Source organism: Fischerella major NIES-592, from assembly GCF_001904645.1.
GTDB lineage: Bacteria > Cyanobacteriota > Cyanobacteriia > Cyanobacteriales > Nostocaceae > Fischerella > Fischerella thermalis.
The window spans coordinates 1-115343 of the sequence record NZ_MRCA01000001.1; the positions used below are offsets into that span (position 1 = coordinate 1).

The 115343-nt window shown below is 40.8% G+C and carries 77 protein-coding genes and 3 pseudogenes (1 of these 80 running past the window's edge); 42 read left to right on the top strand and 38 right to left on the bottom strand.

The window, feature by feature from the left end; all coding sequences use genetic code 11:
* Positions 1 to 309: 309 nt before the first annotated feature.
* Positions 310 to 855: an NADPH-dependent FMN reductase gene (locus tag NIES592_RS00005; protein WP_062249699.1), complete on the top strand. Its 546-nt coding sequence runs from the start codon at positions 310 to 312 to the stop codon at positions 853 to 855.
* A gap of 202 nt (positions 856 to 1057) precedes the next feature.
* Here the strand turns inward: NIES592_RS00005 and dacB are convergent, their stop codons facing one another.
* Positions 1058 to 2512: a D-alanyl-D-alanine carboxypeptidase/D-alanyl-D-alanine endopeptidase gene (gene dacB / locus NIES592_RS00010; protein ID WP_073554567.1), complete on the bottom strand. Its 1455-nt coding sequence runs from the start codon at positions 2510 to 2512 to the stop codon at positions 1058 to 1060.
* A 294-nt stretch (positions 2513 to 2806) separates the two neighbouring features.
* On the opposite strand from dacB, the gene NIES592_RS00015 reads away from it, so the two are divergent.
* Both NIES592_RS00015 and NIES592_RS00020 read left to right on the top strand, forming a co-directional pair.
* Positions 2807 to 3538 (top strand): 16S rRNA (uracil(1498)-N(3))-methyltransferase, encoded by a 732-nt coding sequence (locus tag NIES592_RS00015; protein WP_073554568.1) that lies wholly within the window; start codon positions 2807 to 2809, stop codon positions 3536 to 3538.
* Between the two features lie 3 nt (positions 3539 to 3541).
* Positions 3542 to 4648, top strand: coding sequence for a tetratricopeptide repeat protein (locus NIES592_RS00020; protein ID WP_084552141.1), 1107 nt, complete (start codon positions 3542 to 3544; stop codon positions 4646 to 4648).
* A gap of 216 nt (positions 4649 to 4864) precedes the next feature.
* Here NIES592_RS00020 and NIES592_RS00025 read toward each other — a convergent pair whose 3' ends face one another.
* Positions 4865 to 5461 carry a hypothetical protein gene (locus tag NIES592_RS00025; RefSeq protein ID WP_073554569.1) on the bottom strand — a complete coding sequence of 199 codons (597 nt, stop codon included), beginning with the start codon at positions 5459 to 5461 and terminating at the stop codon, positions 4865 to 4867.
* 550 nt (positions 5462 to 6011) lie between these two features.
* Between NIES592_RS00025 and NIES592_RS00030 the strand changes: the two genes are divergently transcribed.
* Both NIES592_RS00030 and NIES592_RS00035 read left to right on the top strand, forming a co-directional pair.
* Complete coding sequence (locus NIES592_RS00030) at positions 6012 to 6683, top strand: esterase/lipase family protein (protein WP_073554570.1); 672 nt, start codon at positions 6012 to 6014, stop codon at positions 6681 to 6683.
* A 569-nt stretch (positions 6684 to 7252) separates the two neighbouring features.
* Positions 7253 to 9457: a glycoside hydrolase family 65 protein gene (locus tag NIES592_RS00035; protein ID WP_073554571.1), complete on the top strand. Its 2205-nt coding sequence runs from the start codon at positions 7253 to 7255 to the stop codon at positions 9455 to 9457.
* Positions 9458 to 9614: 157 nt separating this feature from the next.
* Here the strand turns inward: NIES592_RS00035 and NIES592_RS00040 are convergent, their stop codons facing one another.
* The 5 genes from NIES592_RS00040 to NIES592_RS00060 form a co-directional block, all read right to left on the bottom strand.
* Positions 9615 to 10232, bottom strand: coding sequence for a Uma2 family endonuclease (locus tag NIES592_RS00040; protein WP_073554572.1), 618 nt, complete (start codon positions 10230 to 10232; stop codon positions 9615 to 9617).
* Between the two features lie 97 nt (positions 10233 to 10329).
* On the bottom strand, positions 10330 to 13011 hold the full coding sequence (locus tag NIES592_RS00045; protein ID WP_062249686.1) for a CHAT domain-containing protein: 2682 nt from the start codon (positions 13009 to 13011) through the stop codon (positions 10330 to 10332).
* Positions 13012 to 13307: 296 nt separating this feature from the next.
* Positions 13308 to 15035: a sensor histidine kinase gene (locus tag NIES592_RS00050; protein ID WP_062249684.1), complete on the bottom strand. Its 1728-nt coding sequence runs from the start codon at positions 15033 to 15035 to the stop codon at positions 13308 to 13310.
* Between the two features lie 292 nt (positions 15036 to 15327).
* A complete protein-coding gene (gene metK, locus NIES592_RS00055) occupies positions 15328 to 16590 on the bottom strand; it encodes a methionine adenosyltransferase (protein WP_062249682.1) in 1263 nt (420 codons plus the stop codon).
* Positions 16591 to 16970: 380 nt separating this feature from the next.
* Positions 16971 to 17975, bottom strand: coding sequence for a phosphoribulokinase (locus NIES592_RS00060; RefSeq protein WP_073554573.1), 1005 nt, complete (start codon positions 17973 to 17975; stop codon positions 16971 to 16973).
* Between the two features lie 1545 nt (positions 17976 to 19520).
* On the opposite strand from NIES592_RS00060, the gene petH reads away from it, so the two are divergent.
* The 3 genes from petH (at position 19521) to NIES592_RS00075 (ending at position 23379) form a co-directional block, all read left to right on the top strand.
* Positions 19521 to 20804: a ferredoxin--NADP reductase gene (gene petH / locus NIES592_RS00065; RefSeq protein ID WP_062249680.1), complete on the top strand. Its 1284-nt coding sequence runs from the start codon at positions 19521 to 19523 to the stop codon at positions 20802 to 20804.
* 126 nt (positions 20805 to 20930) lie between these two features.
* Positions 20931 to 22265, top strand: coding sequence for a homoserine dehydrogenase (locus NIES592_RS00070; RefSeq protein ID WP_178379444.1), 1335 nt, complete (start codon positions 20931 to 20933; stop codon positions 22263 to 22265).
* Positions 22266 to 22386: 121 nt separating this feature from the next.
* A complete protein-coding gene (locus NIES592_RS00075) occupies positions 22387 to 23379 on the top strand; it encodes an S-layer homology domain-containing protein (protein ID WP_073554574.1) in 993 nt (330 codons plus the stop codon).
* 125 nt (positions 23380 to 23504) lie between these two features.
* Here NIES592_RS00075 and NIES592_RS00080 read toward each other — a convergent pair whose 3' ends face one another.
* The gene (locus tag NIES592_RS00080; RefSeq protein ID WP_062249676.1) at positions 23505 to 23945 is read right to left on the bottom strand and encodes a CAAD domain-containing protein; all 441 of its coding nucleotides are present in this window, start codon (positions 23943 to 23945) and stop codon (positions 23505 to 23507) included.
* A 452-nt stretch (positions 23946 to 24397) separates the two neighbouring features.
* On the opposite strand from NIES592_RS00080, the gene NIES592_RS00085 reads away from it, so the two are divergent.
* Positions 24398 to 25225, top strand: a complete 828-nt coding sequence (locus tag NIES592_RS00085; protein WP_073554575.1) for an SGNH/GDSL hydrolase family protein — start codon at positions 24398 to 24400, stop codon at positions 25223 to 25225.
* A gap of 123 nt (positions 25226 to 25348) precedes the next feature.
* On the top strand, positions 25349 to 26557 hold the full coding sequence (locus NIES592_RS00090) for a 4-hydroxy-3-methylbut-2-enyl diphosphate reductase (protein ID WP_062250827.1): 1209 nt from the start codon (positions 25349 to 25351) through the stop codon (positions 26555 to 26557).
* Between the two features lie 112 nt (positions 26558 to 26669).
* On the opposite strand, the gene NIES592_RS00095 is transcribed toward NIES592_RS00090, so the two are convergent.
* The 3 genes from NIES592_RS00095 to purE form a co-directional block, all read right to left on the bottom strand.
* Positions 26670 to 26894 (bottom strand): hypothetical protein, encoded by a 225-nt coding sequence (locus tag NIES592_RS00095; RefSeq protein WP_231936261.1) that lies wholly within the window; start codon positions 26892 to 26894, stop codon positions 26670 to 26672.
* A 131-nt stretch (positions 26895 to 27025) separates the two neighbouring features.
* Positions 27026 to 28630 carry an ammonium transporter gene (locus tag NIES592_RS00100; protein ID WP_073554576.1) on the bottom strand — a complete coding sequence of 535 codons (1605 nt, stop codon included), beginning with the start codon at positions 28628 to 28630 and terminating at the stop codon, positions 27026 to 27028.
* A 1030-nt stretch (positions 28631 to 29660) separates the two neighbouring features.
* Positions 29661 to 30179, bottom strand: a complete 519-nt coding sequence (gene purE, locus NIES592_RS00105; protein ID WP_062249670.1) for a 5-(carboxyamino)imidazole ribonucleotide mutase — start codon at positions 30177 to 30179, stop codon at positions 29661 to 29663.
* Between the two features lie 186 nt (positions 30180 to 30365).
* Here purE and nagA point away from each other — a divergent pair, with 186 nt between their 5' ends.
* From nagA to NIES592_RS00180, 15 genes are all read left to right on the top strand, one after another.
* Positions 30366 to 31550: an N-acetylglucosamine-6-phosphate deacetylase gene (gene nagA / locus NIES592_RS00110; protein WP_073554577.1), complete on the top strand. Its 1185-nt coding sequence runs from the start codon at positions 30366 to 30368 to the stop codon at positions 31548 to 31550.
* A gap of 89 nt (positions 31551 to 31639) precedes the next feature.
* Entirely contained in the window at positions 31640 to 32326 is a 687-nt protein-coding gene (bchM, locus tag NIES592_RS00115) for a magnesium protoporphyrin IX methyltransferase (RefSeq protein ID WP_062249666.1), read from the top strand.
* Between the two features lie 38 nt (positions 32327 to 32364).
* Positions 32365 to 32784 carry a hypothetical protein gene (locus tag NIES592_RS00120; protein ID WP_062249664.1) on the top strand — a complete coding sequence of 140 codons (420 nt, stop codon included), beginning with the start codon at positions 32365 to 32367 and terminating at the stop codon, positions 32782 to 32784.
* A 75-nt stretch (positions 32785 to 32859) separates the two neighbouring features.
* A complete protein-coding gene (locus NIES592_RS00125) occupies positions 32860 to 33345 on the top strand; it encodes a hypothetical protein (protein ID WP_073554578.1) in 486 nt (161 codons plus the stop codon).
* A gap of 20 nt (positions 33346 to 33365) precedes the next feature.
* Positions 33366 to 33746, top strand: a complete 381-nt coding sequence (locus NIES592_RS00130) for a DUF423 domain-containing protein (RefSeq protein WP_062249661.1) — start codon at positions 33366 to 33368, stop codon at positions 33744 to 33746.
* Positions 33747 to 33938: 192 nt separating this feature from the next.
* On the top strand, positions 33939 to 36488 hold the full coding sequence (ptsP, locus tag NIES592_RS00135; protein ID WP_073554950.1) for a phosphoenolpyruvate--protein phosphotransferase: 2550 nt from the start codon (positions 33939 to 33941) through the stop codon (positions 36486 to 36488).
* 306 nt (positions 36489 to 36794) lie between these two features.
* Complete coding sequence (locus tag NIES592_RS00140; RefSeq protein ID WP_073554579.1) at positions 36795 to 42833, top strand: HAMP domain-containing protein; 6039 nt, start codon at positions 36795 to 36797, stop codon at positions 42831 to 42833.
* Positions 42834 to 43102: 269 nt separating this feature from the next.
* Positions 43103 to 43927 carry a CheR family methyltransferase gene (locus tag NIES592_RS00145; RefSeq protein ID WP_073554580.1) on the top strand — a complete coding sequence of 275 codons (825 nt, stop codon included), beginning with the start codon at positions 43103 to 43105 and terminating at the stop codon, positions 43925 to 43927.
* Positions 43928 to 43991: 64 nt separating this feature from the next.
* Positions 43992 to 44573: a chemotaxis protein CheB gene (locus NIES592_RS00150; RefSeq protein WP_073554581.1), complete on the top strand. Its 582-nt coding sequence runs from the start codon at positions 43992 to 43994 to the stop codon at positions 44571 to 44573.
* Between the two features lie 192 nt (positions 44574 to 44765).
* Positions 44766 to 47147, top strand: coding sequence for a response regulator (locus tag NIES592_RS00155; protein WP_073554582.1), 2382 nt, complete (start codon positions 44766 to 44768; stop codon positions 47145 to 47147).
* A gap of 191 nt (positions 47148 to 47338) precedes the next feature.
* Positions 47339 to 47668 (top strand): hypothetical protein, encoded by a 330-nt coding sequence (locus NIES592_RS00160; protein WP_062249651.1) that lies wholly within the window; start codon positions 47339 to 47341, stop codon positions 47666 to 47668.
* 354 nt (positions 47669 to 48022) lie between these two features.
* Positions 48023 to 49717, top strand: coding sequence for an ABC-F family ATP-binding cassette domain-containing protein (locus tag NIES592_RS00165; RefSeq protein ID WP_073554583.1), 1695 nt, complete (start codon positions 48023 to 48025; stop codon positions 49715 to 49717).
* 205 nt (positions 49718 to 49922) lie between these two features.
* Entirely contained in the window at positions 49923 to 51521 is a 1599-nt protein-coding gene (gene gpmI / locus NIES592_RS00170) for a 2,3-bisphosphoglycerate-independent phosphoglycerate mutase (RefSeq protein WP_073554584.1), read from the top strand.
* Positions 51522 to 51609: 88 nt separating this feature from the next.
* Positions 51610 to 51843, top strand: a complete 234-nt coding sequence (secG, locus tag NIES592_RS00175) for a preprotein translocase subunit SecG (RefSeq protein ID WP_009460354.1) — start codon at positions 51610 to 51612, stop codon at positions 51841 to 51843.
* A 71-nt stretch (positions 51844 to 51914) separates the two neighbouring features.
* Positions 51915 to 52772: a peptidase gene (locus NIES592_RS00180; protein ID WP_073554585.1), complete on the top strand. Its 858-nt coding sequence runs from the start codon at positions 51915 to 51917 to the stop codon at positions 52770 to 52772.
* A gap of 203 nt (positions 52773 to 52975) precedes the next feature.
* On the opposite strand, the gene NIES592_RS00185 is transcribed toward NIES592_RS00180, so the two are convergent.
* The 3 genes from NIES592_RS00185 to NIES592_RS00195 all read right to left on the bottom strand — a co-directional run bounded on the left by NIES592_RS00185 (position 52976) and on the right by NIES592_RS00195 (position 55406).
* Entirely contained in the window at positions 52976 to 53626 is a 651-nt protein-coding gene (locus NIES592_RS00185; protein WP_073554586.1) for a DUF2834 domain-containing protein, read from the bottom strand.
* Complete coding sequence (hrcA, locus tag NIES592_RS00190; RefSeq protein ID WP_062249642.1) at positions 53623 to 54714, bottom strand: heat-inducible transcriptional repressor HrcA; 1092 nt, start codon at positions 54712 to 54714, stop codon at positions 53623 to 53625. The genes NIES592_RS00185 and hrcA overlap by 4 nt, the downstream gene beginning before the upstream one ends.
* Before the next feature lie 344 nt (positions 54715 to 55058).
* A complete protein-coding gene (locus NIES592_RS00195; RefSeq protein WP_073554587.1) occupies positions 55059 to 55406 on the bottom strand; it encodes a rhodanese-like domain-containing protein in 348 nt (115 codons plus the stop codon).
* A 183-nt stretch (positions 55407 to 55589) separates the two neighbouring features.
* On the opposite strand from NIES592_RS00195, the gene NIES592_RS00200 reads away from it, so the two are divergent.
* Entirely contained in the window at positions 55590 to 57263 is a 1674-nt protein-coding gene (locus tag NIES592_RS00200) for a DUF3352 domain-containing protein (protein ID WP_073554588.1), read from the top strand.
* Positions 57264 to 57574: 311 nt separating this feature from the next.
* Here the strand turns inward: NIES592_RS00200 and NIES592_RS00205 are convergent, their stop codons facing one another.
* The gene (locus NIES592_RS00205; RefSeq protein ID WP_073554589.1) at positions 57575 to 60343 is read right to left on the bottom strand and encodes a DUF3536 domain-containing protein; all 2769 of its coding nucleotides are present in this window, start codon (positions 60341 to 60343) and stop codon (positions 57575 to 57577) included.
* An 838-nt stretch (positions 60344 to 61181) separates the two neighbouring features.
* Between NIES592_RS00205 and cax the strand changes: the two genes are divergently transcribed.
* Both cax and NIES592_RS00220 read left to right on the top strand, forming a co-directional pair.
* Positions 61182 to 62273 (top strand): calcium/proton exchanger, encoded by a 1092-nt coding sequence (gene cax / locus NIES592_RS00210; protein WP_062249631.1) that lies wholly within the window; start codon positions 61182 to 61184, stop codon positions 62271 to 62273.
* A 516-nt stretch (positions 62274 to 62789) separates the two neighbouring features.
* On the top strand, positions 62790 to 63548 hold the full coding sequence (locus NIES592_RS00220) for a peptidoglycan-binding domain-containing protein (protein WP_073554590.1): 759 nt from the start codon (positions 62790 to 62792) through the stop codon (positions 63546 to 63548).
* Positions 63549 to 63616: 68 nt separating this feature from the next.
* On the opposite strand, the gene NIES592_RS00225 is transcribed toward NIES592_RS00220, so the two are convergent.
* A complete protein-coding gene (locus NIES592_RS00225; protein ID WP_073554591.1) occupies positions 63617 to 66037 on the bottom strand; it encodes a sucrose synthase in 2421 nt (806 codons plus the stop codon).
* 1446 nt (positions 66038 to 67483) lie between these two features.
* Complete coding sequence (purH, locus tag NIES592_RS00230) at positions 67484 to 69022, bottom strand: bifunctional phosphoribosylaminoimidazolecarboxamide formyltransferase/IMP cyclohydrolase (RefSeq protein ID WP_073554592.1); 1539 nt, start codon at positions 69020 to 69022, stop codon at positions 67484 to 67486.
* Positions 69023 to 69287: 265 nt separating this feature from the next.
* Between purH and NIES592_RS00235 the strand changes: the two genes are divergently transcribed.
* From NIES592_RS00235 to NIES592_RS00250, 4 genes are all read left to right on the top strand, one after another.
* A complete protein-coding gene (locus tag NIES592_RS00235) occupies positions 69288 to 69947 on the top strand; it encodes an alpha/beta hydrolase (protein WP_073554593.1) in 660 nt (219 codons plus the stop codon).
* 176 nt (positions 69948 to 70123) lie between these two features.
* Positions 70124 to 70336: a protein IsiD gene (gene isiD / locus NIES592_RS00240; protein ID WP_009455186.1), complete on the top strand. Its 213-nt coding sequence runs from the start codon at positions 70124 to 70126 to the stop codon at positions 70334 to 70336.
* 111 nt (positions 70337 to 70447) lie between these two features.
* A complete protein-coding gene (gene coaBC / locus NIES592_RS00245) occupies positions 70448 to 71701 on the top strand; it encodes a bifunctional phosphopantothenoylcysteine decarboxylase/phosphopantothenate--cysteine ligase CoaBC (RefSeq protein WP_073554951.1) in 1254 nt (417 codons plus the stop codon).
* A 172-nt stretch (positions 71702 to 71873) separates the two neighbouring features.
* Complete coding sequence (locus NIES592_RS00250; RefSeq protein WP_062249618.1) at positions 71874 to 73067, top strand: response regulator; 1194 nt, start codon at positions 71874 to 71876, stop codon at positions 73065 to 73067.
* Positions 73068 to 73197: 130 nt separating this feature from the next.
* Here the strand turns inward: NIES592_RS00250 and NIES592_RS00255 are convergent, their stop codons facing one another.
* The 6 genes from NIES592_RS00255 to NIES592_RS00280 form a co-directional block, all read right to left on the bottom strand.
* Complete coding sequence (locus tag NIES592_RS00255; RefSeq protein WP_073554594.1) at positions 73198 to 74298, bottom strand: chemotaxis protein CheW; 1101 nt, start codon at positions 74296 to 74298, stop codon at positions 73198 to 73200.
* A gap of 7 nt (positions 74299 to 74305) precedes the next feature.
* Positions 74306 to 75154: a CheR family methyltransferase gene (locus NIES592_RS00260; RefSeq protein ID WP_073554595.1), complete on the bottom strand. Its 849-nt coding sequence runs from the start codon at positions 75152 to 75154 to the stop codon at positions 74306 to 74308.
* Positions 75155 to 75175: 21 nt separating this feature from the next.
* Positions 75176 to 76243 (bottom strand): chemotaxis-specific protein-glutamate methyltransferase CheB, encoded by a 1068-nt coding sequence (gene cheB / locus NIES592_RS00265; protein ID WP_073554596.1) that lies wholly within the window; start codon positions 76241 to 76243, stop codon positions 75176 to 75178.
* Positions 76244 to 76336: 93 nt separating this feature from the next.
* Positions 76337 to 79093 carry a hybrid sensor histidine kinase/response regulator gene (locus NIES592_RS00270; RefSeq protein WP_073554597.1) on the bottom strand — a complete coding sequence of 919 codons (2757 nt, stop codon included), beginning with the start codon at positions 79091 to 79093 and terminating at the stop codon, positions 76337 to 76339.
* Between the two features lie 108 nt (positions 79094 to 79201).
* A complete protein-coding gene (locus NIES592_RS00275; protein ID WP_073554598.1) occupies positions 79202 to 81112 on the bottom strand; it encodes a methyl-accepting chemotaxis protein in 1911 nt (636 codons plus the stop codon).
* A 647-nt stretch (positions 81113 to 81759) separates the two neighbouring features.
* The gene (locus tag NIES592_RS00280) at positions 81760 to 83226 is read right to left on the bottom strand and encodes a methyl-accepting chemotaxis protein (RefSeq protein ID WP_062249606.1); all 1467 of its coding nucleotides are present in this window, start codon (positions 83224 to 83226) and stop codon (positions 81760 to 81762) included.
* Between the two features lie 426 nt (positions 83227 to 83652).
* Between NIES592_RS00280 and NIES592_RS00285 the strand changes: the two genes are divergently transcribed.
* Positions 83653 to 84837: a PstS family phosphate ABC transporter substrate-binding protein gene (locus NIES592_RS00285; protein WP_073554599.1), complete on the top strand. Its 1185-nt coding sequence runs from the start codon at positions 83653 to 83655 to the stop codon at positions 84835 to 84837.
* Between the two features lie 145 nt (positions 84838 to 84982).
* Entirely contained in the window at positions 84983 to 86599 is a 1617-nt protein-coding gene (locus tag NIES592_RS00290; RefSeq protein ID WP_073554600.1) for an iron uptake porin, read from the top strand.
* 82 nt (positions 86600 to 86681) lie between these two features.
* Here NIES592_RS00290 and NIES592_RS00295 read toward each other — a convergent pair whose 3' ends face one another.
* On the bottom strand, positions 86682 to 87566 hold the full coding sequence (locus NIES592_RS00295) for a sulfite exporter TauE/SafE family protein (RefSeq protein WP_062249602.1): 885 nt from the start codon (positions 87564 to 87566) through the stop codon (positions 86682 to 86684).
* Between the two features lie 20 nt (positions 87567 to 87586).
* On the bottom strand, positions 87587 to 88480 hold the full coding sequence (locus NIES592_RS00300; protein ID WP_062249601.1) for a TauD/TfdA family dioxygenase: 894 nt from the start codon (positions 88478 to 88480) through the stop codon (positions 87587 to 87589).
* 1144 nt (positions 88481 to 89624) lie between these two features.
* On the opposite strand from NIES592_RS00300, the gene NIES592_RS00305 reads away from it, so the two are divergent.
* On the top strand, positions 89625 to 90470 hold the full coding sequence (locus NIES592_RS00305; protein WP_073554601.1) for a lysophospholipid acyltransferase family protein: 846 nt from the start codon (positions 89625 to 89627) through the stop codon (positions 90468 to 90470).
* A gap of 111 nt (positions 90471 to 90581) precedes the next feature.
* On the opposite strand, the gene NIES592_RS00310 is transcribed toward NIES592_RS00305, so the two are convergent.
* Positions 90582 to 91487 (bottom strand): HEAT repeat domain-containing protein, encoded by a 906-nt coding sequence (locus NIES592_RS00310; RefSeq protein WP_073554602.1) that lies wholly within the window; start codon positions 91485 to 91487, stop codon positions 90582 to 90584.
* Between the two features lie 278 nt (positions 91488 to 91765).
* Between NIES592_RS00310 and NIES592_RS00315 the strand changes: the two genes are divergently transcribed.
* Positions 91766 to 92605, top strand: a complete 840-nt coding sequence (locus NIES592_RS00315) for a tetratricopeptide repeat protein (protein ID WP_073554603.1) — start codon at positions 91766 to 91768, stop codon at positions 92603 to 92605.
* A gap of 205 nt (positions 92606 to 92810) precedes the next feature.
* Here NIES592_RS00315 and NIES592_RS00320 read toward each other — a convergent pair whose 3' ends face one another.
* The 9 genes from NIES592_RS00320 to NIES592_RS00360 all read right to left on the bottom strand — a co-directional run bounded on the left by NIES592_RS00320 (position 92811) and on the right by NIES592_RS00360 (position 103728).
* Complete coding sequence (locus tag NIES592_RS00320; protein WP_073554604.1) at positions 92811 to 94241, bottom strand: hypothetical protein; 1431 nt, start codon at positions 94239 to 94241, stop codon at positions 92811 to 92813.
* Positions 94242 to 94598: 357 nt separating this feature from the next.
* Positions 94599 to 95390: a phosphate ABC transporter ATP-binding protein PstB gene (gene pstB / locus NIES592_RS00325; protein ID WP_073554605.1), complete on the bottom strand. Its 792-nt coding sequence runs from the start codon at positions 95388 to 95390 to the stop codon at positions 94599 to 94601.
* Positions 95384 to 96307 carry a phosphate ABC transporter permease PstA gene (pstA, locus tag NIES592_RS00330; protein ID WP_073554606.1) on the bottom strand — a complete coding sequence of 308 codons (924 nt, stop codon included), beginning with the start codon at positions 96305 to 96307 and terminating at the stop codon, positions 95384 to 95386. Before pstA ends, pstB begins: the two co-directional genes overlap by 7 nt.
* A 1-nt stretch (position 96308) precedes the next feature.
* On the bottom strand, positions 96309 to 97235 hold the full coding sequence (gene pstC / locus NIES592_RS00335) for a phosphate ABC transporter permease subunit PstC (RefSeq protein WP_062249587.1): 927 nt from the start codon (positions 97233 to 97235) through the stop codon (positions 96309 to 96311).
* Positions 97236 to 97326: 91 nt separating this feature from the next.
* Positions 97327 to 98358: a PstS family phosphate ABC transporter substrate-binding protein gene (locus NIES592_RS00340; RefSeq protein ID WP_073554607.1), complete on the bottom strand. Its 1032-nt coding sequence runs from the start codon at positions 98356 to 98358 to the stop codon at positions 97327 to 97329.
* Positions 98327 to 98581, bottom strand: a complete 255-nt coding sequence (locus NIES592_RS00345; protein WP_062249579.1) for a hypothetical protein — start codon at positions 98579 to 98581, stop codon at positions 98327 to 98329. Before NIES592_RS00345 ends, NIES592_RS00340 begins: the two co-directional genes overlap by 32 nt.
* A gap of 494 nt (positions 98582 to 99075) precedes the next feature.
* Entirely contained in the window at positions 99076 to 101175 is a 2100-nt protein-coding gene (locus NIES592_RS00350; protein ID WP_073554608.1) for a CHAT domain-containing protein, read from the bottom strand.
* A 456-nt stretch (positions 101176 to 101631) separates the two neighbouring features.
* Positions 101632 to 102711, bottom strand: coding sequence for a peptidoglycan-binding domain-containing protein (locus tag NIES592_RS00355; protein WP_073554609.1), 1080 nt, complete (start codon positions 102709 to 102711; stop codon positions 101632 to 101634).
* Positions 102712 to 102786: 75 nt separating this feature from the next.
* Positions 102787 to 103728 carry an N-acetylmuramoyl-L-alanine amidase gene (locus NIES592_RS00360; protein ID WP_073554610.1) on the bottom strand — a complete coding sequence of 314 codons (942 nt, stop codon included), beginning with the start codon at positions 103726 to 103728 and terminating at the stop codon, positions 102787 to 102789.
* A 496-nt stretch (positions 103729 to 104224) separates the two neighbouring features.
* Between NIES592_RS00360 and NIES592_RS00365 the strand changes: the two genes are divergently transcribed.
* Positions 104225 to 105841, top strand: a complete 1617-nt coding sequence (locus tag NIES592_RS00365) for a hypothetical protein (protein ID WP_073554611.1) — start codon at positions 104225 to 104227, stop codon at positions 105839 to 105841.
* A 383-nt stretch (positions 105842 to 106224) separates the two neighbouring features.
* On the opposite strand, the gene dnaK is transcribed toward NIES592_RS00365, so the two are convergent.
* Together dnaK and NIES592_RS00375 are read right to left on the bottom strand one after the other, a co-directional pair.
* The gene (gene dnaK, locus NIES592_RS00370; RefSeq protein ID WP_062249568.1) at positions 106225 to 108099 is read right to left on the bottom strand and encodes a molecular chaperone DnaK; all 1875 of its coding nucleotides are present in this window, start codon (positions 108097 to 108099) and stop codon (positions 106225 to 106227) included.
* A gap of 373 nt (positions 108100 to 108472) precedes the next feature.
* Positions 108473 to 108910 carry an Hsp20/alpha crystallin family protein gene (locus tag NIES592_RS00375; RefSeq protein WP_009455221.1) on the bottom strand — a complete coding sequence of 146 codons (438 nt, stop codon included), beginning with the start codon at positions 108908 to 108910 and terminating at the stop codon, positions 108473 to 108475.
* Between the two features lie 718 nt (positions 108911 to 109628).
* On the opposite strand from NIES592_RS00375, the gene NIES592_RS00380 reads away from it, so the two are divergent.
* From NIES592_RS00380 to NIES592_RS00395, 4 genes and pseudogenes are all read left to right on the top strand, one after another.
* Positions 109629 to 110153 (top strand): Hsp20/alpha crystallin family protein, encoded by a 525-nt coding sequence (locus NIES592_RS00380; protein WP_073554612.1) that lies wholly within the window; start codon positions 109629 to 109631, stop codon positions 110151 to 110153.
* A gap of 247 nt (positions 110154 to 110400) precedes the next feature.
* On the top strand, positions 110401 to 110523 hold the full coding sequence (locus NIES592_RS25625; protein ID WP_256678034.1) for a hypothetical protein: 123 nt from the start codon (positions 110401 to 110403) through the stop codon (positions 110521 to 110523).
* 96 nt (positions 110524 to 110619) lie between these two features.
* Positions 110620 to 111026 (top strand): annotated as a pseudogene (locus NIES592_RS00390) (zinc-dependent metalloprotease); the annotation flags it as partial.
* A gap of 19 nt (positions 111027 to 111045) precedes the next feature.
* Positions 111046 to 111246, top strand: a pseudogene (locus NIES592_RS00395) (transposase); the annotation flags it as partial.
* A gap of 97 nt (positions 111247 to 111343) precedes the next feature.
* Here NIES592_RS00395 and uvrA read toward each other — a convergent pair.
* Positions 111344 to 114235 carry an excinuclease ABC subunit UvrA gene (gene uvrA / locus NIES592_RS00400; protein WP_062249562.1) on the bottom strand — a complete coding sequence of 964 codons (2892 nt, stop codon included), beginning with the start codon at positions 114233 to 114235 and terminating at the stop codon, positions 111344 to 111346.
* Between the two features lie 420 nt (positions 114236 to 114655).
* Here uvrA and NIES592_RS00405 point away from each other — a divergent pair.
* Positions 114656 to 115343 (top strand): annotated as a pseudogene (locus tag NIES592_RS00405) (tetratricopeptide repeat-containing S1 family peptidase); its annotated part runs 650 nt beyond the window's last position; the annotation flags it as partial.

A 115343-nucleotide genomic window follows, 5' to 3' on the forward strand; every position in this document is an offset into this window, starting at 1 on the left:
TGTTGAGTATTTCCCATGATCTATTAGCGCCTTTGTTAATTCACATTAGACGTAATTATTAATTCTTTAATCATAAAAATCTTGCTTGAACCGGAATTTGACAAGCCAAGTTATATTATAGTTAAGATATATTCATAATCGTAATGATTCCGTTTTTCAAAATATATCTTCAGGTAGTTTAGCTAACCTCAGAAGGGGTGTAAGAGCGTGAGGGTGTGAGGAGTGTGGGGAGTAGTGAACAACTAATTCTGGTGTATGCAGTTCATGATTATTGCTTATTGAAGTTAATTCGTCGCTGGATGATTAATTATGGTAAAAATAGTTGGCATTGGTGGCAGTTTAAGGGCAGACTCCTACAGTCAAATCGCCTTACGTTTAGCAGCCCAACGGGTAGAAGCTTTAGATGCAGAAGTGGAAATACTGGATTTACGGGAAATGCAGTTGCCGTTTTGTAACGGGGAACAGGAGTATCCAGATTATCCAGATGTGCAAAAGTTGCAACATGCTGTGAGTCGTGCTGATGGGCTAATTTTGGCGACACCGGAATATCACGGTAGTATCAGTGGTGTTTTAAAAAATGCTTTAGATTTGATGAGTTTTGAGCAGTTGTCTGGTAAAGTCACAGGATTAATTAGTGTGTTGGGGGGACAACCTAATAGCAACGCCTTGAATGATTTGAGAATCATTATGCGCTGGGTACACGGTTGGGTGATTCCCGAACAAATTGCTATTGGACAAGCGTGGAAAGCTTTTAGTCCTGAAGGTAAATTATTGGATGAAAAGCTTGCCCAAAGATTTGATCAGTTTGCTCAGAGTTTGGTGGATAATACCCGCAAGCTACGAGAAGTCTCTTAGTAAGAATCCACTTAGGTTGGGTTGAGAAACCCAACCTAACGGACTTGATATTAGTTATTGCTCTTGTTTGTGTCTTTGTGTCTTTGTGGTGAATAAAATTAATTTTTGAAACACTAAGACACTAAGACACCAAGAAAATTTTATTTGGGAGGCTATACCTTTTTTCAAGTTAGAGGACTAAAGTCCTCACTAAGAAGGTTTCTCATTGACAACGTTGCAATTGTGCTAATGACACAACTATTTCATCTATTGCTTTACGTACAATGCTGGCGGGTTGATCGGTTTGATTGACGATAATACTAAAAACCAAAGGCCCGTACTTTGGTGGATTTATGTAGCCGGAAAGGGAAATCGCACCAGTTAAAGTTCCTGTTTTTGCCTGGACAATTTTTGCTGCTGGTGTATTCTGAAAGCGGTTTTTTAAAGTGCCATTCACACCTGCGACAGGTAGGGAAGCGCGAAAAATAGATGCTTGCGGTGAATTGGCCATTGCTTGCAAGGTTTGTACTAATGCTTCTGGACTAATTAAGTTTTTGCGAGACAAGCCAGAACCATCTACTAGTGCATAACCAGTAGAATTGACTCCCATCTGAGTTAAAGTTGTTTTCAAAACTTCCAACGCTGTATCTGCTGTAGCTTGATTGGGAAGTGGTTTTTTTTTGATGGCTAATGCTCTTAATATTGCTTCAGCATAAAGATTATTACTATTCTGGTTTATTTCTATTAACAATTGAGATAAAGGTGGGGAAAGTACTGCTGCTACTTCCTGTTGATTATTTGCATAAATTCCTATTGATGTCCGTTCTAAGGTGATGTTTTCGGCTGCTAAAGCACTACGAAAGCGTCGCAAAAAGTAATAGTTGGGGTCAACTACTGGTAAAGTGACTAGATAAGGTTGAGAATTTGCGGCGAGTTGTCCTTGAATTCGCAACACATTTCCTGATAGTTCGCGGGTGACTTTGATGGAGTTTGGTTGATTTTGTGCAACTGTCACGGATTGATTAATTACCCGCCACTGTTTGGCTTCGTTAGCATCCGTCCAGGAGATGAGTGCAGGTTTGCCTAAGGTTTGTGGTAACAGGTTGAAGCTAAAAGTGTTTTGATTGAGAATTACACTGCCAACTGGTGCGCCATAATCTGAGTATATGTCTTCCCATTGCCAGCTGGAAGGAACAAGATCGCCCCGAATGTAGCGATCGTCTACTACTAGCTGCTGAATTTGGGTAATACTTTTTTGTTTTAATTGTTTTGCTAGTATTCTTAATTGGGTGTCAGTCAGACTAGGATCTCCTCTACCCACAATATATAAGAAATTATTGCTACCTCTATATATGGATGTGCGAAAGCGATAATTTTCACCCAGTTGTTGCAATGCTGCTGCGGTGGTCAGGAGTTTGGTGTTGGAAGCAGGGGTAAAATATTTGTGGGCATCTTGACTGTAGAGTGTTTGGTTGGAGCCAAGATTTTGAACCAAAATTCCCCAGCGTGCTCGACTAAAGAGGGGACGATTAGTGACAGCATCGATAGTGGTTTTTAGCTGGGTTGGGCAAATTGGTGCTGTTGGTGTGGGTGTTTGTGCTTTTGCTAGTTGCTGGTTGATACCGATGTGGATACTAAAAAATAATAGTAGAAAGATACAAGAGGATTTTTGAGGCATTATTCTGAATTTGTGCAATTGTGATTTCTCAAAAAACTATAGCGGTTTGCAGTTGGGTGTGGGATAAAAACGAACACAGATGAATATAGATAAAGCTTTTCTTGTGTTAGTCAAGAGTCTTTGTTAAGAAAAAGTTTAGGATTTATGCAAAAAACTCTCACTCTTATTTCTCTGTGGTTCGTTTTTCCGGTAAGTATTAAATAAAACAATAGAGAGACACCTTTTACTTTTACCCCTTAACCGAGGCATATTAGGAGAAGTGCTATATCTGTTGATGCAAAAGTCTGTTTAGCAATGCCACAACTACAACGAATCACGATCGCATTTTCTCAATTCCACGATGAACACATTACTCTGACTGCTGAACAACAGCATTATCTTTGTCGGGTGTTGCGTCTTCAGTCGGGCGATCGCTTTATCGCTATGGACGGGATGGGTAGATGGTGGTTGGCACAGCTAGCAGGTACGGAAGCACAAGTTTTACAATCACTTACCGTAGAAACCGAGTTACCTATAGCTGTAACCCTAATTGTGGCTTTGCCAAAAGGAAGCGGATTTGATGAAGTTGTCCGGTATTGTACTGAATTGGGTGTAACTTGTTTTGCTCCGGTGGTAAGCGATCGCAGTTTGCTCAATCCCAGTCCCCAAAAATTAGAACGCTGGCGGCGGATAGCTAAGGAAGCAGCGGAACAATCAGAACGGACTACAGTACCGACGATTCTCGAGCCAATATCTTTTAGTAGTAGTTTGTCGTTAGTAGCTAATAAGAAATATATTTGCGAGGCGCGCGGTGATTATCCCCATTTGCTCAGTTGCTTGCAAAAGAAAGAAGATGGGGAGAGTAATCTTAATGACGAGAAAACAATTGTAATTGCCACTGGCCCGGAAGGAGGATGGACGGAAACAGAAATTGAAGATGCAATTCACGCTGGATTCCGTCCTGTTTCTTTAGGAAGGCGGATTCTCAGGGCTGTGACAGCGCCAATTGTAGCTTTATCTTTGGTTGCGGCTGCTCATGAGATATAAAGGATGTATAAATTAGAAGTTGAAAATTTATACATGATTGAGCAAGTTGCTGTTGCTTTTCAGGAAAAAGACTATAAAAAAGCCGCAAAGTTACTTAAACAATTATCAAAAAAATCACCAAAAGATCCTTGGGTGCAATTTTATATCGGACGTTTGTATGAAGTATCTGGAAAACTGCAAGAAGCTGAAAAAGTTTATCGACGACTGCTGCAAGATATAACAACTAATACTAAGATTGTCACCCAAGCCAGACAAGGATTGCAACGACTGTCGGAAATTGAGCAGGAAGAAAGAATCCGCGCGATCGCTCAAGCAACGGTTCATCCTGATGATGCTGAACCAGGTGTATTGATTTTAGAACCCGTCAGTAATGAACTGAAAACCCAAGCAGCACCAAAATTTGCTCAGATAATGCAACTAGACTCCTACAGCGCCCGCTTACTCCTGCCTAGTCGTGGCTGGCGTTTATATCGTAGTGGTGCAATCGGAGAACTTAAATTCTATGGTGAACAGTTAAAGAATGCAGGTATTCCTTGTTTTTGGGCAAAATTAACTGACATCGCCAAAATTCAAGTTTTTCATGTCGAGTATTTTACGGAATCAACGCCTACAGCTACTGTTATTTGTCGCAATCAAGCTCATCAACTTGGTTCTCTCAGCTTTGACTGGCAAGAAGTCAAAGGACGGGTACAGGGAATCTTACCAATTTTTGAAGAAGTTGTAGATGTTAATGCCCGCCGCCAATTAGAACGGAAAACTCAAACCCAAGATTATTTTCAATTTTACGATTTACATTTACCAAAAAGACGTTGTATATTGCGACTTTATGATCATGGTTACAAATTTCAGCAAGGAATAAAAATTACTTCCCAATCCAGCCAAAATACTATTAGAATCAATTGGAATAATTTAGTTGGCTTTCTCGATCAAAAATTATTTCAAATTAAAATTTGGTCAGACTTCACACCATTTGCAGAAACAGCACTAGATCAAACAGAATTGCTGAATCATGTTCAATCTCACATCCATCTATTTCGCCAAGAAAAAACTAATTGGGACTCAGCTTTTCAGTTATATAGTGGATTAGCTTTTCTTTGTGCAGAAGCATAAACATCAAAAAATAGTAGGTGAAAAACACCTACTATTCTTAAAATCTAATTCTGCTTTTATTCATTAGGTAAGTGGAAACAAGCTTAATGCGAGTTACGAGAAGTAAATCAACCTGTAAGGGCAAAGCATTTGTATGTGTATCTTGACATCAAAACTGAATTGACTAGTACAAATGCTTTGCCCCTAGCCAATGACAAATAACAAATGACGACCTACTTATTTTGATTTACTAGCAGGAGTTTTCACCTGACGCGCCATCTCTAGGAAAGAATTCATATTTGCTCCGGGACGACGACGACCATTTGTACTAGTAGGCATCAAGTACTTGGGTGCGAAGGTTGTTTCTGTTGGCTGCGCCTTAGCTGCAACTGCGGGTGCTTTGTCTTCTTTGACCTCTACTGTCACACCTTCAGCTGTCTGTACTAACTCAACCTGAGTGGGATCAGGCTTAGCTTCTGCTTTAGCTTTTTTCGCTGATTTAATTGAGGTTTGACGAGAAGGTTTCTTAACATCTTTTGCTCCGTTAGATGTTTCTGGAGCAACTGCAACTGGTGCTGGTGATTCTTTCGCGCCATTAGTTTCAGCAACGGCTTTATCAGCTTCACTCTCAGTTAGCTCAGTGACTTTATCGGCTGCACTCTTTGCAACAGCAGCAACTTTTTCAGCAGCAGCTTTAGCCGCTGCAACTGGTGGTGTAGTTTCAGCTTCTTCTTTCAGTTCCAGATAATAACCATTGCCTTTTTTCTTGCCAGGGAGAAGCCCAGTGATGAATTTCATAATTCCAGTAATTAAATTTTTGATAAAACCGAACATGACAATTTCTCCTGTCTTTTATACCTGAAATTTGAGTACTTTCATTAAAAATTAGAGAAAATTATTACATTTCTTAGAGTTATTGCTAGGTTGACCTCAAACTTTTGCAATCAATAATTTTTTTAGGCTCTTCGTTATGCGTAAAAGCCAATTCCAGCACCGTTTATCATTTGTTTTTACAAATGCCCAAAATAAGTAACGACGATCTGGAAAATGCTATAAGCTTTTTATCTCAAGGGTTTGAAAGTGTTGATACTTAAAATCAATTATTAAATTTTTCGGGATATGAGAGCAACATTCTGAAAGCCAGTTTAACAAAATTTAACATTTACTCTCATTATACGTAACATCAGGGAACAGGCAGGAGGCAGAAGCCAGAGGGCAAATCGCCTAAACCCTTATGACTTCTACCCAGTAATGAAACTGATAATGATCACTTTTAAATTCTACTTGGTCTTAAACCAGTAGGAAGAGTGTCATAGCTAGCATGAGGATAGTGGTAATGCTCAGTTAGATTTTTTCTAGATTCTATATAATCCTGATTTTCGAGATGGATAAATTAACTTACAGACGTAATCCCGTTGTATTGGTGCATGGCATTTTTGACACAGGTCGAGTTTTTGACAAAATGATTCCTTACTTGACACAAAGGGGTTGGAGTGTATATGACCTGGATTTGGTTCCTAATACTGGTCATGGCAGTTTAGATGTTTTAGCACAACAAGTTGCTGGCTTTGTTGATACTACCTTTGCACCACAACAACCAATAGATTTAGTTGGCTTCAGTATGGGTGGGATTGTCAGCCGTTATTATGTCCAACGACTAGGAGGGATAAATAAAGTACAGAGGTTTGTTACCATTTCTTCACCCCATAACGGTACTTGGGTTGCCTATTGTAATCCAGGTCTTGGCTGTTTGCAGATGCGTCCTGACAGTGCTTTTTTACGAGATTTGAATCAGGACATTAACATGCTTTCACAGATCAATTTTACCTCTATTTGGACGCCCTATGATTTGATGATTCTCCCAGCAAATAGTTCACAAGTACCTGTGGGTCGAGAGGTGATTGTCCCAGTCATGACTCATGCATGGATGCTGACTGATGTGCGAAGTTTATCAGCAGTGACAGAAGGTTTAACACAACCAGTTCCGGCGATCGCTACACAGCAATTTCCATCAAGTTGGTTACATACCCAGATCGCTAGCAAATCGGGAAAATAAAAAAACTTTACTTATAGTGAGTCAATATTTTAATTGTTTAAGTCTAAACTTATAGATAAATCTTGCTATCTCTCAAAGAGATATAAATAGCTAAACAAAGTTTTTGCCTAATTTGAGTCCAAAAAAGTATTTACAGAACTTGATTAATAAATATATATATCCTTGTACTTGTTTGCTAAATGTATCAATTAGTATTTTTTTTATATTTTTAGATTTTTTTATTGAAAAAATAAGAAGATCTCTCTATGGGGAGATGAAAACGGGAACGCCATTTTTCAGTTGGACGTCTTTTTTATCTGTTTAGATTTTAGAATAGTCTAGACTTTGGGGAAAAGTGAAGAACTGACTAGACAGTGCAAATTTTGGATTGAGGTGAATTTAAAGTCCGTCTTGAAACGCTTTGAGCCTCGCCATCGCGATACGCCAACGCCGGAAGCCCTAGCACCCTAGCGGGAAGCCACTCCGTGTCTACAAACTTTTCGCAAAATCCAAAATAGTTTAACCCCTAATTATTGTCACCATTCTATTTTCTCATCAACGGAAAACTCTAAATATAGGCTTTATTTGTCATGCTAGACTTGACCATCGAAAATTCCCAACTAAATCAGCGACTAGTTGAATCTGGCGATTGGAATATTGTTGAGACGGAGTTTGACTCCACTCAACTACATCATCAAGAAACAGTCTTCACACTTAGTAACGGCTATTTAGGAACCCGGGGTACCTTTGAAGAAGGATATCCCCAGGATTGTCCAGCAACCTTGATTCATGGGGTGTATGATGACGTAGCGATCGCCACAACAGAGTTGGTAAACTGCCCCAATTGGCTACCCTTAACCATCAAAGTAGCTGGAGAAAGATTCCGCATGGACTGTGGTGAAATTCTCAGCTACGAACGTCGTCTTGATTTACGTTTGGGTATAGTGAGTCGGGATGTGCGATGGCGCAGTCCGGCTGGGCATACCCTAGAATTTCATTTTGAAAGGTTTGCAAGTCTAGCAAATCAACATTTTTTAGCAACCAGATGTCAGATTACATCGGTAGACTTCGAGGGTGAAGTTGAGGTAGAAGTTGGATTTCACCCCGAACCCCATACCCAAGGAGTCAAACATTGGCAAACTTTGAAACAAGGCGGTTTAGATAATACTATCTGGTTGCACAGTAAAACTCTCCATTCTGCTATTGAACTAGGGATGGCAGCTAAACTGGTGGTAGAAGCTGAAGAAACTACAACCGTGCATGTACATCAGCTTGAACAGCATAGTCCTACACTTATAACAAAATTAGCAGTTATACCAGACAAAACCATCACCCTCGAAAAAATTGTCACCGTCTACACCTCACGGGAAATATCAACTCCAGCGGAAGCTGCTATCATTCGCTTAGTTACTGCACCCAGCTATTCAACTCTGCTAGCAGCCCATATAGCCGCTTGGGATCAAGTTTGGCAAGAAAGTGATATTGTCATTGAAGGCGATCGCTTGGCTCAATTGAGTGTCCGTTACAATCTCTTTCAGATACTAGCTGTAGCACCACGTCATGATGACAGAGTGAGTATTCCTCCCAAAACCCTTTCCGGCTTTGCTTATAGCGGACATATATTTTGGGATACAGAAATCTTTATCCTCCCCTTACTGATTCATACTCAACCAGCATTGGCACGGAACTTACTCAACTACCGCTACCATACCTTACCTGGGGCGCGACGCAAAGCCCAGGAAATGGGATACAGGGGAGCTTTTTATGCTTGGGAAAGTGCCAGCACAGGGGATGAAGTCACCCCTCGCTGGGTTCCAACTCCCAATGGTGAACAAGTCCGGATTTGGTGCGGTGATATTGAAGTCCATATCAATACCGATGTTGCTTACGGTGCTTGGCAATACTGGCAAACGACAGGTGATGATCAATGGATGCGCGACTATGGCGCAGAGATGATTTTAGATACAGCGGTTTTCTGGGAAAGCCGAGTAGAGTGGAATCAAAAACGTCACAGTTATGATATTCGTGATGTGATAGGTCCAGATGAAAATCACGATCGCATTGATAACAATGCCTTCACTAACTTATTTATACAGTGGCACTTGCAAACTGCCCTGACATTATGGGATTGGCTAGTGAAGTCCTATCCCGACACAGCAGCACAACTAGCAGAAAAACTTGACTTGCAGCCAGAACAAAGACAACTGTGGGCGAAGATAGCCAAGCACATCTACATTAACCAGGATTTAGAAACTGGTTTGATTGAACAATTTGAAGGCTTCTATAACTTAGAGTATGTCAACCTGGCTGACTACGAACCCCGTACCAAATCCATGCAAGGATTATTGGGAGTAGAAGCCACTAGCCAAAAGCAAATTCTCAAGCAGCCAGATGTATTAATGTTAATGTACCTACTGCGCGATCGCTTTGATCGACAAACTTTACAAACCAACTGGGACTACTACAATCCCCGCACCGATCATACCTATGGTTCTTCTCTCGGCCCGGCGATTCATGCAATCTTGGCTTGCGACCTCAACCAAAGTGCAGAAGCTTACACTCACTTTATACGAGCAGCGATGGTAGACTTAGCAGACGTGCGGCGTAACGCCCATGAAGGTATTCACGCAGCTAGTGCAGGCGGAGTATGGCAAGCAGTCATCTTTGGGTTTGGTGGCGTGCGGATGACTCAATTTGGCCCCATTGCTTGTCCGAATCTCCCGGCTAACTGGACACGCTTGCAGTTCAAGTTGAAGTGGCGTAACCAAACTTATGAGTTTGATCTGATGAAATAAATTAGAACCCTTGCATGAATTGTCAAAACTCCCCTCAATTCTCCAGTGAACGAGGGGAATTTTTTTGCACCCATAATTGTTTATCCCTCAACACTGGCAATTTTACCTGTTTTAGGAAACGAAACAGCCTGCTCTTCATGGGGTGAAGAAATCTTGTTCAGATTCCTAATCCAGCTTGAAAAATTTGCTCCGCAGTTAAATTTAACTCAGGAAAGATTGGGGATTGAATGCGATCGCCATTCCTAAACTGGCTAATTTGATATTCATCATCTACTAAAGAATAAATCGAGATCGTTGCTTGTTTGGGATTACCAATAAACCGCTTACCACCTAAAGCCAGATAATCAACTATCCAGTACTCAGGGATACCAATTTCCTCATAAGCACTAGCTTTGATAAAGTAATCATCTCGCCAATTTGTACTTACTACTTCAATCACCAATGGAATTGATGCACTTTGAATCACAGTTGATTCGTTTTTCCATAGTGGTTCATCTATCAAATTAGCGCTATTTAATATCAATACATCTGGCGAATAAGCTGATTCAGCAACAGGTGATTTTACTAATGCTTGCTTAGGGATAAAGTAGGGGAGATTGAGGCGGTCAAATTCTATAGTTAGTTTCCTTGCTAAGAAGCCAGTGATCTCCTCATGATCTCCTAATGGTTGTGCCATTTCAACAATTACCCCATTACGTAGCTCATAACGCCCCCCATCAGGTTTCCACTCTACAAATTCTTGAAAAGTTACTATTTTGGGTATGGCTTGAGTCATGCAACACCACCTTTGTGTGAAATATTATCACCAAGCGCGATCGCACTTCATTTTGGTAGTCAGGGCTTTAGTTCCGAATCTTGATCTTAACTAAGCTTTATTGCCAATTTCCCACCAAAACGTAAGAAGCCCAAAAATAAGGATGAGGTGGTAAAGACTTCAATTGCTTGAATAAAGGCTGACTGCGAATAGACTCAAGTTGTGATAATTGAGCTGTTCTCAAAGCACTTAATTTCTGCACTTCTGGTTTTTTCAACTCTTGATAAAATTCACCCATGAGTTGAGCGGTGGAAGCATCACTCACAGGCCAGAGAGTAGCAAGAGTACTGCGTGCGCCCGAACGCACAGCTGTTCCTGCTAAACCTAACATAGCTCTTTCATCACCAGTGGCAGTTTCACAAGCACTTAACACCAGTAATTCTAAATTGTTCTCTTGTTCTTTTAATAAAGTACTCAACTCGTTAATGCTGATACTTTTACCATCTCCGGTAATAATAAAATTTCTTTCAGGATTAGAACTAAATAACCCGTGAGTTGCAAGGTGAACAACAGGAAAATTAGATTTGAGTTCATTTTGAATTGTTGTTGCGGTAAATTCTTGATTAAGAAGTTTTTGAGAAGCTGGAAAAGCTTGTTTGATTTCATCTAATTCTTTTGGCACATTTACCAGCGCCGGAAAAATTTCTTCTTGGATTTGGATTTGCTTGCTAACTCCAGCAGCTAAGACTTTGAGATTTTGTCGCTTGAGTAATTTGGTGTCAATCAGTTGCAAACTGGGAACCAGAGCAATCCCATATTTTTCAATTAAATATTGTTGATTGCTATAGAGGGCTGCCATTGGCACTCTTTGCAATCTTCCGTTCATTACAAAGACTAAATTTTTAATTTGATTCGCATTTAACTGTGTCTCAATCGGTTGAATTAACCAGTTATAAAGCTGTCCTAATATGGGTAAAATTGCTTGGATATTTTCTTTTAATTCTTCGGGATCTGGGTTAGCAGTGGCTAGAATGTTGCGAGCAGAGTTACTGATTGTGACATTATCTAAGTAGTCATAAAGTTGATCCAGGGTGTTATTAATTTGTTCTTCACTGATAGGAATGGTAGCTTGCTGTAAAGTTTTTCCTGGTAAAGAAAGAATAATTTCTAAGCGATCTTTAAAAATTATCGGATAGATAACGGCTGCTTGAGAGTCGATATCATCGATCTGAACTGCCACATCTGTTTCCTGAGAACAGGGGTCTTGAAAGAAGTTATCAAGTTCTGCTAATTGCCAAGACTCTATCACCCGGCGGGCAAATTCTAAGCGATTTTTTGGCTGGTTTTGCTCATATTTTGCTTGGTTAATATTTGGATTTGCAACTACTAGAGAATTAAGTTCACGTTCACTCAGTTTTGATTTTAGTAATAAATCTGCTAGTTCCAAATAAACAGGTTTAACCTCTTGGAGAAAATTAAACTGCACATCTCGATTGTTGGCATTTAAATCGCTACGCAGGGATTGGAGAGTATTATAAGCTGCGGTGTAAGCTGCGATCGCTCCTTTGTTTTCTCCCTTTTCTCGCAATAACCTGCCTAGTTGAGATTGCCAAAGGTACGTAATTTCGCGAGTATCACCTATAGAATTTTGTGATTGAGATAACAGCAAAGCTTGCTGAGTCAGTGCGATCGCCTCACTTAAGTTTTTTTGTTGGTCATAAAATTTCCCCAGATAGCCTAAGACATAAGTTTCTGCACGCTGGTCTTTTAAAGTACGTGCTTGTTGCAGTGCTGTATCCAAAACAGGTTTAGCTTTGTTTGCTTGTTCATTTTTGAGCAGAATATCAGCAAAGTGAATCTGAGCGTAAATGGTTGCACGGGATGGAGGAAGATTAACTAAGGAAGATTCAATTTGACTTTGCAAAGTTTGCACATCCCGACTCAGCTTTAGTTCCAAGCCAGACAAAAAATCTTTGGCGCGTGCGATTAATTTAGATTCACCAAATCTTGACCAAGAAGCAATACGCCGATTGGTTTGTTCTCGCCACCAACTTTGATTTTCCAGTAAAAGCTTGTAGTGATTGAGTAGGGCTTGAATTTTAACGATTGGCGGCGCTGATGTTGCGGCTGCTTGTTTATAGTATTGGAAAGCTTGCCGTAATGGTGCTAAAGCAGCGTCTTGAGACTTTTGATCAATAATTGCTGTGATCTGTTCATAATCCCAGCGATCGCGGATTTGATTACCTAAAGTCCGTTCGGTGTTACCCAAACTTAACAACACAGCACCGGACTGGGGTGATTTCTCCAGTGCTATCAAACTCAATTGCAAAACTTTTTGGGATGCTTCCAGTAACCCTTGTTTACGGAGAACTTCACCAAGACTACGTAAAGCAGTAGCTTGGGTAAGTGAAAGGGAATTTCGTTGTTGGGAAATAGTTGTGAGGAATTTGTCTATTTGGGCTGGGTGACATGTGGGGTTATTAACAGCAAATACTTGGAGTAGAGTTTTACAAGCTTTGGGATATAATCCTAATTCTTGCAAAGCTTGGGATTGATTGATTAAGCTCTTGGTCATCCCCTCTTGATCGCCTGCTTGTTGGTAAGCTTTAGCAGCTGCTTGCCAAAGCTGGATTGCTTGATCAAAGTTACCCGCGTTGTAACTTTGTTGTCCTTGCTGTGCAAGTTGTAGCGCTTGGTTTGATTGGGAATTCGACCAAGCTGGCAGGCTTAAGCTGGAAAGTAGTCCAAATAGGGCTGAAATTAGTAAGGTTATGAAACGACGGTGTTTACTGGTAATCATAAGTTGTTAAATTTTAATCGGGTTATAAAAATCGAACACCGATGCACACAGATGCACACAGATGGATTATCCGTATGTATTAATTTCACTGTTCATAATTCATGATTCATTCGTGAGTCGAACACCGATAAACGCTGATGCACACCGATGGGTTATCGACATTAATGACTTGCGTGCTTACTGCAACTAAAACAGTACAGTAGCAACAATTGGTAATGGCTCTGAGGTCAGGGTTAGACTAGCCTGTAGGCTAGTATTGCTCTACTGAAGGACTACCTCCGGAACGATTCCCTTGGCTATCCTTGAGCCACAAGTGGTAAGCGTACCGTAAAAACAGACCCTACTCCCTGTTCGCTCTTGACAAAAATTTCACCACCCATCATTAAACAAAAGTGACGGCTAATTGCCAACCCAAGTCCGGTACCGCCATACTTTTTGGTTGTTGAGGCGTCTCCTTGTGTAAAGGGTTGGAATAACTGCTGTTGTTGCTGTAAAGACATGCCAATTCCTGTATCCATCACAGTGAAAATGATAATTTCACTGGGTTCTTCCTGTGGTGAGTAAACTTTTTCTCTCTTGACGTTTAATATCACTTTACCGTTGGTAGTAAACTTAGCGGCATTACTCAGCAAGTTGTAAAGCACCTGCCTGAGCTTAGTCTGATCGGTGTGCATGATGCCTAATTCTTGTTCATAATCTACCTCTAAGACATTGCCATTTTTTTCTACTAGCGGTTTTACCGTCAGCACAACACTATTAATTAATGTCATCAGGTCAAATGTCTCTGGGTAAAAAGTCATTTTTCCTGCTTCGATTTTCGATAAGTCGAGGATGTCGTTGATCAGTAACAAAAGGTGTCTACCAGCAGAATTTATCGATTCCAAATCATTGATGAACTCTTCTCCTAAGTTGGTATCAGCAACGTCATCTTGGAGCAGTTGACTCAAACCAATAATGGCATTCAATGGTGTACGTAATTCGTGACTAATATTTGCTAAAAATTGACTTTTGGCTTTGTTGGCTCCTTCTGCTAATTCTTTGGCGTGTTCGAGTTCTTTGGTATGCTTTGATACTTGTTCTATAAGACGATTCAGTGATTTTGCTAATAAGCCGATTTCATCTTCAGTGGTGATAGGTGCGCGTAAGTCAAAATTCGATTTCCGTGCCACTTGTTCGGCAACTTGAGTGACGGTGATGACTGGTTCAGCGATCGCTCGAGAAGTACGCCAAGCCACAACAGCAGCAACTCCTACCGACAAGAGCATACTAGCCATGACTATTAATCTTTCAATTCCTTTAGACTGGCTAACATCATTTTTCATTCTCTCCTCTACTTGCCCAGCACTTTGCAGGAGATCATTCAAATATTTATATAGTTGATCCAGGCGTGAGGCTGTGTCACTACGCAAAACAGCTAGTAATTGCTTCTGGATTATGGATGCTTGCTGTGGTGATATTTGCTGGTTATTATTAATTGGTTCTAAGATAGACTCAATGTCCTGAACGTAGGAGTCTAAAGTAGTCGCATAATTTTGTAATAAAGTCTGTAAAGAAGCTTCACTGGTTGCTAAGTTCTTGGGTTTGCTTTCCAGAAAAGCCATGATTTGATTTTCTATTTTTTTGGTTTTTTCGATATTTTCCAGAAAGTTATTTCTTCTGTAAGCTAGCTTTTCTGGATCTTCGACGACAGCAGGCAAACTCGTACTTTGGATTTGTGCATCTGCGATCGCATCTTTGTAATTAACCAGCATTTGTGTCTGGTAATGGGCGTGATCTAATTCCCTGATTTGTTGTCCTCGATAAAAGTTGGCGACAAACAACCCAGCAAGTGAACCAAAAAAACCAATGCCAATTGCCAGAAAGTAACCATAACCTATTTTTTGATGGATGCGCCAAGAACTAGCCTTGAGTTTCCCTCGCGAGGGAAATTCGATAGTGGGCAGTTCGTCGGTTGAGGGGTCGTTGGCTGACACTTTCGTTGTTTCTGAACTGTTGTCAAAAGCGGTTGGTTTGTGAGTTTGCATCCCTCAAATCTTCTTATCCTCCCGCCAAAGTTATCACATCAATCATAGGCATAAAATCACTGAACCAGTGATTCTCACCTAATCTTATCTTCCTTTATAGTAAGAACAAATATTCGCTCACTATTATAGTTAGGATTAATCCCATGTAGGGATTGGGAATAAGGAATAGGTGATCGGGAAAATGCAAGCGAAAAATTCTTCCTTATCTCCCCTCCCCGATCCTTTTTGATTGAAATTCAGAGTTAGGAGCTATAATTTATACTTTTGACTCCTAACTCTGGGCTGAAACGAATTAAGCGATCGCAGCAGTTGATGCTTGTTTGTTGAGTGCTTGTTTCAACAAATCCGCCTTATCAGTCCGTTCCCAAGGCAGGTCTAAATCTGTCCGACCGAAGTGACCGTAAGCCGCGACGTCCTGATAAAAACGTCCGCCTCGTTCGCTTGGCAGATTACGTAAGTTAAAGGTATGGATAATTCCAGCTGGGCGCAGTTCAAAGTGATCTGTGATTAACTGGAGCAAGGTTTGATCATCAACTTTGCCTGTACCAAAGGTATCCACCATAATGCTCACTGGTCGCGCTACACCAATAGCATAGCTAAGCTGGACTTCACATTTTTCTGCCAAACCTGCGGCAACAATATTTTTTGCAGCATAGCGACAAGCATAGGCGGCGCTACGGTCTACCTTTGTGGGGTCTTTACCAGAAAAAGCGCCACCACCATGTCGGGAGTAGCCACCGTAGGTATCGACAATGATTTTACGTCCAGTGAGACCGGAGTCTCCTTGCGGACCACCGATCACAAATTTACCAGTGGGATTGACTAAAAAGCGAGTATTTTCATCTGGCTTAACTTCCAAGTCGCCAAATACAGGTTCCACCACTGCTGACCAGAGGTCTTTTTTGATTTTGGCTTGCACTTCTGCCTCATCAGTGATATCACCAATGGTAGGTGTATGCTGTGTGGAAATCAGGATGGTATCAATGCCTACAGGACGTCCATCTTCGTAAGCAACAGTCACTTGAGTTTTGCCATCAGGGCGCAGGTAGGCTAATTGACCTGTCTTGCGGACTGCTGCTAGTCGACGGGCAATACGGTGAGCCAGGCTGATGGGTAAGGGCATCAGTTCTGGTGTTTCGTTACAAGCGAAACCGAACATTATACCTTGGTCGCCAGCACCAACTTTATCAAATTGTTCCTCGCTATCCTGGCGTGCTTCATGGGCAGTGTTTACACCCTGGGCAATATCGGGCGATTGCTCATCTAAAGCTACCAGCACAGAACAACTGTTAGAGCAGAAGCCATTGACTGCATCGGTATAGCCAATTTCCGCTATTTTTTTGCGGGCTACATTGACATAATTGACACTTGCTTTACTCGTTATTTCCCCGGTAATCAATACCAAGCCAGTATTAACAACAACTTCAGCAGCAACACGACTAGCTGGGTCTTGTGTGAGCAATGTATCTAGAATTGCATCTGAAATCTGATCGCAGATTTTATCTGGATGACCTTCGGTTACTGACTCGGAGGTAAATAGATAGCGTTTAGACAAATTAAATTCCTCCTAAACAATGGGAGTTAACTGACCAAATGTTGCCATTTAATCTAGCTACTTTAATCTGCAATCATAACAATATTTTTACATTCAGCAGATAAAGGAATTGGTAATTTCATAAAATCCACTCTTTACTGCTGTATTCTTTAAAATAAATATACTGATGAGGAAAAGGTAATACTTATATAATGTTCGCTGAAACACTTATACTGTCGCGCAGGCTGGTAATAGCTAATTGCTAATGGGAAAAACCAATGACCAACAGCGAAGCATAATATCGTAAGCAATTAGCCGAACTTGATATTAGTTCTTATGCCCAATATAAAAAAAAGGGACACTATAGTGTCCCTTAGATATTAGACACAAACACTGTTGCCTTAAACTTGAACCGCCATTTTGGCTTCCTTTGCTGTCAAACGCTCGTAAGTAGCGCGCATTTTTAATCCTGTTAGCACTTGGAATAAACCTGTACCATTGTTGGAACCAGGATACTCCCTGTGCTGGAGTAATAAATGAGTCATCTCACCTTGATACTTGGTGGATGTTTTGCTGAGGTGAGTTTCGATGTAGATAACTTCTTCCAGGTTATCGAATTGACCATCCACCTCAAGGACAGAGACGTAGCGACCATAGTATACATCTGAACCATAGTACAGTTGCATACCGGGATAGGAACAAGTCAGCTTGCGTCCACAAGGAGTCCAGTGGATTGTGGAACCTTCATCGAACAAATAAACTGGTTCAAAGCCTTCTTTACCCTCGCGTTGTAGCATCCGTACCCGCAGAACTTTACGCTCTTTGTCCTCTTTGATGAGGTTGGTAGGTAATACCTGAAGAACTACATCAGCAAATTCTCTTTGTGGTTCAATGTACTTCTGAAAATCAGGTTTACGAGAATTGATTTGAGCCAAAACATCTTCGTAGCGGTGACCGCGTTCAGCCATATCTCGCTGAATCTTCCAAGCAATTTTGACTTCATCACTGATATCAAAATAGACGCTGAAGTCAATTAGCGCTCGCACACGTTCATCATATAAAGGATGTAGCCCCTCAATCACTACAATATGATTTGGTTCTACCAGTTCGGGTGGATCGATAGTGCCAGTTTCGTGGTTATAAATTGGCTTCATGATTGATTGACCCTCTTTGAGCGCTTTGATTTGCTCGTACATCAGGTCAAAATTGTTGGCTCTGGGGTCAAGTGCGGTTATACCTGTTTCTTTACGCTGCTTACGATCCAGACAATGATAGTCATCCAAACAGATGACTGTCATCAACTCCTCACCAAATAAATCCGTCAGACGACGCAAAAACGTAGATTTACCACACCCAGAGTCTCCGGCTACTCCGATCAATACCACACGTTCTGGTTTATTACTCATAAATCTCCTCTAAATGCTAAAGATGAGTCAATCAATAATTTTTCACACCTACAGACATGAAGCCAGGAGCTTACCCCTTTGGTTTATCCTGCGTTCTTGCTACTCAGCAGCACAAATAGACATATAACGGGTAAGCTAAACAGTCATAATTGTTACCCGTTTTTGTTGCCTAAGTTGTTGCTGGTAAGTATTTAATCCTAGTGATATATTGGATTCTAACAGAAGGGGTTATTCTATACAAGGCTTGCTATCAGCAAGAAAATGCGTTTTTGGAATCATAGTTGTGAATGTTTAGAATCACAAAAATCCCCTCAAAACCAACTGTGCAGCTATTGAAGTTCAGTCACAAGCCCAAAAATCTGGGTTTTGAATTTTTTGTTTTCCATAGCCGCAAAGCGGTTGCCCTTAAAATTAGTGATACTTGTGGTTCGTCACCCTAATTTTGAATAGTTTGTAGCAGCACTTTAGCGCTGATTTGAACGCTGTAGCCGCTACCGTTAGGGCAGCACCCACTACAAACATCACAAAACCAATGGACAAACCATTAGATTGTTGGTCTTAAATGATTAGGTGTTTGAGATTACAAATACCCAATCAGCAAAAACTGTCAACAATCATCATTTTTAAGTCTCACAACTCTTCCAGAAGTATTATGGTAATTGAGGGTGACAGCTTATGACTCTATTAATTCAAGTCTATAGGGTATAATTTGATTTTTAAAGTAATTTTTAAACTTTTCTGAATTTTTATTAGGCAAGAAGCAAAAATTGGTAAGATTAAAAACCATTCTGTGCTATCTATCCTCAGGAAGAAGTAATAAAACACAATAGTAAGGCAATTAACACTACATTGATTAGATAAGTACAAAAGAGCGAGCAAGCAGCTTGGTCATGTATTTGTAGAGGTTGACAGATGTTTCACATCAAGCAAAACTTAATTTATAATCTGTATCGGAATACTTTACATATTCTATGATTGTACTTGTTGTGTTATTTAGCATAACAAAGTTATTTTTGTGGATATGAAATATTCCGAAACCTCTAAGCAGTGAAGCTTTGCAGTCAGGCAACAATCAAAATTATGCACAACCATTAAGCTGGAAAGCCTACGACATAGGTATGACAGCTTTCTGTTAAACTACTAACTGCATAGCAGCCTTCATATGATTTAGAGGCTTCACACACAAGTAAAACAAATGGAAGCATATCTTCCCGAAACTGGTATTTGGAGTCAAACACCTAAAGCAGGTGTACTTTGGGTTACAGAGAGCTATCTATGTTGTAGCGATGCCATATCACGAAAAAAAAATTAAATTGACTCATTATTAACATTCTCCAAAGGACTTATCCTCTACCTTAGAAGGTGAACAGGTGTGACTTTTGCCATGCTTTAGTGTCTTTGGTGAGTGTACGTAAAAAGGCATTGGCTAATGCCGCTTTTCCAAGTATCAGTTTTTTGCCACCAAAAATTTGGTAAAAAGAGCTGAATATGTGGTGAAAGGGTTTTTTGAGAAAAGGTTAAGTAAATATCGGAGTGGTAGAACGAATGTACTATAGAGGTGCTGTTGAAGGAGCTGCCAACACAAAATCAGGTAGCCGTGTTTTTGTTTACGAAGTGGTTGGTCTGCGTCAGAGTGAAGAAACTGATCAGACGAACTATCAAATTCGTAACAGTGGCAGTGTGTTCATCAAAGTGCCTTACAGCCGCATGAATCAGGAAATGCGACGTATTACTCGCCTGGGCGGCAGAATTGTTAGCATACAACCAGTCAGTGTTTTACAGCAAACTAATGGTAAAGCCACATCTGCTAAATCTGCTCACGAAGAAAATGGTAATGCCACACCTGTAAATGCTGAACCACCAGTCCAGCAACAGCCCCAGAAGAATGAGACTAAAGGCAAGACCATGACTCAAGCGAAAGCTAAAAAAGATGCCCACGCTGACGTTCCTGTCAACATTTACCGCCCTAATGCTCCTTACATTGGTAAATGTATTTCCAATGAACCATTAGTAGGGGAAAACGGTATCGGTATTGTTCAGCATCTCAAGTTCGACATCTCTGGCGGAAATTTGCGTTACGTAGAAGGTCAAAGTATCGGTATTATTCCGCCAGGATTGGACAAGAATGGCAAACCAGAAAAATTGAGACTGTACTCTATCGCTTCGACTCGTCACGGCGATGATGTAGATGACAAGACTGTGTCACTTTGCGTCCGTCAGTTAGAGTACAAGCATCCAGAAACCGGCGAAACAGTCTACGGTGTCTGCTCGACTTACCTGTGTAACCTCAAGCCTGGAGATGAAGTCAAAATCACAGGCCCAGTGGGTAAGGAAATGTTACTACCCCCAGACGAAGATGCCAACGTGATCATGATGGCAACAGGAACAGGTATTGCCCCCATGCGTGCCTATCTGTGGCGGATGTTCAAGGATGCCGAAAGAGCTGTTAACCCAGAATACCAGTTCAAAGGTTTCTCATGGCTGATATTTGGTGTTCCCACAACTCCAAATATTCTCTACAAAGAAGAATTGGAAGAAATCCAAGGGAAGTATCCTGATAACTTCCGCTTGACTTATGCCATTAGCCGTGAGCAGAAAAACCCCCAAGGCGGCAGAATGTACATTCAAGACCGCGTTGCTGAACATGCAGATGAACTGTGGAGTTTGATTAAGAACGAGAAAACCCACACCTACATTTGCGGTTTGCGTGGTATGGAAGATGGCATTGATGCAGCACTTTCAGCAGCAGCAGCGAAAGAGGGCGTTAATTGGAGCGACTACCAGAAAGAAATCAAGAAAGCTGGGCGCTGGCACGTTGAAACATATTAATTTGGTTGATAGTTGGTAGTTGGTTGGAACAAACAACAAACAATAAACAACAATCAACATAAAGATCTAGTAGGGTGGGCATTGCCCACCCTACAATTGTTGTTGGTGAAATTTGGTATAAGATTCGTGGGCGTAAAGCTGGGAATACTGGGATTAGGTACAGTAGGCACGGGTACAGTGCAACTTTTACAAGATAATGCAGGGCGTCACCCATTGTTGCGAGATGTACAAATATATCGGGTGGGGGTGCGATCGCTTGACAAACCCCGGATGGTAGAATTGCCGGGTGCAGTCTTAACAACAGATTTAGCAGCAATAGTCAACGACCCGCAGGTAGATATAGTAGTCGAGGTTATTGGTGGACTTGAACCCGCGCGATCGCTAATTCTCAAAGCCATTGAAAATGGCAAACATGTCGTCACAGCTAATAAAGCCGTAATTTCCCGTTTTGGGGATGAAATCTTTACTGCTGCCAATAAAGCTGGTGTTTATGTCATGTTAGAAGCTGCTGTTGGTGGTGGGATCCCGGTGATTCAACCGCTCAAGCAATCTTTAAGTGTCAACCGCATTCACACCGTCACAGGTATTGTTAACGGTACAACTAACTATATCTTGACGCGGATGCAAGCTGAAGGCATTAGCTTCGATGATGTCTTAGCCGACGCCCAAAAGTTAGGTTATGCAGAAGCCGATCCGACAGCTGATGTCGATGGTTTGGACGCTGCAGACAAAATAGCTATTCTGGCCTCATTAGCCTTTGGTGGACGCATTAAACTACAAGATGTCTATTGTGAGGGTATTCGGCAAGTCAGTAAAACAGACATTGCCTATGCCGATAAATTGGGGTTTGTGATTAAACTACTAGCAATAGCTAAAACAGTTAATCTTCCCCCCATCAGCCCTACTCTACGGGAAGCCACGTATGCGTCTACACCCGATCATCCAATTTCCGTCAGAGTTCACCCTACCCTAGTTCCAAAAGCACACCCCTTAGCCAGCATCAACGGTGTTTATAATGCCATTCTTGTGGAAGGAGAACCGATTGGACAGGTAATGTTTTTTGGTCCAGGTGCTGGTGCTGGTGCAACTGCTAGTGCTGTATCGTCTGACATCTTAAATTTGGTAGCAGCACTACAAGCCAGTACAGCTACACCCAACCCCTTATTATCTTGTAGGCATCAAGACTACTGCCAAATTACGCCACTAGAAGAACTTGTTACCAGATTCTATACCCGTTTTCTGACTAAAGACCAACCAGGGGTAATTGGTAAATTGGGAACCTGCTTTGGTAAATACAGTGTAAGCTTAGAGTCAGTTGTACAAACAGGCTTTCAGGGAGAATTAGCAGAGATTGTTGTTGTTACCCACGATGTCCGAGAAGGAGATTTCCGCCAAGCTTTGGCAGAAATTCGTACCTTAGAAGCGATAGACAGCATTCCTAGCTTGTTACGAGTGTTATGAGAAACTTTGTTAGTGGTTAGTGGTTAGTAGTTAGTAGGGAATAGGTAATAGAAAAAACACCAACCAACAACCACTAATCAACAACCAACAACCAACAATCAACAATGTAGGATAATCACCGATGACAAACACGCCTCCCGATCCTAGGTCATCTCAAACAAATGCCCTCGACTTTGATGAATTTATTGGCATTCTTGTTGCTTTTGTCACTATCGGGGCTATTTTGTTTTGGTCATTTTCCCGTAAGGAGTCTGGCTGGAATTTCAACAGCTCGTTGTTACCTTCCCCTACTCCGACTACTTCCCCCACACCTTTAGCGATACCAACTCCTCCAGATGTGGGAACTCGTCAAACACCGTCTGCACCTCTCCAAGAGAATTTAAGTAGAGTCACACCATCTCCCACTCTCAACCCGAATAATTTGCCGCAAGAACAAGCACCTGTTCCACCCTTAACTAGCAACAGAACCCTACCACTAGTTATTCCTGAGCAAAAATCAACTATTCCCCCACCAATTGCATTTACTGATGTACCGAGTGACTTTTGGGCGCGTCGTTTTATTGATGTGCTTTCCTCTCGGAATATAATTAAGGGCTATGAAGATTACACCTTTAGACCAAATCAGCCTGTCACCCGCGCTGAATTTGCTGCCATTGTGGAACAAGCGTTTGGCAAAGAACTTAGTAAGACCAAGAATACAATCTCTTTTAAGGATGTGCCACCTGCGTTTTGGGCAAACTCAGCCATCGACCAAGCCGTCAGTACAGGGTTCTTGAAAGGCTACCCTAACAAAGTTTTTAGACCACAGCAAAAGATTCCGCGAGTCCAGGTATTAGTTGCCCTGACTAGTGGAATGAATTTAAATGTTCCTGCTTCTCAAACTCGAATTATAAGCTTTTACAGGGATGCTAAAGAAATTCCTAATTACGCTAATGACAAAATAGCAGCTGCCACAGCTAATAGTCTTGTGGTTAACTATCCTAATCCCAAAGTGCTCAATCCCAATAAAGAAGCTACCCGTGCTGAGGTAGCGGCTATGGTTTATCAAGCTTTGGTGCGAACGGGAAGGTTAGACGCAATTCAATCTGAATATATTGTCAAAGTGCCTAATTAAATGCTCAAGCACAAGTGGTCAAGAGTTGCGAAGAATCTACTTGACCACTCAGGAGGAGGCGAGATCCAGCAGTAATTCATAGCGTACCAGCGTTGCGATCGCTCTGGGTACTGAATTACTCAGATTTAGACATCTTTACCGATCACTTGTGATTTGAGAGTTGCAATTTCATTGGTTAACTCTTGCCTGGTAGAGGCTTTGAGTAAATAACGGTAAACAAACCATGCAGAGTAACCAATACCAATTAATTCAAAAGTCGGTGCCACTAAAGGAATATCATTTAAAGCATCTAGGATCGCCAAGACAACTTTAACAGCGACAATGGCTCCCACAATTAAACCAATCGTAACCAGGGGCTGTCTATACTTGTTAAAAAAGCTTCCCAGGTATTCAGGTAGTGTCGCTAAAAAGCTAGAAGCGACCTCTCCATACTTCAACCATTGGTCTTGAGTTTGCACAGTGGGTTGGATTTTTGTAATGGTTCCTGTTTGGTTGTTCATATCTGGCACTATTGCCTCTGGAGACTTTGTTTCTACTACTTCCGGTTCTTGCATTTCCGCTCCCATGATTGTGACAGTTGAGTTACTTTGATCGGGACAATTACAACCAAAAGGCTGTTGAGTCGGCGATGCACTAACACATCACTTTACACATACAGAGATGTGCCTTGAACCAAAGTTCAAGTCTTGGTCTTGCCTGTTTCGCCCATCTGGTGGACTGACATCAGACAGGTAAGCTGTTTATGATCGTACTCATTGGAGTACAAATCATGCACCAATAAGTTCATCCCTTATTTATACAAGCCTAAATGCCGATTTTACCTGATATTTAGGCAATCTTAAGCTGTTATTCTCAATGCTGAGAGTAGAATTGATATTAATACTTAATAAAAATTTTTATGTATTCATCTAGTCTAGACTTTTAAAGTTATTTGTGGTAGCAAGAGGCTAATAGTGAAATTTTGTGGACACCAGCATTATAAAATCTGGTACTAAAGATTTGGTATATCCCTACAATCGTGTCCACTTCTGCAAAAACTTCTCCTACCTGGGCAATTCTATCGCTGATTACCAACGGTATACTCTTGCTAGCTGTCATCCTGCTAATCTGGCGACAGCAGGGGGTGACTGCTTTTTTCGCGGATATATTGCCAAACCACGCCAATGCGGATGCTTCATCGCAACCTACACCGGAGTTGGGTAATCGTCATAAACTCAATTATCAACAGTGGGTAGATATCCTCAAACAAGAAGCGACAGTCGCTGCTGAAAAACGTCCAGATCATCTCAATATAATTGCTGGAGATTCCCTTAGTTTATGGTTTCCTCCTGAGCTATTACCTGAAGGTAGGAACTGGTTAAACCAAGGTATCTCTGGAGAAAATAGCACTGGGTTATTAAAAAGATTAAAACTATTTGACCGCACGCAACCAGAAACAATTTTTGTGATGATTGGTATTAATGATCTAATCCAAGGCAAGGAGGATGAGATAATTTTACAAAACCATCGGCGAATCGTACGCTACCTGCGTCAGGTGCATCCCCACACACAAATAGTTATTCAGTCAATTTTGCCACACGGAGGAAAACAAGCAAATTGGGAAGGGCGAGAAAAATTATTAGCTATTTCCAATAGCCGCATTCAAAAGCTGAATCAGCAACTGCAAACTATAGCTAAAACAGAAGGCGTTAAATATCTAAACTTACATCCCCTATTTGTCAACAAGCAGGGTCATCTCCGTCCCGAATTAAGCACCGATGGCTTACATCTCAATTCTCAAGGTTATTTAGTATGGAGTTCTGCTTTGCAATTATATAGCCAGATGGAATTAGAGGGTGGGCGCTAGGAGAGTATGAGGGGTGTGGGGGATAATAAAATCTTTTCATCTACTGATACTTCTCACACTTCCCCACCACAACAGTGCCTCAGCAAGAGAAAATGTGAAAGAGTGATTTTTCTTGAAAAAACAATGGATACTAAAGCTTTTAAACGTTCACTTCAACATTCTGAAAATTATCATCGTAAAGGGTTTGGTCATCAAGAAGAAGTCGCCACCCAATTACAGTCAGAATATCAAAGTCAGCTAATTCAGCAAATACGGAATAATAATTACACCCTTACCCGGGGAGACGTCACAATTCGACTAGCCGAAGCTTTTGGTTTTTGTTGGGGTGTAGAACGTGCTGTAGCGATGGCTTATGAAACTCGTAAGCACTTCCCCACAGAACGTATTTGGATTACTAATGAAATTATTCACAATCCTTCTGTTAACCAACGGATGCGGGAAATGAATGTAGAATTCATCCCAGTCACAGCAGGGAAAAAAGACTTTGCGATTGTGGAGACTGGTGATGTCGTGATATTACCTGCTTTTGGTGCCAGCGTTCAAGAAATGCAGATACTTAATGACAAAGGCTGCAAAATTGTTGATACCACCTGTCCTTGGGTATCAAAGGTTTGGAATACAGTTGAGAAGCATAAAAAGCGTGAGTATACCTCAATTATTCATGGTAAATATAAGCATGAAGAAACAATCGCTACTAGTTCTTTTGCAGGAAAATATCTCATTGTTTTGAATTTAAAAGAGGCAGAATACGTAGCTAATTACATTTTGCATGGTGGAAATCGAGAAGAATTTCTTGCTAAATTCAGTAAAGCTTGCTCAGCAGGATTTGACCCCGATAAAGATTTAGAAATGATTGGCATTGCCAACCAAACTACAATGCTCAAAAGTGAAACTGAGCAAATTGGCAAACTGTTTGAACATACTATGATGCAAAAGTATGGGCCAGCCAATTTAAATGACCATTTCCAAAGCTTTAATACTATCTGTGATGCTACTCAAGAACGGCAAGATGCCATGTTGGAATTGGTAGAAAAACAGTTAGATTTAATGATTGTAATTGGTGGGTTTAATTCATCAAACACTACCCAATTACAACAAATAGCTTTTGAGCGTGGAATTTCTTCTTACCATATTGATAGTGTTGATAGAATTCTATCTGAAAATCGCATTGAACATCGATTATTAAATGGTAATTTGGAAATTACAAACAACTGGTTGCCTGATGGAGAAATTGTTATCGGTGTGACTTCTGGTGCTTCTACACCTGATAAGGTAGTAGAAGATGTAATTGAAAAGATATTTGAATTAAAATCAATAGTGGCGATCGCCTGATTTGATTTTCGAGACATAGAGCTGTGATTTATTAATAAATATTAAGTAAGTCACAGCTATTGTTTTTGATGTGAGCATTTAGGACTGCTATGGATGTTGATAACGACTCTGGTTATAATCTCCAGTCGGTGTCTGTCATCTCTGGGAGCTGTTGATTACGCCGCCACCAATGGGCAATTTTACCCAGCTTAGTTTGAGGATTTCTCAGATAAAGAAAACAGCGATCGCATTGCAAAACTTCCCCAAGTACCGGAAGTAAAGGAGCAAAGACAGAATTTGGATCGCTATGTGTGTCTGGAACGCTTTTGATAGCTTTTGGCAAAATTAAATCAGTCATAGAAAAACAAATTATTTTTCTGCATATTTTGTCAATAACTATGGCAGTTAGTTAATAAAAAACCAACCCCTTTTTCAAAAGCAAAGCTACTAGGAGTTGGTATTAATTAGCAAAAACTCAATAATTGACAATTACAAGCTTGTAGGTAAATCTCCAGACTGCGAGATTCCTCTAGGGCTGCTAGGCTCAGTGAATCTACCTGCATCGGCTTCTTTGAGGAACCCACTGTAGGCTTCCATACCGTGTTCGCCGATATCCAAACCTTCTATCTCTTCTTCACGAGATACTCTGATTCCCAAAGTAGCCTTGAGTACCAAGAAGAATATGGTGCTGAGGAGAACAGTCATACCACCCACAGACAGAACACCAATTAACTGAGTAAAGAATTGTCCTAGGCCGCCACCTGCAAATAAACCTCTAGCTGGGCCAAGACCTTCTGTGTACCAAGGAAAGTCTGCTACACCAGGACCGACAGCAAACAGACCAACTGCTAGAGTCCCCCAAATACCGCAGACTAAGTGTACTGAGATTGCTCCCACGGGGTCATCTATTTTGATTTTGTCAAAGAAGGTGACTGCGAAAACAACTATGACTCCGGCAATTAAACCAATGATGAAAGAACTGCCAATAGTGATGTAAGCACAAGGTGCAGTGACCGCCACCAAGCCAGCCAAAATACCATTAATGACCATTGACAAGTCTGGCTTACCCAAATATAGCCAAGCTGTGACTGTAGCAGCGATACCACCAACAGCACCTGCCATGTTAGTAGTCAGGGCGATGTGGGTGATGGCATTGGCATCAGCAGCCATTACGGAACCAGGGTTAAATCCAAACCAGCCCAACCACAAAATTAAACAGCCTAAGGTGGCTATGCTCATGTTGTGACCGGGAATGGCAACAGTCTGCCCATCCTGATATTTACCAAGGCGCGGTCCAAGTAATGCGGCTCCCATCAAAGCTGCCCAACCACCTACGGAGTGAACTACCGTGGAACCAGCAAAATCAAAGAAACCAGCTTTGTAAAGCCAGCCACCGCCCCAAATCCAGTGTCCGGTTATGGCGTAGGAAATACCAACTAGTAAGAGGCTAAAAATCAGGAAGTCAACGAACTTAATGCGTTCAGCAACAGCGCCGGATACAATCGTTGCTGCTGTTCCGGCAAATACTAGCTGGAATAAGAATTTGGCAGCTAGGGGAACGCCAGTCCAGTTGAGAGCGCTAAAAACTCCTTTATAAGCGTCTCCAGTTGCAGGACTGTTATCAGGCCCTTGCAAGAAAAATCCACTTAAGCCAATAAAATCATTGCCATTGCCAAACATTAAGCCAAAACCGATCGCCCAAAAAGCAACGGTAGCCAAAGCAAATACAATGAGATTTTTTGCAAGAACATTAACAGCGTTTTTCTGACGACACAAGCCGGTTTCTAACATACAAAAACCAGCGTTCATGAAAAACACTAAAAAAGCAGCGATCGCAACCCACAAAGTGTCAAGTGCAACCTTTAAGTCAGCTGTGGTTGGACCAGCAGGAGCAGGAGTTTGAGCAACAGCTACATAACCCCAACTCAGCACAATTAGACAAGCTATGGGAATACAGGCTTGCCAGCTCGGAGACAAGCGCTGAATAACCCAAAAAATTTGATTGACAATTGAGTTTGATTGTGTTTTGTAGGCATTCCAGTTTTTAGACTGTCGCCTATGTTTTGCTTTCGATTTTTTTTTGTTCTTTAACATCATGCTCTAAACCGTCCTTAACTGAGAAAATACGTTAAGCAGAAAGAGCGCTCTCCCAAAGCTAAGCAAGTGGTTATTGATATTATCTATTACACAAGTTTGCTATAAAAACTCGTTGATTCTCAATTTTTAGCAAGGTGTTTTTTGTAAATTAGAGAATCCAATAACCTCATTTGCATTCAAGAAGTAAGCATTAACTTTGGTGATACTACATACATTCTTAAAAAATTATTATTATGTAGTTTCATCAACAGTCAAGTACCCTTCACTGACTCTTTAATTTTTTACTTTCAAAGAAAATAATTTTGCCTATATGAGCATAATTTTGGCAAAAATTCCACAAAAAATACGGTAGCAAGTAAAAAAGTTTTTTTGGAATTAACTCAAACTACCGTAAAAATTAGCTAACCCGAATTTAAACTTTTTTACCCAATAAGGTAAATTGAACAAAAAGGCAATAGGGCAATGATGAAATTTGTCAAAGTTATATCAACGATTGCACATAGGTTTTTAGGAAAAGGCACTATGACCTTTATCTAAGTTTACAATTTTCACTTTCATTGAAGAAAAATTTGGTAATACCAGCGGATGTGGTGTTTTTGCAATTAACAGACACCACAGACAAATGTGTTCACAGGTTTCATGAGACTGAAGATTATGAAGTGTCTTTGTAAATATACAAACAATTAATTTTGTTAGATTGTATATTTTTAAACTTATACTTCTAGATTTCTGTAACTTTAAATACATTTTGTCTTTACTTTTCCCACAAAGCTATATCTCAATTCCAGCCTCAAGCTTGCATTCTTTGGCTGTATCACTCTTGGCTAAAGCTAGACGATAAAGTTGAAAAAATATTAAAAATATTTAATTTTTTGATCATATTCAATACTGCTTTTTATACAGACTCATGTTGTTGACAATTTTTTTGAAACCAAATAAAAATGTATTCATTTATACGAATCATGCATGAATTAGATTTTGATTTAGTATTTTAATGTATTAATTAATACTAAATCATGATAAGATATTACATTTGTTTCAAATACTCTTCATAGCCTATTTGGTCTAATTTAGCTTGCTTTCCCATTACCGATTCACATAAATTTTGGCGGTAATTTTGTACTTTCTTCAGTAATTCTATTTCGTGTGTGGCAATAATTTGTACAGCTAATAGCCCAGCATTTGTTGCATTGCCGATCGCTACTGTGGCAACTGGAATGCCCGCAGGCATTTGTACAATAGAATACAAGGAATCAACTCCTTGCAAATGACGGCTAGGTACAGGAACACCAATCACAGGTAGGGGAGTTACAGATGCAACCATGCCAGGGAGATGAGCAGCACCACCTGCACCAGCAATAATTACTTTAATACCCCGTTCGTGGGCAGACTTGGCATATTCCATCATTCGTTCTGGGGTACGATGAGCGCTGACGATCGCAACTTCAACAGCAACACCAAAATCTTTACAAACAGCGATCGCACCTTGCATGGTGGGTAAATCGGAATCGCTGCCCATAATAATACCGATAAGAGGTTGAGTCATAGGATAGGGGATATAAGGTAGAGAGCAGAAGGCAAGAGAGTTTTAGCCTCCTTCATATTACTTATTTTGATTTTTTCTTCTTTTACCTTTAGTCTCTGGTTACTAAGGCAAGAGATTATCATCTCATTTATCTACGTAATTTGTAATTCGCCCTAAAATCTAACTCAGAAATAATGGCAAATTCCAATGCTCGCTTCCTTTCCCATAGACATTATTAACGCACGAGTACCTGGTTATGAAGATTTGCAAATGCTCCTTGTGAATCACCAAGGTATGATTGAACAAATCTTGCCGACTTATACAGTCTTTAAAAGAGTTCCACCGCCAGATTTACAAATTTTAGATGTCAGAGGTGATTGGATTTCGCTGGGTGGTGTTGATTTGCAGATTAACGGTGCATTGGGGTTAGCATTCCCAGACTTGCAAGCTGAAAATGCTCATATGATGCCAAAAATTTGCCAATTTTTGTGGAATGCAGGGGTAGACGCTTTTTTACCAACTTTGGTGACAACTGGGGTAGAAAATATTCAGCGATCGCTTGCTGTGATTGCTAAGTTTATGGCAAGTGGCGAGAATTCACATCTGTGGCGATCACGAATTCTGGGAGTTCATCTTGAGGGGCCATTTTTAAATTTTCACAAACGTGGTGCTCACCCCGCTGAGTACTTATTGCCTTTAACAATAGATGAAGTTAAGCGGGTGTTAGGGGATTATGCTGATATTGTCAAAGTTGTTACTCTTGCCCCTGAGTTAGATGCAACAGGTGAAGTCATTCCTTACTTGCGTTCTTTGGGTATCACTGTCAGTTTAGGACATTCGCAAGCGACAGCAGCACAAGCACAACAAGCATTTGAGATGGGTGCGAGGATGGTAACTCATGCTTTTAATGCAATGCCATTACTACACCATCGTGAACCAGGATTATTAGGGGCAGCAATTACTCATCCGGGAGTGATGTGTGGTTTTATTGCTGATGGGCAACATGTTTCACCAACAATGATAGATATATTACTACGTGCTAGTCATTATCAGAAAGGACTTTTTCTAGTTAGCGATGCTTTGTCACCTTTGGGGCTACCCGATGGTATTTATCCTTGGGATAATCGACAAATAGAAGTTAAAGATGGTACAGCACGATTACCGGATGGTACTTTATCAGGGACGACTTTACCTTTGTTGGTGGGAGTGCAAAATTTGGTGCAGTGGGGAATATGTGATGTAGAGGTGGCGATCGCACTTGCTACAGATGCACCTAGAAAAGCAGTGAATTTACCAACAAATATCCTCGCTACCTCTGCTACCCAATTATTGCGTTGGCAATTTGATGAAGCAACTAAAAAACTGACTTGGAAAAGATTATTTAGCAATTAGTGCTTGAAAATTAGTCAACTGATAACTGATAACTGATAACTGATAGATGATACTTTTAAGCATTGGATACTCTTCGATAATTGAATTTCATGAACGCAGCCGACGATAAAACAATTGTTAAAGAATATTTCAATTCCACCGGTTTTGACCGTTGGAGACGTATATATGGCGATGGCGAAGTCAACAAAGTCCAGCTAGATATTCGCAATGGGCATCAACAAACTGTAGATAAAGTACTAGGCTGGTTAAAAGCTGATGACAATCTAGCAGATCTGTCTATCTGCGATGCTGGGTGCGGTGTGGGTAGTCTCAGCATTCCCTTAGCAGAAGCAGGCGCAAAAGTCTACGCCAGCGACATTTCTGAAAAAATGGTAGAAGAAGGAAAACAAAGAGCTTCTCTAACCCTAAAAAATCCAGAAAATCTGACTTTTGCTGTTCAAGATTTGGAAACTCTCAGTGGTAGCTACCATACGGTGATTTGTTTGGATGTTCTCATCCACTATCCCCAAGAAAAAGCGGATGCGATGATTTCTCATCTTTGTTCTTTAGCACAGTCGCGAATAATTCTCAGTTTTGCTCCTAAAACCTGTGCTTTGACAATTCTCAAGAAAATTGGGAGTTTCTTTCCAGGGCCAAGTAAAGCGACTCGTGCATATTTACACCGAGAGGCTGATGTAGTGAAGATCCTTGAGAAAAACGGTTTTGTTGTGCAACGCCAGTCAATGACACGCACTCGTTTTTATTTCTCCCGCTTACTGGAAGCTAACCGGAAGTAAGGCTAAGATCGCGACAAGATATTACATCTTGTCGTGTTATGAAATTTATTAAAAAAGTATCTGCTGGTGTACTGTTGTCATTTGGGTTTATCTTTTTGATGATCAGCGCTGTTGAGATACTGACATACAACCAAAAGCCGACTCCGCAAGAACAGCAAAAAGCCGCAGATAGCATGATTGGCGGTTTAGTTTTTGGCTTACCAGCCATAGCATATGGAGGATGGCTAGTGTGGAGTATGCGTAAACAACACCAAAAGCTATTAAGCGATCGCCTGCAATCTACCTTTTATCGTCTGGTCGAAGAAAATAGCGGTACAATTTCCCTATTGTCTTTTGCCAAGCAAGCAGAAATTAGTGGCGAGGAAGCAAGACAGTATCTAGATGCGAAGGCAAAAGAATTTAATGCCACATTTGATATTAATCCTCAAGGAGGCGTTTATTACCACTTTCATGTTTAATTTGTTGGTTGTTGTTTGGAAAGATCAACAACTAACCACTAACAACTAACCACTAACCACTAACCACTAACAACTATGAAGACTGGTGAAAAATTGGCTGCGGGCTGGCTGCTAACTCTAGGGTTTATGTTTTTGACTTTATCAGTCTCAGCAGCAATTGAAAAACACAAGATGGTTCAATACATTTCTCCAGGAATAGGCGCAGAAGCGCCAGATTTTCGTTCAACAGAAGCGTATAGCGCCCTTGATCTTACCACCAAGCAAGGTCTTATATTTGGTATCCCGACCCTTGCTTTGGGAGGATGGCTAGCAATAGGTTTATATTGTCAAAGTCGACAAGATAAAAAAGCACTTGAACAGCAGATTAACGAACATCTGCAATCCACTTTTTACCGGATGATTCAAGAAAATAATGGACACGTAACTCTTTTAGGTTTTGCGATGCAATCTCATCTGCCAGCACCAGTCGCTAGGCAATATCTTGATGAACAAGCCAAAGTATTTAATGCTAATTATAAGATCAGTGAAGAGGGGGGAATTTCCTATCATTTTGACCTTTAAAGAATTGATTGGGAAACTCTATGACGCAAATATTTTTGAGCTTAGCAGCAATTTTCGGTGGTTTATCTGTTGCTGCGGGGGCTTTTGCTTCCCATGCTCTCCGGGAAAGATTAAGTGAGCGATCGCTCTTAATTTTTGAAACAGGCGCGCGCTATCAAATGTATCATGCTTTGGCATTGTTAGCTGTAGCAATATTATTACTTCGCATCGAGCCTCCCCCACCTAGTTTAGTAGCAAGTGGGTGGTTGTTTATTATTGGAATTGCAATTTTCTCCGGCAGCTTATATGCTCTGAGCTTAACTGGTGTTAAGTATTTAGGAGCAATTACACCGCTAGGGGGAGCAGCTTTTATCGCTGGTTGGTGTGCTTTAGCTTTTGCTGCTTGGAATTTGAAGTACTAGGAAATGGTGAAATATGTACATTTTCATGTACATATTTCCTTTTGGGAATGACGCACGCGCTATTTGTGGAAGAGATCTAATAACAAAGGACACCCAATAGATTACGGTTTGCTGAAAATTTACCCAAAATTGTGAGATACCCTCCATAATGGGGTGAAAGAAAGCAATCCGCAATTAATAAACGGTGTTCCCGTGATTGGAATTGTTATTGTTTCTCACAGCAGACGGCTAGCAGAAGGTGTGCGAGAACTTGCATTACAGATGGTTAAAGACCATGTTCCCATCGCCGTCGCAGCAGGAATTGATGATCCAGCAAATCCTTTAGGTACGGATGCGATGCAAGTTTATGAGGCGATCGCATCTGTATACAGTGATGATGGTGTGTTGGTGCTGATGGATCTCGGTAGCGCCTTGATGAGCGCAGAAATGGCCCTAGAGTTTCTCCCCAGCGAACAACAACAGCACATACATCTGTGTGCAGCACCTCTAGTTGAAGGTGCGATCGCCGCAGTAGTTGCAGCCGCATCTAGCAGTGACATTCAACGGGTAATTACGGAAGCCCAGGGAGCATTAGTAGCAAAAGCAACTCAGTTAGGTTTAGATGAGAGTCATTTGTCATTAGTCATTAGTGAAGAACCAATGATTAATGACAAGGGACAGACAAGCCAAATCAGTTTGACTGTCAGTAACAGGTTTGGATTGCACGCCCGCCCCGCAGCTCAATTTGTCAGCTGTGCCGCCCGATTTCAATCACAAATTCAAGTCAGAAATATTACTAAAGGTAGCGAGTTTGTCCGCGCTGACAGCATCAACCAAGTGGCAATGTTAGGAGTACGTCAAGGAGACGAAATTGTCATTAGTGCCACTGGTTCGGATGCAGAAGAAGCACTAGCCGCATTACAAACACTAATCACCACCAACTTCGGCGAAGACAACACTCCTCCCCACCTTCCCATTACCCCATCCCCCCACCTCCCCATCGCCCCATCCCCTCACCTCCCCACCTCCCTCCAAGGCATCCCTGCTTCCCCAGGAATTGCGATCGCACCTTGTTTTCGCTATCGCAAAACACCCATCACTTGGGAGCAAACTACTTCTAGAGAACAACCACCGCATTATCACGTAGAAGATACTAGAAAAGAGTGGCAACGTTTACAAACAGCATTGCATACTGCTCAACAAGAAATTCAAACTTTGCTGTCTCACTCCTCGATTCAAATTGGTGATGCGGAAGCTGCTATTTTTGATGCCCATTTGTTATTTTTAGCAGATCCAACTTTGCTGGAGGCGGCACAACAGCGCATCTTTACCCAGCACCTCAATGCTGAAGCTGTTTGGCAAGGAGTAATTAATGAGGTAGCAAGCAATTATCGCCGTCTTGATGATCCCTATTTACAAGAACGAATTGCCGATGTTGTTGATGTGGGACAGCGAGTATTGCGTGTATTATCGGGTACTCCGATGACGATTGTGGATGTACCCCAACCTGCGATTTTAGTTGCAGCTGATCTGACTCCCTCAGATACAGCTAGCTTAGATCCAACAAGGATTTTGGGCATTTGTATCACGGCTGGTAGTGCCACATCGCACACAGCCATTCTTGCTCGTTCTTTGGGTATTCCGGCTATTGTTGGTTTACCACCAGAAATATTACAGCTTGCCGATGGCACACAGCTAGCTATTGATGGGGAGACGGGTAGAGTTTGGGTGGAACCAGAACCAGAAACTCTGGTAGTACTTCGGACACAGCGAGATGCACAACAGGTAAATCGGCAACAAACAAGAACTATTGCTCATCAGCCTGGGATGACTCGCGATCGCCACCAAATCAATGTATTCGCAAATGTCAGTGGCATCAATGATACACAACAAGCTGTGAATTTTGGTGCGGAAGGTGTGGGACTACTCCGTACAGAATTTCTTTATCTCAATTGTACTACGGCTCCCACTGAAGAACAGCAACTAGAAGTTTACCAGGCGATCGCGCAAATTTTGGATCACCGTCCTTTAATTATTCGTACTCTCGATGTCGGTGGAGATAAATCCATTGCTTATTTGGGTGTGGGTTTAGAATCCAATCCTTTTTTGGGTTGGCGCGGGATTCGTTTTTGTTTAGATCGTCCGCATGTTTTGAAAACCCAATTAAGGGCTATTTTACGGGCTAGCTTTCGCCATCAAATCAAAATCATGTTTCCTATGATTACAACTGTTGCCGAAATCCAAGCAGCAAAGGCAATATTGGCTGAGGTGCAAGGGGAACTACGTCAGGCTGGTGTCCCTTTTGATGAGGCAATGCAAATAGGGATTATGGTAGAAGTACCATCAGCAGTCACCATTGCCGATCAGTTAGCAAGGGAAGTAGACTTTTTCAGTATTGGTACTAATGATCTCAGTCAATACGTGATGGCAGCAGATCGTACTAATCCCAAGGTGGCAAAATTAGCAGATGCCTTGCATCCAGCAGTATTACGCATGATACACCAAACCGTCGAGGCTGGACATGCTGCTGGTATCTGGGTGGGGTTGTGTGGTGAAATCGCAGCAGATCCCTTAGCAGCACCAATTTTATTAGGCTTGGGACTAGATGAAGTGAGTCTTAGTCCCCCAGCTATTCCTGCATTTAAAGGTGCGATCGCTCAATTGACAATGCCACAAGCACAGGCGATCGTCACAACAGCATTGCAGCAAGATTCTGCGGCTAAAGTCAGAGAAATTGTGAATGATGACTTACATTTAATTTAATCTCAATATGGCCACGCTCCTTCGCCACCTGTGCCTGGTCAATCCAAATATCGATTGATTAATGACCAATTTGAAACTTCATAAAAATTAATCATACCACAGATAGATTTATATCTATTACTTGATCGCTGTTTTCAGAAATTTCGTTATAGTCTATACATCGAAACCTGCATAGCCAGCTAACTGAAAGCCAAGTTCCTCTGACGTAACGAATTAGTTGGTATACCTTTTTATGAGCAGAGTGTAATTTAAACTAGTAGCACGCTATAGCAGCAAGAGTGTATAACTTATTTCCAAGCTATCAGTATGCCCACTGAACAGTTAACCAAAGAAAGCGACAATTTAGATTTACGACAACTGCTCAGAACGCTGTCAGCAGTCAAAAAAGGCGACTTTTCGGCACGAATGCCTATCGATCAAACTGGTATGGCAGGAAAAATCGCTGATACACTCAACGATATTATTGAACAAAATGAACGGCTAACAGCAGAACTACAACGGATTGGTAACGTTGTTGGTAAAGAGGGCAAAATTAGCGAACGCGCTTCTTTGGGCAATGTGCGGGGCGGATGGTCTGCCTGTGTGGATTCTGTGAATACATTAATTACCGACTTAGTTCAGCCTACAGCTGAAACAGCGCGGGTGATCAGAGCAGTGGCAAATGGCGATCTTTCCCAAACTATTGCTCCAGAGATGGACGGTAGACCCCTCAAGGGAGAATTTCTCCAAACTGCCCAAATGGTCAACACAATGGTGGGACAGTTGAATGGGTTTGCCAGTGAAGTGACACGGGTTGCAAGGGAAGTCGGAACCGAAGGGAAACTCGGCGTACAAGCACAAGTTCCAGGAGTGGCAGGCACTTGGAAGGATTTAACTGATAGCGTCAACTTAATGGCAGGAAATTTAACTGCCCAAGTCCGTAATATTGCAGAAGTCACAACAGCAGTAGCCAATGGTGATCTTTCCAAGAAAATTACGGTTGATGTCAAAGGTGAAATATTAGAGTTGAAAAACACCGTCAACATCATGGTGGATCAACTCAACTCCTTTGCATCTGAGGTGACACGGGTTGCTAGAGAAGTAGGTGCAGAAGGTAAACTCGGTGGACAAGCGCAAGTGCCGGGTGTGGCAGGGACCTGGCGAGACTTGACTGATAGCGTCAATATGATGGCAGGAAACTTAACTGCTCAAGTCCGTAATATTGCAGAAGTCACAACAGCAGTAGCCAATGGTGATCTTTCCAAGAAAATTACGGTTGATGTTAAAGGCGAAATTTTAGAACTGAAGAACACCATCAATATCATGGTGGATCAGCTTGGTTCCTTCGCATCTGAGGTGACGCGGGTTGCTAGGGAAGTGGGTTCGGAAGGAAAACTCGGTGTCCAAGCAGATGTCAGAGGTGTGGCGGGTACGTGGAAGGATTTAACAGATAGCGTTAACTTCATGGCGGGTTCGTTAACAGCACAGGTGCGCAACATTGCCGAAGTGACGACAGCTGTGGCAAATGGTGATCTTTCCAAGAAAATAACCGTCGATGTCAAAGGCGAAATTCTGGAGTTGAAAAACACCATCAATACGATGGTGGATCAACTCAATTCCTTTGCTGGTGAAGTGACGCGGGTTGCTAGAGAAGTAGGTGCTGAGGGTAAGCTGGGCGTACAAGCGGAAGTCAAAGGTGTTGCAGGTACGTGGAAAGATTTAACAGATAGCGTTAACTTCATGGCGGGTTCGTTAACAGCGCAGGTGCGGAACATCGCCGAAGTGACAACAGCTGTGGCAAACGGTGATCTTTCCAAGAAAATCACTGTCGATGTCAAAGGCGAAATTCTGGAGTTGAAAAACACCATCAATACGATGGTGGATCAACTGAGTTCCTTTGCATCAGAAGTGACGCGGGTGGCGAGAGAAGTAGGAACCGAAGGGAAACTCGGTGTACAGGCAGAAGTTAAAGGTGTTGCCGGCACTTGGAAAGACCTCACCGGGGCAGTGAATATGATGGCAGGTAATCTCACTGACCAGGTGCGGAATATTGCAGAGGTAGCCACAGCGATCGCTAACGGTGATCTTTCCAAGAAAATTACTGTGCAGGTGAAAGGGGAAATTTTCGAGTTGAAGAACACCATCAATATTATGGTGGATCAACTCAATTCTTTTGCATCGGAAGTAACGCGGGTTGCTAGGGAAGTAGGTTCAGAAGGAAAACTCGGCGTCCAAGCAGACGTCAAAGGTGTGGCGGGTACGTGGAAAGATTTAACAGATAGCGTCAACTTCATGGCGGGTTCCTTGACAGCACAGGTACGTAACATTGCCGCAGTCACAACAGCTGTGGCAAACGGTGATCTTTCCAAGAAAATAACCGTCGATGTCAAAGGCGAAATTTTAGAATTGAAGGACACCATCAATACAATGGTGGATCAACTTAATTCCTTTGCATCAGAAGTCACACGAGTAGCGCGGGAGGTAGGAACCGAAGGCAAACTCGGCGTCCAAGCAGAAGTGCGGGGTGTGGCGGGTACTTGGAAAGATTTAACAGATAGTGTTAACTCAATGGCGGGTTCCTTGACTTCCCAGGTGCGAAATATTGCCGAAGTGACAACGGCGGTAGCTAATGGTGATTTGTCCAAGAAAATTACTGTCGATGTTAAAGGTGAAATTCTGGAGTTAAAGAACACCATCAATACAATGGTGGATCAACTTAATTCCTTTGCATCGGAAGTCACACGGGTTGCGCGGGAGGTAGGAACAGAAGGTAAACTCGGTGTGCAAGCCTATGTTAGAGGTGTTGCTGGCACTTGGAAAGATTTGACCGATAACGTTAACTTAATGGCAGGCAACCTGACAGCACAGGTGCGGAACATTGCCGAGGTGACAAAGGCGGTGGCAAATGGCGATCTTTCTAAGAAAATCACCGTTGACGTCAGGGGTGAAATTTTAGACTTGAAAAACACTATCAATACAATGGTGGATCAGTTGAGTTCCTTTGCATCAGAAGTAACGCGCGTTGCGAGGGAGGTAGGAACCGAAGGCAAACTCGGCGGTCAAGCCCAGGTGCAAGGCGTAGCAGGCACTTGGAAAGATTTAACTGACAATGTGAACTCGATGGCGAGTAACTTGACGGCACAGGTGCGAGGCATTGCCAAAGTGGTCACGGCGGTTGCCAACGGTGACTTGAAGCGGAAATTAATGCTAGATGCCAAAGGTGAAATTGAAGCTTTGGCAGAAACAATTAATGAGATGATTGATACCCTAGCGATCTTTGCCAACCAAGTGACGACCGTAGCACGGGAAGTGGGTATTGAAGGTAAATTAGGCGGACAAGCGAAAGTCCCCGGGGCGGCTGGTACGTGGAAAGATTTGACCGACAACGTGAATGAACTGGCTGCTACACTGACTACCCAGTTACGGGCGATCGCAGAAGTTGCAACTGCGGTGACTAAGGGTGACTTAACCCGGTCAATTGCTGTGGAAGCATTAGGTGAGGTTGCTATCCTTAAAGACAACATCAACCAGATGATCGCCAACCTGCGGGAGACAACGCAGAAAAACACCGAACAAGACTGGCTGAAGACCAACCTCGCCAAGTTTACCCGGATGCTGCAAGGACAACGCGACCTGGAAACAGTATCAAAACTGATTCTCCGAGAGTTAGCACCTCTAGTTGGGGCAGCCCACGGCGTCTTCTACATCATGGAAAATACTGACAATAGTCAGTATTTGAAACTACTAAGTAGCTACGCCTACCGCGAACGCAAACATCTAGCTAACCGCTTCCACTTGGGTGAAGGTTTAGTCGGACAGTGTGCTTTAGAAAAAGAACGGATTCTGCTAACAGAAGTACCGCACGACTATATCAAAATTAGTTCTGGTTTAGGTGAAGCAACCCCAGTTAATGTTGTGGTGCTACCTGTACTATTTGAGGGACAAGTCACGGCGGTAATTGAACTTGCTTCCTTCCGGCGCTTTAGCGAAATTCATTTAACCTTTTTCGACCAACTCACAGAAAGTATTGCGATCGTCTTGAACACCATCGCTGCGAGTATGCGTACGGAAGAGTTACTCAAACAGTCCCAGTCTTTAGCTGAGGAATTGCAAAGTCAGCAAAACGAACTACGAGAAACCAACAAACGCCTCGAACAACAAGCCCAAACCCTGAAAGCATCAGAAGATTTACTCAAGAAACAACAAGAAGAGTTACAAAAAACTAACGCCGAACTCGAAGAGAAAGCAGAACTTTTAGCTGTACAAAACAAAGAAGTAGAACGCAAAAATCACGAAATCGAACAAGCCAGACTTTCATTAGAAGAAAAAGCTGAACAACTAGCCCTATCTTCCAAATATAAATCTGAGTTTCTCGCCAATATGTCCCACGAATTGCGGACACCACTCAACAGCTTGTTGATTTTGGCTAAGCTGCTAGCAGACAATACTGAAGGCAACCTCAGCGACAAGCAAATCGAGTACAGCCGCACAATTTACTCCGCCGGCAATGATTTGTTGTCACTAATCAACGACATTCTCGACTTAGCCAAAATTGAATCGGGAACTATGTCTATTGATATGGATCAGATGCGATTATCTGATCTGCGCGAACAGGTGGAACGCACATTTAGGCAAGTAGCAGTCGACAAAAGACTAAATTTCACGATTGAATTAGACTCAGAACTACCACCGACAATCTATACTGATGCCAAGCGACTGCAACAAATCCTCAAAAACCTACTGGCAAATGCCTTTAAATTCACAGAAAGAGGCGAAGTTAGCTTGCAGATATTTGTAGCCAAGCAGGGATGGAGTTCTGACCAAGAAAAATTGAATCGTGCTGATAGAGTGATCGGTTTTGCAGTTAGGGATACAGGTATTGGTATCGCCCCCGAAAAACAAAAAATCATTTTTGAGGCTTTCCAACAAGCAGATGGTACTACCAGTCGTAAATTTGGTGGTACAGGATTAGGTTTGTCCATCAGCCGAGAAATTACCCGTTTATTTGGTGGAGAAATTAAACTAGTCAGCAGCCCGGGAGAAGGTAGCACGTTTACACTGTATTTACCCCAACCGCTTTCTGGTGCTGGAGAGATGGGGAGAAAAACTTCTCCCCACCACCCCACCACCCCACCACCCCATCACACTCCCATCACTCCAGTCATCGACGATAGAAACAACATTCAACCGGGCGATCGCACTTTATTAATTGTGGAAGATGATACTAAGTTTGCCCGGATTCTCTTGGACATGGTACGGCAAAATGAATTTAAGGGCATTGTTGCCCATAGTGGCAACACAGGTTTAGCATTAGCCCAACAATATCAGCCTTCTGCCATTATCCTGGATATTCGTTTGCCAGGGATGGATGGTTGGGCGGTGCTAGATCGTCTCAAACATGACGCCAACACCCGCCATATTCCTGTACATGTGATGACAGTAGAGGAAGGGAAACAACGCAGTTTACAACAAGGTGCGATCGCTTATTTGCAAAAACCCATCAGCAGCGAGACACTACACCAAGCCATCACTAAAATTAAAGGTTTTGTAGAACGACGTGTCAAAAATTTACTAGTTGTAGAAGATGATGAAAATCAACGTCAAAGTATTGTAGATTTAATTGGTAATACCGATGTCGCCACTACTGCTGTCAGTACTGCTAGTGAAGCATTGCAAGCCATAGGAAATGGTCAATTTGATTGCGTAGTCCTCGATTTAGGACTACCAGATATGAATGGTTTTGAATTGATTGAACAAATCAAGCAATCTCCCAATGGCGAAGCCTTACCAATCATTGTCTACACCGCCAGAGAATTGACGAGGGCGGAAGATGTGCAATTGCAGCGCATCGCAGAGACAATCATTGTCAAAGACGTGCGATCGCCTGAACGTCTTTTAGATGAAACTGCTTTATTCTTGCATCGTGTCCAAGCCGATTTACCTGCACCCAAACGTCAAATTCTAGAACAATTACAAAACTCTGACTTCCAACTGGCTGGGAAAAAAGTTTTGATCATCGATGATGATGTTCGCAATATTTTTGCCCTAACTAGTATGCTGGAACGTTATCAAATGCAGATTTTCTATGCAGAAAACGGTAGTGATGGTATAGAAGTTTTGCAAAATAATCCCGACATTAATGTTGTACTGATGGATGTGATGATGCCAGAAATGGATGGCTACGAAACCACTCGCTGCATCCGCGCTAACCCTGATTTTAAATCTCTGCCGATTATTGCCTTGACTGCCAAAGCTATGCAAGGCGATCGCGAAAAGTGTATTGAGGCTGGTGCATCTGACTATATTACCAAGCCTGTTGACACAGAACAATTACTGTCACTATTGCGTGTTTGGTTGTACCGATAGTATTCGTTCCTCAGATAGAGGTATGAGTGATTATTTTTAACTTTGTGGGTAGATGCAGGATTGAATTCTTTCACATTATAAATAAGATGATCAGACGATTTTGGATTTTAGATTTTGAATTTTGGATTGAATCCACAGATAAATCCACTTTCTTCTACCATCAAGGAATAATTGGTCAATTGTCAATGGCAAATCAACAACCAACAACTAACCACTAACCACCAACCACCAACACAATATATTTATTTCATCTGAATTAATTAAAAAACATGGAGAGAGAAGAACTTGAAGATGTAGAAATTCAATTGTTATTAGAAGGTATATATCGTTATTATGGATTTGATTTTAGAAACTATGCTTTAGCTTCCCTCAAGCGCCGGATTTGGAACACTGTTAAAACTGAAGGTTTAACCACTATTTCTGGGCTGCAAGAGAAAGTCCTTCATGAACCAGAGTACCTAGAGAGATTATTATTAAATTTATCGATTAATGTCACAGCAATGTTCCGAGATCCAAGCTTTTTTTTGACCTTCAGGAAAAAAGTAATCCCCATCTTAAGAACTTATCCTTTTATCCGTATTTGGCACGCTGGCTGTTCTACTGGTGAAGAAGTATATTCGATGGCAATTTTACTCAAAGAAGAAGGACTTTATCACCGCTCACGTTTATATGCCACTGACATTAATGAAATAGTTTTGCGTAAAGCTAAATCAGGAATTTTTCCATTAGTCATGATGCAAGAATATACTCATAACTATATACAAGCAGGTGGCAAGAAAGCTTTCTCTGAATATTATACAGCAGCCTATGGAAATGCTATTTTTTCCTCAGAACTTAAAGAAAATATAATTTTTTCCTTACATAATTTAGCCACGGATAATTCTTTTAATGAATTTCATGTAATTTTTTGCCGTAATGTCTTAATATATTTCAATAAAAATCTGCAACATCGAGTTCATAAACTTTTTTACGAAAGCTTAATTAGATTTGGAATATTAGGATTAGGACGTCAAGAATCGATCAGATTTACGCCCCATGAGCAAGATTATGAACAATTAGTTAGTAGTGAAAAAATTTATCGGAGAGTAAGTTAATTTTTGTTGTTTGTTGATTGTTGCTTGGAGAATCAACTACCAACCACTAACACATCGAAATATTATGAAATACCAAATTATTGTAATTGGTACATCCTTAGGCGGGTTAGAAGCATTGCAAGTCATATTATTGGGCTTGCCAAAAACTTTCCCTGTACCAATAGCTGTTGTCCAACACCGTCACAAAGATTGTGATGATACACTAAGAGTCTTATTACAAAGTTACACTAACTCAGTAGTCAAGGAGGCAGAAGACAAAGAAGAAATATTACCTGGGTGGGTATATTTAGCTCCAGCAGATTATCACTTATTGATAGAAAGTAAAGATAAAACAGTGTCTCAACCTTATTTTTCTTTGTCTATCGATGCTCCCGTCACCTACGCACGTCCATCAATTGATGTGCTATTTGAAACTGCGGCTGATGCTTGTAATCAAAAAGTTATTGGTGTACTGTTGACAGGAGCAAATCAAGATGGTGTTCAAGGACTGGCAAAAATCAAAGCACGTGGGGGAATGACTATAGTTGAAGAACCTGAGAGTGCCTTTTGTTCAATTATGCCCGCAGCTGCGATCGCATTCGGAGTAGCAGATCAAGTTTTACCCTTAGTAGATATTGCTTCTTTCTTAGTAAAAATTTGTAATTGATGATGCCGCTTTTAGAGAAGCTATAAATAGTGTACTTAAGCATATAAAATTCCTTGTTACCACCCCCAAGACCTATTTTCAAGCCAGCTAAAGTTATAACTTAAGATAGTGTGAATTCAGCTAGCTTTAGCGTCACAGTCAATAGGAAGACGTAAAAACGGCTTCTTCTATTTATAAAAGTGTATATTTGAAATGTTATTTGAGCCTAAAGTTAATGTTCTGTTGGTAGATGACCATCCAGAGAATTTGCTAGCCCTAGAGGCAATTTTAGACAGCCTTGGTCAAAACTTGGTGAGGGCTACATCAGGCGCAGAAGCTTTGCGAAATCTACTAAATCAGGATTTTGCCGTGATTTTGCTGGATGTGCAAATGCCAGATATGGACGGGTTCGAGACAGCAGCCCTGATTCGACAACGAGAGCGATCGCGGCATACACCAATAATTTTTATAACGGCATTCAACACCAGTGACAACATGGTCTTTAGAGGATATTCTCTAGGTGCCGTAGACTACCTCTTTAAGCCCATAGAACCGGAAATATTGAAATCCAAAGTAGCAGCATTTATTGATTTGTTCAAAAAAAGTGCCGAAGTGAAGCGACAAGCCGCACAGCTAGCAGCAATGAATGCTGAACTCAAAAAACGCGAAGAGATGTTTCGTTCTTTGAGTGCTTGTTCACCCGTAGGCATTTTTTTAACTGATACTCATGGTAAATGCACTTATGCTAACCCACGCTACCATGCTATTTTTGGTTTGACGCCAGAGCAAAGTTTAGACGAAGGCTGGATCGCAACAATTCATCATGAAGAACAACAATCAGTGATTGCAAATTGGTATACTGCTGCTGCTGAAGGTAGGGGATACAAAGGAGAATTTCGCATCATCACTCCAGCAGGAATTGAGCGCTGGGTTTATATGTCATCATCACCAATGCTTTCCGAAGAAGGTAATGTGATTGGTTTTACAGGTACATCAGAAGACATCACAGAACGCAAAAAAGCAGAAGAAGAACATATTAAGCTCATTCGCGAACAAACATCACGCCAAGAAGCAGAAACAGCAAATCGCCTCAAAGATGAATTTTTAGCCACCCTCTCCCATGAACTCCGCACACCCTTAACATCTATTCTAGGTTGGGCAAGACTGCTGCGCCAGCGAAAATTGAATGAAGAAGCAATCACTCGTGCTATAGAAACAATTGAACGCAATGCAGGTTTGCAAGCTCAGCTTATAGAAGATATCTTAGATGTCTCGCGCATTATGCGAGGCAAGCTGACTCTTAACATTTGTCCAGTTAACTTAGTTAACTTAACTGCAACAGTTGTCAATAGCATACGTCTAGAAGCAGAAGCAAAAAAAATTCAACTTGAATATGTAGTTGAACTCAACGAAACAGAGAACACGGCGACGCGACAACGCGATAACACAGAAAATAAAGAGGACGTAGGGATGCGGAGACACGGGGACACGACGAATACAGATGAAATACTCTCCTTGTCCCCGCCTCTTACAGTCACCGCGTCTTCCGTAATCGTCTCTGGTGATCCTAATCGCCTACAACAAGTTCTATGGAACTTGCTTAACAATGCCATTAAATTTACCCCTTCTGACGGTAGGGTAGAAGTACGCCTAGAAGTCTTAGAGGAAAATGGATCATTGGAAATGGTGCAAGGGAGACAAGGGGGACAAGGAAGACAAGGAAGACAAGGGGGACAAGGAAAATATCACACTCCTCATACTTCTCCCACTCCTCATACTCCCCCCACTTCCCCCTCCCCTGCTTATGCCCAAATTACCATCACTGACACAGGTGTTGGCATTAGTTCAGAATTTCTCCCCTACGTTTTTGATCGTTTCCGTCAAGCAGATGGAAGTATAACTAGAAACCACGGCGGTTTAGGATTAGGATTAGCGATCGTACGTTATTTAGTGGAAATGCACGGTGGTAGCGTTCATGCAGATAGCCCAGGAGTCGGACAGGGAGCAACATTTAGTGTAAAGTTGCCATTGTTGGCAACACAGCAAGCACCCCAAGATCAAGAATCAAAAAACCAAGAATGTGCTGTTGCTACCAAAACAGAGGTAAATTTCCCGAAAACACCTGTTCTCGAAAGATGGAAATTAAAACAAACAGAACAGATAACAAAAACAGCCTTCCCCAGTTCTGTTATGGAATCATCCTTGAGTGGTTTGCAGGTGTTAGTCGTGGATGACGATACTGATACACGAGAATATCTAACCACCCTCCTACAAGAATCAGGAGCAGAGGTAACAGCAGTTGATTCAGTGCAATCGGCACTTTTAATAATTGCAAAATCCTTACCGGATGTTTTGATTAGTGACATCAGTATGCCTGAAGAAGATGGATACACATTAATACGTAAAATACGAAATTCACAGCCAGGGCAAGGAAGAGATTTACCTGCGATCGCATTAACAGCTTATGCTAGACCACAAGATTGTCAACAAGCCCTTGATGCAGGTTTTCAGATGTATGTTTCCAAGCCAGTTGAACCAAATCAATTAATTCACTCCGTAGCAAAATTAATGCAGAGATTAGGTACGGGAAGCTAAGAGTGGAAGATGGGGAGTGTGAGGAGTAAAAAACAAAAATCAACCACTAACTAATAATTACTAACAACCAAAAACCAACAAATTATGTAAATTTTTCATAATATTAAATACAGTACTGCTCATATTTATATTTCGTTATTTAATTGCCTGATTAGTTGTTCTATACTAAATAGACGTTACCTGAAAAATTAATGCTTGATTTCAACAGCCTAGTGGAGTTTTCCCGCACCAACTGCGTTAGCATTTGTGCATTTCTCGTACCAGCAAACTTACTTGCAACGCTGTTGACGATGGTTTTAGCTGTACTCCGTCGCCCTTCATATCAAGTTTGGCAATCAGCAATAGTAGCCTGTACATTTGCTGTTGTGATGATACTGCACGTTTACACTTGGTTTATGATCGGCGTAGTCATGATTCCCACTTATGTTTTGTTATGGCTAGCTATTACCTGTTTGCTTTGTAATGTAGGGTCAATTTTATTTCACAGACGCAACACCAACGCCCCAATTTTTGGAAGATAATCCCCAACACACTTAACAATTGTTAAAAAGCCCGCCTGTACGGGCTTTTAATATTATGTAGATAGCAGTGCCATCACAACCAAGCGGGTGTAAGAGTATGGTGTACCCCTTTCAAAGTGTTTCTTGGTGGCTTAGCGTCTTGGTGGTGAAAAATCATTTTATTAACCACCAAGACACTAAGACACGAAGATGAAAAATTAGAATTAATACAGCAACTATCAGTGTATCCTTCACTAAAATCTTTTTCTTTGTCTTCAAGGAATTATTCACATCGAATTTGTAGTTAAATTTTGTTAAGATTGGACTCGATGTGAGTTAACCTTCCCTGCTTGTTGCCTACCTTGGAGACACTCAATGCTGCGACTAGAACATATTAGTAAAATTTATCCGACTGGCGAAGTTCTCAAGGATATCAATTGGGAAGTGAAAGTGGGCGATCGCGTTGGTTTAGTTGGGGTTAACGGTGCTGGTAAATCTACCCAACTCAAAATCATCACTGGCAAAATAGAGCCAACCTCTGGCGAAGTTATTCGTCCTGCCAGTTTACACATATCCTATCTCAATCAAGAATTTGATGTAGACCCCTGCCGCACTATCAAAGAAGAATTGTGGACAGTTTTCAAGGAGGCAAACAAAGTACAGTTATCTTTGCTGGAAGTGCAACATCAGATGGAAACCGCTCCTCCAGAAGAACTGGATAAACTAATTAATAAGTTGGATAAGCTACAACGGCAATTTGAAGCCCTAGATGGTTATGGCTTAGAAGCACGTATTGGCAAGATATTACCCGAAATCGGTTTTGAACCAGAAGACGGCGATCGCCTCGTTAGTGCCTTCAGTGGTGGTTGGCAAATGCGGATCAGTTTGGCTAAAATTCTCTTGCAAGAACCTGATTTATTGCTGCTAGACGAGCCAACAAACCACTTAGATTTAGAAACAATCGAGTGGCTGGAAAATTACCTAAAAGGTTTGAATACACCAATGGTAATAGTTTCCCACGACCGAGAATTTTTAGATCGTCTCTGCACTCAAATTGTCGAAACAGAACGAGGTGTTTCTACTACTTATCTTGGTAATTATTCAGCATATTTACAACAAAAAGCTGAAAAACAAACAGCACAACTGAGTGCCTACGAACGCCAGCAAAAAGAATTAGAAAAACAACAAGCTTTTGTTGATAAATTCCGTGCTAGCGCCACCCGCAGCACCCAAGCTAAAAGCCGTGAAAAACAACTAGAAAAAATCGAGCGTATTGAAGCCCCGACAGTTGGAGTTAAAACGCTACAATTTCGTTTTCCCCCCCCACCCCGCAGTGGTAGAGAAGTCGTGGAAATTAAAAATTTAACTCATATCTACGATGAAAAAATTCTATTTTTAGGAGCAAATCTCCTGATTGAGAGAGGCGATCGCATCGCCTTTGTTGCTCCCAATGGTGCTGGGAAATCAACATTACTGCGCCTAATTATGGGTATAGAACAACCCACAGAAGGAGTTGTCAAATTAGGTCAACATAATGTGATCCCTGGATATTTTGAACAAAACCAAGCAGAAGCTTTAGACTTAGAAAAAACAGTCATGGAAACTATTCATGACGAAGTACCTGATTGGAAAAACGAAGACGTTCGCACCTTATTAGGACGCTTTTTATTCAGTGGTGATACAGTCTTAAAAAAAGTAGCAGCTTTAAGTGGTGGAGAAAAAGCGCGTTTAGCATTAGCAAAAATGCTGTTGCGTCCAGCAAATTTATTAATATTAGATGAGCCAACAAACCACTTAGACATCCCAGCCAAAGAAATGTTGGAAGAAGCACTACAAGACTACGATGGCACAGCAATTATTGTTTCCCACGACCGCTATTTTATTTCTCAGGTAGCCAATAAGATTGTGGAAATTCGTGATGGTGAATTCCGAGTCTACTTAGGTGACTATCATTACTACCTCGAGAAAATTGCTGAAGAAAAAGAACAAGCGAGATTAGCAGCGATCGCAGCCGAAAAAGCTGCCAAAAAAGCAGCCAAAGCAGCTAAGGCTACTGGGAAGAAGAAGTAGATTTGAGCTGGTTAATAGCAACTTCGTTTTTAATGCTCAAGATTTGGTGCATACCACAAAAATAAGAAAAAATTACTAAAGTTTAAGAAATGTCTAAAAAATAGAGAAACTCTTATAAAAGAAGTTAATAAGCACAAATCTACTTGCGACTGTAGTTAGCAGTGGTATCATTCGGGTATTACAAAAAGTAAAGGGCGATTTTATTATGACCAAAGCACCTGTTGCTCCCGTGGTGCTAGTCATTTTAGACGGATGGGGCTACTGCGAGGAGACAAAAGGAAATGCTATTGCCGCTGCTAAGACTCCGGTAATGGATAGCTTATGGGCAGCATATCCGCATACCCTTATCCGCACATCAGGAAAAGCGGTAGGGTTGCCAGAGGGTCAAATGGGCAACTCTGAAGTTGGTCACTTGAACATTGGTGCTGGCAGGGTTGTACCCCAAGAGTTGGTACGCATTTCTGATGCGGTAGAAGATGGTTCCATCCTCAAAAACTCAGCACTTGTCAGCATTTGTCAGGAAGTCCGAAGTCGCAATGGTAAATTGCACATCATCGGGCTTTGTTCTGAGGGTGGTGTACACTCGCATGTTAGCCATCTGTTTGGACTACTTGACTTAGCCAAAAGTCAGGAAATATCAGACATTTGTATCCATGCAATTACCGATGGTCGCGATACCGCTCCCACAGACGGTGTTAACTCCATCGCATTAATCCAAGACTACATTGACCGGATCGGAGTCGGACGCATAGTAACCCTCAGTGGTCGCTACTATGCAATGGATCGCGATCGCCGTTGGGATCGGATTCAACGTGCCTATGATGTGATGACAAAAGATAGCTCTGGCAATGGGCATTCCGCGGTAGAAGTTCTGCAAGCATCCTACGCAGAGGGTGTGACAGACGAGTTTATAGCCCCAGTCAGAATAGCCCCTGGAGCCATAGAACCAGGAGATGGGGTTATATTTTTCAACTTCCGTCCCGACCGCGCCAGACAACTTACCCAAGCTTTCGTTAATCCAGAATTTAATGGTTTTGAAAGAAAGCTGATCACGCCACTGTCCTTTGCCACCTTTACACAATACGACCCAGAATTACCAGTAAAGGTTGCCTTTGAACCCCAAAATTTGAGTAATATTCTCGGAGAAGTAATTTCTCAGCATCATCTCAAACAGTTTCGTACCGCCGAAACTGAAAAATACGCCCACGTTACCTATTTCTTCAATGGTGGACTAGAAGAACCCTTCCCAGGAGAAGACAGGGAACTAGTTAACAGTCCTATGGTTGCTACCTACGACAAAGCTCCGATGATGTCGGCCAAAGCAGTTACAGATGCGGCAACAGCAGCTATTGAAAAGGGTATTTATTCTTTAGTTGTAATTAACTATGCTAACCCAGACATGGTGGGACACACTGGTCAGATCCCAGCAACAGTAGAAGCCATTGAAGCTGTAGATCAGTGTTTAGGTCGCCTACTGACAAGCATCAGTAAAGCTGGAGGTACAGCAATTATTACTGCTGATCACGGTAACGCTGAACATATGATAGATGAGAATGGCAATCCCTGGACGGCTCACACTACTAACCCAGTCCCTCTGATTATTGTCGAAGGAGAACAGGCGAAAATCCCTGGTCATGGTGGCAATGTTAGCTTGCGTAACGATGGCAAACTAGCTGACATCGCTCCTACCATTTTGCAGATTTTACAGCTGCCTCAACCACCAGAAATGACTGGGCGATCGCTTTTGCAACCAACAGAGTACGATGTGCAACTTTCTCGCACACCCGTGCAAGTGGGGCTGTAAAAAGTTAATAATAGTGAATTATGAATGAGAATTTAATACAATTCATAATTCATAATTCATAATTCATAATTCACAAACATTTTCCACTATGACCGTTTCTAACGTTGTACAAGGTATCTGGGTTTTTTCTGCAATTGCTTTAATAGTCCTAGTGTTGTTGCATAGCCCCAAAGGTGATGGTATCGCAGCCATTGGTGGGCAAGCCCAATTATTTAGCAGCACTAAAAGTGCAGAAAAAACATTAAACCAAGTAACTTGGGCTTTGACAGTCATTTTTCTTAGTTTATCTGTGGTTTTGAGCGCTGGTTGGCTGCCTAAATAGAAGTGTGAGGAATGGGGGAAGTGTGAGAAGTGGTGAAGAAGACAAGGAAGACAAAGGAGACAAACGATTCATTGGTTCCCAACCAACAACCACTAACCACTAACCACCAAACAACTACTAACATCCCAACAAGTTTAATTTGGCAACGTTTACTAGCATTTATAGGATTAGCTATGATCACGGGACTGCTGTTGATCTTAACTAACGTGCAGTCCTTTGCTGATTTTTCATATTCTCCCAGTTTCTCGACAAAATACTACGACATCACAAATCTTCCCCCCATCACCCTAGCCCCCTATCACCCCACCACTCTAGCTTCACCAAAACCCCATCCCCTACCTTCCACACTGATGCGGTGGCAAGATACAACTAATAGTGGTGACTACTTTTCTCAAGTTGCAACAACGCCAGTAGGTTATTTAGTTTGGTCACAGTTTCCAGTTAAGGTTTACATAGAAACACCATCAACAATAGATCCTAAGCAAGCCCAAGCTTGGATTAATAGTGTCTTGCAGGCTGTACAAGAGTGGAGTGCTTATTTACCTTTACAGGTAGTCGAAAAACAGGAAGTAGCTGATATTACTGTTATACGGAAAACCCCACCACTGCAAAAGTTGCCTAATAGCAATATTCCCCGTGCGCGTTCCGCTCAAACCACTTACGAATTTTACAATAATAAAAATATTTTATACCATCGCTTCACTATCCTGCTTAGTCCCAGCCAAACAGGACAATATCTTTTAGCCGCTGCTCGCCACGAACTAGGTCATGCTTTAGGAATATGGGGACATAGCCAGTTACAGAGTGATGCTTTATATTTTTCTCAAGTTCGCAATCCCCTACCAATTTCTGCTAGAGATGTGAACACACTGAAGCGGGTTTATGAACAACCAACTTGTTTGGGGTGGACTTTACAACGAACTATTTAGGCGTTGTATATTCGAGGGATGAAAATCATCAACAGTAGAGACGTTGCAGTGCAACGTCTCTACAAAATCTGCAACGTCTCTACAAAATCTGCAACGTCTCTACAAAAATAGAGTCTATTGCAAAAATATTTGTCTTGGTTAACTGTAAATGTTCTGTGTTTATCTGTGTTCGATACTTCAAATATCAAAAAATATCAAACCACTCACGAATCATCCATCTGTGATTCTGGCAAAGATGGACGTATGCACAGATATAGTAAAGGGCCAAATAACGGAACTAAAGCTATCAGCCAAAATATTCCAGAACTGTTCCAACCACGCCGCGTCATATCATCCCCCAACAAAGCAGGAAATAATACACATAGCAGGCAAAAATCACAACTCATCACATTAATAAAGCGGCTATTTTGCCACTGCTGGACAAAATTACTCCAATCACCTTGTTCAATACCATAGCTAACCAAAATCGCTGTTCCAATGGTCAGGACAACACCCGTCCAACGAGAATCTAAGATTTTGAGCAAAACATTCTTTGCACCAGAAAACTGCGGATTTGTTTCTCTGATAGCCAAATAGGGTAACAAAGCAAACGCCCCTACAGCAAAAGAAGCAGCAGTAAATGGCCACACTGGAATTTTTTGCCCTCGACCATCAACAAACAGGACTACACTGTAAACAATGGGCCAAATACCCATAATATTGAACAGTACAATCACCAAGGGATTAATACCTTGCCATTGACCAGTAGATAGATTTTTAATCAACTCAAAAGTATCGGGTTGATTGGGAGGAGCAAACAAGAAAGCATACGCAATCAATCCTAGCCAAAGCAACCCAAAGGCGATTTTTCTCATGAGGGATTTAGATAACTGAAAGTCTCCGATAAATACTCAGCAGCAGCAGCAACTAGTGCGATCGCTCCTTCGTAATCTAGGCGTGTTGGCCCCAAAACTCCCACGCTTCCTACCTGTGATGAACCACGGCGGTAGGTGGAAGAAATTAGACTACAGTTACGAATTGGTTCAAGAGGATTCTCTGAACCAATCCTCACTGTTACCCGTGGTTTACCCACTTCCTCAGTCTCATTTTCCTCAAATATTAATCTCCACAGTTGTTCTTGTTCTTCCTCCAATAGTTGGATGATAGTTTGCACCTGTTGTAGTTGGGCAAATTCTGGTTGTCGCAAAACTTCTGCCATTCCACGCACCATGATTTGTGTAACGCCTGGTGTCAAACTGCGACGACTAAATTCTGCCAGGGAATTTTTTAAGTACTCAACATAGTGCTGAAATTCCCGATCTAAATCACTCCAATTGAGATTAGCTACCTCTAACAAACTGCGCCCGCGTAATTGGCTATTTAAAAAGTTAGAAACAAGTTGTAATTCTCGATCTATCACTTCTGGATCAAATTGTGTGTTTTTGCCTTTTGGTGGCAAATCTAATAATGCTGAATGTGTTTCATAATTATCCGTAACTACGATCAGCATGACTCGTCCGACTTCAATTTGCACCAATTGCAAATGCCGCACCATAGCACTGACATTTTGTGGTATTGTAATCAAGGTGATGCAGCCGCTTAGGGTCGCTAAAATTTGGGCTGCCCCTTGTAATAAGCTTTCTAGACTACTATCTTCCCAATTCAAGCTATTTTGTAGTGTCGCTTCTACTTGTCTGGCTAGAGTTTCCGAAGGTGTGATCAACTGATCAACATAAATTCGATAGCCAGAGTCAGAAGGTACTCGCCCAGCAGAAGTGTGTGGTTGATAAAGTAGCCCGGCTTTTTCTAACACACCCATAGCGTTACGAATCGTGGCTGAGCTAACACCCAAGTTGTACTCTTCTAGCAGGGCTTTGGAGCCAACAGGCTCTGCTGTGGCGATGTAGTGACGTACTGTTGCCCAAAGAATATGCTGTTGACGATTGGTTAGCTGGACTTGCATAGCTAATGTTTACCAAAGCAAAATTTTAATTAGTTTTTAAAAAACAAAAAATTATTAAGATGAGAAGCAAAAAGCATTAATATTTAGTTAAGCAAAATAGTAAATAATTGAAGTATCTGAAAATACGTTACAACAAATCTATCTTTTATCTCTCACAAAAGTATCTTTAAGAAGACTTTGATATACATGTGAAAACTTGCTCACTGCAAAATCCTTCTGAATCTCAATAATCTTTACTTAGATTTACGCAAATTGGTAGCTCAAAAGTATTGGTAATTACTAAGTGAAAATTATTCACTCTTAAGTTCAGAATAGCAAAAAAAACTTACAATCGTCATTTACGGTTAATACACAGGAATTGAAGGGTCAACTAACATGGAGTAGGCATCAATACCACCAGAAATATTTTTCACATTTGTAAATCCTTGATTAACCAGCCACTGACACATCTGAGCAGAACGAATGCCATGATGACAAAGTACCAAGGTTTCAGCATCAGGATCTAAGCGCGTGTGAATTTCATTTCCCCATTCAGCAAATTCACTTAGAGGCAAGTTAACAAAACCCTCAATGTGAGCGATCGCGACTTCCTGTGGTTCACGCACGTCCACAAGCTGAAGATTAGGCTCACCTTTGGACAAACGTTGGGCGAGTTCTTCTACACTAATTTCGGTAATGGCTTGAGGTGTCATTCCAATTTTAAACTTTAGATTGGAGATTTTTCCTAGATACTATTTATGTTTGCAGAAAATAGTCATCTTGACCAGGAAAAAATACTTACAGGACTTTGAGCAATACTTTCCGTATCAGGCAACGGAGAACTATTAACAGGGAACAGCCATAATTGATAATTAGTAACTGAAAACAGGTAATTTATGAAACAAGCCTTATTCTTTCGTTCTCTAGCAGCTATTGCGATGATGCTGCTATTTATCAGTATTCCTGGTTGTAGTGGCTTATCCGGTACAAATTCTTTTGTGGGAATCAGTGGAACTACACAACAGCCTGGTGCGGCAATTTTTGTATCTCAACAAGCACCAGTAATGATGTCAATGCTGGTAAATCCCGATAAATTACAAGTATTGGAACGTGAGGGAGAACTATCCAAACTAAAAACCAGTTTATTAGCTAGTACAGGTCTAGATTATAAACAAGATATTCAACCTTGGTTGGGTAATGAAATTACCTTAGCTGTCACAACCGAAGACATTGATCGCGATCCTAGTAACGGACAGCAGCCGGGATATTTAATGGCACTAGCAACCAAAAATCCAGAGAAAAGCCGTGAATTTGTGGATTTGTTATTTTCCAAACGGGCGATCGCTGGGGCAAACTTAACCACAGAACAATACGAAGGCATCAAGTTGATTTTTGACTCTCCACAAGTAGATCCAAAATCTAAAATGCAAAATTCTTTGGCTGGCGCTGTTATTGGTGATGATTTTGTGTTGTTTGCCAACGATCCCAAAGTGCTAAGGGAAGCTATTAATAATGTCCAGGGTCCTGATCTTAATATAACTACCTCTAGCCAATATCAGCAAGCTGTCAAACAAATACCCAAAGGTGCATTAGCCGTAGCGTTTCTCAATCTTCCCAATATCGCTCAATGGCAAGGTTTAAAACTGCCAGAACCAGCAACTTATGACAGCGAAATAGTCTCTGTAGTCCTAACCAACAAAGGATTACTAGCAGAAACTAGCTTACTAGCACAAGGCGAGACAGCACCACCTTTAGAGCCGTTATCTCAGCCTGTGGGAGCATTACAATATATCCCTACCTCAGCAGGTTTAGCGATCGCTGGAAAAAGTTTAAGTAGTTTACCTAACAGCAATTTAAATCAAGTTTGGGAACAAATCAAAGTCGCTATATCCGGTTCAGAAAAAAATATAGTTTCTGGCTTAATCAAACCTGTGGTAGATCTGCAAACAGATTCAGATATCAACTTAAAAGAAGATATTTTTAGCTGGGTACAGGGAGAATACGCCATTGGATTATTACCCCGTTCAGGACAAGCAAATCCCGATTTTGTGTTTGTAGTCGAAAAAACTGAAACCACACCAGCAGGAATTTCTCGTTTAGATGAAATCGCATACTCACAGGGATTGTCACTGAATACTTTTGATATAGACAAACAAAAAATCTCAGCTTGGACACAATTAAAAGCTACAAAAGTAGCCGATCCTCAACAGCGAGAAAAATACACAATAGAAGCTAAAGTTTCCGGAGTGCGTATTAGCCAAGGAAATTATGAAATTTTGGCTTCCAACCTTGAAACAATGAATGAAATTATCAATGCTAAGAACAATTCCTTGATTAGCGATCGCCAATTTAAAAATAGTATTGCTGCCATTCCCCAACCAAACCAAGGTTACGTGTATCTAGATTGGGCAAAAAGTCGAGAATTATTAGAAAATCAATTTCCAATTCTCAAACTAGCAGAAATATTGGCAAAACCCATCTTTGAGAACTTACGATCGCTCACCATGAGCAGTTACGGTAGCGACACAAAAATATTCAAAATTGGTGTGTTCTTTCAATTAGGTAAATAGTCAATTGTCATTGGTCACTTGTTATTTGTTAGTGATTAGAAATCAGTGGACAGTTAACAGTAAGTAATATAATTTGATAATTGCCGCTGAATGTGAATCAAATAGGTTGAGCTTGGAAAGTAAGAACATTGATGCCAAAACAGCGACGAAGCAAATAGAAGTAATGTGTGATATCATGTCCGTTTAAAGACTTATCATATCTGTGAAGGCCGGTAATGGGTAATGGGAAAACCAATTACCTGTTACCTACAAGGTCAACCATATCGTAAGTAATTAGCCGGAATTGATATCAGACTTATGGTGAAACGGTATTACCCCATCTGATCTAACCAGTAACCAACATCAACAGCTAGTTTTTGTCCTAACTTTAATAACTGTCGATGCTTAATAACGTCCTCACCATTAGCGATCGCTGTTTGACATTGAGGCAAAATTTTGTTGTACAAACAACTAAAGTATAGTTCTTGAGAACGATCCAAACAGATGCCTAGATTCAGCTGATCGGCAACATCAATTAATCTTTCCAGGCGCTGGATATCTGCATCAAATGTACCATTGGCATCGTGCAACAATTGCCAAAGTAATCGCAAAATCAACTGTTCTAACATCTGCTTGCCTTCGGGAATATTTAACCGACAGCGCAGGTGTTTAGCTTCACTAGCGATCGTTTTTAATTCCAGGATATGATTTATACTTGATTGCGGTTCGCTGATATCTTGCTCTAAGGCGCGTAGTGTGTTCATACACCGATAACTTAAAGCTATTTCTGCGGCTACTTGCAACTCTTGTGGTGCTGGCAATTCATCTCGATGGAATGCCATTATTACACCGTAATTATCTCGATATGTTTGTGTATAAAGTTGGTCTAGTCTACTCAGTGTTTCTTGACTCAACAACCGCATTAACCGATGGCGTTCTTCAGCAAAGAGATTTTCTAAGCTAAATGCTTGATCCCCAAATAACTGCATCATCACTAAGATAGTGTTTGCTGCACTTGCTTTTTGCAGTGATGCCAATAATTTTTCTTTGATTTGACTGTAAGTACGTCTTCCTTCAAATGGTTGAATGCAACAATGGAAATCCCAACCTCCTAAATGCAACACTGCAAAGACTAAATGTTCACTTTCCCAAGTGATTTCCGATATTAGCTTTAAGTGTCCGACTGCTAGTGTCAATGCTCCCAGCCGTTGCAGATGGTAATCTAGCTCATGAACGTTATAACAATAAACGCGTTTTTGATAAGGATGGGAATATTTGACAGTGCAGTTGTTAGGTGATGTTCCATTGCCATTGCCATTGCGGGTTTCGCCTTTATGATTATTAAACAAAGAAGCGATCGCGTGATGGGCTGCAACTTGCTTAAATGTGATTTGTGAAGTTGCCACTAGTTGGCGGTAAACTTCTCCACCATGTTTGAAAATATCAACATTACTGGGAGCAATGGCAAGGCGCTTGAGGAATTCTTTTTCTAGTTGTACACCTGCCACATCTCCCGCTAGTTCTAAAGCACGGGCAGCATAACGTAGAATCTGCGTTCCTTCTGGGCGGGATATTTCTTCAAAAAACCAACCACAACTTGTAAACATCAACAAAGCATGACGCTGCATTTCCAACAAACGTAAAGCGTCTACTTGTTCTGCATTGGTAAGTTTGTGAGTTTGATGGCGCTCAAGGAAGCGGTGAATGTTGTGAGGTGAACGATCGAGAATTACTTCGATATATTCATCTCGTGCTTGCCAAGGATCACAGAAAAACTGTCTGCCGTGTTCTTCATATACCTCTATCAGGCGATCGCGTAACCAATTTAAGGCATTTCGTAACGGGCGACGCCATAGTTGATGCCATTCACCGCCACCACCACAACCGCAATTATCCTGCCATCTATCAACACCGTGGGCGCAACTCCAAGCGGTTACTGGTTTTAACTCCACTTCCCAAGTTGGAGGATTCAAGCTGAGATAATGGGCAAAGTTGGTAACTGTCCAACCCCGATGCGGAAACTCTTTGGTAAAGGCATAGGCTAGAGTCTTCTCTGTTCCTCCCTTATGATGTCCAAAGGTTTCTCCATCTGTCGCTACGGAAATTAACTGGGCGGGACGACGATCTCCACGCACCGCAGAACCAATACGCCCTGCTAAATGACCGGAATTGTAGAGAACATCACTAAAACCCATGTCCCGCGAAATTGGGCCATCGTAGAAAAAGATATCGATGTAGGGAAGGGATTGGTGATCGGGGATTGGTGATTGGGAAGTAGAATTTTCTATCTCCCGATTCCCATCTCTGGGGGATAAAGAAACTGTACTCAGAGGAGAGGATGCTGTGCTGAGTGTGGGTTTGAGATAGCAACGATAGGGACGGGTGGGATCAATTTGACTACCGCCGACTTCGTGCCATTCTGGATGGGGATTTTCCTTAGTGGGTAAAAGGCGACAACGCTGTGCTTGGGAGGGCGCTAGGACAATAAAGCGAATTCCTTCTTTGACTAATGCTTCCAGAGTCGGGTAGTCTACAGCAGTTTCTGCCAGCCACATACCTTCGGGGTCGCGTTTAAAGCGGGATCGGAAATCTGCTTTGCCCCAACGAATCTGCGTATATTTATCGCGCTCGTTGGCCAGAGGCATGATGATATGGTTATATACTTGCGCGATCGCATTGCCATGTCCATGCAAACGTTGACAAGATTTGCGATCGGCTTCCAAAATTCGCTGATAAACTTCTACATCGTGGCGTTCTAGCCAAGACATCAGGGTTGGGCCAATATTAAAACTCAAAAACTCGTAATTATTAACGATCCCCACCAGTTCGCCTCGGTCATTTAGCACCCTAGCAAAGGCATTTGGACGATAGCATTCGTGATGAATTCGTTCATTCCAATCATGAAAAGGTGCTGCACCCGGTTGGCGTTCGATCGCATCCAAATATGGATTTTCCCGTGGTGGTTGGTAAAAATGACCGTGTACAGTCACGTAAACACCCGTAGCCGTCATCAAGGGATTAGGCATGTTGGCGTTTGTAGAATTTTCTTGCGATGTCAAATTTATACCAGTTTGACCTGGCAATTCAGCAGCAGAAGTCATGTAGTATATCCAAAATCAAAAATACTTGCAATTGTGCCGACAAATATATGCGTACCTTTTAGAGCGGCATGTCCAGTAAATATTAGCGTAGCTAGACGGCAACGACGAGATGAATGCAATTAGAGTATAGCTCATAGTATTACAGGTAATCTGCATCATCAAGCAGTCGTTTCCTGAAGTTCAGGAATAGAACAGCCATTGAAAAAGCCTCGTGACAGGTTTCTCCACTGGCATACCAAAAATTTAATTGTCTTTTAATATATTAAACATCATTTTTGGTGTAAAATTTGCACTTTAATAAAAAATTTTGCAACGAAAAGTTATCAATTCTCCGTAAAACTCCACCCTATTTTACAAAATTTGCCATCTGCGAGGAAATAGTGAAATTTAGGAACTACTGAGAGCGATTGAGGGGAGGTGGGGAGTGTGTAGACGCGTAGCGGCTTCCCGTAAGGGTGGAGTGTGGGGAGTGTGAGGAGTGTGGGGAGTGTGGGGAGTGTGGGGAGTGTGAGGAGTGTGTAGACGCGTAGCGGCTTCCCGTAAGGGTGGAGTGTGGGGAGTGTGAGGAGTGTGGGGAGTGTGGGGAGTGTGGGGAGTGTGAGGAGTGTGTAGACGCGTAGCGGCTTCCCGTAAGGGTGGAGTGTGNGGGGAGTGTGGGGAGTGTGGGGAGTGTGGGGAGTGTGGGGAGTGTGGGGAGTGTGAGGAGTGTGAGGAGTAAACAACTAACCACTAACTACTAACTACCAACAATCAACAACCAACCACCAACAAACTCTTGACTATTAACCATTGACAATTGACCATTGACTATTAACCATTGACCATTGACTATTAACTAATGTCAGGTAAAAACATTCTCTTTTTAGTTCTCTTGCTTTTCATTCCGGTTTCTGTGGCAGCCCACTTTTTAGAGTGGGGAGATTTAATTGTTTTCATTACAGCTGGATTAGCAATTTTGCCCCTAGCAGCGAGTATGGGTACAGCCACAGAAGAAATAGCTGTGGTACTAGGCCCGACTCTGGGAGGATTATTAAACGCTACCTTTGGCAACGCCACAGAACTAATTATTGCCATTGTTGCCTTGAAAGCAGGGTTAGTAGATGTAGTCAAAGCCAGTATCACCGGCTCAATTATCGGCAATTTACTATTGGTGATGGGTTTGGCTATGTTGTTGGGTGGACTGCGTCATAAAGAACAGACATTTCAACCGATAGTAGCGCGGATGAACTCAGCTGCTATGAATTTGGCAGTGATTGCTATTTTATTGCCAACAGCAATGAACTTTACCTCGCCAGGAATTAGCGAAAAAACCCTGCAAAATCTTTCCTTAGCAGTGGCTGTTGTATTAATTCTGGTTTATGCATTAACACTGCTATTTTCGATGAAAACTCACTCCTATCTTTACGATGTGGGTGTAGCAGAAACAGAAGCTTTGGAAGTTGCGAATCACAAGCCTAATATATGGTTGTGGAGTGGGGTTTTGCTGGTATGTACTCTATTAGTAGCAATAGAATCAGAACTACTTGTGGATTCTTTAGAAGTAGCTACATCTAAGTTAGGCTTAACAGCGTTATTTACAGGGGTAATACTTGTTCCTATTATTGGCAATGCTGCTGAACATGCTACGGCTGTAACTGTGGCCATGAAGGACAAAATGGATCTTTCCCTTTCCGTAGCGGTGGGATCAAGTATGCAAATTGCTCTGTTTGTAGCTCCCGTGTTAGTAATTGTGGGGAAAATTTTTGGGCAACCTATGGATTTGGATTTTAGTCCCTTTGAATTAGTGGCCGTGGCTGTATCAGTTCTAATTGCAAATACCATTAGTTCTGATGGTAAATCAAATTGGTTAGAAGGCACATTACTTTTAGCAGCTTACATGCTCTTGGGATTTGCTTTTTACTTCTACCCAGTAGTTGATGGTATAAGTTAGTGAGTAATAGGTAATGGGTAATTGGTAAGAGCGCCCATTACCAAACCCGTTCACCATTAACAACAAAGTTGGCGGGTGGTGAGTCCAGTCCTCATCTTGGTTTGTTGCCCTTTCGGAATAAAACTGGTATGGATGCCCGCAGAGTGGCTGATGGCAGAGTACTCAAGCGACTATCCCCATTTCTTTCACCTGGTAGCAGACTACAATTGCCTAAACCTGAGCGCTACATTGACAGTGTTAAATTTAAAAATTAAGCATAGAGACAATAAAGTATACTTAAATTTACGCCTTTTTGCCTTTTTTGTTTACTACAACTTGATAGTTGGCAGATATTAGCTTTATCTGATTTAAAACTCAGATTTTGATTTGCCATCTGTCAAAGGAGGCAATTTTAAGACCGCACCAGTTTTTTTGAAAAAAACAACTATATTTTTTTAGTTGAAAATACGCACTATTCCGGAGCATTAACTATTTAGTATGTGAAAGAAAATATGGGCGTTAGTAAAATGAAATACAATGAGTGATATGGGTCTACTGATAACGGGCGTGTTAACAACAGGACAACCATCTCTGCCCAATTTCCCGGAGAATTTACCGGTTCAGCTAGACAGTGACATAAATCAGTCAGAACAAAGTCAGTTATCTGAGGTTGTTCCTGCAAATCAGATCACACCACCTGAATTTATACCACCGGATGAGCAGGTTGCTGTGGTGTCGTTAGCGATCGCATCAGATACACTAGATGACAATTATCAGATCAAAGGCTTCGCTGATTCTGAGTATTCACCAGTTGTAGCAGAAAATGCTGTTGCAGATAGTGTTAACTACTCAAATGTACAACCAGAGTTCACTCCTATCTCTGAAGCGACAACAAATGACGACACTTTTTTAGTTGCTTTTACTTCCGCTACTCAAGGTCAAGATATAAATAAATATACTGCCGTGCCGCTAAAGTCTGTTCACCACCAGCCACATTATAGGGCGGGGGGACTTCCGCAATTGCCTCGTGTCAGAACTCAACAACCCAGAGACTATAAAAGGGTGGCAAAATTTCCCAGTTCACCTAGTCCAGCTTTGCCAATTCTGGGTTTTGGTCATACAGGTGATACTGTCAGAGTATTACAACGGTTGCTACGATCTAATGGTTATAGAATCCAAGTAGATGGGATTTTTGGAGCTTTAACAGAATCAGCAGTCAAAGCTTTTCAAAATCGCCGGAATTTAGTTTCAGATGGAATAGTAGGTCAAAGAACGTGGCGAGAGTTAACTAAGTAGTCAATTGTCAACTGTCCATAGTCAAGAGTTTTTTATTGATGACCATTGACAATTGACCAATGACCAAATTACCTATATTTATGTTGTTCTAATAATTGTTGCGCCCTGGGCTTGTAGATTAGGTAAAACAAAGCTTCAACATAACGCAATAAATCTTCTCGATTTTGTTTGGAAATAAAGTTCCAGAAACCATAAATCCGTGCTAGCGATAGCAGTTTGTTACTATGAATTTTCCAGGTATAGGTACTGTAAACCCGATTTATGGCTTGTTGAGAAACTTCATACCAGTAGTTGGGATTTTGCTCACATTTACTGACAAAATTCAAGATTTTTGTGGCTGTTTCTTCTAAATGTGTAGGGTTGATGTAAAAGCCGTTGACTTGATCTTGAATAATTTCTAAAGGTCCACCAAACTGAGTTGCAAAAGTAGGTAAGCCAGAAATCATTGCTTCTAATATTGTCAAGCCAAAGGCCTCAAATAAAGCAGGTTGTACAAAAATTCCCTGGTGGTCAGCAATGACGCGGTAAACTTCTCCAGAATCGGTTTTAGATAGACGTACACCTAGCCAGCGAATTTTGCCTTGAAGATTGTACTGCTCTATTATGCGGTAGAGTTTGACAATTTCTTCTCGTTCTTCATTGTCTGTTGATTCTTCTACACGCAACTTACCCGCTACTAAAATTAAGTTGCAGTGGTCCTGTAATTCTTGACTCTGACCAAAACATTCAGCTAAACCTGTGAGATTTTTGATCCGATCCAGACGGGCCATGGAAAACAGAGGGCGTTTGCTTGGATCATCAAGTTTGCCAAATATCTGGGCAGAATCTTCTAGAGTAAAAAGCATCTCTTCTATGCGCCGGCGATCGCTTTCTACTCGGTCTTCACTACGTGTATAGGGGAAGAAGTAATTCTCGTTCACCCCTGGTGGTACAACGTTGAATTTGGGGCTAAATAGTTCAATCCCATTGACCACATGGTACAAATCTGGCATGGTAAAGCACTTGTAAGATTCGTACTGTCCGATACTGTCCGGCGTACCGACGATTTCTTGGTAGGTGCTGCTAATGATAAAGTTGGCTGCATTCATCACCAACAAATCAGCGGTGAATTGTAACGAAAAATGATACTTATCTTCCAAATCTTGCCAGTAAAGGTTACTGAACAAGTATTTAGATTTTTCCAAAGCATGGGCTATGATGCAGTGAGTGACGTCCAAGCGACGTGCCAATAAAAATGCTACTAAATTCCCATCTGAATAGTTACCAACTATAAGATCAGGTCTACCTTGAAATTCTGCCAGTATTTCTTTTTCAGCATCGATCGCATAGGTTTCTAGATAAGGCCACAACTCAAACCGAGAAATCCAATTTTGCGTCATATTAGGATTAAATTCCCGTAAAGGTACACGCAAAATCCAAGCATTTTCTGTTCCGTGAACCTTTTCTAGACGTTGATTACAAAGTGTATCCTCACTATTAGGGATGAGGCGGGTGAGAATAATTACTTTTGGCTGGACATTCAATCCTTCTAAGCCTGCTAATATTATATCTTCTCGCAACTGCGTTTCTAGATTCCTAGCTTGATCGAGTACGTACACGACTTGACCGCCAGTATCAGGACGCCCCAACACTCCCTCTTGTCCAAACCACCCATGGGGAGATACCAAGACGATTCTAAAAATCATCGGGATGCGGGAAATGAAGGCTTCTAGGGTTTGGGGATCAGGAGAATCGATCAATTGATCAAGCATTTCTAGACTCTCCTGTACGCGGGCGGCGGTGTTACCCCAACCCGGTTCAAAACCTATCGTTTGCAATTGGAAGCGAAATTCTTCGTAGGGTTGTTGACTGGGGAGACTGCTGACGAAAGCGATCGCAGCTTTAATTTGTTGAGAAAGTTGCTGTTGAGACTGAATGCGATTATTTATTAGTAGCTGGATGCCGTTATATTGGTGTAGACTCAGGAAAATAAATAAACTTTCCTGCCATTGCTTCGGATCTTGGAATAGCTTACTAGATAAGTAACGGTTTAGTAATTGTACTCCCTTGCCGATATTTTTTGGATCGCGTAGAACTGGGGAGTAGTCGTAAAATGGGCCAAAATCCAATTCCAACAAGTCGCCTTCGTTGGGATGGAAGCGATTTACTAAGCGATCGCGCAGATCCAAAAGTTCCTGTACACTCATCGGTTCCACATTCAAATCATCCGTTAGTCGATAAACCTCTTGAGTGGCAATTTTGGGACGAATAATAAAGCAAAAGCCAGAAATATCTTGAATGATTTCTTGAGTGTAATAGATGAGTTTACCTAAGCTTGATGAAGCGCTAAAATGCTCAGGTTTTTGATAATTTGTGCAATATTCGCTATATACATTCAATATATCATTCCGCAGTAGATATTTTTTGTCTTGATGGCGTAATTCACTCAGAAATGAGCGCAAATCATTTTTTTCTTCACTTTCGAGGACTGCTTGAATTAATTCAGACATACAACTACCAAAAGATATGAAAATTAGGAATTATGAATTGGCGATCAAGAATCGGGAATCGAAAAGAGATTTTCGTGTTTGGTTGTACTAAAACAGCAGTTTGATTAGCCGTCTGGAAATTTAACAATAGAAAAGGGGTTGTGAATTCCGTGATAGTCTTGCACCTGCTTGATCTCTTAATAAGATTTTTGTCATAATTTTGGGCATGTAGGGATGGGTCATAGCATGTCTCTCATATTGTTTAGATGTCAATCGATTTGTTTGCTCCGAGCCGTGTTACCTTATCTTCCGACAGTAAATTCTCTGGCTAGTAGCCTAAATCTGCTGAGAGCGAACTAAAAAAATGCTCTGTGAAACTTATTTTTTGGCGGACGAAAAACTGGTGCAAGTTAAGAGTGTGTCTATATCTGCACCTTCAAGGTGAGAAAATCCTTAATTGATTCTCAAAAATTAAAAATTAATTATTTTTTCAATTTTTATTGTTTAACTTGTATTTTTATGAATATCCTAATTTCCCCGGCTTTGTACTCTAACTAAAGACGTAGTCTTATAAATTTATTCAATTAGATTCAATTATTGACATAACTAAAAACTAAAATTTGTGTCTTTTTTGGAAAATATAAATCTTAAGCACAGCTTATTTACAATTAGTAAACTTTTTCCTACTATTTTTGTCCTCAATTGCTCACATCAAAAATATTAGGTTCTCTCTATGATTGTTGCAACAAAAGTTCATTTATTTGAGATTAAAGTTATCCGCAAATTGAACGTCAGTAAATATAAATCAAGTTTTTTATGATACGACACATCTACCTGGTTTACCTACCTATAATTACAGTATGAGCTTATAAATATTTGGATCGGTGCATATGAGTGAACGAACACACCAAGCAACAGCAGATCATAGTGTAGGCAACATTATGATCATCTCTTTTCTTGCCTTATGCGGATTAACTGTTATATTTTTGTTAGGAATTTTTTAGTTAGGATTCCAGAATTTTGATTTTGTGAAAACCAATCTTCTAACAGCAGCCCAGAAAGGATTAATGTTGGGTTGCTGTTTTGCTTTATCTAGTTATTTTTTGTTAGTTGTTATTTGTCGGTTGAAGCTACTAACAATTTAATATTTAAAAACTTAAAAACCAAAAAGCACCAAGGAGTGTTGCCGTGTTTCCACCCTAGGTGCTTTTTGTTTTACACTTGCTCCTCACACACAACTAAAAGATATCACTACTTTTATACAATGACAAGTACTTTAGAAAAATTTTTTTCTCTTCCATTATTTACCATTTAAAAAGCGCCTGGAGTGTTACCGTGTTACCACTCCAAGCGCTTTTTTATCTAAACTTACTCCTCACACACACAACTAAAGATTAACATTGTGCTTATCTATCTACAAACATAATATGGACACTTTGACAAGTGTACCATCCTACTTTAGATAGATTAATGTAAAAAGTGACGTATGCCGGTGAAAATCATTACTAAACCGAGTTCATTTGCAGCTTGAATCGAATCTTGATCTCGCAAGCTACCACCGGGTTGCACGATCGCCATAATTCCCGCCGCCGCCGCAGTTTTGACAGAATCATCAAAGGGGAAAAATCCATCACTAGCAAGAACTGCACCTTTAGCTTTTTCACCAGCTTGTTCAAGGGCAATTTTTACCGAACCAACGCGGTTCATTTGTCCAGCACCAACGCCTAAAGTAGTGCGATCGCTACTGACAACAATGGCATTAGATTTAACGTGTTTGCAAACTTTCCAAGCAAACAGTAATTCTGCTAATTCTTTGGGTGTGGGTTGACGTTGGGTGACGATTTGCCATTGACTGGTATCGGCAACAATATCATCTGCATCTTGGACAAGGAAACCACCTGCGATCGCTTTGACAGTTTCTTGAGGACCACTGCTTAAATCTGGTAAAGTCAATACCCGCACTTTCGACTTAGCAGCCAGAATTGCTTTTGCATCTTCGTCACATCCTGGTGCGACTACGCATTCTAAAAATGTTTTTGTGAGTTCAGTTGCTGTAGCAGTATCAATTGGACGGTTAAGGGCGACAATACCACCAAAAGCAGACACAGGATCAGCATTAAACGCTTTTTGGTAAGCTGCGGCGATTGTATCTCCTTGAGCCGTACCACAGGGGTTGGTATGTTTGATAATCGTAGCAGTAGGACTATCAGTAAATTCGGCGATAATGCGGCGTGCTGCTTCTAAATCAACTAAGTTATTGTAACTGAGTTCTTTGCCTTGCAGTTTGCTAGCAGCAGCCCAACCTATTGGGTTTACACCAGTTTGATACCAAGCTGCTTTTTGGTGGGGGTTTTCACCGTAGCGCAAAGATTGTAGTTGTTTCCCAGAAACAGTAAATTTTTCTGGTAGAGTTTCTGTTGGTTGTGTTCCTGCTAAATAAGATGCGATCGCTTGATCATAGCTAGAAGTATGCAAAAATCCTTGCAAAGCACACTTTTGGCGAAATTCTAGGGATGGTTCTGTGTGTTGGCGTAATTCCCGCAAATACTCGTCATATTGGGAGGGATCACACAATACCGTCACATCCGCGAAATTTTTTGCTGCTGCCCTCAGCATAGCAGGGCCACCGATGTCAATTTGTTCTATTGCTTCTCTTAATGTGACATCTGGCTTGGCGATGGTTTCCTCAAAAGGATAGAGATTCACCACTACTAAATCTATCGGGCGAATTTGATTATTTGCCAAATCTGTCATATCTTGTGGAATTGATCGCCGTGCGAGAATTCCGCCGTGAATCCGCGGATGTAGAGTTTTGACTCGGCCACCTAATATTTCGGGAGAACCTGTGTAATCTGCTACTTTTTGAACTGGTAATCCTGCATTTTTGAGAGCTTGAGCAGTACCGCCACTACTAATTAACTCAAAATCAAATTCTTCTACTAAGCTACGAGCAAGTTCAATTAATCCAGTTTTATTGGATACACTCAACAGTGCTAGACGCGCCATAATTCCCCAGCTTTATTTGATTGGTATAAGTGAGAGCAGAAGATTATTTTACAAATTGCTGGAAGTTGTGAAGACAAGTTTTTGCACAGACGCCTTTGGCAAAGATTTGAGCATAGTCAGCTTTAGCTGAGTTGAGCTATGAGCTTCAGAATTAATTCTGAGGTGGATTGAGGGGCAAAACATCCACTTGGAATCAATTCCAAGGCTCATAGTCAAAGTCGGCTCAAGCCGACTAGAAGATTTTGATTAATATCGATTAAGAGAGTTGAATAATGGGAGCAAATATCTGTCTTTAGAATTTATTCAGGTTCCCCCAACAACAGGAAAAGTACCTAAAGGTTTAATCGTAGCTTTGCATGGTTGGGGTGCAAATGCTGAGGATTTAGCATCTTTAGCACCATTTTTAAATTTGCCTGATTATCAGTTTCTGTTTCCCAATGCACCTTTTCCTCATCCTTATTCGCCTATGGGAAGAGCATGGTACGATTTGAGCGCAGAGAACATGTATGAGGGATTAGCAGAAAGTCGGCAATTACTCATAGATTGGTTGCTAAGTTTAGAAAGTAGCATTGGTGTACCGCTATCACGGACGGTATTGAGCGGTTTTTCCCAAGGAGGAGCAATGACTTTAGATGTAGGATTAAAGTTGCCCTTTGCAGGTTTGGTTGTTATGAGTGGTTATTTACATCCTGGTGCAGTTCCGGATGCGACTTCAACAACAACTGCTTCACCTCCGGTTTTAATCATGCACGGTAGATATGATCAAGTAGTACCACTACGAGCCGCACTCAAGGCCAAAGAAACTTTAGAGTTGCTAAAAATTGCAGTACAGTACTATGAATTTGACATGGGTCATGAAATACAACTACCAATGCTAGAGTTAATACGTAATTTTGTTGTCAATACTCAAGTAACCACAGAGTAGCTTGTTGCAAGATTAAGTCTCATCCCAGTTACAAAAGTTTTACAAATTCCGGTATAAATCCGGTAAATTTTCACGTAATTGATGTCCTCAAATGAGTAATATATATTGGGTGGCTGCGTCGAGCGCAAACAAACCCAAGCTGGATGCAAATGCTGCTAACGGGAGGGGCGAGCATTATGAAAACTCTAAGCATTTCCAAAAAAGAAATTGCTACCATGACTCCACAAGATGTAGAAAAGTTAGCTACACGCTTGGAGCAGGACAACTATAGCAATGCTTTTGAAGGTTTGGATGATTGGCACATGCTACGTGCGATCGCATTTCAACGCCCAGAGCTAATTGAACCATATATCCACCTTCTGGATTTAGAACCCTACGACGAAGCCTAACTATTTTGGGTTTTAGATTTTAGATTTTGGATTAGTTTCTACGAGATTTATCTGGGGGCTTGTACCATTAAGGAATTATTGGTCAATGATTAATTTTAAGCCATGACCTCAATGCTAAATCCAGAATCTACATTTCCAGACAGCAACCTGGGAACGAGCCAAAATCCAAAATTGAAAAGGGTTCTGATTGGTATAGGCGGCGGTATCGCCGCCTACAAAATTTGTGAAGTTGTTTCCACATTATTTAAAAGTGGTGTGGAGGTGCGAACTATTCTGACTAATTCTGCGCAAAAATTTATCACACCTCTAACTTTTTCCACTCTCTCCCGTTATAGCAGCTTTACAGATGAAAATTTTTGGCAACCAATTTACTCTCGTCCTTTGCATATAGAATTAGGTGAGTGGGCAGAAGTTTTTTTAATAGCACCTTTAACAGCTAATACATTAGCAAAATTAGCTCACGGTATGGCTGACAACTTGCTCACAAATACCGTCTTGGCTTCCACTTGTCCTGTAGTGTTAGCACCAGCTATGAATACCGATATGTGGGAACAGCAGACGGTGCAGCAGAATTGGCAAAATCTCTTGAAAAATAGTCGTTTTCATAGTTTACAACCAGCTTCGGGATTATTAGCGTGCGATCGCGTCGGTGCTGGAAGAATGGCAGAACCGTCAGAAATTATAGCCTACATTCAATCTTTACTACACACCGCAGGTAAACGAGACTTAGCAGGAAAGCAAGTCTTAATCAGTGCTGGGGGAACACGGGAACATTTTGATCCTGTAAGATTTATTGGCAATCCTGCCACAGGAAAAATGGGGTTAGCTTTAGCACAAGCAGCATTGCATCGAGGCGCAAACGTGACCTTAGTACACGGGCCACTGAACAGTGACATACCTCTGGGAATAGAAGCAATTCCTGTAGTGAGCGCTGAACAAATGCACTCTGCTATGATGCGGTATTTACCAAAAGCAGATGTAATAATTATGTCAGCCGCAGTTGCAGATGTGAAACCACAAGATTACAGTCACCAGAAATTACCCAAGCGATCGCTTCCCAAATCTTTAGCCTTAGAACCTATACCGGATATAATTACAGAATTGGCAAGGCGCAAACAATCTCATCAATTGTTAATTGGCTTTGCTGCTCAGACAGGGGATATTATCACTCCCGCTGTTGAAAAATTACGCAGAAAAAACTTAGACGCGATTGTTGCTAATCCAGTAGACAAACCTGATAGTGGTTTTGGTAGCGACAACAATCAAGCCGTATTTTTAGACAAGCAAGGTCATCAGTTAGAAATTCCACCATGTACTAAATTGCAGCTAGCTCATCATCTATTTGATTTTATTGGTAGTCACTAGTCTCTAAGCAGCAGTATCAAAGAATACGACACAAAATTTTCAACTTTATATTTTGATTTACTTCTTGCTCAAGGGCAACCCATAGCGTATCAAAGAATACGACACAAAATTTTCAACTTTATATTAATCAATTTAATCAATAATGATATAAAAGGGTGCAAGCTACGGCATAATGATTGCGAGCAGAGCAGAATTGCCACAAATGATACTAACAAGGCTGACAGAAAAATTAGACAAGCTGAGTAAACATAGTACTAATGGAATACTAATTTTCTACAACCACACAGTCCTTTGGAATCTTCACTTTAACGACGGTAAGTTGATCTACGCCACAGGTGGAATGCATCCTGTCAGACGTTGGAACAGAGCTTTAAAACAGCATTGTCCGAATTGGGACTGGAATTTTGAGTCTCCTGAGTTATCGGAAAATCAACCTTGGGAATGTCAACTCCTTGCTCAAGGAATCAGTCGCAAACAACTAAGTGCAATCCAAGCTAAGTTAGTAATTCGTACTATTGTTCAAGAATGTTTTTTTGAATTAGGTAACTCTAAAGACCTGAAAAATGATTGGAAACCGACTCAAAAAGATATATTCCATTTACCCCAGCTCATAGCCTTGTCTTCCTGGGAAATACTATCAGTGCTTACAAAAGCAACGAACACCCAAAAAAAATGGCAAGCTGCTGGACTAGATCATCTCAGTCCCTGTCTAGCACCAATTTTGTCACCAACAGCAAATCCTCAAGTCATCCCAGATTCAGAAAAGAGGTACTTCAACAGCAACTTCACCCTCTGGGATATGGCGATCGAGCAGGAAAAATCGGTGACAGAGGTAGCTGTTTCCATAATGCCATGGGTGGATAAGGGTGTGCTGGAACTGCAAAAAATTCCAGATTTACCATTACCAACAATCAAACAAGTAGTTACAGTCACTAACTCTCAATCAGAAAATAAACCGATTACATTTGTTCAGGAAGCTGTTCCGAAATCTGTAGAAAAACAACCTTTAATTGCTTGTATTGATGATAGTCCAGTATTGGCTTACACCTTAAGAAAAATATTGATACCCGCCGGCTATCAAATGTTAAGTATTCCGGAGCCGATGCGAGGCTTTTCTCAGCTTATCGAATACAAGCCTGATTTAATTTTGTTAGACTTGCTCTTACCCAATGCTGATGGTTATAGCATCTGTAAATTTCTGCGGGACACTCCCACTTTTAGGAATACACCAATTATTTTTCTGACAGAGCGGAATAACCCTGTAGATCGAGCCCATGCAATGTTGGTTGGTGCGACTGAGTTTTTAGGTAAGCCTCCACAACCAGAAGATTTATTACAAATTGTTCAGAAATATATCCGGCAGTAAGGTTATTTATGCTTGAAGGCTGATATTATCTTTATTTGTCGGTAATCAGTAATTATTTTTTAGACTACTGAATAACTATCTTTAGTTTAGTTTTCTGAATTTGCCGATTGTAACACAAAATCAAGTTAATTCAAATTACCTCATCAACAATTAATCCTCCCTGAAGAAAAATCTTTGGTATATCCAAAATATGCATCGTTTTTTCATTATAAAGGGTAGCCCCTTGACAATACTGCTCATTAATTGTGTTGATAGTCTTCGGTATTACCATTACTTTTTGTAAGTTGAGAGAAAACATGACATCGTAAATTTCTCCAACTATTACACCTGCAACTATACCCTCAACCTCTATAACTATTGCTTTAGAACCAAAGACTATACCTTGCGGTGGTAAATTCAATAATAATCCCCGTAGATCAACAACAGTAAGTATCTCACCTCGGAGATTCATATTACCAATAATATGTGCTGGGCAGCAGGGAATGGGAGTCACTTGATGAATCTCAACAAACTCCCGTACCATTTCTAAATCAATCCCAAAAAGATGATCATTTAAAGTAATTACTGCTAAAGTCTTAAAACTCTGAAAATCCTGATTTTTTGTTGGGAGTCTGAGATGATCTGCTCGTTGTTTTAAAACCTTTCTTGCTTCTAAAGTTGCATTTGGGTAGAATATAGACTTTTGCAATAGTAACGATTCAGAATCATGGGTTTGAGTTTCGTCTACATTGTAATTATCATAATTCTCTTTTTGTAGGTAGTTTGACAAAGACAGAACTTGTTTTATTTCACTATCTTCAAGCCATTGTTTTGGTTCATTCAAGATAAAAATATCATCTGGAAAATTGACAATACCAGCGATAATATTAATATTTGCTTGTTGCTCTACTAGTAATTCTCGTGGATAGTTAAGATCGGTAGAAATTTTCTCAAAAGATAATTCTCTGATTTCGTGGATTTGATTAACAATCATACCCAGTTGAAAATCTTTACATTTTAAAACTACTATACTATCTGTCAAGCGATAATCTGGGGATAAATAGCCCAATTTTAGATTCAAATCTATAACTGGTAATATTTTCCCTCGGAGATTTACAAAACCAATAATTCCATGAGGAACTTCTGATATTGTTGTCAATTCTGGTAAATTGAAAACTTCTTCAACGTAAACGGTGTTAATGCCGTAGAGGTATTTATTTAAACTCAAAGTAAGATACAGATTATTTTTCATTTTTTACTTACTTTTTTATATAGACAAGGGATTCTGGAAATAATTTTGTTTGAAACTTACTGAGTTTTTGTCCACAAAGTTCTGTATGTCCTGTGATTAAATATCCCAATGGTTGCAGAGTATCATAAAATTTGTCTACAATTTTTGCAATTACTGTTGACTCAAAATAAATAAAAACATTGCGGCAAAGGATTAAATCAATATCTCGAAAATCGGAATATGGATGAATAAATAAATCTGTGACTAAATTTGTATATTGGAAATCGACCATGCGCTTAATCTGTTCATCTAGATAATATTTGTTGTTAAACTTAATAAAATATTTTTGTATTGTTTTTATGTCAAGGCTTCTTAATGACCAAGCAGTGTAGATTCCTTGTTTGGCTTTTTTCAAAGCTTCTTTGTTGATATCTAAACCTAAAATCATCAGTTTCCATTCCTCTAAATCGGGAATCAATTCTTTCAAAACAATTGCAAGAGAATAGGGTTCTTCTCCCGTGGAACATCCTGCACTACAAAATCGGATAGTTTTGCTGTGATACTGACGTTGAATTATTTCTGGAATAATATGATTACGTAATAACTTAAATTGTTCTTTGTCTCTAAAAAAGTAACTCTCAGTATTTGTGAGAATGGCAATAAATTTTTGCCATTCTACATAGCTATATATGGTATGAGAAGCTAACACTTTGTAATAAATCTCCGGAGAAAATATTTTCAGAGCTTTCATCCGCAAAAATATTTTTTTTATCAAACTTTCTCGTTCTCGTTCTCTAATTTTTAATCCGGTATGTTTGGTGATTAACCGAATAAAAGCCTCTGTTAGCTCTACACTTAAAATTTCTGCTTCTGACACTTGGACTCCTAATTATTCTCTCTAGAAATCAAGAAAATTATTTTGCAACAAAGATAGCAGCCTTGGTGCGATCGCATGAATTGGTAAAACCTGTTGTGCGGCTCCTAACTCCACTGCTGCTTTGGGCATTCCAAACACAACAGAAGAAGCTTCATCTTGAGCGATCGTGAAACCACCAGCTTGAGCGATCGCCTGCATTCCCTCTGCTCCATCTCTACCCATACCAGTTAACAGGATTCCTACACATGCTTGACCATAAAATTTGGCAATAGATGTAAATGTCACAGTTACCGAAGGGCGATGTCCTGCTACTGGTGGTGAGTCAGAGTAAATAAATCTACCCCTTGCATCCAGTTCTAAGTGCTGTTGTTCTGGTGCAAAATAAATTCTTCCTGGCTTTGGTAGATCTCCTGGTTGAGCAATTTGAATTGGTAATCGACAACCAACAGCTAACCAATCAAGTAATCCCTGCAAAAAACCGACATAAATGTGTTGTATGCAAATCACTGGCAAGGGAAAATCTAGTGGTAATTTAGATAACAACTCTTTCAGGGCTTGGGGTCCACCTGTAGATGCGCCAATAACCACGACTTTGGGTCTAGCGAAAGATTGATCAGAGAAAGCGGCAAGATTTTCTACTGAGAAATATTGTGTTTGTGTAGGTAATTTCCGCTTTTTCCTAAATACTTTGACTCCAGATAAAATTTTAATCTTGTTAATCAACTCATTTTTGAATACTTCATCATCTGCTATCAATCCTAAAGTTGGCTTAGGAAAAATATCCACCGCTCCTGCATCTAAAAGCTGAAAAATATTTCTGGAATCATCTGTTTGTACAGAAACACTAATTACCAAAATTGGTCGCGGATATAGTTCCATCACTTCAGTTGTCAACTCTAAACCATTCATGTGAGGCATATGGAGATCTGTACAAATTACATCTGGTTCAAGTTTAGGAATCAGTTTCAAAGCTTCTAAACCAGTATGAGCTTCTCCTACAACTTCAATGTCCGATGATGATTTCAAAATTCTTTTTAAAAGTACGAGAGCAATTTGTGAATCTTCAACTAACAGAACTCGAATATTCATTTGTTATTTGTTGGTTGTTATTTGTTGGTAGTTGGTTGTTATTGCTTGTTGCTTCCAAACAACAAACAACGAACAACTATCAACACATATTAACTAAATCAATCTTCCTAATATTTCTAAGAGAACATCCTGATTAAAATTACTTTTGATAATATACGCATTCGCCCCAACATCAGCTCCCCTGGCTTTATCTGCATCGGAAGCCAGCGTTGTCACTAAAATTATTGGCAATGTCTGATATTCAGGATGCTGACGTATTTTCTTAGTCAGTGATAATCCATCCAGATTGGGCATTTCCACGTCAGAGATTACCGCATCAAAAGCATGAGTTTGGAGTTTGTTATAGCCATCTAGTCCATCTTCTGCTACTACTACTTCATATCCAGCTTTCTCTAAGAGCCGTTTTTCTTGGGTGCGAACGGGGATAGAATCTTCTACTAAGAGAATGAGCGGCTTGGTTTTGACTGTTTTCCTTGGTTTTGCCGAAACTACAGGTGTAGTTTGTTGCTGTAAAGATTTGAGCAAATCGGAGGCGTTAAGAATCATACAAACTTCTCCAGAACCGAGAATTGTTGCTCCACTAACATTACGTACCCGCTTTAATAACTGACTTTGAGGTTTAATTACAACTTCTTGAGTTTGCATGAGGCGATCGACAAACAATCCAAATACTTCTTCTCCCACCTTGATCAAGATACAAGGTTGTTGAGTCTGGATTTGTGGCTCAATTTTGGCGATTTGGGGATAAGCAGGAGAGTTTGAAAGTTCTAGCAAATCAGCCAGATTTGCAACCGAAACCGACCGACCGTCCAAGTTAATCGTTTTGCAGTCTTCGTTGGTGAAGATTTGATTGGGGGAGATAAATAAAGTCCTTTGTACAAACTCAACTGGTAGAGCATGAACAATACCTTGAACTTCAAATAGCAGTACATTGTTAATCGCCAAGGTTGTACTTAGCTGGATGCGGAAGGTGCATCCTTGAGTTGGGGTTGATTCGATTTCAATATTGCCTTTGAGGCGTTCGATGCTTGTGCGTACTACATCTAAGCCAATTCCTCTACCAGAAATTTCTGTAATAAAAGTTTGGGTTGAGAAGCCAGGAGCCAAAATCAAGGCATGAATTTGGCTGGGAGCCATGGTTTCCAGTTCTTTATAACTGTATAGTCCACGTTTGAAGGCGGTTTGTTTGATTTTCTCAATGTCTAGCCCTCGACCATCATCTGCTACTTCTATGACAATGTTGTTGGCGGTTTGGTAGCCCCTCAAGCAAATAGTGGCGACGGGAGATTTACCAAGTTTTTCTCGCTCACTGGGAGTCTCAATGCCATGATCTATGGCATTACGAACCATGTGCATTAGGGGATCTTTGATTTCTTCCAGGATACGTTTGTCTGTGGTGATTTCTTCTCCTGATATTATTAACTGCACTTGTTTGGATTGTTGTTTGGCTAAATCTCGCACTGTGCGCTTCAGCAAATCAAACACCGTGGATAGAGGTAGCAACCGGAGGGTGCGAATTTTGTCTCTTAATTCTCCAGCAATAAAATCTAATTTAGTACTGTGTTCTTGAATTGAATTTCTTAAAGAGTAGATTCTTTTTTCTAAGCGTTCTGTGTAGGAATCTGTGTTTAGTGATGACGACTCAGTCAGTTTGGCTTGGCTATAGAAAGCTTTCCACTCTTCCCAGAGGGTTGTTATTTCCTCAATAGCAGTGGCGGTATGAGCTATAGCATTTTTGGTGAGAGTTAGTTCCTCTGTCTGTGTAATTAAGGTGTCTAAATGGTGAGTTTGAACGCGAATTGTGTCGATGTGATACGGTTGACTAATTCCTAAGGAGGGAGCGGGTAAATCTGGGATGACTGGCTTGATAGAAATTTGGGTGGGGAGTGGAGAGAGTTCAGGTAGAATTGGTAAGGATTCTGGGGCTGTGGATGGACTCACAACTCCCATCAAATGATTAAGTATTTCGGCGGTGTCCACCCCTGTTGCTTCACCAGTCACGGCTTCGTGTACCAAAAAACCGATCGCATCCAATCCTTGATAAAGGCGATCGCTCAACTCTGGGGTTAAGGTCATTTCTTGGCGTTTAATTCCCAACAGAATTTCTTCAAGTTGATGGGTGAGAGTAACTACGCTGTCTATTCCCAAGCTGCGGGAGTCTCCCTTCAAGCTGTGGGCTTCTCGTAGTAACTGTTGTAAAGTTGCTTCGTCTTCTGGCTGTTGTTGCAGTTGTAGTAAACCTGCTGCTAGTTTTTGTAAGCGTTCTTCGCTGGTGGTTTGATAAATGTCTCGCAGTTCTTTGTCTTCTATCAAGCTGCATCTTGATTGGGGAGCATTGCTTGTGGTGACGTCTTGTAATTCATCAGTGCTGGTGGTAGATCGCTTATTCTTCTCAACTGATGCTTGTGAGACAAGAACTAGTTGTGCTTTTGGAACTATTTCCGGCTCTAGTGGTTCTGACTGTGCAACTGTTGCCATCAATTGTTCGAGTATATCAGCGGTATTCACCCCAGTTGCTTCACCAGTGACAGCTTCGTGTACTAAAAAACCAATTGCATCTAATCCTAGATAAAGGCGATCGCTCAGTTCTGGGGTTAAGATCATATCTTGGCGTTTCAGGCTCAAGAGAATCTTTTCAACCTGATCGCCCAGAGTTACCACATCTTCTACACCAATAATTCTAGAGTCGCCTTTAAGGCTGTGGACTACCCTCACCAACTTTTCTAAAGTAGCTTCCGCTTCATCTTTTGGCTGCTGTTGTAGATGCAGTAAACCATTTGTCAGTTTCTGTAAATTTTCTTCGCTTGATATCTTATACAGATTCCGGAGTTCTTCATCTTCTATAAACATGATCTAGTCATTGGTCAATTATCAATGGTTAGTGGTTGGTAGTTGGTGGTTGGTGGTTAGTGGTTAGCGGTAATTCCTCTACCCCTCATACTCCTCATACTCCCCTAGCTACACCATCCGTTTCAAAGCCAGAGCAACATCACTAAGTTGCTCAGTACCTAACTTGGTTTGATTGATCCCAGCAGCAGTTTCTTGCGCCCCCTTGTTAATAATGTCCATTGCTTGGACGACTTGTTGAATGGCGTCCAATTGTTGCTTGAGATTAAGTGAAATTTGTTGATTGTTCACAACCATATAATTAATGGCATCGGCTACTCCAGCAAAGGCTTGATCTGTTTTTTGGGCATTTTCTAGTCCCGTCTTCACTGTCTTGGTGCCTTCTTCTGTTACCATTACTGTTGAATTAATTGCTTTTTGGATCTTGGAAACCAAGACATTAATTTTTTCAGCAGATTTTTGACTTTGGTCGGATAATCGGCGAATTTCATTAGCAACTACAGCAAAGCCTTTTCCATATTCTCCAGCGCGTACTGCTTCCACTGAGGAATTGAGCGCCAACATATTAGTTTGGTTTGCTAAGTCAGAAACAATCTGGGAAATGCTAGCAATTTGATTGGCTTGCTCACTCAGATGTACGATTTGTGCTGCGATCGCTGATACTTTTTTTTCTAGGATGAACATACCTTCGAGGGTTTCCTTGACTGCTTGGCTACCACCTTCTGCGAGTGTCAAAGCTTGCTGTGCAGCGGTAGTGGCAGCTTTGGCTTGTTGAGTCGATTGTCTACAGGAAGCCTCTAATTCGTCCATTGTAGTTGTAGTTTCATGGACTGAGGCAGCTTGCTGTCCTGCTATGCGTGCTTGTTGATCCAAACCAGAGAAAGTTTGTTGAATAGAGGCGGATATGATATTGACTAATTGCTTAATCAAATTTACAATTTGGCGTGCGCGAATAAATCCCAATGGTAATACCACAGCCAAAGAAAGAATAATAATCAAGAAGGCGACTAGCTTAAATGAGTTAACAGCAGCAAATACACTTTTGTGGGGAACTTTATTCAAAACTACTAAAAATTCTGGCTGATTTGGGCTGGGGTCTACTCTATCGAATGTAAATAAATACTCCCCATTGTCAATAAACCCTTTTTCCTTATTTAAGATTTCTCGAGTCACTTCTGGGGGAAAATCTTGGTCTAATTTATCTTCTTTTTGGAATTCAAATCCCCATTCTTTTTCCGGGAGAGGGTGGGAAATGTAGTAGCCATTTTGATTGACAATAAACTTCTCTTTACCCTCATATGCATTTTTCTCTTCTGCTTGCTTATTAACTTCTTTAAAAGCATCTATAAATTTTTTGGCAAATACATTAGCGATGACAATTCCCCTTTTTTGACCGCTAGAATCAACTATGGGGGTAGCATATCGAATCACTGGTTTAAAAGGAGTTTCTATTTGACCATTTTCCTGTTTTAGATCTACAGGTGAAACATAAATGCTCCCAGGTGTAAGTTTGATTGTTTCGATAAAATATGGTCTATCGCCTTTTTTTTGAAGTTCTGCTGCGGAGATAATTTTAATATTACCTCCATCCGAATCGACTCGTACTATTTCTTTGCCTTTTTCGTCTATGTATCGAAGTTGCATATAATGGGGTTTGCGTTCCATCATGGCAGTAAATAAGATTTGTAACTGCCCAACCCAAGCATTGTAGGATAAATTAGTTTGTCCATCTGTGCCGTTATTTTCTTTGGCTCGAATAATACCTTGAATAGGTGGAGTTTTGCTCAACAATAAAACATCATCACTCACACCATTGAGAAAAGCATTTATTTTATTAGCTTCTTTTGTTGACTCCGCCTCCATTTTTTCTTTGGCAACTTCTGATAGTATATTGGAGGAAGAATAAATACCATACAAGCCGACAATAAAGACAGGAATAATCGTACTAAAAATGAGTAAAATGATAAATTGATCTTGTAGCTTAAACTGACTAGGTAAGATTTTGAAAAGTTTCTTCAACATGGCTGATTAGTGATAATCAATAGGGAGTTTTGGTGGGTACAGATAGATTTGTTAATGGGTAATGTAATTGGTAGTTTGATTTCCTCTTACTCATTACCAGTTGAGAGTGAATTCATAAGTTTTATATCAAGTTATATTAATCACTTAATAATCAAAACCTCACCCCAGCCCCTCTTTGAACTTGCAAAGAGGAGTACCGAAGGCGGGGTAAGGTGGAACGGGAATTATAAGTAATCATGTGAACTTGATATTACATACCGGGTAAATATATTGAACAAATGTCAGCAGTATTCATTTATTGTCCCTTATCTGTATAAATGCGAGCACAAAGTTTTACTAGGTTGCTACGTAAACCAAAAAGCACCCTGGAAAATTTTTAGCCACCTTGATTATTGATGCAAAATTTAGAGGCAAGAGCACGCATTTAAATTTTTCTGTCTTGGACGACACAATCCACAGAGGCAGATGCGGAAGTAACTCTCAATACCTGTGGCAGTTTGGTACATTCCGCAGATTATACCTCAATCTGAACAAAAGTTAGCATTCGTGCAACAGTATTAATTTTATGAGTTACGAAATTTAGAATTGATCAGCCTCTATCAAATCTCGTGGAATGCGATCGCTCATGTACAAACAATATAAAATTACTACACTAGATTCTTCAGTTTTTGAACAGTTTCGTTGAGGTTGATAGTAGCATTTTTGACCAAAGAAATTCCAGTAGCGGTTTCTTTTGCACCCAGATTGATGGCGTTCATCGCTGATACGATCTGTTGTACAGCAATAGCTTGCTGTCTAGCGTTGAGGACAATCTGTTGATTGTTCAGAAATACCTGATTGACAGCATCTGCGATACTTGCGAATGCATTCCCCGTTTCTTGAGCCAGTTTGATCCCTTCACTTGCTTTTTTAGTACCTTCATCAGTCACCATTACCGCAGAGTTAATAGCCACTTGTACTTGATTAACTAAGACACTGATCTGATCAGCTGATTTCCGACTTTGGTCAGCGAGTTTGCGAATCTCATTAGCTACCACTGCAAAGCCTTTACCCTGCTCACCTGCACGCGCTGCTTCGACTTCAGCATTCAAAGCCAACATATTGGTTTGGTTTGCCAATTCTGCTACTAAATCAGAAATTGTAGAGATTTGAGTAGTCTGTTCACTTAAGTGTGTGGTCTGATTAGCGATCGCCATTACCTGATCTCTCAACTGTGAGATACCTGCAATTGCAAGACTAACTATTGTAGTTCCTTCTTCTGCGAGAGTTAATGCTTGCTTTGCTCCACTAGCAGAGGTTTCGGCTTGTTCGGCTGACTGGAGTGCAGAAGTCCCGATCTCATCAACTGTAGTGGTTGTTTGATTCACGGAAGCAGATTGTTGCAAAATGATACGTTCCTGCTCAAACACACTGGTAGCAATATCCCCGGAAGAGGTCGCCACTGCGTAGGCGGCTTCGTTAATTGGCAGCATGATACGGCGGATAACGTAAAATGAGATATAAATTCCAGCCCCAACACTAACAAGCCATCCACCCCAGTTAACTATAGTTGATAATTGCTGAAACTGATTTGATGCTGCTTCTGTTTGCTGTAAAAGCCTCTGTTCTTGTTGTTCCATTTCAGCTAGTGTAGCTCTGATGTCATTCATAATTTGCTCTCCTTTGTTGGAAGCTAGCACAGCAAGAATTTCTTGATCTTTTCCTGCTTTTTTCAGAGCAATAGCTTGTTCTAATTCGGAGAATTTTGTTTGAGCTAATTGTATAATTTGGTCAGTTTTTTCGCTCTGAAAAGACGAGTCATTCATTAGCTTTTTCAAATCCTGACTACGCGCTTGAAAATTGCTTTGTAAAGTTGCAAAGCGTTGCAGATAGTTTTCTTTGCCAGTGAGCAAAAATCCACGCTGTCCTGTCTCAGCATCTACTATATCTTTCTCCAACTGCTTTAGCAGTAGCTTAACTTCATATGTATACTCTTCGATTTTGTGTATTTGTTTTAAATTAGCTTTAGAAATTTCCGAAATTGTCGTTACAATACCTGTCAATATGAGGACAATACCAAAGCCTATGGGTACAATTTGATTAACTTTCAAAGGGCGTTGCACTTGCTTTTGCATGATTTTTCTTCCTTTCAATTTATGCAAATATGTTTTTTTAGAAAATGAACACCCTGGTTAAACTTTTGTATTTTCTATTAACTGTCTTGAAAATAAAAATCTGGGACTAACTTAACAAGGTGTGTATATCTGTGTCCATCTGTGTTCTTTAAAAAAGAATATTGAATAAAAGTTATTGGCAGATGCAAAAACATTTTCTAAGATTTATCAGTTTTAATAATTATCAATAACCAATTTTTTGGGACAATTAACATACTTTCATTGTGGTGATGCGATCGCTGTTTACCTAAATTTCTACAGTTGTGTTGCCAAAAAGCCTATGCTCTGATAAATGTACTTAAGTATCTACCGATAGTTTTTTACAATAATACAGAAATCTCCTGGGTGCAATACCGTTAGTACGAACATCTACCTTGGGAGAAAAAAATGAATAATCACAATCAAGAGGTTATAGTATGCAACCATTGTGGCTATGATACCAATCCTGTTACAGCTACAAACTGTTTAAAATGCGGTCAACCGCTAGACGTTTTTCCAGCAAAAAAAGTTAATAAATCTACCAAACCAGATTCCAAATTTTTGGGAGAATTGCTACTCACACCTTGGGCAATTTGGCTTGGTTTTGGTCTGCTGTTTCTGGTGCTTAGTTGGTTAATCTTCTCGATTTTTGGCAATTTTAGCAGTCTGAATAATCGCAATGATACTAGAGTTGTCAATTCCCGTGGTAGCAATCAGAATATCCCCCCTGGTGTTAAACTTTACGATTCGATCAAAGATGTACCGAATGTACCTTCCGGCACATTTAACTATGGTGGTGGTAATACTTTTGCAGCTTTGACTGCTCAAGGCTTTCACGAAGCTATCACTAGATCTCACCCAAATTTTCGCCTCCGCTTCACTGAACCTAGAGACGGTAAATCTGGTGGCAAAAAGGGTGTGGCTATGGTGCTTGATAGCCAACTGAGCTTTACTCTATACGGAGCATCCCTTGAGGATGAACACTATAGCAAAGCTCTACAAAGAGGCTTTCAGATCAAGCAAGTGCCAGTGGCTTTAGACATGTTTGTCTTCTTTACCCATAAAGATATCTCTATTCCTGGGCTTTCAATTGATCAACTGCAAGACATATACAAAGGTAAAATAACCAACTGGAAAGAAGTAGGAGGGCCGGATTTAGCGATCGCACCTTTCGCAAGAGACCCAAAATCCACTAATTTATTAAACGAGCTTCTCGGAAAAGACGTAGATCAACTCAGTTCTAAGGTACAGTTAGCCCGTGATTACACTGAGATAATTCGTAAGGTTGCTGCAACCCCTGGGGGAATTTCCTTTGGAGGAACTGGACCAATTCTTGGTCAAAAAACAATCCGCCCTCTTGCAATCGCTCAAGCTAATACCAAAGATTATGTGCAACCCTTTATAGATGATAACAAGCAGGTTAATACTACCGCACTGCGCAATGCCTCTTACCCTATGACCCGACGCATGTTTATTGTGTATCGCCTTGATGACACGATCGATCAACTAGCTGGAGAAGCCTACGTCAATATGTTATTAACCAAAGAAGGTCAGCAGATTGTTGAAAAGGCTGGGTTAGTTCCCTTGCGCTGACACACCTTTGGAGTGCTTTGTCAACTATAAATTTGCAAAGACAAACGACTCGCAAACCACCATTTAATAATCATAGTGTGTTGCTTGGCTTCAAAAGAAATTCCCCAGAAATAAACAGATTTAGCTAGATTTAGGTGTAAATTAGGTGATATCTAGAGTTTGGTCAAAATTTTTGCTGTTTAGCCCTGCTGTTGTGGTGGCAAGCTTTGCTGTTTTACCCTCAACAGTTTTAGCTGAAGTATCTACAAATGAACAAGTTCAGCCAGAATTTACGGTCATAGCTGAACTTTCTCCAAATAATCAACCACAACTCAGTTCTGTTTCTCAGTTATCTGATGTACAGCCTACAGATTGGGCGTTCCAAGCGCTACAATCCCTGGTAGAACGATATGGTTGTATTGCTGGCTACCCAAATGGTACGTACCGGGGCAATCGATCCATGACGCGATACGAATTTGCTGCTGGTTTGAATGCTTGTTTAGAGCGAGTGAATGAACTTATTGCTAGCGCTACGAGTGATTTGGTGACAAAAGAGGATTTAGCCACACTGCAAAGACTGCAAGAGGAGTTCTCAGCAGAATTAGCGACACTGCGCGGTCGCGTCGATGCCTTAGAAGCGCGCACAGCGGAACTAGAGTCAAATCAATTTTCTACCACTACAAAACTTAATGGTGAAGCGATATTTGTCGTAGCTGGTGTTTTTGGTGACAATGCAGCCGATCAAGATAACGATTCTGATAACAACCCAGATTTGCAAGATAATATTATCTTCGCAGACCGTATGCGTCTGAACTTTGATACCAGCTTTATGGGTAAAGACCGTCTACGAGTCCGCTTGCAAGCCAGAAATATCACCGAATTTCAGGGTAACGTCACAGGTACTAGAATGACCCGTTTAGGTTTTGATGGCAATGAAGATAACGATGTTGAGTTAGATGACTTGTACTATTACTTTCCCTTAGGGGATAAGGTAAGAGTCGCAATTTCTGCTGCGAATACAGAATTGAATCATCTTGTGGAAACCCTAAGTCCCTTTGAAAGTTCTGGTAATGGTAGTATTTCGCGTTTTGGAAGATTTAACCCTATCTACCGAGCGGCTGGTAGCACTGGGTTAGTGGTCAATTATCAGTTCAGCGATCGCGCCAGTCTCGATTTCGCCTATATGGTTCGCGATCCTGAAGATTCTAGTGGAGAAAACGGACTGTTCAACGGTAACTACGGCGCTGTGGCACAATTCATCTTTGAGCCAATCAATAATTTAAATCTAGGCTTGACTTATGTCCGCTCCTATAATGCAGGAGGTAGTAATAGTGGTGTCAACCTCACAGGTAGTACGGGTAGTACCAATGCAGTCAGACCTTTTGGTAATGTTTCTACCTCAGCAGATTCTTTCGGTCTAGAAACTAGCTGGCGCATTAGTCCTCAATTTACTCTTTCTGGTTGGTTAGCTTATTCATTGGCACGATCAGAAGTCAGCGATGATAGCGCAGATATCCTGAACTACGCTGTAACTTTGGCATTTCCAGACTTAGGAGGAAAAGGTAATTTAGCCGGGATCGTCTTCGGTATGCCACCAAAAGTTATAGAAAGTAGTCTGGTAGAAGATCAAGATACTTCTTTGCACATAGAAGGTTTTTATCGGTTGCAGGTTACAGATAATATTGCCATTACTCCTGGCTTATTCGTGATTACTAATCCAGAACATAATGACAATAACAACACTATATTTGTAGGAACAATTCGGACTACCTTCAAGTTTTAAGTCAGTTTGAGGATTGATCATATCTGTAAATGACTGTAGGTAATAGGTAATAGGAAAAACTAATTATCTATTACCCGAGCAATTAATGCATACTTTCAGCAATCATGAATGCTCCCGTACCACCCAATACCCAAGCAATTAGTTTGCGGAGATTGGAAGATTCAATCTTTTTAAGAGTTTTTGCTCCAATATAACTACCTAATAACGTTGTTGGTACAAGTGACAAAAGAAGTGGCCAATGCACTCCCAAAGTCAGCATACTAGCTGTTCCACCAGTAGCTAGAGTCAGAAAATTAATAGCTAAGTTCGTTCCCACTGCTTCCTTTGGCTCCATACCTAAAACTCTAATCATCGCAGGTAATCTGATACTAGCTAATCCTAAACCTACGATACCCGCTAGCAACCCCAAGCCAACTCCAATTCCTATTTCAATCAAGAAACGTTGGTGAGTTGAAAGTTTATCTTCACCTTGATTAGGTTTTTTAGGATTAGCTATCTGAAAGCTTGAGTAAATAAGTACAATTCCGATAACAACTTTTATCCAATCTGCTTGTATCCGAGCAAAGGCAAGTACACTGATAATTGCACCGATTGCTGAGGGAATACCTATTGCACAGACTACCCGATAATTAACACGACCCTCCTTAATGTGATAATAGGTACCAGCACATGCGCCCATAGCAGCAGTAGCTAGATTTGTACCTGTGGCAATACCTATTCCATTAGCAGTTGATTGTAAGGCATATACAATTAAAGGAAGCCGAATCTGACCTAACATCAAGCCCACAGAAGCACCAAAAAAGCTTAAAACAAAGGAAACAATTCCAAGAATAATGATGATTGAATAATTATTGGCACTAAACATTGATACACCCGATTTATATTGAATATTGTTAATAGGCTTAATGAAGATTAAAATTTGTGCAAATTCATGAATCACAGGTAATAATAGTGCTTGAGTATTCAAGCACTATTACTAATCAATTTTTAATTGCTTTCACTACTTAACGGCTTAGATTTTGGTATAAAACCAAGGTGAAAATAATGAGAATATTCGGAAACTCCGTTAAAGTGTAATCTATTTAGTTTGCGAAATTCATTTTCTGGGAAAGATGTTCTTCCGTGTAGAACACTCGCATTATCAAGTATAATAATTTGATGAGGTTGAAGTTGAAAAATTAATTGATTATTAGTATCGTTGACATAGTTTTTAATCAGATTGTAAGCCCTTTCTACTTGTGGTGGAATCGCAACTGAGATGATTGCATCTGCTCTAAAACACATGAACATTCTGTCTTCGTACTCTGTAAATATTGCTCGTTTACCTGTTTGATCTCCTCTGGTTATAGTCAATGGATAATCGAACAAATTCTGTAATTCTTCAGGATAGTTGTTTCTTAAATATTCATAGACAGTTTCAGCATAAATGATTTGAGATAATCCTCCTGTTTTGGAGGGGACTTCACACTGCATTGCAACAATTTTAGGAGGTTCCATTTCAAAAGACCCATCTGTATGCATGAAATGGGTTATATTACTTGTAGCTACGTAAGTTTTAGCAAGGGAAGAGTCGCGTAAGTTTTCAATTGTACTAATACCATTAGGAGCAGAAAGCTTATGTTTCTTGATCGAGCCAAAATACTTTTGTAAAGCTAACAAATTTTCTTGCAGATTCGGGATTGGTTCACATTCCAAAATGACAAATTTAAACTTATTAAATATTTCAAACAACCTTTGTAAATCTGAATTGGAAATTTCTGCAACTTTGCTAATTTTTATTGTCAACTGATTAAGATCGAGTTTAGTAGCATCAAGAAGTTCTTCGTTGTGTAAATTTACATCAAATTTGTACTGGGCTGCGTTGATATTATTTGTGAGCATTCTTAGATCTCCTTGTTTAGATGCACTTGTTTAGATTTCAGAATGAAATTACTTTCACAACACAAATGGATAAATTTTAGCAGTATGCTTGCAAACTAGAATGCTGGTTAAAAGTAAGGACTTAAGATTGTTGATTCTCTGCATAAATAGTCATTTTGTTGTTGCTTTTATTGCAACTAAAATCCGTAGCAGTGAAAATAAATAAGCGAATTCATAAGCTTGGATTTTGCACCAAATTGATTATCCATCAGGAAATAAATTTTCACCCCTCAAGCGTATAAGTCCTATAATTCAATAAATAAATTTCTTGGTAATATTTGGGCACTCAGTATTAATTTAAAAGTCATTGATTTAGCGATCAAAACCCATAAAAATAATGTGGCTTTATCGCACATATCCTTGCTTAGTACAGTTTTATACTTAAATCGGTGCAAGCTTTAACCTTAAGGTTTACAGGTATATATTTTCTGGGTTAGCCAACTCCCAGGCATAAAAATTCAAGCTTTACTTTTTCGGAATCAATAGCTTTTAATTCTTCTTTTCATGAATTCTTGCTATCCACAACGTAAACTTCTACAGACTTAGGAAGTTATTCTCGAATATGAAAGTCTTGTGGATAATATATGGGAGCAAATGCTAATATGGTTAAACACTATTTAGGTCAGAAATAACCAATAGTTCAGGTAACCAATATTATAGTTGCAAAAAAAGTAGTATGTGCGCACCAAATCTTTTTCTGTTCCAGAACTAGCATTCACTAGTCGTGCAAGCACACTTTTAATAACAGTCGTGGGCATCATCAAATCCTCCCGCTGTTTTGCATCCCCTGAATTAAGTTTAGAAACTTTTCTTCGTTCTACCCACAACCTAGTTCAATAAATTGTGCATTTTCAAAACCTTACACTTTGGCTTGGGCATGAGTGGTAGAAAAGAGTATTATTTTTCTTCCTCTAAAACTATAGACTGATCAAGCAAATAAAGCAATACATTAATCTCTAAAAGAGTTATTTAGATAAATTACATAATACTGACATTTTTAAATATTTATTTTATCTATCACCTGTTGAGTAAAATGAGAATTCACGACCGCCTACACATCACTCTCAAATTTACTACCACCAAAAGGGAGATTAATTGAGGCGAAATGCCAACACACAAGTCAAAACAACTATCTCAACAAACCGAAATCGGCTGGTCTTTAGATCAGCGAGATCCAGAATTTATCAAATTTTTGATGCCTTTTTGGGAGTGGCTGTATAAATACTATTTTCGAGTCCAGACTAGTGGCTGGGAAAATATACCCAGCAACGAAAAAGTTTTATTCGTAGGTTCCCATAATGGCGGACTCGCTGCTCCCGACACTCATATGATGGTCTACGACTGGTTTAAACGCTTCGGTGTGGAAAAACCAATCTACGGTTTGATGCATCCCACGGTTTGGAAAGAGTTCCCCACTGTAGCACAAGCTGCTGCTAAAGTTGGAGCCATCATTGCTCATCCGAAAATGGCGATCGCAGCTTTGCGTTCCGGAGCCAGCGTACTCGTCTATCCTGGTGGCGCAGAAGATCTGTTTCGACCTTATTCTTTGCGTAATCAAATCTACTTTGCTGAACGCCAAGGCTTTATCAAACTAGCACTACGAGAAAAAGTGCCCATAGTACCACTCATTTCTACTGGCGCTCATGAGACACTAATTGTTCTGGCTGAGCGTTACGACTTAGCCCAGCAATTACATCAATGGGGAATCCCTTGGCTATTTGGGATCGACCCAGTTGTCTTTCCCATTTATTTAGGTTTACCCTGGGGATTGTCCTTTGGGCCTTTACCTAATATTCCTTTACCAGTACCCATCCGCACACGAGTTTGTCCACCAATAGTTTTTGAACACTATGGTAGAGAAGCAGCGTGCGATCGCGATTATGTCAACGCTTGCTACGAACTTGTCCGCAGTCAAATGCAGCAAGAGTTGGATAATTTGGTTAAGCAGTAATTAAGTGATAGTAGACTTCTTGAACATTGAAAGCGATCGCCTGTAGTTGTATTCATTGTCGGGCGATCGCAAAATTTATCTTGAGTTTGGCTATCTAGTAATTCGGGGACTTTATCTGGGCTGTTGGACTGGCTGTTGGACGGGTTGCTGAACTGGCTGCTGGACTGGCTGAGAAGTTTGTAAAGGGTTGAATAAAGAGTTAACCACATTCTGGGGTAACTTAATTAATGGGTCAGCTAAAAAACCAAGGCTAGAGCTAAAAGAAGATACTAATTGATTTAATTGCCCAGTAGATAAATTTTTAGCTGCTTGCTGAATACCAATACCGATTTTATCTAAAGCAAAGGCAGCAACTAAGCGCACAGCTTGACTGGGGTCTGTCAAACTAGTGAGTAAAGCAGGAGCTGCACCTTTAGCTTGATCGCCAAGACAGCCGAGAGTTGCACCAGCAAAAAAGCGAACCAGTTCGTCTTTATCTTGCAAACCTCCAATCAGTGCAGGTACAACAGATGTTGGATTGGACACAAAACATCTACCTGCATTTGATTGGACTTTGGGCTGAGCATTCACTTGAGCCTGTGGTTGAACCTGTGGTTGGACGTTTGGTTGACCTAGTTGTTGCACCTGCTGTTGTAGCTGTGGATTTTGACTTTGCAAGGCTTGAAGAATACCGGGAACCGCAGCAGCAGCATCTGAGCGTATTTGTGGATTATTGCCCTGTAACCCTTGAATTAAAATAGGTATTGCAGAACTTGCATCAAAGCCTGCTGGCGCTTGTTTGCCTTGTAACACCTGAATTAACACTGGTACAGCCGCAGCACCAAGATTAGCACTAGGTTGAGAATTACCCTTGAGGGGTACAGTTACTCTAATATCTTGTCCATTCGCCTGCTGCGCCCAGCTAGCACTGGTGATCAATAACGGTGAAGACAAACACAATAAGCCAACTGTTGCTTGGGAAATCATCGCATTCCAACGAACTCGAATCGGGAATTTTGAATGAAGAGATTTAATCATGGGTGTAGGTAAATAGGTTCATTTGCCAGATGAATACATCAGTGATGATCACGATTACGAAAATCACCCAAGATATAACCAAAAATTTTTAGTGCAAGACAACAAACACAGATAAATCATCCGTGTGCATCGGTGTGCATCGGTGTTCGTTCATCTAAAAAAAATAAATTCTTGCGAATCTTCCACTTAACTTTACACAATTTTACAAAATTATTGCGTAAAAAAATCTCCCAGAAGTGTAGCAATATAAAGAAGCAACTATAAATAATGCTATAAAAATGAGACTAAAATTATCAGGTCAAGTATTGACAGGGGTTGTAGGGTTCTGTGGAATTGCTATATTGACTTTGACCACATCTGTAGTACCCGCGAATGCTAAACAGATAACCAGCCCCAGAATAGAACAAGCTGCAACCACTAAAGCAGATGACTTTTACAATCAGGGAGTCAATAAGTATAATCAAGGAGATTTAGAAGGTGCGATCGCAGCTTTTTCCGCAGCCATTGGACTTGATCCTAATGATGCGATCGCTTATGTGAACCGGGGCTATACCCGCTATGATTTAGGAGACAAACAAGGAGCAATAGAGGACTTTACCGCAGCAATTCGCCTCAACCCTCGTGATCCTGTCGCCTATGTCAATCGTGGATATAGCCGTTATGACTTGGGAAACAGCCAAAGCGCCATACAGGACTATAACAGAGCTATTAATCTTGATCCTAGTTATGCTCTTGCCTACTACAACCGAGGTCTTGCCCGCAATGATTTAGGGGACAAAAAAGGAGCTCTAGAAGACTATAGCACAGCAATTCGTCTCAACCCAAATGATGCTCTTGCCTATGTGGGTCGAGGGAATGTCCGTGATGAACAGGGAGATCACAAGGGAGCGATCGAAGACTATAATCAAGCAGTGCGTCTCAATCCCAATGAAGCTTTTGCTTATTACAACCGGGGTGTAACTCGTTATAATCAGGCAGACTACTTTGGGGCAATAGAGGACTTTGAAAAAGCCGCAGACCTATTTTTACGACAAGGAAATACTACACAGTATCAACAAGTTTTAGAACTACTTACTAAAATTGAACAGCAGACAGGTGAAACTTTGGTTTCTATTTGATAGATAAATAACCCAGAGGATCGCAAAGGAAACGCAAACAGACGCAAAGTTTTTTCACCACGAATTTCTGAACTCTATAATTCTCTTATACTAATTCCGGCCAATTGGTCATGATATAAAGCTGGGGTATTGCGTGTAGTAATATCCCAATTACCCATTACCAATTACCGATCCCAAGGAATAATACAAGTGTTCCAGCGGGATATTATTTTTCGATTGCAACACTGTCTTTTTTAGAGTAATACTCCCTTGTTGCGTATACGCTAATGATACTGTCACCAATTATAAAAAATGTACCTTCTTGCTCGTCTTTAGAAAACTGCAAATGCGGATATTTTTGAGTCAGTTCTTCCGCAGTCATAGCCTTGGCATTCATCTCATCTGGCAATACTCCGGTAGAAACGACATACAATACTAGGGGACTAATTTTGTCACGGTAAATTTCTGAGATAAATTCCTCTAATTTGGCCTTGGCAGTAAAGAGGGCTACTATCAGATCATCTTTGTTGATATTTTTGCGATCGCGCTGCTGTTGCCAAATTTTTGCCACGTTTTCAGCACCAACTTTGGACAAAATAGCAGCAAAAATACCATTATTATCTAGTCCTATAAAATCATCAAAAATCGGTTTCATGAACTCATCCACGGGAGTGATTTTTATCCGAGATGATAATTGCTTGTGCCTACAAGCGATATTGTCATGAAAAAACATATCAAAGTTAGGCTTGGAGATAATCTCTCCAGTTGCTGTGTGATAAAGTTCATACATCCTGTCAAGAAACTTGTTAGCAGAATGTAGTTTACCTAGATTGAGAATATCTTTGCAACCAATATCAATTTTGTAGCTAATGCGTGACTCAAGATTCTGTTTAGCTAAAGCTTGTTTAATGTTAGTGTATTCATTAGTTGTGGGAAAGTTGAGGTTTACATTTTTGAAAATATAATGCTTTCTCAACTCTGCCAACTGTTCTGGCAAAAAGACATCCGACTCTTTTTTCAAAATTGCAGAAATAATGCTTGCAAGTACTTTAGCTTCTGCAAGTTGATCAAATAAACCCTCAATACTACTGTAATGTTGATCAATGGGTAAAAGGGGCAGATGATCTAATCTAATGGTATATTCACAGCGAAAATCATAATCTTCGTTTTCTATTACACATTTTTCTCGGAGTAAATCAAAAGTTTTTTTGCTGCTAATCTTAACTTGTAGTGATTTGACATTGACTTTGCCTTCACTCACAATGGTGTAATTATTAAAGCTATTTAAGTCATTTACCAATAAACCCGCAACTTCAAAAATAGGAGTTTGATCTTCTGTTTTGATCAGTCTGACTTTACGGGTGATCAGCATGTTGATATTGGCTGTATTATGGTTAAGTCCAAAAGTACCCATACCAACATATTCACCATTGTCTATATATTTTGTTGTCAGCCAAGGCTTAATAAGATTACTATTTTCATCTCTGAAACCTGGAATTCTTTTGACACCAGTTCTTTGATAATTTGCTTGTAGATTCTTGAGATTGACAATAATATGATTGCGATGTGCTTCTAAAATTGTGAGCAGTTCTAACAAAGATATTGTGTTATTATCTTGAGAAGACATAATATGATTTTTGGCAGATTTTTTTGCCATGACTAACCTACCCTGGTTTATTTAAATACGAATTTTAATAAGATGTGAGTGCTTAATACCAATTTGCACTTAACATAAAAAACGAACCACCAAGACGCCAAGAACGCCAAGGATTGAGTTTTTCGATTAAGGGAAAAAATAAAATCATCCTGCAAACATGCAACACAATTTGCAGTGTGTGTTCATTGACTACAAATATTAAATATAGTCCTGTAAATTTGCATTACACACTTAATTTTTATCTTTTATAGTACAATTGTATCACAAATAAGTTATTTATGGGGTAGCCACGTCCCCCATTTTCTCTACACTCTCAGCATCTGTGCGGTTAAAATCTTGAAGAAAGCAGAGCTTTCACTAACCAATATGTCCAAAAACATAATCGGCTGTCCTTTCCTGCTTTGGACTACTAAAAACACTCTGTGTCGCCCCAAATTCTACTAATTCACCCAAGTACATAAAAGCTGTATAGTCAGAGATTCGTGCTGCTTGCTGCATACTGTGAGTGACGATGAGAATTGTTACTTGCTGCTTTAACTGACCAATTAACTGTTCTATGCTAGAAGTTGCATTGGGATCGAGAGCAGAAGTTGGTTCATCAAAAAGAATCAGTTCTGGATTTGTTGCTAAAGCGCGAGCGATACACAAGCGCTGCTGCTGACCCCCTGAAAGGTTAAAAGCCATGTCCTTCAAACGGTCTTTGACTTCATCCCACAAAGCAGCATCGCGGAGGGCTTGCTCTACTCTTTCATCAATAATGCTTTGTTTTGATATACCCCTGACTCGCAAACCATAGGCGACATTTTCATAAATTGACTTAGGGAAGGGATTTGGTCTTTGAAATACCATACCAATCCGCATCCGCAACTCAATTGGGTCTACCTTCCGACTCAGAATATTAATAGGAGCAGAGTCTAGTAAGATTGATCCCTCATAGCGATTACCTGGATAGAGGTCATGCAGACGATTGAAACAGCGTAACAAGGTTGTTTTACCACAGCCAGATGGCCCAATCAATGCAGTAACTACATTCTTAGCTACTACCATGTTGACATCCTTTAACACATGGGTAGAACCGTAGTAGAAATTGAGTTGTTCGACCTTGGCTTTGGGTTGCAACGTTTGTAATTTATTGTTTCTTTCTACCATTTAATACCTCTACGAAAACGATAGCGTAAATAAATAGCAATTCCATTCATGACCAGAGTCATGGCAATGAGTATGACGCCTGCTGCGGCTGCATTAAATTGAAATTCTGGCTCAGGACGGGATACCCAGTTGAACATTTGGATGGGCATTACTGTAAAAGGCGCTTGCAACCATTCAAAGGAGATAAAAGGAAACTGGCTTTTGATGGGAGGCTCTGGTAAAAAGGCGATGAAAGTGAGAGCGCCAATCGTGATCAGGGGAGCAGTTTCGCCGATCGCTCTGGCTAGGGCGATAATCACTCCTGTTAAAATGCCACTCATGGAATAGGGTAATGTATGATCCCAGATCATTTGCCATTTGGTTGTTCCCAATGCATAGGCTGCTTCGCGAATACTATTGGGAATAGCTCGCAGAGACTCGCGGGTTGTAACTATAACAACTGGCAATACTAATAAAGCTAGAGTTAAACCTGCTGTGAGAATGCTTTCGCCCAATTTTAACTGCTCTGCAAATAAACCTAGTGCCAATAGACCGTAGATAATTGAAGGTACACCTGCAAGGTTAGTTACATTAACTTCAATGAGTGCAGACAACCAGTTTTTCGGTGCGTATTCTTCCAAGTAAATCCCTGAGGCAACACCGAGTGGGATTGCAGCCACAAGAGTTACCAACATAACTAGGCTTGTTCCTACCCAAGCAGACAGGATTCCAGCTTCTTCGGGATCACGACCAGGAAAAGATGTCAAAAATTGCCAGTTCAGACGGGGTGTGCCATCTACTGCTAAACGAATGATTAATGCTAACAGAGTAATAATTGCTACGAGAATTGTTAACAAGCCTATAATAGCAAATATAGCATCTAGCAATTTGCGCCGAGAAATGTTAGCTCGGAGTTCCTGTAGATTTTCTCCTGACATACTAGTAAATTTCCCGATAGCGTTTGCTCAGAAAGTATCCAATGATATTGAAAACTAGTGTCATCAACACTAAAGTCAGTCCGGCGGCGAATATTGTTTGATACTCAAGGCTACCGTGTGGTAAGTCTCCTAAGCTAACCTGCACAATGTAAGCGGTGATTGTGGCTGCTTCATCCATTGGGTTCCAGGTTAAATTTGGTTGGAGTCCAGCTGCGATCGCAACGATCATAGTTTCCCCAACGGCACGAGATATACCTAAAATATAGGCTGCAAATATTCCGGAAATAGCGGACGGATAGACTACTCGCCAAGCTGTTTGCAAGCGTGTTGCCCCCATCGCATAGGAACCTTCTCGTATATACAGAGGAACTGACCGCATTGCATCTTCACTGATAGAACTGACTAAAGGCAGAATCATTATACCCATGACCAATCCGGCGCTCAACATATTAAACCCAGGTAAGTCAGGTAGAACTGTTTGCAACAGTGGGGTAACGAATAAAAGCGCAAAATAGCCGTAAACTACTGTCGGAATACCTGCTAATAATTCTAAAAAAGGCTTAACCACCTCTCGCAGTCTGGGATTAGCAAATTCACTTAGATACATCGCCGTGATCGTACCCATTGGTACTGATACTAACAAAGCAATGGTGGTTGTTACCAAAGTTCCAGAAACTAGGGGTAAAATCCCATAGTGGGCGTCAGCAAACAAAGGCGACCATTGAGTATCTGTGAGAAATTCCTTGAGAGAAACTTTGCGAAAAAATTCTACAGATTCGTATACCAACAGAACAATAATGGCAATAGTTGTGGCTACTGAAGAAAAAGCTGCAAGAAATAACAGGAACTCTATCACCCGTTCTCGCAAATCTCTTACTAACTTTGGGGATATAGAAACATTTTTTAGCGTTTCAGTTTGCTGCTGCATGGAAAACAATATTTTGCATTTAACTGCTTGTAGAGACGCGATTTATCGCGTCTCTATACATTTTTAGATATTTAACTCACGGCAAAATTTTTTATTGTTGTGCTTCCCGCTGTAGAAGTTGTTCAATCCGCAGTCCTACAGCTTCTTTACCAGCAAAGACTGTTCCCAGTTTGGGTTTTTGAAAATGGCTGAGTGCTAAATTGTAAGCTGAGGATGGTAAAGGTATGTATTTTACTTCTCTTGCGTATTTAGCACCATTTTTGAGGTAAAAATTCACGAAATCCTTTACTTCTTTACGCTGTGCTGACTTTGCGTTGACGTAAATGAAGATAGGGCGGGATAAAGGTTGGTAACTTCCGTTCAACACTGCTTGTTCAGAAGGTGCTACTGTAGCCTTACCGTTATTAATTGCGACGGCCTTCAACCGATTTTTGTTTGGAACATAATAGGCATAGCCAAAGTAACCAAGGGCATTTTTGTCACGGCTTACGCCTTGAACTAGTACGTTGTCGTCTTCGCTGGGAGTGTAGTCGGTACGGCTAGCCTTGGATTTACCATTAATGGCTTCGGTGAAGTAGTCAAATGTACCAGAATCTGGTCCTGGCCCATAAAGCTTGAGGGGAGCATTGGGAAATCCTTGGCGGACTTGATTCCAATTTTTAATTTTGCCTTGGGCTGCTGGTTCCCAGATTTTTTTCAATTCAGCCACAGTTAAGCTTTTTGCCCAGTTGTTTGCGGGGTTGACAACTACTGTTAAAGCATCGTAAGCAACTGGCAGTTCAATATACTTAATACCAGCACTATTACAAGCTTGCATTTCTTTAACAAGGATAGGTCGGGAAGCATTAGAAATGTCAGTTTGACCAGAACAGAACTTTTTAAAACCGCCTCCAGTTCCAGAAACACCAACTGTGACTTTTACTCTACCTCCTGTGTTTTTTTGAAAGTCTTCTGCAACGGCTTCAGTAATTGGATAGACTGTGCTAGAACCATCGATGGTGATTCTATTTGTACCTTGAGACAGAACAGAAGGCATTGACACAGCAAAAGTTGCTGTGGATAGTGCTAATGAAATCATCAAAGTGAAGCGGTTAAGCCCTAATCTCATTCCCTTGACCACCATAAAGTTTGCTCCGTGACGCTAAACTAATAATTTTTAAAAGTTGAGTTGTTGTAATTAACCGACACTCAAAAGCAGTGGGAATGTTGATTTGCTTGGTTTTATCTACTGCTCTTGAGTTACGGCTTGGGCGATCGCTGCAATAAAATGGTCCAAACACAACAGCATCTGTCATTACTGAAGAAGTAGTTACACTGCTTAAATCAGTGACATAAAATTTAAACATTCTGGCAATAAAATGAGAGATTTGTGTTGCAATCTAGACCTGTAAATAAAACTACATTCTTTGCAGTTAAGAACAGTTTATGAATCACTTAATTAATTGATAAAAAATAGTTAAAATTTTATCTTAAAAATATCTTTATTTAGAAAAAATCAAGTTAATATGTGGCTATAAATAAAATTTATTTTTTGATTTTATAAAAGCAAATGTAGTAATCCGATTTGATTAATGAATTTACTCGTGGAGGCAGGCAATAGCCAATAGGCAATAGGAAAGAAGGAGTTTTTTCAAAAATCAAATAAGAATCCTATATAGCAATCCTAATTGAGTTGTGAGAAAATACGCAGATCCCCGACAAATCTTACGAAGTCGGGGATCTCACTTCTCACAAATGATTTGGGATTGCTATATTAGTTAAGAAAATAGTAGTTAGGTTGCGTTGAGCGACAAAGAAACCTACGCTCACTACTAACCACTAACTACTAACTACTAACCAATCACATCCCATTCCCAATTAAAATGAATCCTGCCCAGTAGTAGGGATGGTCGTAAATGCCATCGAGTAGTGATAATTGGGCTTTTTGTAAAGCTGCAACTTTGCTGAGTTTATCTTGTTGGAGTGCAGCGTAGAAAGCATTCATCAGTGCTTGTGTACCGTCATCAGAAACTTGCCATAAAGAAGCGATCGCAGCTTTTGCACCCGCTTCTTGCATGACATAGCCAAATCCCAAAATTTCTATACCATCACCTAACTGTCCTCCTAAGCCAGTTTCGCAGGCGCTCAATACTACTAAATCAGCGTTAGAAAGATTCCAAAATCGTAAATCCCGAAAACTAGCTGCATTACCGTCACCAAACAAAATAAAAGATTCATCCGGCGCACCTGGAACAAAAGCAGCATGGGTGGCAAAGTGAAGGATAGGGAAATTGCTCATCACCTTTACAGTTTCTTGTTCAGTAAATTCTGAATTAATCAGCTTTGCTGAACCAGGAAACGCCGAAGTCACATTTTCTACTTCCTTTCCTGCAAAAGGTAGTCCACCCAACTTGAAGGTACGCTTACCAACCTTAATATCGTAATTACCTCGTGTAAAAGCACCTGCCAATATCTTCAAATTCCGTGGACGTTCTTGTAAATCGGTGAGACTAAGAGCAGTAATATTATTTACCCGATAATTTTGTACCAACCACTCTTTGCCATCATAAAGTGCTGCCAGAGGTATGTAGCGTAACTGTCCATCTGGTGCATAGATAATAGTTTTTATATTGGCTTCCTTCAGAGCAGGTTCAATTGGTTGAATTAACCAACTATAAAGTTTCTGTCCTGGTTTTTTCGCATCGTTTGGTGGATTCTCTAAAGCTTTGCGGAATTCCTCAATTGTACGGTTTAGTTCTTGACGTTTCACAGCCACAGAACGACGGATTGGGGGTGTATAAGGGGTAACTAACACTAGCTCCAAGCGGTCTTCTAGAATTAGGGGATAGAGCAAAACCGCGTTTATATCCAGTTGCTTAATAAAGTCTTGCAGGCGTCTGAGTATTTTAGGATTGAGATTTTCACCACCAGTAGCCCGGTTGAGTTCTTGGACATGAGCCATGACTTCTGGACTATCACTAAATGCTAAGAATTCTTTTAAGGTTTCTCTTTGAGCAGCTTCCAATTCTTGTCTGCGTGTCTCTTGTTGAGGTGTGCGGTCTTTTTCGGGAATCTTTTGCAATTCACTGAGTTCTTTACCCTGTTTGACTACTAGAGAAATTTCATTGTTAAATTTATCTACAACTCGCTTTTCTGCTTGCAGATATTCTACGCCCTGGGGTGTTTTGGCTTTGTCTCGGACATTATTCAGATAACTATCTAGTTCTTGGACTTTGAGCGAGTCAATAGCTACTTGTGCTTCCACTATACGGTTTTGCTTGAGTAACAAATCAGCTAGATGGCGATAGGTATTTTTTAACCTGCTTGTATACAACTGCTGAATTTGTTTTGGTGGCGATGGTTGGGAATCTAGTTCCATTCCCTCCAAAGCATTAATTGCTTGCTTGTAAAAAGCGATCGCTAACTCTGGCTTTTGTTGTGCTTCTAAAAGAGAAGCTATTTGGTGCAGAATTTCTGCTTGGGCTTGCATGTTATTGGTTTCTTTACCCATTACCAAAGCTTGTTGATAAAGCTCCTGTGCTTTCCCATAAACTCCAGTTTTGTAATAAATTACACCTATATGACTGAAAATTTCCATTTCCTCAGTCTTGTTATCAGTTTCTTTAGCAATAATCAAGGCTTGCTGATAATGATCTAAGGCTTTGGGGTAGTCGCGTAATTTCTCGTAAGTCTCTGCGATATATTTGAGAGTCGTTATTTCGCCTTGACGCTGCTCAGTTGCTTTAAAAATATCTAACGCCTGTGTAAAAGTTGCTAAAGCTTGGCGTAACTTACCTTGATTGAACTGTTGCAGTCCCTGTTGTTGTAACTGCAAAGCCTCTTTTGTACGGCGTTGTGTTGATGTATCTGTTGTCGGAGACTGAGGAGCCAGGATATCACACGAAACCAGGAAAGTCAGGCAAAGTATGATCAGGACGAGACGTTGGAGAAGGTAAAGCATTAGTAAGCTCTCCAGTTAATAGGAGTGCTGATGATTTATTCAGTTATATATCCTTATTTTTCGGAACCTAAATCGGATTCACACAAAAACATTACCCAGTATTGCACAATGGCACTTTACCATTACAGCCAGCAAGTACGCAATAATAGACCTCTTGCAAAAGTCCCTTTTGCAAGACAAGACTAAGGTAAAGAGGAAAGGTTAAAGGGTAATGGGTAATGACCAACACCGAAGCATAATATTGTAAGCAATTAGCCGAACTTGAGCTTACTTGAGCTAAATACTCTGGAAATTTATTTATTGGCAGACGAAAAACTAGGTGCAAGATCTAAGTCTACCCCTTTAATCTTTTCCGCAACTTTTAATTACCATTACACAATTAATTACATATTTTTCAAGCTGTTCCCTATTACCTATTGTCTGTCTCTACGAATGAATTTAATTTTGCCTAAGCACTTAATAACCATCCACTGACCAATGGGGAGGGTCATTACTCAGTTTATATACACCGTAAGATTCGCCCACTTTCCATAAAATTTTATTCAAAGCAGCATTACAAGGTTCACCAATGCTAACCATTCTGCCGTTTCTATCCCTAATATTAATTTTGCCATCCCAGGTTACATTCCAGTCAATTGCTAATCTTTGAATATGGCGAGAATTTAAAGATACAGGATTACCACCTACACCATAAGCCACTACCATCTCTTTAGCAGCTTGTATTGAGCCTGCATTGGTATAATGCACCCAATTAATATCAACTCCATTCATTGCTGGTACATATTGGGGAGATATTTCTTGGCGATTGATTCTAGCCGAATAATGCATTAGGTAAGCACGTTCTTTGGGACGATGGGTAGCAGTAACAATCACCTGACAGCCAGCATCAATCAATGCATTGTGAAATGCTTCTACTTTTTGACGAAAAGGAGAAGCTAAATCAGCAATTAACTTACTTGTGGGAAAATAATCAACCCAATGGGAACCACTCAACCGAAATCTTTGTGTTTTTGCATAGGTATTAAATATATCCATTGCTTGGGTAAAGTTTGTCCCCAGTTTTTGTTTAGTGGTATCACTCAAAGCTTGTTCTAATTCACCACGTAGACGTACATCTCTTTTTTTATATGCTTCAGTTAATCCTTTGGTACTTGTATTACCAAAATCACCATCTACTGTTAATGGAGGATTGAGTTGTGCTACCTGATTTAAACACTTTTGTAAATCCTTAACTTCTGTGTCACCAAAACCTAAATAATTCAGCAATGTACTAGCTGAAAGGTTAGGAATTTTAGCGATAAAATCTTGAGTAATGGCTTTACTATATGTGCCGTTACCAACAATTCCATCGGCTTCTAAGCCATTTCTTTGTTGATAAATTCGAGTAGCTTCGTCAGTGATTTTATCAAAGTCACCATCAACAGTTTGCATCGGATATTCAGTTTCTTTTAAAAAACTTTGCCACGCACTCACATAAATTCCATTAGAACCAATTTTGAGAACTGGTAATTTCAGTACAGAGATATTAAAAGCCATAGATTTCTCCTCAAGTGTTCTTTGTCGGTTGAAATAATCATCAACCAACAAACAATCAACAACAAACGACATCTATTAACCAATTAGTTTCTGCCAAGTAATAGGTCCAACAATTCCATCAGCAGTTAAACCATTTTGTTGCTGAAATCTCTTCATTGCTGCTTCTGTTTGTGGTCCATAAACGCCGTCAATTTCCACACCCAAGCGGAATTGCAGGTATCTGACAACTATACCACCTGCATGATTTACTCTAATAACTCGTTTCGCTAAAATTTGATTAATTGCATTCCAGGTAGTGTCTCCAGCAATTCCCGTTTGTTGAATACCAGTTATAATTTGAAATTTTTCTATTGCCGATTTGGTTGTAGCACCATTAATGCCATCTTCTAACAGAGACCTACCATTTTTATCGGTAATTTTAAGTCGATTTAAAGCTTTTTGCAATCTCTGGATGGTTGTATCTGGATTGTCTTCTTCATCGGCAACGGGAGTTACAGCTGCGGTAGGTAATTTACCAGTTAAACCTTTGACGATCGCATTCGCCATTGCCTCTGGATTATACAGATTCATGTCTTTTGGCGAATCGATAAAGCAACATTCTATTAAAATCGCAGCCATATTTGTATTCTTAAGGACAAATAGGTGACTACCATTCTTCACGCCGCGATTAAAAAAGCCTAATTTCACAATTTCATCTAATACTGGTTTGGCAAATTTTCTACCTGTATCGCTAATTGCAAATACTTCTGTACCATTTGCTTGGCGGTTAAAGGCATTAAAATGAATGGATACAAAAAGTTCTACTTTACTAGCATTTGCTGTCGCGCATCTTTTCCTCAGCGACTCTCCTACTGTTGAGGCTCTGTCTGGCTTACAATCTACAACTTGATGCCCTAAAGCTCTTAGCTTAGATATAACTCTGTTGCCTACATCTAAGGTCAAATTATCCTCAATCTTAATTCCTCTTGCACCAGTATCGGGTGGGCAATTATGCCCAATGTCTATCCCAAATTTCATTTGTTTCTCCTCTCATAAATTGTTTAATAATTCTGCTAGTATTTAATTTTGAATAGGTTCATTACTAATTGCCGATATAGCAAACAAAATTTAAGTATTTTGGCTATTATAATGTGCTAGGCAACTATATATAATGATACTGCCTAGCAGCAGTTCATTGTAACAAAGAAAATTTTGAAAGATTTTTGCTCAAAAATTCGCAACAAACATTGTCGTACATCTGGCTTTCAGCCGTGCTGTTATTTATAACTCATGTGAATAAAAGCAGTGACGTTGTCAAAAAGCTTTATTTATCAACCGCCAAGACGCCAAACATTTGTAGAGTCTGCGTAAGTTCTATAGAGTTGAGTTAAAAGCTTTGAAAATTATTTTTTGACGATTAAGAAATTAGGTGTAAGACATGACTTTTCCCACTCTCAAAAAATAAGATTTTCTCAGCACTATGTTAGGAATTTTTGTGAGAGCATGTTAAACACAGGGTTAAAAAAAGCACATTATGACTAATATTACTACTGCACAACTACAGAGCAACAATCAAATACCTACGGATGTACAAGTGCGGTCTGAAGCGCGAAAACCAATTACAGACCCAACTTTGGGTATTCCTGTGCATGTAAATAGACAAGGAACGCCTCAGCATCGGCTGGTAACTATTGGTGATTCAATTACACATGGTTTTCAAAGTGGAGCAATTTTTAATACACGGCTATCCTATCCTGCAATTATCGCTAGGGAAATGGGTTGGAAACAGTTGCGTTATCCTAACTATGATTCACCAGGTGATGGATTGCCATTAAACTTAGAATCTCTGGCCCGTAATCTCCAGCAAAAGTTTGGTGACAATGTCAACTTTTTAGAATTTTTGCCAGCTTTGCTATTTTTACGTAGCTTCCTAGATAAAACTGAAGATTACTGGGAACGTGGCGAAGGTTCACTGCCAGTAAATCAACGTGAGATTAATCACAACTTAGCTGTTTACGGTTGGGATTTGCGGAATACTCTCTCACGCAATGCAGATATTTGCATTGACATCATTAATAATTACAAAACTCAAGATGATTTTTGGCAACAGACTGTTGCTCATCATAATGAACGGGCCACTATCCGGGTTTTGAACTCAGCCAGAGATGCAAATGGTAAAGCACTCACGCCACTGCAAGCAGCCACAGCACTTGGTGCTGAAGGAACAGCAGAAACAGAAGGAATTGAAACTTTGATTGTCTTTATTGGTGCAAATAATGCTCTAGGCAGTATTCTCACATTTAATGTTGTATGGACTGATACTGGCTATGATGACATGAAAGTCAATGATCAATACACTGTCTGGCGTCCAATTCACTTCAAAGCAGAACTAGACCAGGTAGTGGCTGAAGTCAAGAAAATTCGCGCTCGGCATGTAATTTTTGGTACAGTACCTCATATTACCATTGTACCCTTCGCTAAGGGAGTAAGCGGTAAAGTTACACAGGGTTCACGTTACTTTCCTTACTATACTTTACCTTGGATTGCAGATGCAGATTTTAATCCCAAGAAACATCCACATCTGACTGAAGCAGAAGTCAGAGCGATCGACAGTGCTATTGACCAGTACAATGAATATATTACTGATGCAGTGCGACAAGCGAGAAATGAAGGTAGAGATTGGTATTTACTGGAAACTTGTGGGTTACTTGATAGGTTAGCATTCCGCCGTTATTTAGAAGATAACACTGCTAGACCTTCTTGGTGGGAAGAAGTTGGTGGAGCCTACGAACTACCACCAGCATTACAAGCACTCTCACCTGTTCCAGACTCTCGCTTTTTCATCTCTGGCTCCAATGGTCGTACTCAAGGTGGTTTGTTCTCTTTAGATGGAATTCATCCTACCACAATAGGTTACGGCATTCTTGCTCAGGAAGTGATCAAGATTATGCAATCAGCAGGTGTGAAGTTTTACGAGAGTGATGGTCAAACCGAACGTAGGGGAGAAGTAAAAGTTGATTTTCAGCGATTAGTTAGTGAAGATACACTAATTTCTCAGCCACCACGAAATGTTGCAGATATCCTCAAGATAATTGGCGAACTGGATAAGAGATTTAATATTGTCAGTCAGCTGTTAAAGAGGAATTACTAGCAAAATCAGGACTAGAAGTCAATAAAGATTTTTATCTCTCTTCGACTGCGCCCAGTTCTAACCATGTTGATTTCTGCGCTTGTGTGATACCTGTCACACCGTAAATATTCATACCCTCATACAAGCGCTCTGCTCTTAAAGTCCTGATGCACTTTTTTGTTTGTACATCCAGTTCCATTGGCTTATAAGGCTAATGCCTGTGTTGGGATTTTACTGGTTTTTAGGGAGCATATAGAATTGCTTGTAATTTTATACAACTTAATACAACTTAACTCTTATCAATTCCAGCTAATCCTGGCATGATCATCAAATTAATTCACTCATCAACATGAACCACAAAGACACAAAGCTTCGTGTTCTTTGTGCCTTTGTGGTGAGCTAATTTATTTATTTTCTACAAAGTCGGCATCGATCACATCTTCACCGCCACCTTTGTGATTGGTGGAAGCACTACCTGCTTGAGAGTAAACAGCACTACCTATTTGCATCAAGGCTTGTTGAATATCGTTGGTGAGAGACTTCATGCGATCATAGTTTTCACGATCAATAGCCCCACGCAGGTCTTTAATCAAGCCTTCCAAACGAGTTTTGTCGGCAGGAGGCACTTTGTCGCCCAAGTCCTTGAGTTGTTTTTCAGCTTGGTAGGCAACAGAATCTGCCGTGTTTTTCGTATCCACGCGATCGCGCCGTCTGCGGTCTTCTTCGGCATTACGTTCGGCTTCCTTCACCATCCGTTCGACTTCAGATTTATCTAGTGTGGATGCACCAGTAATCGTGATGGATTGTTGCTTGCCAGTGGCTTTTTCTTTTGCCGACACCGACAAAATACCATTGGCATCAATATCAAATGTCACCTCAATTTGCGGAATCCCACGGGGTGCAGGTGGAATACCATCAAGCCGGAAGTTGCCTAGACTCTTGTTGTCGGCTGCCATTTCCCGTTCTCCTTGCAGGACGTGGATTTCCACATTGGTTTGCCCATCGGCAGCGGTGGAGAAGATTTCTGATTTTTTGACTGGAATAGTGGTGTTGCGGGGAATGATCTTGGTCATCACACCGCCCAAGGTTTCCACACCCAGTGATAGAGGAGTCACATCCAACAACAAGATGTCTTTCACATCCCCTGCCAATACTCCAGCCTGAATTGCTGCACCGACGGCAACCACTTCATCGGGGTTCACACCTTGACACGGATCTTTACCTGTCATTTGCCGTACCAATTGCTGTACGGCAGGAATGCGCGTCGAACCACCAACCAATACAACTTCATCAATGTCAGCAGCCGTCAGTTTAGCATCACGCAGAGCCTGATTAACGGGAACCCGACAGCGATCGAGCAGGTCAGAACACATTTGCTCAAACTGCGCCCGTGTGAGGGTCATGTCTAGGTGTTTGGGGCCTTCTTGGGTTGCCGTAATAAAGGGCAGGTTAATGTTTGTTTGTGTTGCTCCTGAAAGTTCGATTTTGGCTTTTTCGGCAGCTTCCGTGAGGCGCTGCAAAGCTTGTTTATCTTTGCGTAGATCTACACCTTCGTTGCGCTGAAACTCCGTTGCTAGCCAATCGACAATTTTCTTGTCGAAGTCATCCCCACCTAAATGGGTATCACCACTAGTGGATTTTACCTCAAACACCCCATCACCCACTTCCAGGATCGAGACATCAAAGGTACCACCACCCAAGTCAAACACCAAGATGGTTTCGTTTGTTTTCTTGTCTAACCCGTAGGCGAGAGCTGCGGCAGTAGGTTCGTTGATAATCCGCAATACTTCAATCCCTGCGATGCGTCCGGCATCTTTGGTAGCTTGCCGTTGAGAGTCATTGAAGTAAGCCGGAACTGTAATCACCGCCTGTTTGACGGGTTCTCCCAAATAGGTGCTGGCATCATCTACCAGTTTACGTAGTACCTGAGCCGAAATTTCTTCTGGTGCAAATTGTTTGTTTTGGATGGGACAATCTAGCTTGACATTGCCATTACTATCACGCAGAACCTTATAGGAAACTTGTTTAGCCTCGCCGGTAATTTCGTCGTATTTGCGTCCGATGAATCGCTTCACTGAATAAAAAGTATTTTCAGGATTCATCACTGCTTGGCGTTTGGCAATTTGTCCAACCAATTTGTCGCCAGTTTTAGTGTAGGCAACCACTGATGGAGTGGTACGGCTGCCTTCTGCGTTGGCAATAACAACGGGTTGTCCGCCTTCCATCACAGCAACGCAGGAATTTGTAGTTCCTAAATCGATTCCAACAACTTTTGCCATTGAACTCCTCCTTTCATCTGAGTTCAAGATCAAGTCGAATAGGTAAAAACAGTAGTTGGGAGATAAGTTGATGGTACTCCCATTAACCCATCAATCCATTCCATAAGACCTGTCTTGAAAATAGGGAACGGGGATTAGGGATGGGGGATCGGGGATTAACTTAACAGCCAACCCATAATCCATCTGTGTGCATCGCCTTGCACTGTGTTCGTTAAATTTTCATCCCCTAGTTGTGGACAATTGCCCGTGAGGATCTATAAAGTGTAGGGGAAAAAATCTTGATCCCTCATTGTGAACTATTTTGCAAGAGTTGGGGAAAGGTTAAAGGGTAAAGTATTTTTCGATCCCTTTAAACCTTTCCCTTTAGCAAGGGTTAGACAATATTCACTTTCACGACTTTATTTTTCTCTTCTTCTGCTTTTGGAAGTGTGAGTTGCAGAATACCGTTCTTATACTCTGCTTTCACATTGGTATTTTCAACTCGTGCAGGCAGAGGAATTACTCGCTGGAATTTACCGTAACGAAATTCGGTACGAGTCATTCCTTTTTCTTCAGTTTTAGTTTCTTCTTTGCGTTCTCCGCTAATTGAAACTGCTTCAGCAGAAACTTGTACATCAATATCCTTGGCGTCCATTCCTGGAATTTCCAGTTTTAAATGAATCGCATCTGATGTTTCTTGCATTTCTGCTGCGGGAATAAAGTTTGTACCGATTCTTTCACCGTCTCTTGTCATTAAGCGATCAAATAAACGGTTCATATCTTGTTGTAAATTTTCAATTTCTTGGAATGGTTGCCAACGAATTAGAGACATAGGATTTACCTCCGATTTTGCTGTTCAATTATGTAATTTATTTAATTTGGTCTATCTAATTTCACATTAATAAGTGAGCCAAAAATTGTGGGTTCGGTTCTCTCGAAAAACTTGATTCATCCTTCCGAACAAAACCGTTTAAGACGGCTGTGGTCGTGAGGGAGTAAATTCTTGAACAAGACGATCGCCTTTACTTGCAGCTTGGCGTGATGTCGGCAGGAAAGAGGATGCGATCGCTCCACCGTAAAGCACAATGTAAAAATGTAAATCAGCGAAAATTTAACATTCAGCTTGAGACACCACAAAAAGATCCAGATATAAGCGCTGGGAAAAAGCATCCCTACGGCTGTGCCTGAGCAAGGCGCGATCGCAACTCCTCACCTTCCAAAATCTCTTTCTGCAACAGGGTTTGTGCTGTGAACTCTGAACCCAAAATACTGAAGAATCGCTCGTCGCGACACCTTAATTAATTACAAAATTCCTTGAAGCTATTGGGTGGGAGAACCGCCATATCCTCCGTTCGGGAAACACTACTTCAAGCAAACTCAGAGTTTCAAAATTGTTTGCTATCTATATTGAGTAGAGCAGCTACAACAAAAATCTAGTCTGCATTCCAAGATAGAAGTTAGATGCCTTGTGCTGCTCAATCTATATTGAAATGTATAAACTCTACAGACCTTAAAAATTGATTAAAGAGGAGGCTAACCTTATGAGAATAATGCGTTGGCAACCTTTTGATCTGAATTGGCAACCGTTTGAGCGAATGGAATCGCTGCGTCGTCAGCTTGATCAAATTTTTGACGAGGTTACGGGTACATCTACAGAGCGTGAAGTTAGCTGGTACCCTGCCATTGAGCTAATGGATACCTCTGATAACCTGGTGTTGCGTGTCCAACTCCCTGGTATCGATCGCAACCATCTTAATATTCAAGCGACGCGAGATGCCGTACTGATTGAGGGTGAGCATCCTTATCCACAGCAATCTGAAGACAGTCAGTGGCTCCGCTCAGAATTTGCCTATGGTAAATTCCGCCGGCTGATTGCCTTACCCGTTGCGATCGAACCTGATCGCGTAAGCGCTGAGTATCACGATGGTATTCTCACCCTAACCCTACTTAAAACTGAACAAGAACGTCGCCGGGTTGTGAAGGTGAACTTAGGCGAGTTGTCAGGTTCAGCCTCTACCGCTACCCTGGAAGCCGCCAGCGAAACGGTCCCGAACGGAAATAATCACAGCCGCTAAGTAAACCCTGAAGGCTCCTCCCTAACCCTGAGGAGCCTTTTCACCCCCTATATTTACTTAACTTAGCGTCTAACGCCTTGATCTTTACTGGTGGAAAGCGAGTGGAAAAGATACACTGAAAACGTAAGCAGTTCATAAAACTTAAAACTTTCAAAAGGAATCGAACTAATTATGTTTGCAGTATTTGTTGTTTTCACTCGTAATTATCTCTATCAGGCAAAATTCGATCAAGTGCGTGGAAAATTAATTGTATTACACACACAGACGATTAATTACTTTTGCGGATCGCTTGGGAATTGACCGTATGACTCGCCAAAATCTCATCCGTTTGGCTCATGCCAACGGCAAGCGATTGGGTTTACTTTCTTAGAAAGAGTTGCCAAAATTTTTGTCTTGCCGACATCGAAAAGTGACTGCACCCTAAAATGTAAAATTGCGCTGTAACATTAGCCACAGACATGAATTTAGGATTAATAGTTTTCAAGCTGTAATACTAAGATCACTCCTAGATAGCGATCGCCTTAATCGTCTCCGGGATATAGAATTCAAAACAACACCTGGACAAGCGCTTTCCATGCCAGAATTGTTCAATACTCTCCAAAAAACATTTGGACAGAAATTATAGACACCAGGGAACCAAAATCAATTTCTAGTATCCGTCGTTCTTTGCAAGGGGAACACTTAAATATTTTGCTCGAGATGGTGTTGCGTACGACAGATGTACCACAAGACGCACGGACACTAGCTTGGTTTGAATTACGTCAACTACGCCAAGCCATTGATGATAGTCTGAAACATCAAAACGAAAACCTTGATATTTATACGTTAGCGCATTTAGAAGAGACGAGCGATCGCTCAAATTCATACTTCAATTATGCAACGCCAATATTCTTCATCTTTTTCCGCAGAGATGGGAGCACCTGCAAAATCATTTCGGATGGCATTAGGGGCATTAATAATCAAAGAAAAGCTAGGGATAAGCGACAGAGAAACAGTAGAACAAATTAAAGAGAACCCTTATCTACAGTACTTTATAGGGATGTCATCTTATAGTAATGAAACTCCATTTGATGCATCAATGTTAGTAGCGTTTTGCATTTGATCCTGCCCCTCTTTGAACTCGCGGAGAAGGGAGGGGGTGAGGTTGTTCATTCTTTATTGGTGTACATAGTTCATGACGGCTACTTAATCTAATTCGTCAAAACCACTGGTGGATACTGCTGCAATACCTGCTTCAAATACTGTCCAGTATACGACTTAGGATTCTCTGCAACTTCCTCTGGTGTACCCTTAGCTACGACTTCTCCGCCTTTATCACCACCTTCTGGCCCTAAATCGATCACCCAATCAGCACAACGAATCACATCTAAGTTGTGTTCAATCACCAAAATCGAATTACCTTTATCTACTAATCTCTGCAAAACATCCAATAACTTATGCACATCATAAAAAGATAAACCCGTGGTTGGTTCATCGATTAAATAAAGAGTTTTACCTGTGGCGCGGCGTGATAATTCTGTGGCTAACTTGACTCGCTGTGCTTCCCCACCAGATAAAGTTGTTGCAGGTTGTCCCAATTGAATGTAACCCAAGCCAACATCTACTAAAGTTTGCAAACGATTCACAGCTTTGGGAATATTTTGGAAAAACTCCAAAGCTTCCTCAACAGTCATATTCAAAACATCAGCAATCGATTTGTCTTTGTATTTAACTTGCAAGGTTTCGCGGTTGTATCTTGCACCTTTGCAGACTTCGCACTGCACATATACATCCGGCAAAAAATTCATCTCAATAACATTCACACCTTGTCCACTACAAGCTTCACAACGTCCGCCTTTGACATTAAAAGAAAACTGTCCTGGTTTATAACCCCTGGCTTTCGCTTCAATAGTGGCTGAAAACGTATCACGAATCACATCAAAAATACCCGTGTAAGTCGCTGGATTAGAACGAGGAGTCCTACCAATAGGTGATTGATCAATGACGATCGCTTTATCAATTGCATTCAATCCCTTAATTCCATCAATTTCTTTCGGGAAAGGAACTTTACGCAAAAGGTGATGTTGCAATGCTGGGTAAAGTAATTCATTAATTAAAGTAGACTTCCCAGAACCAGAAACACCAGTCACAGCAACAAGTTTACCCAGTGGTATCTCCACATCTATATTTTTCAGGTTATTACGACGGGCATTTTTGATCACTAAACTTACCCCATTCCCTTCTCTTCTCTTCCCAGGAGTTTGAATCACTCGCCTTCCCGACAAATAAGCACCCGTCAGGGAATTTTCCGCCTCTAATAACGCCTGTAAATTACCTTCAGCAACAATATTACCGCCGTGAATACCTGCACCCGGTCCAATATCAACAATATAGTCAGCAGCCCGAATAGTTTCCTCGTCATGCTCCACTACAATTAACGTATTCCCCAAATCCCGCAACCTAGTCAAAGTCCGCAGTAACCTGCTGTTATCACGTTGATGCAAACCAATACTCGGTTCATCTAAAACATATAACACCCCAGTCAACCCAGAACCAATCTGAGTCGCCAAACGAATACGCTGCGCCTCCCCACCAGAAAGCGTCATCGCCGGACGATCTAAAGTCAAATAATCCAACCCCACATCCAACAAAAACTGTAACCTGGCACGAATTTCGCGCAACACCAAATCAGCAATCTGCATTTGGCGATCGCTCAACTTTAATTGATCAACTCTTTCCCGACACTCGCGAATCGACACCCCCGTCAAATCCAACACTCGGTACTGCCCTAACCGTACCGCCAAAGCTTCCGGCTTCAAACGCTTTCCCTCACACACCGGACAGACTTGATCAATCAAATACTGTTCCAATTTTTGCTTAATTAACTCCGTACCTCCCTCATATTGCCTCTGCAATATCGGAATCACCCCTCTAAAGTCTTTCCTTGGCGTCCTTGGCGTCTTGGCGGTTTCTTCTCCATGTAAAATAATCTGCCGCTGTTCCTCCGTCAACTTCTGCCACTGCGTCTGTAACTCAAACCCGTAAGCTTGCCCCAAACCATACAATAACTCCAAATAATAAGAATTATCCTTTTCCGACCAAGGGGCGATCGCAGCATACACAGGTGCTTCCGGATCAGGAACAACCAACTCCGGTGAAAATGTTCTTAAACTGCCAATACCATGACAATGAGGACAAGCACCATAGGGCGAATTAAACGAGAACAAACGCGGCGATAATTCCTCCATCACTGCACCGTGTTCTGGACAGGCAAAGTTTTCGGAAAAGACTAATTCTTGGTCATTTGTTGGTTGGGCGTCGGAAGTGGGATTAAATAAAATTACAGCTATACCTTCCGACAATTTTAAACACGTAGATAGGGAATCGACCAAACGCTCTTGAATACCGTCTTTTTTCACCAAACGGTCGATTACTACTTCTATGGTGTGTGTAAAATTTTTATCTAACTCAATGGCATCTGAAAGTTCTCGCACTTCCCCATCAATACGCACACGCACAAAACCTTGGGAAGCGAGACTAGATAACAGCTTTTTATGAGTACCTTTTTTACCCCGGACTACAGGCGCGAGAATTTGAAAGCGGGTGCGATCGCTCAACTCCATAATTCGATCTACCATCTCATCAATGGTTTGAGGCGCAATACAGCGATCGCAAATCGGACAATGGGGTTCTCCAGCCCGTCCAAATAATAACCGCAGATAATCGTAAATCTCCGTCACCGTTCCCACTGTCGAACGGGGGTTATGGGAAGTGGACTTTTGATCAATTGAAATCGCCGGACTCAAGCCTTCTATTGACTCCACATCCGGTTTGTCCATCTGACCTAAAAATTGCCTAGCGTAGGCGCTGAGAGATTCCACATAGCGACGCTGTCCTTCAGCAAAGATGGTATCGAATGCTAAGGAAGACTTACCAGAACCAGAAACTCCTGTGAAGACAATTAGGCGATCGCGTGGTAATTCTAAATCAATATTTTTCAGGTTATGCTGCCTAGCACCCCGAATTCTAATCTGATTCAGGCTGGTGGAGTTGGGGTGGGAAAGGTGTCCATTTAAGGATGCAGCAAACTGAGTTTCTGACATATCAACAGGCTAATGAATATGGGGCAGCACGAAACAGTCCTTAATAATACTAGCGTTGACTTGCACATAATAGAACAATAGTACTGTTTTTTGCAAATTAGTCCAAAGTAATTACTGAAGCAATAGCTTACCTTAACATAATTCAACAATAATAAAGTGTTTATTTATACTTTAATTTATATTAAATTACTTAAAAAATATTTAAAGCTTTGTATGATATTATGATGTGTGATTTGTAATAATTAAATAGGGCTCGCTGAAAAAGTAATAAAAAAGCTAGAAAAAGATTAATTTGTTATTCAAGTAAGAAACAAAGATAAGTTTTTATTTACTACGACTTGTAAATCATAAGCTTCAATCATAGTAGATGGAAAAAAAGGTGTAGTTTTCAAAAATAGACACAAAAAAGCCCTATATAAAATGAATTACTTCTATACACTGCCACCTGTATTCATCGGCGTATCAATAGTATTGGTGCAATCACAAGTAGCAGTCGCCCTATCTCAGCAAGAGGTGGAACAGATTGCTAGAGAAATTACGGTGCGGATTGTCGATACTCAAGATCCAACTGTTTCTGGTTCGGGTGTTTTGATTAAACATTCTGGGGACACTTACACGGTTTTGACTGCTTATCATGTGGTGAAAGATGGTGGTAAATACGAAGTTATTACACCAGATACACAAACTAATCGGGTGAAGTCTGTCAAACGCTTACCAGATGTTGATTTAGCTGTGGTTGAGTTTAGTAGTAGCAAGGATTATAAAATAGCCAAGATTGGGAATTCTGACAAAGCTACGGCTAGTAATAGTGTATATGTTGCAGGGTTTCCGGGCAGAACAGCAGCAATTTCTAATCCGCAGTTATTTTTCAACAAAGGACAAGTTCAAGCAAACGGTGCGGCGCAGCGTGATGGTTACAACATTCTCTACGATAACGATACTTTGAGTGGTATGAGTGGTGGGGCTGTGCTGAATGAGCAAGGGGAAGTGGTAGCAATTCACGGCAGAGTTGATGAGCAAGAAATTGGTGAGAAGAGTCAGAGTAAGATTATTACGGGTTTAGGTACTACTATTTATTCAGCTTTGCGGCAAATGTCAGCTGTGGGTG

Excerpts from the sequence above, each read along its gene's own strand:
- NIES592_RS00005 (WP_062249699.1), top strand. The coding sequence starts at position 310 with ATGGTAAAAATAGTTGGCATTGGTGGCAGTTTAAGGGCAGACTCCTAC.
- dacB (WP_073554567.1), bottom strand. The coding sequence starts at position 2,512 with ATGCCTCAAAAATCCTCTTGTATCTTTCTACTATTATTTTTTAGTATC.
- NIES592_RS00015 (WP_073554568.1), top strand. The coding sequence starts at position 2,807 with ATGCCACAACTACAACGAATCACGATCGCATTTTCTCAATTCCACGAT.
- NIES592_RS00020 (WP_084552141.1), top strand. The coding sequence starts at position 3,542 with ATGTATAAATTAGAAGTTGAAAATTTATACATGATTGAGCAAGTTGCT.
- NIES592_RS00025 (WP_073554569.1), bottom strand. The coding sequence starts at position 5,461 with ATGTTCGGTTTTATCAAAAATTTAATTACTGGAATTATGAAATTCATC.
- NIES592_RS00030 (WP_073554570.1), top strand. The coding sequence starts at position 6,012 with ATGGATAAATTAACTTACAGACGTAATCCCGTTGTATTGGTGCATGGC.
- NIES592_RS00035 (WP_073554571.1), top strand. The coding sequence starts at position 7,253 with ATGCTAGACTTGACCATCGAAAATTCCCAACTAAATCAGCGACTAGTT.
- NIES592_RS00040 (WP_073554572.1), bottom strand. The coding sequence starts at position 10,232 with ATGACTCAAGCCATACCCAAAATAGTAACTTTTCAAGAATTTGTAGAG.
- NIES592_RS00045 (WP_062249686.1), bottom strand. The coding sequence starts at position 13,011 with ATGATTACCAGTAAACACCGTCGTTTCATAACCTTACTAATTTCAGCC.
- NIES592_RS00050 (WP_062249684.1), bottom strand. The coding sequence starts at position 15,035 with ATGCAAACTCACAAACCAACCGCTTTTGACAACAGTTCAGAAACAACG.
- NIES592_RS00060 (WP_073554573.1), bottom strand. The coding sequence starts at position 17,975 with ATGAGTAATAAACCAGAACGTGTGGTATTGATCGGAGTAGCCGGAGAC.
- petH (WP_062249680.1), top strand. The coding sequence starts at position 19,521 with ATGTACTATAGAGGTGCTGTTGAAGGAGCTGCCAACACAAAATCAGGT.
- NIES592_RS00075 (WP_073554574.1), top strand. The coding sequence starts at position 22,387 with ATGACAAACACGCCTCCCGATCCTAGGTCATCTCAAACAAATGCCCTC.
- NIES592_RS00080 (WP_062249676.1), bottom strand. The coding sequence starts at position 23,945 with ATGGGAGCGGAAATGCAAGAACCGGAAGTAGTAGAAACAAAGTCTCCA.
- NIES592_RS00090 (WP_062250827.1), top strand. The coding sequence starts at position 25,349 with ATGGATACTAAAGCTTTTAAACGTTCACTTCAACATTCTGAAAATTAT.
- NIES592_RS00095 (WP_231936261.1), bottom strand. The coding sequence starts at position 26,894 with ATGACTGATTTAATTTTGCCAAAAGCTATCAAAAGCGTTCCAGACACA.
- NIES592_RS00100 (WP_073554576.1), bottom strand. The coding sequence starts at position 28,630 with ATGTTAAAGAACAAAAAAAAATCGAAAGCAAAACATAGGCGACAGTCT.
- purE (WP_062249670.1), bottom strand. The coding sequence starts at position 30,179 with ATGACTCAACCTCTTATCGGTATTATTATGGGCAGCGATTCCGATTTA.
- nagA (WP_073554577.1), top strand. The coding sequence starts at position 30,366 with ATGCTCGCTTCCTTTCCCATAGACATTATTAACGCACGAGTACCTGGT.
- bchM (WP_062249666.1), top strand. The coding sequence starts at position 31,640 with ATGAACGCAGCCGACGATAAAACAATTGTTAAAGAATATTTCAATTCC.
- NIES592_RS00120 (WP_062249664.1), top strand. The coding sequence starts at position 32,365 with ATGAAATTTATTAAAAAAGTATCTGCTGGTGTACTGTTGTCATTTGGG.
- NIES592_RS00125 (WP_073554578.1), top strand. The coding sequence starts at position 32,860 with ATGAAGACTGGTGAAAAATTGGCTGCGGGCTGGCTGCTAACTCTAGGG.
- NIES592_RS00130 (WP_062249661.1), top strand. The coding sequence starts at position 33,366 with ATGACGCAAATATTTTTGAGCTTAGCAGCAATTTTCGGTGGTTTATCT.
- NIES592_RS00140 (WP_073554579.1), top strand. The coding sequence starts at position 36,795 with ATGCCCACTGAACAGTTAACCAAAGAAAGCGACAATTTAGATTTACGA.
- NIES592_RS00145 (WP_073554580.1), top strand. The coding sequence starts at position 43,103 with ATGGAGAGAGAAGAACTTGAAGATGTAGAAATTCAATTGTTATTAGAA.
- NIES592_RS00150 (WP_073554581.1), top strand. The coding sequence starts at position 43,992 with ATGAAATACCAAATTATTGTAATTGGTACATCCTTAGGCGGGTTAGAA.
- NIES592_RS00155 (WP_073554582.1), top strand. The coding sequence starts at position 44,766 with ATGTTATTTGAGCCTAAAGTTAATGTTCTGTTGGTAGATGACCATCCA.
- NIES592_RS00160 (WP_062249651.1), top strand. The coding sequence starts at position 47,339 with ATGCTTGATTTCAACAGCCTAGTGGAGTTTTCCCGCACCAACTGCGTT.
- NIES592_RS00165 (WP_073554583.1), top strand. The coding sequence starts at position 48,023 with ATGCTGCGACTAGAACATATTAGTAAAATTTATCCGACTGGCGAAGTT.
- gpmI (WP_073554584.1), top strand. The coding sequence starts at position 49,923 with ATGACCAAAGCACCTGTTGCTCCCGTGGTGCTAGTCATTTTAGACGGA.
- secG (WP_009460354.1), top strand. The coding sequence starts at position 51,610 with ATGACCGTTTCTAACGTTGTACAAGGTATCTGGGTTTTTTCTGCAATT.
- NIES592_RS00185 (WP_073554586.1), bottom strand. The coding sequence starts at position 53,626 with ATGAGAAAAATCGCCTTTGGGTTGCTTTGGCTAGGATTGATTGCGTAT.
- hrcA (WP_062249642.1), bottom strand. The coding sequence starts at position 54,714 with ATGCAAGTCCAGCTAACCAATCGTCAACAGCATATTCTTTGGGCAACA.
- NIES592_RS00195 (WP_073554587.1), bottom strand. The coding sequence starts at position 55,406 with ATGACACCTCAAGCCATTACCGAAATTAGTGTAGAAGAACTCGCCCAA.
- NIES592_RS00200 (WP_073554588.1), top strand. The coding sequence starts at position 55,590 with ATGAAACAAGCCTTATTCTTTCGTTCTCTAGCAGCTATTGCGATGATG.
- NIES592_RS00205 (WP_073554589.1), bottom strand. The coding sequence starts at position 60,343 with ATGACTTCTGCTGCTGAATTGCCAGGTCAAACTGGTATAAATTTGACA.
- cax (WP_062249631.1), top strand. The coding sequence starts at position 61,182 with ATGTCAGGTAAAAACATTCTCTTTTTAGTTCTCTTGCTTTTCATTCCG.
- NIES592_RS00220 (WP_073554590.1), top strand. The coding sequence starts at position 62,790 with ATGAGTGATATGGGTCTACTGATAACGGGCGTGTTAACAACAGGACAA.
- NIES592_RS00225 (WP_073554591.1), bottom strand. The coding sequence starts at position 66,037 with ATGTCTGAATTAATTCAAGCAGTCCTCGAAAGTGAAGAAAAAAATGAT.
- purH (WP_073554592.1), bottom strand. The coding sequence starts at position 69,022 with ATGGCGCGTCTAGCACTGTTGAGTGTATCCAATAAAACTGGATTAATT.
- isiD (WP_009455186.1), top strand. The coding sequence starts at position 70,124 with ATGAAAACTCTAAGCATTTCCAAAAAAGAAATTGCTACCATGACTCCA.
- coaBC (WP_073554951.1), top strand. The coding sequence starts at position 70,448 with ATGCTAAATCCAGAATCTACATTTCCAGACAGCAACCTGGGAACGAGC.
- NIES592_RS00250 (WP_062249618.1), top strand. The coding sequence starts at position 71,874 with ATGATTGCGAGCAGAGCAGAATTGCCACAAATGATACTAACAAGGCTG.
- NIES592_RS00255 (WP_073554594.1), bottom strand. The coding sequence starts at position 74,298 with ATGAAAAATAATCTGTATCTTACTTTGAGTTTAAATAAATACCTCTAC.
- cheB (WP_073554596.1), bottom strand. The coding sequence starts at position 76,243 with ATGAATATTCGAGTTCTGTTAGTTGAAGATTCACAAATTGCTCTCGTA.
- NIES592_RS00270 (WP_073554597.1), bottom strand. The coding sequence starts at position 79,093 with ATGTTTATAGAAGATGAAGAACTCCGGAATCTGTATAAGATATCAAGC.
- NIES592_RS00275 (WP_073554598.1), bottom strand. The coding sequence starts at position 81,112 with ATGTTGAAGAAACTTTTCAAAATCTTACCTAGTCAGTTTAAGCTACAA.
- NIES592_RS00280 (WP_062249606.1), bottom strand. The coding sequence starts at position 83,226 with ATGCAAAAGCAAGTGCAACGCCCTTTGAAAGTTAATCAAATTGTACCC.
- NIES592_RS00285 (WP_073554599.1), top strand. The coding sequence starts at position 83,653 with ATGAATAATCACAATCAAGAGGTTATAGTATGCAACCATTGTGGCTAT.
- NIES592_RS00300 (WP_062249601.1), bottom strand. The coding sequence starts at position 88,480 with ATGCTCACAAATAATATCAACGCAGCCCAGTACAAATTTGATGTAAAT.
- NIES592_RS00305 (WP_073554601.1), top strand. The coding sequence starts at position 89,625 with ATGCCAACACACAAGTCAAAACAACTATCTCAACAAACCGAAATCGGC.
- NIES592_RS00310 (WP_073554602.1), bottom strand. The coding sequence starts at position 91,487 with ATGATTAAATCTCTTCATTCAAAATTCCCGATTCGAGTTCGTTGGAAT.
- NIES592_RS00315 (WP_073554603.1), top strand. The coding sequence starts at position 91,766 with ATGAGACTAAAATTATCAGGTCAAGTATTGACAGGGGTTGTAGGGTTC.
- NIES592_RS00320 (WP_073554604.1), bottom strand. The coding sequence starts at position 94,241 with ATGGCAAAAAAATCTGCCAAAAATCATATTATGTCTTCTCAAGATAAT.
- pstB (WP_073554605.1), bottom strand. The coding sequence starts at position 95,390 with ATGGTAGAAAGAAACAATAAATTACAAACGTTGCAACCCAAAGCCAAG.
- pstA (WP_073554606.1), bottom strand. The coding sequence starts at position 96,307 with ATGTCAGGAGAAAATCTACAGGAACTCCGAGCTAACATTTCTCGGCGC.
- pstC (WP_062249587.1), bottom strand. The coding sequence starts at position 97,235 with ATGCAGCAGCAAACTGAAACGCTAAAAAATGTTTCTATATCCCCAAAG.
- NIES592_RS00340 (WP_073554607.1), bottom strand. The coding sequence starts at position 98,358 with ATGGTGGTCAAGGGAATGAGATTAGGGCTTAACCGCTTCACTTTGATG.
- NIES592_RS00345 (WP_062249579.1), bottom strand. The coding sequence starts at position 98,581 with ATGTTTAAATTTTATGTCACTGATTTAAGCAGTGTAACTACTTCTTCA.
- NIES592_RS00350 (WP_073554608.1), bottom strand. The coding sequence starts at position 101,175 with ATGCTTTACCTTCTCCAACGTCTCGTCCTGATCATACTTTGCCTGACT.
- NIES592_RS00355 (WP_073554609.1), bottom strand. The coding sequence starts at position 102,711 with ATGGCTTTTAATATCTCTGTACTGAAATTACCAGTTCTCAAAATTGGT.
- NIES592_RS00360 (WP_073554610.1), bottom strand. The coding sequence starts at position 103,728 with ATGAAATTTGGGATAGACATTGGGCATAATTGCCCACCCGATACTGGT.
- NIES592_RS00365 (WP_073554611.1), top strand. The coding sequence starts at position 104,225 with ATGACTAATATTACTACTGCACAACTACAGAGCAACAATCAAATACCT.
- dnaK (WP_062249568.1), bottom strand. The coding sequence starts at position 108,099 with ATGGCAAAAGTTGTTGGAATCGATTTAGGAACTACAAATTCCTGCGTT.
- NIES592_RS00375 (WP_009455221.1), bottom strand. The coding sequence starts at position 108,910 with ATGTCTCTAATTCGTTGGCAACCATTCCAAGAAATTGAAAATTTACAA.
- NIES592_RS00380 (WP_073554612.1), top strand. The coding sequence starts at position 109,629 with ATGCGTTGGCAACCTTTTGATCTGAATTGGCAACCGTTTGAGCGAATG.
- uvrA (WP_062249562.1), bottom strand. The coding sequence starts at position 114,235 with ATGTCAGAAACTCAGTTTGCTGCATCCTTAAATGGACACCTTTCCCAC.